This is a genomic window from Enterobacter sp. 120016 (genome assembly GCF_018383635.1).
In the GTDB taxonomy this organism is placed as follows: Bacteria; Pseudomonadota; Gammaproteobacteria; order Enterobacterales; family Enterobacteriaceae; genus Enterobacter; species Enterobacter asburiae_D.
Window position 1 is genome coordinate 115344 of record NZ_JAHAWC010000005.1, and the last position, 115343, is coordinate 230686.

Here is a 115343-nt window from a genome sequence, read left to right on the forward strand (position 1 = left end):
CTTTGCTATCGCCCATCACCACTCGCACTACCTGCGCCTTGAGCGTCAGCCCTGGTACTTTGCGGCGCACCCGCTGCTGCATGCGATTGAGTTCTGGCGAACCCGCAGCGAGGCGGAAAAATCGGCGTGGATCACCGTGGGTAAAGGCGAAAATGCCCGGGAGTCCGTCACCTCCACCAGCGGCGGGTTTGCCTGGCTGATGCTGAACGCCGGGCTGCCGCACCCGCTGGCCGCCTGGCTGCGTCAGGAAATTCAGCATATTAACCAGCAGCACCTTCGCCGGGAGGATGTCGATACCCGCACGGAAATCCTGCCCGGCATCACAACGCCCGCGTTTGCGGATGCCTCCGACGTGGCGCTCCCCGCGGCCCTTTCTCTGATCTGTTACGACACGCCGGGGCTGTGCGATCTGGCCAGCATGCTGCAAACGCGCCTGAAAAAGCGCGGCTGTAGCGTTAACATTGAACGGAAGGACCGCGAGGCGTGGCATGCCCCCGACGCGCTGGCGCAGGGGGATATTTTACTGGGGGATTATCTGGCAGGCGAAGCCGCGGAATTCGCGCTGGCAGAGTGGTTTACCGAAGAGCCCGCGTGGGCCACCGCGCTGGGGCAGACCGACTGGCAAAAAGCGAAGCAGGCGCTGATGGCGTATTGCGAAAGCGAAGAAAGCCTGCGAAAACACCTGCCCGCCTTCTTTCAGCACCTGCTGGAAAGCGGCGCCTGCACGCCGCTGTTCCACTACCGCTATCGTCTTAACACCCTGGAAAACGTGCAGGACATTGTGCTGACCGCCAGCGGCTGGCTTGATTTTACCCGCGCCTGGCTGCCGTCGGCTCAGGAACGCACCACCAGCGCGTCGTAGCCGCGCCAGCGGTAGTTGACCATGGAGATCAGCCAGCAGGCAACGAACAGCCCGACCACCACAAACCCGGCGTTGCCCAGGTTGTCGTTGACCGCGCCAATCAGATCCCAGACGCCGCCGCTGAGGGCGAACTTGTCCATCAGCAGGCCCAGCGCTTCCAGCCCGCCGATAAACAGCGCCACAACCACGGAGGTGCCGGTGATGGTCATGTTGTAGTAGAGCTTGCGCTGCGGCTTGTTAAACGCCCAGCCGTAGGCACCGACCATCAGCAGGTTGTCGAGGGTATCCATCAGCGCCATGCCGCTGGCGAAGAGCGCCGGGAAGATCATGATTGACCACACCGACATCCCGCTGGAGGCGCTGGCGGCAGAGATCCCCAGCACGCCAATCTCGGTGGCCGTGTCAAAGCCGAGGCCAAACAGGAAACCAACCAGGTACATCTGCCAGCTTTTATTCACCAGGCGGAAGGTTTTGCCAAACAGCCAGTTCATGACGCCGCCCTGCGCAGGCAGCGTGATGTCGCCCTGCACGGGCCTGCCGTGTTTCAGCGCCTGAAAGCTGCGCCAGACGCCGCGCAGGATCACCATGTTCACCAGCGCCATCGCCAGCAGGAAGGTGGCGGAAACGGCGGTGCCAATCAGGCTGCCGGTTTCGTGGAACCATTCCATGTTTTTCTGAAACGCCGTCGCGGTAGCGGCGATGGCAATGGAGGCCAGCACTACGATGGTGGAGTGCCCCAGCGAGAACCACGCCCCCACGCCGGACGGGCGTTTGCCCTGCTGCATCATCTTACGCGTCACGGTATCAATGGCGGCAATGTGATCGGCGTCCACCGCGTGACGCAGCCCGTAGCACCACGCCAGCAGGCTGGCGGCCATCAGCGCCGTGCTGCCGCTAAAGGCGTGCCATGCCCATCCCCAGGCCAGCAGGTTTGCCATTACCAGAGCCAGCAGCAGAAGCGCGGCGCGAGGTTCATTGCGTAAGAGTCGTAACATTTTAAATCCTTTGTGAACATGACCGGGCGGCGGCGATCGCCGCCTGCCCGAAGGAGATCGCTCCGTCACCTGCGGGCAGGTGCGAAGGAAAAAGAAGCGTAAAGTTAGAAAGATAATGACGCAGGCGCGCGCGCAGCAGACGGTTGTGCAACACGCCGCCGCTGAGGCAGATTGTCGACAGCGATAAGCGTCGGGCATGGAACGCGGCGAGTTCCGCCAGCCCCTTAGCCAGCGCGTCGTGAAACGCCCACGCGCGCTCGCACGGCTCCGCCTGCCAGGCCAGCCACTGCTGCCAGAAAAGCGCGAGGTTATCCGCGTCGAGCGTCACCGGATGGTCGACGCCCGCGCACTGCGAGGCCAGCGCTTCCAGCCTGCAGGCGGCTTCACCCTCCCAGGACTGCGCGTCGATACCGAGCGCGCAGGCGACGGCATCAAACAGGCGACCACAGGACGAGGCACGCGGCGCGTTGATGCCGCGCCCGATCGCCGTCGCCAGCAGCGGCCAGTTCTGGCGCTGTACCGCGCGCGTTTCCGGGTACTGCTGCCAGTCAGGGACAAACGCCAGGCAGTGGGCGAGCAAATTGCGCCACGGCTGCCGCGCCGCCAGATCGCCGCCCGGCAGCGCAACGGCAGGCAGCCCGCCCAGACGCTCGCACGCGAGATAGTTCACCCGCAGGCACTCCCCGCCCCACAGCGCACCGTTCTCGCCCATGCCGATCCCGTCCAGCGTCAGGGCGATAACGTCGCCGCCCTCGCGCGGCCAGCCGTTCTCCGCCAGGCACGCCGTCGCGTGGGCGTGATGATGGAGCACGGTTTCAACGGGCAGCCCCTGCGCCTGCGCCCATTGCTGTGTGTGATAGCCCGGATGGGCATCGCACACCACGCGCTCCGGCTGGAAGGCGTAGATGTCCTGCATCGTCGAGAGCGCGCCGCGCCACTGCGCTTCGACACCCTCGTCACCGAGATCGCCAAAATGCTGGCTCAGCACCGCCTGGCTGCCACGCACCAGGCAGAAGGTGTTTTTCATCTCCGCGCCTGTGCATAACATGGCGGGGATATTCTCGAAACCCGCAGGCAACGTGATGGCATCCGGCGCGAAACCGCGCGCCCGGCGCAGTATCGCCCCGTCCCGATCCATCACCGAATCGTCCATCCGTTGAAGAATATCGCGATTGTGCAGCAGGAGGCCGTCCGCAATGCTGCCCAGTTCATCCAGCGCCTGTTGATTACTGATGGCAGGCGGCCTGCCGCTGAGGTTGCCGGAGGTCATCACCAGCGGTCGTCGGCAGTCCATCATCAGAAGATGCTGCAGCGGATTAGCGGGCAGCATGATGCCCACGCTATCCAGACCCGGTGCGATAGCCTCAGGGAAGTCAGGCAGCCAGGCTTTTGGCGTGAGCACGATGGGTGCAGCGGGTGAGCCGAGCAGCGTCTGAATCGACTCGGGCAGCTTATCCGCCTGCGGGATCATCACCGCCAGCGGCTTTGACGGGCGCTGCTTGCGTGACCGCAATTTCAGTATCGCCTGCGGGTTTTGCGCATCGCAGACGAGGTGGAAACCGCCCAGCCCTTTAACCGCAACGATGCCGCCGCTTTTCAGCATCTCTACCGCCGCACGCAGTGCCGTTTCGCGGGTGGCAAGAACGTCGCCCGAACGCCATTCCAGCGCGGGCCCGCAGTCCGGGCAGGCCACCGGCTGGGCGTGAAAACGTCGATCGGCAGGATTGCGGTATTCCGTCTCGCACGGCACGCAGAGGGGAAATGCGGCCATCGACGTGGCCGGACGGTCATAGGGCATGGCGCAGATAATGGTAAACCGCGGCCCGCAGTGGGTGCAGTTGATAAACGGGTAGCGATAGCGGCGCTCGCCGGGGTCGCGCATTTCAGCCAGACACGCCGGACAGGTCGCGGCATCGGGGACAATCTGCGTGTCCATCGCCCCGCCCGCGCTGTGGCGGATGGTAAAGTCCTCCGGCAGGTGCGCCCAGGTAAACGGCTGCGTTTCAACGTGGTCGATGCGTGCCAGCGGTGGGCAGTCCTGATGCAGCCTCGCGGTAAAGGCCCCCCCATTACCCGCGAGGCGCACCAGCACGCCCTTCCCGTCATTGCAGACGTCACCGGTCAACTGAAGCGCCTGCGCCAGCTGCCAGACGAAGGGACGAAACCCTACGCCCTGCACTTTGCCGCGCACGCGCAGCTGGACACCGTTGCTGCTCATGGCGGATCAGAACAGCAGTGATGACGACGTGTCGAACGCCGCACGACGGCGCTTTTCGGCGCTCATCTGCTCAAGCTTGTCGCGATCCACGCAGACCAGCGCGTGCGTCGGGCAGGCTTCCATGCAGGCCGGGCCGGAATCGCGGTGGTAGCACAGGTCACATTTGTTGGCTTCGGCTTTGTCCGCACGTACGCTCAGCCCCATGCCGCTGTTGCGTACTACCGGACGGACAACCACCTCCATCGCGCCGTACGGGCAGGCGACCACGCAGGTTTTACAGCCAATGCAGCGCTCCTGCATGACATGCACAAAGCCTTTCTCGCGTTTAATCGCCCCGTTCGGGCAGACGTTCGCACAGGGTGCGTCTTCGCACTGGCGACAGATGGCGGCGGTAGAAATATTCACGCCTTTGATGACGTGGATGCGCGGCAGGAATGTGTCAGGGGTAAGCGACGCGCAGTCCTGCTCCGCCTGATGGGAAACCACGCACGCCACTTCACAGGTACGGCAACCAATACACTTACTGGCATCGGCCATAATAAAACGGTTCATCTGCTTCTCCAGCATTACTGTTATGCCCGGAGATATTCATAAACCGTGCCAATAATTAACTTATTGATTTTATATGAGTTTAAATATCACAGCGGCGCTGTCATCGTCACTTATGACGATGACAGCTGTCGACATCAGCGGTGCGGGCCGTCAATAACCGAGTCGCGCAGGATAAGCTCGCCGGAAAAGGTTTGCTGATATTTAAACTCACCGCCGTCGAGCATGAAGATCAGGCGGCTGATGGTTTCTTTGATCATCTCCGTCACCGGAATACGCACGCTGGAAAGCGACGGCACGATGTAGGGCGCGATGGCCACGTCGTCAAAACCGATCACCGACACCGCGTCCGGCGCGGCCACGCCGCTGTCGTGCAGCTGCTTCATAGCGCCGATTGCCATGTCGTCATTACTCGCCACCAGCGCCGTAAAGCGTTCGCCGCGAGCAAGCAGTTCAGACACCGCCGCCGCGCCGCTGGCGGGGTTCCACTTCCCCTGCGCAATCAGCCCCTCGCGCAGCGGAATACCGTGCTGCGCCAGCGCGTCCCGGTAGCCGGAGAGACGCTCAACCCCGGTGGGGGAATCCAGCGAGCCGGTAATAAACGCGATCTCCCGGTGCCCTTTCGCAATCAGCTGTGACACCGCCTCCTGGCTGGAGGCTTTATGATCGGACCAGACGCAGTGGCTGCTGTTTTTCCGCAGGCGGCGGTTGAGCACCATAATGGGCTGCTCGCACTTCTCGACGATCTCATCCATCTCTTCCACGCTCAGGAAACGCGGGTAGATGATCACCGCGTCGCAGCGCATATCGAGCAGGTACTGGATCGCCTCGCGCTCTTCATCCGCGCTGTGCTTGCCGTCCGCGAGGATCAGCTGCCGCCCTTTCTCTTCCGTCATGCGCGCGGCGTGAAACAGCAGTTCGCTAAAGTAGACGCCGTGATAAAGGGTGTTGGTCACCACCAGCCCCAGCGTCTGGGTACGTTTGGTTGCCAGGTTTCTCGCCAGCAAATTCGGGCGATAGCCGCTCTCTTCAATGGCCTGAAACACCCGGTCTTTGGTCTCCTGGCTGACGTAGCCATTTCCCGACAGCACCCGGGACACCGTGGCTTTCGAAACGCCTGCCCGCTTCGCCACTTCAAGCATCGTGGTCATGTTGTTATTCCGTCTGAATCTGATGAAGCGCAGTGTACTGCACTGCAAAAAAATTGTCGCAGCGGTGAAATCACGCTTTCGCCACCCCATTGCGATCTGCATCACGAAACGAAAAAATGGTCAAAAAGCGATCTTGTTTCATTCAAAGAAACTCATGATGATTATGTGGAACCGGTTTCCTACATTTCTCACAACGATAACAGGATCACATCCGATGGCCAAAAATTACGCCGCGCTGGCGAACGACGTTGTCAGCGCGCTGGGCGGCAAAGAGAACATTGTCGCCGTCACCCACTGCATGACGCGTCTGCGTTTCGTTCTGAAAGACGAAAGCCTTGCCGACGCTGCGCGCCTGAAAAGCATCAGCGGCGTGCTCGGCGTGGTGCGCAACGACAACCAGTGCCAGGTCATTATCGGTAACACGGTTTCACAGGCGTACCGCGAAGTGGTGAGCCTGCTGCCAACCAGCCTGCAGCCTGCCGTACCGGAAGGCCCGCAGAAACTGACCCTGCGCCGCATTGGCGCGGGGATCCTCGACGCGCTGATCGGCACCATGTCCCCGCTGATCCCAGCGATCATCGGCGGCTCGATGGTCAAGCTGCTGGCGATGATCCTCGAGATGACCGGCGTGCTGCCAAAGGGCGCGCCGACGCTCACTATTCTGACCGTCATCGGCGACGGCGCGTTCTTCTTCCTGCCGCTGATGGTGGCGGCCTCGGCGGCGGTGAAGTTCAAAACCAACATGTCGCTGGCCATCGCCATTGCGGGCGTGCTGGTCCACCCGAGCTTTATCGAGCTGATGGCGAAAGCCGCCCAGGGCGAGCACGTTGAGTTCGCCTTTATTCCGGTGACGGCGGTGAAATACACCTACACGGTGATCCCGGCGCTGGTGATGACCTGGTGCCTGTCGTACATCGAACGCTGGGTGGATCGCATCACCCCGGCGGTAACCAAAAACTTCCTCAAGCCGATGCTGATCGTGCTGATTGCCGCCCCGCTCGCCATCGTGCTGATTGGCCCGCTGGGGATCTGGATCGGTAGCGCCATCTCCGCGCTGGTTTACACCATTCACGGCTATCTGGGCTGGCTCTCCGTCGCCATCATGGGCGCGCTGTGGCCGCTGCTGGTCATGACCGGGATGCACCGCGTGTTTACGCCGACCATCATTCAGACCATCGCCGAGACGGGCAAGGAAGGGATGGTGATGCCGTCGGAAATCGGCGCCAACCTGTCGCTCGGCGGCTCGTCGCTGGCGGTGGCGTGGAAAACCAAAAACCCGGAGCTGCGCCAGACGGCGCTGGCGGCGGCGGCCTCCGCCATCATGGCGGGGATCTCTGAACCGGCGCTTTACGGCGTGGCGGTACGTCTGAAACGTCCGCTGATTGCGAGCCTGATCAGCGGCTTTATCTGCGGGGCGGTCGCCGGCATGGCCGGACTTGCCAGCCACTCGATGGCGGCACCGGGGCTGTTCACCAGCGTGCAGTTCTTCGACCCAGCCAACCCGATGACCATCGTCTGGGTGTTCGGCGTGATGGGGCTGGCAGTGGTGCTATCGTTTGTTCTGACCCTGATACTCGGCTTTGAGGATATTCCGGTCGAAGACGAGGCCGAAAAAGCGCGCGCCCTGCAGACCGCACCGGTACAGAGCAAAGCAGCACAAGCATAAATTGAAAGCGAGGTAAGAATGTCTGTTTTTCCACAAGGATTTTTATGGGGCGGCGCGCTTGCCGCCAACCAGAGTGAAGGCGCTTACCGTGAAGGCGGCAAAGGGCTGACGACGGTCGATATGATCCCCCACGGCGCGAATCGCCTGGCGGTGAAGCTCGGTAAGGAAAAGCGTTTTTCGCTGCGTGACGACGAGTTCTACCCAAGCCACGAGGCGATTGATTTTTACCATCGCTATAAAGAGGACATCGCCCTGATGGCGGAGATGGGCTTTACGGTGTTCCGCACCTCGATTGCCTGGAGCCGCCTCTACCCGAACGGCGACGAGCCGCTGCCAAACAAAGAGGGTATTGCCTTCTACCGCGCGGTGTTCGAAGAGTGTAAAAAGTACAACATTGAGCCGCTGGTCACCCTGTGCCACTTCGACGTGCCGATGCACCTGGTCACGGAGTACGGCTCGTGGCGCAACCGCAAGATGGTCGATTTCTTCGCCCGCTACGCCCGCACCTGCTTTGAAGAATTTAACGGGCTGGTGAAATACTGGCTGACCTTCAACGAAATCAACATCATGCTGCACAGCCCGTTCTCCGGCGCGGGGCTGGTGTTTGAGGAAGGTGAAAACGAAGACCAGGTGAAATACCAGGCCGCGCACCACGAGCTGGTAGCGAGCGCGCTGGCGACCAAAATTGCCCACGAGGTGAACCCGGAAAACCAGGTCGGCTGCATGCTGGCGGGGGGAAATTTCTACCCGTACTCCTGCAAGCCGGAAGACGTGTGGATGGCGCTGGAGAAAGACCGCGAGAACCTGTTCTTTATCGACGTGCAGGCGCGCGGCAGCTACCCGGCCTACTCCGCCCGCGTGTTCCGCGAGAAAGGCGTGGTGATTGTGAAAGATCCCGGCGACGATCTACTTCTGAAAAACACCGTCGACTTTGTCTCGTTCAGCTATTACGCCTCGCGCTGCGCGTCGGCGGACATGAACGCGGGCAATACCAGCGCGGCGAATATCGTGAAGTCCCTGCGCAACCCGCACATTCAGGTGAGCGAATGGGGCTGGGGCATCGACCCGCTCGGCCTGCGCATCACCATGAACATGATGTACGACCGCTACCAGAAGCCGCTGTTCCTGGTGGAAAACGGCCTCGGGGCGAAAGACGTTATTGATGAAAACGGCGAAATCAACGACGACTACCGCATCAGCTACCTGCGCGAGCACATCCGCGCGATGGGCGACGCGATTGAGGACGGCGTGCCGTTGATGGGCTACACCACCTGGGGCTGTATCGACCTGGTGGCCGCCTCAACGGGCGAGATGAGCAAGCGCTACGGGTTTGTGTACGTTGACCGCGATGACGCCGGAAACGGCACGCTGGACCGCAAGCGCAAGAAATCGTTCGGGTGGTATAAGAAGGTGATTGCGAGTAATGGGGCGGATCTGGAGTAGCCTGTTGCCCTCACCCCAGCCCTCTCCCACAGGGAGAGGGAGATGGGTTTGGTAGGCCCGGTAAGCGTAGCGCCACCGGGCGCTGTTCAGAGCCGGGAGAAATTCCCGTCCCCAACCCATCCGGCCAGCCGTGAATAAACCACCTCCACCGCCTCTTTCACCGGCGGCGTCATCGGGTAATAGAACCCGACGATGTCAGGCTGAATGCCCAGAAACAGCACCTCGCCCACGTCGTCTTTAATCTGATCGACCAGGTAGTTCAGCGGCATATTGTGCGTCGTCATCATAAACATCTCGGCGATGTCGTCCGGGTCAATCAGGCGGATCTCGCCGGGGTTGAGCCCCATATCGGTGGCATCGACGATTAACAGCCTGTCCGGGCGCAGTTCGCGAATGGCGACCACGTCGTTTTCCGGCGCGCTGCCGCCGTCGATAACCACCCAGCTGCCCTGCGGGTTCGCGGCGCACATCTCTGCCAGCAGCGGGCCCGCGCCGTCGTCGCCCATCATGCTGTTGCCGACACACAGTAAAACGTCAGTCACGTAATCTCCTCACCATCAGGTAGATGGCGCTCTCCTGATGAATATCGTGCAGCATGCTAAGCAGCGTTTTGCTCCACGCCTGCTGCTCGGGGGTTTGCCTGCTCAGCGCCGCGTCGAAGGCGTTGGCGAGCATCGCAATGTGGTTGGCGTCGATGACGATCTCGCCGTACTTCGGCACGCCCTCCATCTTGCGCCGCGCCGTGCTGCCCTCCTCCAGCGTGGCGATCCACGCCAGGTACTCGGGCCACGGGCAGCTCAGCGCCGCCTCCAGGCAGTCGATCACCCCGAGGTGGTGCCCAATCGCCAGGCTGTAATAGACCACCTGCTGCGCCGCATCCGGCGTGGCATCGTTCTCATCAATAAACTTACGGCTCAGCTGGCTGAACACCACCGTTTCACTCATCGGATACGCGCCTCATCCACGATGCTGTTCAGGTTTGCCACGATCTCATTGAGACGCGGATCGTTTTCCGCCTCCAGCCAGCGCGCCACCTGATGGTCGCCCTGGCTCAGCAGGCGCAGATAATCGTCGGCAATCTGGCGGCCATAGCGATAGCCCGCCAGTTTCCGCGCCGTGCGGTCGACCTTCACCCGCAGCGGCTGCACCATGTCCGGGTGCAGAATGGCGGCAGGCTGGTTGTCCAGCTCGCCCGGCTCGCGCGCGTGGATTTTCTGCTCCAGCAGGCCGAGCGCCATGGCAAAACCGTACAGCGTCGCGGCGGGCGTCGGCGGGCAGCCGGGGATGTAGACGTCCACCGGCACGATTTTGTCGGTGCCGCCCCAGACGCAGTAAAGATCGTGGAAGATGCCGCCGCTGTTGCCGCAGGCACCGTACGAGATGCAGATTTTCGGGTCCGGCGCGGACTGCCAGGCGCGCAGTGCGGGCGAGCGCATGGCGCGGGTGACGGCCCCGGTAAACAGCAGAATATCCGCATGGCGCGGGGACGGCACCACCTTGATGCCGAAGCGCTCGGCGTCAAACAGCGGCGACAGCGTGGCGAAGATCTCGATCTCGCAGCCGTTGCAGCCGCCGCAGTCCACGCGGTAGACGTAGGCCGAGCGTTTGATTTTTTTCAGCAGCGACGCCTTCATGCTGGCGATGGATTCGTCCACCGTCATCGGCACAGGAATGCCGTTAGCGTCGCGCGGGCCCAGTAGGTTTTCCATCAGCTGGCCTCTCTCATATGGCGGGTGATATCAATACGGTCGGACGGCAGCAGGCACTTCTGACGCTTGCACTCCGGGCAGGTTTCAAAGCTTTCACGGTGATGCTCCGCGCGGGCGTCGCCGTTGTGCTGCAGCAGCGCGATGGCGTAGTCGATCTCTTTCTGCACGGCGAACGGGCGTCTGCAGACGCGGCAGCTGCACAGGTCAAAGCGCGACTGCTGCAGAAAATCCTCTTTCTTCCACACCGCCAGCTCGTATTCCTGCGACAGGCGAATGGCGACCGTCGGGCAGACCTCCTCGCAGCGGCCGCAGAAGATGCAGCGCCCGAGGTTAAACTGCCAGGCCAGCTCGCCGGTTTTGAGATCCGTTTCGACCGTTAAGGCGTTCGACGGGCAGGCGTTGACGCAGGCCGCGCAGCCGATGCACTGCTGCGGATTGTGCTCCGGCTTGCCGCGAAAGTTTTTATCCACCGGCATCGGCTCCAGCGGATAGCGGCTGGTCTGCGTGCCCGTTTTGATCACTTTTTTGATAAAGGTAAACATGGCGAGTCCTTATTTCAGCGGCGAGTTTTTACGCTCGATGCTGTAGCGCTCAAGCTCTTTGTACGGCACCACCTGGCTTTTCTTCTTGCGCACGTCCACGACGGTCATGCGGTCGGTGCAGGAGTAGCACGGGTCGAGGCTGCCGATGATCAGCGGCGCATCGGAAACCGTGTTGCCGCGCAGCATATAGCGCAGGGTTGGCCAGTTGGCGTAGGTGGCCGCGCGGCAGCGCCAGCGGTAAAGCTTCTGGTTGTCGCCGGTCATGCTCCAGTGAATGTCGTCCCCGCGCGGCGCTTCGGCAAAGCCGAGTGCAAAGCGGTTTGGGATGTAGGTGAAGCCCTCCACCATCAGCGGGCCGCCCGGCAGGTTATCGAGGCCGAAGTCGATCATGTTCAGGGCGGTAAACACCTCGTTGATGCGCACCTTAAGGCGCGAAATGACGTCGCAGCCCTGCTCGCTGTGCACAGTCATCGGCAGCAGGCCGTAGCCGACGAACGGGTGATCGGCACGCGTGTCGCGGGCGTGGCCGCTGGCGCGCACCATCGGGCCGACGTTGCTGAAGTCGCGGGCGATCTCCGGGTCAAGGCGGCCGATGCCGACGGTGCGCTGCTCGATGTTTGGCGTGCTAAGCAGCATGTCCACCAGCTCCTGCACGTCGCGGCGCATCTGCTGCGCCAGCTGACGGGTCTGGATCATGTCGTCCTTCAGCAGGTCGCGGCGGATCCCGCCGATCAGGTTCAGGCCGTAGGTTTTACGCGCCCCGGTGAGGATCTCCGCCATCTTCATCGACGCCTCACGCACGCGGAAGAACTGCATAAACCCGGAGTCAAAGCCGACAAAGTGGCAGGCCAGGCCGAGGTTCAGCAGATGCGAGTGCAGGCGTTCCACCTCCAGCAGAATGGCGCGGATCATCTGCGCGCGCTCCGGTACCACGATCCCCATGCCGTTCTCCACCGAAGTGGTGTAGGCGGTGCTGTGGGCGAAGCCGCAGATGCCGCACACGCGGTCAGAGAGGAACGTCACTTCGTTGTAGCCCATGCGGGTTTCCGCCAGCTTTTCCATGCCGCGGTGGACGTAGAACAGGCGGTAGTCGGCGTCGATGATGTTCTCGCCGTCGACGAACAGGCGGAAGTGGCCCGGTTCGTCGGAGGTGACGTGCAGCGGGCCGATCGGCACCACGTTGTTCTTCTTGCTGCCCAGCTCGTTGATGAATTCGTAGGTTTCGCTGTCGGTGGTCGGCGCCGGGCGCTGGCGGTAGTCCATGCTGTCTTTGCGCAGCGGATAGAGTTCGTCCGGCCAGTCGTCCGGCAGCACCAGGCGGCGTTCGTCCGGCAGGCCGACCGGCACCAGGCCGTACATGTCGCGCACTTCGCGCTCGCCCCAGACCGCGGCAGGCACGCGCGGCGTGACGGACGGGTATTCCGGCTTGTTCGGGTCGACTTCGACGCGCACGGTGAGCCAGCACTTTTCGCCCTGCTCCATCGACATCACGTAGTACACCGCATAGTTGCCGCACAGCTGGCGCTCGTCGTTGCCGAAGAGCACCGACAGCCAGCCGCCCTGCTGGTAATAGAGAAATTCCACCACTTCCGGCAGGTAGTTCACCTTAATGGTGACGGTTATCTGGTCTTTGGTTTGCCAGGACTCCTCCAGCACCACGCCGGGGAAAGCCTGATGCAACGCGGCGAGATACTGCTGACCTTTCTTTTCTTCAGACATAAATACTCTCTTTAATCACGCCACCAGCAAGGAGACGAACGCTAAAAATGCAAAACCAAAACCGGCCCAGGTGATGCGTGACGTTTCCACAAAACGCAGGCGCGCCATGCTGTTTTCAAACAGGGCAATCACCAGCACGCCGACCAGCAGCTTGAGGGCGGCAATCACGACGGCCAGCGCCAGACCGCCTGCGGAGAAATGCGTCATCTGCCCCCACGGGAAGAAGACGCCGACAAACATCTGCAGCACCACCAGCTGTTTGAGGCTGATGCCCCACTTCAGCACCGCGAAGCCGTAGCCGCTGTACTCGGTAAGCGGCCCTTCCTGCAGCTCCTGCTCGGCTTCAGCCAGATCGAACGGCAGTTTGCCCATCTCAATAAACGTGGCGAACGCGCAGGCGCAGAGCGCCAGCACCAGCGGGATCGAGCGCGCCACCGGCCAGTGGTAAACGGTGTGGGTGATAAAGCTGATGTGGGTGGAACCCGCCACCTGCGCGGCGACCCACAGCCCCAGCAGCAGGATCGGCTCAACCAGCACGCCGAGCATCGCCTCGCGGCTGGCGCCGATGCCGGTAAACGGGCTCCCGGTGTCCAGGCCCGCAATTGCAAAGAAGAAGCGGGCGATGGCAAAGAGGTAGATAAGCGTGATCAGATCGCCAAGCACGGGCAGCGGCGATCCCACAGTGACCACCGGCAGCGCGGTGGCGATGGTCAGCATGACGCCCACCATCACAAACGGCGTCAGGCGGAAGACCCAGCCTGCGGCGTCCGGCGCGACGCTCTGACGGGAGAGCAGTTTAAAGAGATCGCGGTACTCCTGAAGCACGCCAGGACCGCGACGGTTGTGCATCCGGGCGCGCGCCACGCGCGTGATGCCCGACAGCAGCGGCGCAGCGGCGAACAGCACCAGCGCCTGAAGAATTGCCAGTAACAGACTCATGTCAGGCTCCTCGTGAAATCACAATGACCACCAGCACCGCCAGCTCGATGACCGCCAGACGGCGGAACAGCACGGGCGCGGCGGCACTCTGCCAGCCGGGTACCCAGCCCACCGGGTTGAGCCAGTGGCGCAGCTTCAGCACGGCGGCGAAGTTCTCCTTCACCGGCATGGCGAAACCGTGGGCGGTGATGACCATCGACTGTTCGTGTTCGTAGCCGCAGGCCCACGCCGCACCGCGCGCGCGGGAGGTGAGCCTGTCGCGTTTGAAGAACAGCATCAGCACGAGCGGCAGCAGCGGTGCGCCAATCAGCAGCAGCGCGATCATCGGCTGAGAGACGGTGGTATTCGCCACGGTCAGCGGCAGCGGAATGGCGTTGCCCAGCAGCGGCAGCAGCCACGGCGCGGCGACGCCGCCCGCGATGCAGCACAGCGCCAGCGCGACTACGCTCACGCCCATCAACAACGGTGCGCAGCAGGCGTTTTCAGCTTCGCGGGTGCGCGGCGCGCCGAGGAAGGTGACGCCATAGACTTTCGCCATGCACATCACCGCCAGCGCCCCGGTAATCGCCAGCCCGACCGCCAGCAGCGGGCCGAGCAGGCGCGCGATAAAGAGATCGCTCTGACCGAGCGCGAAGAAGGACTGATAGATCACCCACTCCCCGGCAAAGCCGTTCAGCGGCGGCAGGGCGGCCATTGCCATCAGCCCGACCAGCATCGCCAGTGAAATCACCGGCATCTTTTTGCCAATCCCGCCCAGCTTTTCGATATCCCGATGACCGGTGCGGAACCAGACGCTGCCCGCCCCGAGGAACAGGGTGCTTTTAAACAGGCTGTGGTTGACGAGGTGATACAGGCCACCGATAAATCCGGCGGCAATCAGCGCCGGATGATTGAGCGCCAGCCCGGCGACACCCGCGCCAATGCCGAGCAGGATGATGCCGATGTTTTCCAGCGTGTGGTACGCCAGCAGGCGCTGGATGTTGTGCTCCATCAGCGCGTACAGGCCGCCGACGAATGCGGTAATCATTCCGGCGACCAGCAGCACAACGCCCCACCACAGCGGCGGCTGTCCGCCGGTCAGCGTAATCGCCAGAATCCCGAACAGCCCCACTTTCATCACCACCACAGAAAACAGCGCGGCGGCGGGCGCGGAGGCATTCGCATGCGCCTGCGGCACCCAGCCGTGCAGCGGGATGATGCCGGCGAGCAGGCCAAAGCCGAGCACGCCCAGCAGCCAGACGTCGTTCCCCAGCGGATGGCCGTTGAGCGCAGCGAAGTCCAGCGTGCCAAAGCGTTGCCACACCAGCCAGCAGGCCAGCGCCAGCAGCAGCGTGCCGAGGCGTCCCAGCGCAAACCACAGCTTGCCGGAGGCGCTGCAGCCCGTCAGGAACACCCCGCACAGCGCCATGATTTCCGCCATCACCACCAGCGCGCCGAGGTTGCTGGCGATAACGGTGCAGACCGCCGTCGCCATCAGCAGGTTAACCAGCAGGCCGTTGGCTTTGGTGTTGGGGTGACGGTGCCAGTCGATATTGAACAGGCTGATAAACACCCCGCACAGGCCAAAGGTCACCAGCCAGATGGCGTTCAGGGGCGTGATCTCCACGGTGTGGCGAATCAGCGGCATTACGGTCTCTGCGGACTGGCCGCCGAGCAGGACAACGCCGCCTGCTGCCAGCGTCATCAGGCTAGCGACCGCCCCGCCGATCCCGGCTATCGCGCCGCTGAGGATTTTATGGAATGAGAAGATCAGCGCCAGAACAGCGGCGGCAGTAAAACAGGCTACCGCGCTGGTAATCATCATCGCCGCGTTCATTTCGCCCCCTCGTTAAGCGCCTGTAGCAGAGATAGGTCGCCAAAATCACTGTTGATGGTCAGCTCGCGTTTACGCTTGCTGGTACGGGCAATGTCGCGAATGTTAACCAGAATCAATGCCTTAGTCGGGCAGGTGCGCACGCAGGCCGGGCCCTGCTCATCGAAGCTGCACAGGTCGCATTTCACCGCAACGGCACGGATGCCGGGCACCCAGTCCAGCAGCGTGCTTACGCGTGCCGGAGCCGGTGGCGCGGGCGGGGCTTTTGGCGAGTTGGCGTTCGCCGGAATGTGCAGCGGACGGCTGCCGGAAAATTCAATCGCGCCGAACGGGCAGGCAATGCCGCACAGCTTGCAGCTTACGCACAGGCTTTCGTTCAGCTGGACAGCGCCATCAACGCGGGTGATGGCATTCACGGGGCAGACGCCCGCGCAGGGGGCGTCTTCACAGTGATGGCAGAGCTGCGGGGCAGACTCTTTTTCATTACGCATGACGTGCAGGCGCGGCATGGACTGCAGCCCATGCAGGCGATGCGTTTCCGAACACGCCGCCTCACAGGTTCGACAGCCAATACAGACCGTCGAGTCAGCAATTACAAAACGGTTCACCGGGTTATCCTCTGGTGATAGTCATTTTTGACGAAAAACTGTCTTGTCGACACTTCTCGACACGCAAGGGTCAGGCCACGTTCGCTGAGGCATTTCCGTCCATCAGCTGCTTCAGGTTGACCGGAAGATCGTGCTCAACGGCGGCGTACAGGCCGTTATAGACCGGCGCGATTTTTTCCAGATAGTGCTCCAGCACCTGCTGGCGATCGCGGTTGCTGACGTGGCCGTCCACCATGCCGTCAGCCATCAGCTGCGCCTTCGCAATACACTGTTTTTCGCCGTCTTTTGTCTCGAGGTGGTACTCAATGGTGTGGCTGTTGAAGTTGTCCGCCAGGGTAACGTTGATGGTGAAATGGCCGAACAGGACGAAGCGCATGTCGCCCTGCGCCGCGCAGCTCATCGCGTGGTGAAGACGTGCTTTCGAGAGGGTTATGCCCTGAACCAGAGAGTTGCAGTAGAGGTGCCACTGGTCCTGCAGCTGCTGATGACGCTGCGCGATGTAATCCGCTTTTTCGCTGATTTCCCAAATAGTCATAGAAGGTATCCGTTTAGTGGAGATAGCGGCTGTTAAGCAGATTCCATGCCAGTTTTTATCTTAATGATTTTAAATGGGTTTTATTGCAAAAGCGCTGTCAACGCCGCGGTGTCGACGTGTCATTTCGACAGCGTTGACATCGTCACGCCTTAACAAAAATCAAGCTGGCACCGTTATTGCATTCAATGGCGCAATTCATTGAGGAGGCGTCATGCACGAAATCACCCTCTGCCAGCGGGCTCTGGAACTTATCGAACAGCAGGCAGTGCAAAACCACGCGAAGCGCGTCACCGGCGTCTGGCTGAAGGTCGGGGCGTTTTCCTGCGTCGAGACCAGCGCCCTGCATTTCTGCTTTGAGCTGGTGTGTCGCGGCACGCTGGCGGAAGGCTGCGAGCTCCATATTGAAGAGCAGCAGGCGGAGTGCTGGTGCGAGCAGTGCCAGCAGTACGTCACCCTGCTGTCATCGAAGGTTCAGCGCTGTCCGCAGTGTCAGAGCACCGGTCTTCGCATCGTGGCGGATGACGGCATGCAGATCCAACGCCTCGAAATCGAGAAGGAGTAAAGTATGTGTAGCACCTGCGGTTGCGCCGAAGGCAACCTGTATATAGAAGGGGATGAACATCACCCCCATTCCGCGTTTCGCTCCGCGCCCTTTTCACCTACCCCACGCCCTTCTGCGGCACTGACCGGTATCACCTTCGCTCCGCAGCGCTCCGAGGCGGGCGACCTGCACTACGGCCACGGGGAGGCGGGGACCCACGCGCCGGGCATCAGCCAGCGCCAGATGCTGGAGGTGGAAATCAACGTGCTGGACAAAAATAACCAGATCGCCGCCCGCAACCGCGCGCGCTTTGCCACCCGCAAACAGCTGGTGCTGAACCTGGTCTCCAGCCCCGGCTCCGGCAAAACCACGCTGCTCACGGAAACGCTCAAGCGCCTGAACGGACGCGTCTCCTGCGCGGTGATCGAAGGCGATCAGCAAACCGTTAACGACGCGGCGCGCATTCGCGAAACCGGCACCCCGGCGATTCAGGTCAATACCGGCAAAGGCTGCCACCTGGATGCGCAGATGATTGCCGATGCGGCCCCGCGCCTGCCGCTGGCGGATAACGGCATTCTGTTTATTGAAAACGTCGGCAACCTGGTCTGCCCGGCGAGCTTCGATCTTGGCGAACGACACAAGGTGGCGGTGCTTTCGGTGACCGAAGGCGAAGACAAGCCGCTGAAGTACCCGCATATGTTTGCCGCCGCGTCCATCATGCTGCTGAACAAAGTTGACCTGCTGCCGTACCTGAATTTCGACGTGGATAAGTGCCTGGCGTATGCCCGTGAAGTGAATCCGGAGATTGAGATCCTGCTGGTCTCCGCCACGCGCGGCGACGGCATGGACGGCTGGCTACAGTGGCTGGAGAACGAACGATGTGCATAGGCGTACCAGGGCAAATTTACGCCATCGACGGTATTCAGGCCAAAGTCGAGGTCTGCGGCATCCTGCGCGACGTAGACCTGACGCTGGTGGGCAGCAGCGATGAAACGGGCGCCTCGCGTCTCGGCCAGTGGGTGCTGGTCCACGTGGGGTTTGCCATGAGCGTGATTAACGAAGCGGAAGCCCGCGACACGCTGGATGCATTGCAAAACATGTTCGACCTAGAGCCGGACGTGGGCGCGCTGCTGTACGGCGAGGAGCGTTAATCATGCGTTACGTTGATGAATACCGCGCGCCGGAGCAGGTGCTGCAGCTTATCGGGCACCTGAAAACGCGCGCGGCGCTGCTGGACTACACGGCGGAAAAACCGCTGCGGATCATGGAGGTGTGCGGCGGACACACGCACGCCATCTTCAAATTTGGCCTCGACCAGCTGCTGCCGGAGAACATCGAGTTTATCCACGGCCCCGGCTGCCCGGTGTGCGTGCTGCCGATGGGGCGCATCGACAGCTGTATTGAAATTGCCAGCCAGCCCGACGTCATTTTCTGCACCTTTGGCGACGCGATGCGCGTGCCGGGGAAAAACGGCTCGCTGCTGCAGGCAAAAGCGCGCGGAGCCGACATCCGGATCGTCTATTCGCCGATGGATGCCCTGACGCTGGCAGAGAATAACCCCGCGCGCAAGGTGGTGTTTTTTGGCCTGGGGTTTGAAACCACCATGCCCGCCACCGCCATCACGCTGCAGCAGGCGAAAGCGCGTAAGCTCGATAACTTTTTCTTTTTCTGCCAGCACATTACGCTCATTCCCACGCTGCGCAGCCTGCTGGAAGAGCCGGGAAACGGGATAGACGCCTTTCTGGCACCGGGGCATGTCAGCATGGTGATTGGCACAGACGCCTACGGTTTTATCGCTGAACAGTACAATCGTCCGTTAGTGGTCGCTGGTTTCGAACCACTTGATCTACTGCAAGGTGTGACCATGCTGGTTGAGCAGAAAATAGCGGCCCTGAGTGCAGTGGAAAACCAGTACCGCCGCGTGGTGCCGGATGCGGGAAATAAACGGGCGCAGCAGGCGATAGCCGACGTGTTTAGCGTCGAAGGCGACAGCGAATGGCGTGGTCTGGGGCTGATTGCCGAATCCGGCGTGCACCTGACGTCAGCCTATCGTGCGTTCGACGCCGAAGCGCATTTCCGCCCGCAGCCGCAGCAGGTTTGCGACGATCCCCGGGCCCGCTGCGGCGACGTGCTCACCGGTAAATGCAAACCTCATCAATGCCCGTTATTTGGCAATACCTGTAACCCGCAAACGGCGTTTGGCGCGCTGATGGTCTCCTCCGAAGGGGCGTGTGCCGCGTGGTATCAGTATCGCAACCAGGAGAGTGAAGCATGAATACGGTTGAAATGGCGCACGGCAGCGGCGGGCTGGCGATGCAGCAGCTGATTAACCGGCTGTTTATGGCGACCTTTAACAACCCCTGGCTCGCTGAACAGGAAGACCAGGCGCGCATTGACCTCGCCACCCTCACCGCCCAGGGCGACAGGCTGGCCTTCTCCACCGACAGCTACGTGATCGATCCGCTGTTCTTCCCCGGTGGGGATATCGGCAAGCTCGCCGTCTGCGGCACGGCGAACGACGTGGCGGTCAGCGGTGCCGTTCCGCGCTACCTCTCCTGCGGGTTTATCCTCGAAGAGGGATTACCGATGGAGACGCTCACGACGGTGGTCAACAGCATGGCGCAGACCGCGCGCGAGGCGGGGATAGCGATCGTCACCGGCGATACCAAAGTGGTGCAGCGCGGCGCGGCCGACAAGCTGTTTATCAACACTGCCGGCATGGGGGCGATCCCCGCCGATATTCACTGGGGCGCGCAGCGGCTTAGCGTAGGCGACGTGCTGATCGTGACCGGAACGCTGGGCTGCCACGGGGCGACCATCCTTAACCTGCGCGAAGGTCTGGGGCTGGACGGGGAGCTGCGCAGCGACTGTGCGGTGCTCACCCCGCTGATTCAGACGCTGCGTGCCGTGCCCGGCGTGAAAGCCCTGCGGGACGCCACGCGAGGCGGCGTGAATGCCGTAGTCCATGAGTTTGCGGCAAGCTGCGGGTACGGGATTGAACTCACCGAGCGCAGCCTGCCCGTTAAGCCTGCCGTTCGCGGCCTTTGCGAGCTGCTGGGCCTTGACCCGCTTAACTTCGCCAACGAAGGCAAACTGGTGATTGGCGTTGAACGCGCGGCCGCGGAAGCCGTTCTTGAACAGCTGCGGGCTCATCCGTCAGGGAAAGAGGCTGCGATGATTGGTGAAGTGGTTGAGCGCAAAGGGGTGCGCCTGACCGGGCTTTATGGCGTGAAGCGGACGCTTGATCTGCCGCACGCGGAACCCTTACCCCGTATTTGCTAGAACCGCGCCAAAAGCGGTCAGCACGGAATGTCTCTTTTTTTGCCAGTTTCTATTGGAAAGCAATATGCCGTATACACCGATGAGCGATCTTGGACAGCAGGGCCTGTTTGACATCACGCGCACACTTTTACAGCAGCCCGACCTCGGTGCGCTGAGCGATGCCCTGACGCGGCTGGTCAGGCAATCGGCGCTGGCGGACAGCGCCGCGATTGTGCTCTGGCATAGCGGAACGCACCGCGCGAGCTACTACTCAACGCGTGATAATGGCAAAACGTTTGAATACGAAGACGAAACGTATCTGGCGCATGGCCCGGTGCGCCGCATCCTCTCCCGTCCTGAAGTGCTGCACTGCAGCTTTGCGGAATTCCGCCAGGCGTGGCCGAGGCTGGCGGAAAGCAACCTCTATCAGCCTTTCGGGCATTACTGCATGTTGCCGCTGGCGGCAGAGGGCCAGATTTTTGGCGGATGCGAGTTTATCCGCACCACCGACCAGCCCTGGAGCGAGGCGGAGTACGAGCGCCTGCACACCTTTACCCAGATTGTGGCCGTGGTGGCTGAGCAGATCCAAAGCCGCGTCACCAATAATGTCGATTACGACCTGCTGAGCCGCGAGCGCGACAACTTCCGCATTCTGGTCGCCATCACCAACGCCGTGCTGTCACGGCTCGACATGGATGAGCTGGTCAGCGAAGTCTCGAAAGAGATCCACCACTATTTCAAAATCGACGCTATCAGCATTGCGCTTCGCGGCCATCGCAAGGGCAAGCTGAACATCTACTCCACGCATTATCTCGATGAAGCCAACCCGGCGCACGAGCAGAGCGAAGTGGATGAAGCGGGCACCCTTTCTGAACGGGTCTTCAAAAGCAAAGAGATCCTTCTGCTCAATCTGAACGAGCAGGACCCGGTCGCGCCGTACGAGCGAATGCTGTTCAACACCTGGGGCAATAAAATTCAGACCCTGTGCCTGCTGCCGCTGATGTCCGGCAACACCATGCTGGGCGTGCTGAAGCTGGCGCAGTGCGAGGAAGGCGTGTTCACCACCGCCAACCTGAAGCTGCTGCGCCAGATCGCCGAGCGTATCTCTATTGCCCTGGATAACGCCCTCGCCTATCAGGAGATCCATCGCCTGAAAGAGCGGCTGGTGGATGAGAACCTGGCCCTGACCGAACAGCTCAACAACGTGGACAGCGAGTTTGGTGAAATCATCGGGCGCAGCGATGCCATGTACAGCGTGCTTAAGCAGGTTGAGATGGTGGCGCAAAGCGACAGCACGGTGCTGATCCTCGGCGAAACCGGGACGGGTAAAGAGCTGATTGCCCGCGCCATCCACAACCTGAGCAACCGCAATAGCCGCCGGATGGTGAAGATGAACTGCGCCGCGATGCCTGCGGGACTGCTGGAAAGCGATCTGTTCGGCCACGAGCGCGGCGCATTCACCGGGGCCAGCAGCCAGCGGCTGGGCCGTTTTGAGCTGGCGGACAAAAGCTCGCTGTTCCTCGACGAAGTGGGCGATATGCCGCTGGAGCTACAGCCGAAACTGCTGCGCGTCCTGCAGGAGCAAGAGTTTGAGCGCCTTGGCAGCAACAAGCTTATCCAGACCGACGTGCGGCTGATTGCCGCGACCAACCGTGACCTGAAAAAAATGGTCGCCGACCGCGAGTTTCGCAGCGACCTTTACTATCGCCTGAACGTCTTCCCGATCTTCCTGCCGCCGCTGCGCGAACGCCCGGAGGATATCCCCCTGCTGGTCAAAGCCTTTACCGCGAAGATCGCGCGCCGGATGGGGCGAAACATCGACAGTATTCCTGCCGAGACGTTGCGTACCCTTTCATCGATGGAATGGCCGGGCAACGTGCGCGAGCTGGAAAACGTCATTGAGCGCGCGGTGCTGCTGACGCGCGGTAACGTGCTGCAACTCTCCCTGCCTGAGGTTACGCTTCCTGACGTAACCGCGCCCGCCGCCGAGACCGCAAAAGAGGGAGAAGATGAATATCAGCTCATTATGCGCGTGCTGAAAGAGACCAACGGCGTGGTCGCCGGACCAAAAGGTGCCGCCCAGCGGCTGGGGTTAAAACGCACCACCCTGCTGTCGCGCATGAAGCGTCTCGGGATTGATAAAGAGAGCCTGGTTTAATCTGTTTCGCCTGGCGGTAGTTCTCTGTTACCGCCTTTGGCGAGGACCTCTTTTTTCGGACGGTACTTCTCCGGCAGTTCCGGTACAGGGCGACGGTCATCAATCAGATGACGAATAGTCAGGATGGGGTGACGCCATAACATACGCGGACCCGCCCAGCGCATAACCTGTTTCATCTCTTCACGTCTGGCAGGCTGGTAGCAGTGTACCGGACACTGCTTGCAGGCAGGCTTGTCCTCACCGAAAACGCACTTATCCAGGCGCTTATCGGCATACGCGTTGAGCGCCTGATAATGCCCTTCCTCCTGAGATGCCTGTGGGCACTGCTTTTCATACAACGCGATCATTTTCGCGATGGTCTCTTTTTCTCGTGAGATACGTTTACCGGACATAACGGCTTACCGAATAATAAAGTGCATTAATAATACACCTTTCACCACTGGATTTCAGCGGTTGCATTTCGTTTCCTGAAGCCTGATTCCAGTTTTAGCCCTACACCGGCCGACAATCACTGGTATTTTATACAGGCATCAGAAATAACCTTTGTCAGTGTTGTCTGGAGACCCTATGCAAGAGCTCACGATCGGCAAACCCTATCGCCATTTAAAAGTGGGATATTTTAGAAAGCGCCATGAAGACCGCAATACCAAGATACCGAAGCGCTACAGCGTGCATGCGGCGCTGAGCTTAAAAGGTGACTGGCTTGAAAAGGCGGGGTTTACGACCCATTCCAGAGTCAGAGTGGGCGTAGAGCATGGAAAAATTGTCATCGAATTAATGTCGGAAGGCGCCTCGTAAAGCCACGACATTTTTCTGCGCCGGACCTTTTTTTCATGCGACAATAGAAGGAACAAACGGCCACTGAGCCGATCAAAACGGTTTATTTTCAAAGAAATGGACATCATAACTCCATGAGCACAATCGACAATTTCGACGCACATACGCCGATGATGCAGCAGTATCTGAAGCTGAAAGCACAGCATCCGGAAATCCTGCTGTTTTACCGTATGGGTGATTTTTACGAGCTGTTTTATGACGATGCTAAGCGTGCATCGCAGCTGCTCGACATCTCGCTGACCAAACGTGGCGCATCGGCAGGCGAACCCATCCCTATGGCAGGTATCCCGCACCACGCGGTAGAAAACTACCTGGCGAAGCTGGTGAATCAGGGTGAGTCCGTCGCCATCTGCGAACAGATCGGCGATCCGGCGACCTCAAAAGGCCCGGTGGAACGCAAAGTCGTGCGCATCGTCACGCCTGGCACCATCAGTGATGAAGCCCTGTTACAGGAGCGCCAGGATAACCTGCTGGCAGCGCTGTGGCAGGACGGTAAAGGCTTTGGCTACGCGACGCTGGATATCAGCTCCGGACGTTTTCGTCTGAGTGAACCGGCTGACCGTGAAACGATGGCAGCCGAACTGCAGCGCACCAACCCGGCAGAATTGCTCTATGCCGAAGATTTCGCCGAGATGGCGCTGATTGAAGGTCGCCGCGGGTTGCGTCGTCGTCCGCTGTGGGAATTCGAAATTGATACCGCGCGCCAGCAGCTGAATCTGCAGTTTGGCACCCGCGATCTGATTGGCTTTGGCGTTGAAAATGCCCCGCGCGGGCTGTGTGCGGCAGGGTGTCTCCTGCAGTATGTAAAAGATACCCAGCGCACCTCCCTGCCGCATATCCGCTCAATCACCATGGAGCGCCAGCAGGACAGCATCATCATGGATGCCGCCACGCGCCGTAACCTGGAGATCACGCAGAACCTGGCGGGTGGCGTAGAAAATACGCTCGCGTCCGTCCTCGACAGTACGGTGACGCCAATGGGCAGCCGCATGCTGAAACGCTGGCTGCATATGCCGATCCGCGATACCGATACGCTGGTTTGCCGTCAGCAGACGATTGCTGCGCTGCAGGATCGCTATACCGAGCTGCAGCCGGTCCTGCGCCAGGTGGGCGATCTGGAGCGTATCCTTGCTCGTCTGGCACTGCGAACAGCTCGACCACGCGACCTCGCGCGGATGCGTCATGCTTTCCAGCAGCTGCCGGAACTGCGTGCGCAGCTGAGTGACGTTGACAGCGCACCGGTGCAGAAACTCCGCGAAACCATGGGCGAGTTTACCGAGCTTCGCGAACTGCTGGAGCGCGCCATTATCGATGCGCCTCCGGTTCTGGTGCGTGATGGCGGCGTGATTGCCCCAGGCTACAACGAAGAGCTGGACGAATGGCGCGCGCTGGCCGACGGTGCGACGGACTACCTCGACAAGCTGGAAATCCGCGAGCGCGAACGTCTCGGGCTCGACACCCTGAAAGTGGGGTATAACGCGGTACACGGTTACTATATTCAGATCAGCCGCGGGCAGAGCCACCTGGCGCCGATTCACTACGTGCGTCGCCAGACGTTGAAAAACGCCGAACGCTACATCATTCCTGAACTGAAAGAGTACGAAGACAAAGTCCTCACCTCGAAAGGTAAGGCGCTGGCGCTGGAAAAACAGCTTTATGACGAGCTGTTCGACATGCTGATGCCGCACCTGGCCGACCTGCAACTGAGCGCCAGCGCGCTGGCGGAGCTGGACGTGCTGGTGAATCTGGCAGAACGCGCTGAAACGCTGAACTATACCTGCCCAACCTTTACCGACAAGCCCGGCATTCGTATCACAGAAGGCCGTCACCCGGTGGTAGAGCAGGTGCTGAACGAACCGTTCATCGCTAACCCGCTGAGCCTGTCACCGCAGAGAAGAATGCTGATCATTACCGGTCCGAACATGGGCGGTAAGAGTACCTATATGCGGCAGACGGCGCTGATTGCGCTGCTCGCGTATATCGGCAGCTACGTCCCGGCGCAAAACGTGGAGATTGGCCCAATCGACCGCATCTTTACCCGCGTCGGGGCAGCGGACGATCTGGCGAGCGGTCGCTCAACCTTCATGGTCGAGATGACCGAAACGGCAAACATTCTGCATAACGCGACGGAGCATAGCCTGGTGCTGATGGACGAAGTCGGACGCGGAACATCAACCTATGATGGTCTGTCGCTGGCATGGGCCTGTGCGGAAAGCCTCGCGAATAAAATCAAGGCCATGACGCTGTTCGCCACCCACTATTTCGAACTGACGCAGCTGCCGGAGAAAATGGAAGGGGTTGCGAACGTTCATCTGGATGCGCTGGAGCACGGCGATACCATTGCCTTCATGCACACGGTGCAGGATGGCGCGGCGAGCAAGAGCTATGGCCTGGCCGTCGCGGCGCTGGCAGGTGTGCCGAAGGACGTGATCAAGCGCGCGCGTCAAAAACTGCGTGAGCTGGAAAGTCTGTCACCGAATGCGGCGGCGACGCAGATTGATGGCACCCAGATGTCGCTGCTGGTGCCTGCGGAAGAGACGTCGCCAGCGGTGGAAGCACTGGAGAACCTCGACCCGGATTCACTGACGCCGCGTCAGGCGCTGGAGTGGATTTATCGGTTGAAGAGTCTGGTTTAGTTTTCTGCGGTCTGTTTTGTCGGGTGGCGGCTTCGCCTTACCCGACCTACAAAACCGTAGGCCCGGTAAGCGCAGCGCCACCGGGCAAAAGACCGCACGATATTATCGCCCGGTAAGGCGAAGCCGCCACCGGGCTTTTTTTACAACAGCGGCGGGATCGTCGGCACCTGCGGTGCCTCGTCAATATCCTTCTGCGTCATGCGAAACGCTTCCGGGTAATGCTCGCGGCTGGTACGGCGCAGCGGTTCAGTATTGCGCCAGGTATACAAACAATGCTGGCACTGGTAAACGGTCCAGACCCCTTTTACCGGCGACGTCGCCATCACTTCAATATGCTCATCGGCACAACGTGGACAAATCATCTTTTCCTCCTTATTGGCGTGCTGCCATCATTGCGGTCAGTTTTTCGGCCCAGGCTTTGGTTTCAGGCAGATCCTGTACCGGCTGGCTGTAGTGGCCTCGGGTGTCCGGTGCAACCGGCGTGGTGGCATCGATAATCAGCTTGTCGGTAATGCCCGCCGGGCTGGAGCCAGGGTCAAGCTCGAGGACCGACATGTTCGGCAGCTGCACCAGATCCCCTGCCGGGTTCACTTTTGACGACAGCGCCCACATCACCTGTGGGAGGTTGAACGGATCGACATCCTCATCCACCATGATTACCATCTTCACGTAGCCCAGACCGTGCGGCGTGGTCATGGCGCGTAAACCGACCGCGCGGGCAAAACCGCCGTAGCGTTTTTTGGTGGAAATAATCGCCAGCAGACCGTGGGTGTACATCGCGTTCACCGCCTGCACTTCCGGGAATTCCGCTTTCAGCTGCTGGTAGAGCGGCACGCAGGTAGCCGGTCCCATCAGATAGTCAATCTCGGTCCAGGGCATGCCGAGGTAGAGCGACTCAAAAATCGGTTTGGTGCGGTAAGAGACTTTGTCGATACGGACCACCGTCATGTTACGGCCACCGGAATAGTGTCCGGTAAACTCGCCAAACGGCCCTTCGATTTCACGCTTGCGGCCCTCAATCACCCCTTCCAGGATCACTTCAGAACCCCAGGGCACATCAAAGCCGGTCAGCGGCGCGGTGGCAATCGGGTACGGGCTTTCGCGCAGCGCACCGGCCATTTCATACTCGGACTGATCGTATTTCAGCGGCGTGGCGCCCATCAGGGTGATGATAGGGTCGTTGCCCAGCGTAATCGCAATCGGCAGGTCTTCACCGCGCTCTTCCGCTTTATGCAGATGCAGAGCGATATCGTGCATCGGAACCGGCTGGAGGCCGAGCTTGCGCTTGCCCTTCACTTCCATGCGGTAGATCCCGACGTTCTGCTTGCCGAAGTGGTCCGGGTCGAGCGGATCGCGCGAGACAACGCACGCTTTATCGAGATAAAAACCGCCGTCACCGTCGTTCAGGCGAAACAGCGGCAGGATATCGAACAGGTTAATGTCTTCACCGTCCACCGTATTCTGCGCCCAGGCCGGGTTGGCGCGGCGCTCCGGTGTGACGGGGAATTTATCCCAGCGGCGGATAAACTCGTCGATCTGTTTTTTTACCGGGGTGTTCGCAGGAAGCCCCATCGAAATAGCGTGGTTCTGCCAGGAGCCGATGGTGTTCATCACCACGCGGGCATCGGTAAAGCCACGAATATTATCAAACCACAGCGCGGGCGCGCCGTCGCCAATGCGGCCGGTCGCGTTGGCGGCCGCCGCCAGATCGGGCTCGGCGTTTACCTCTTCCTCAATTTTCAGCAGCTGCCCTTGCTCATCGAGCGCCTGCAGGAAGCTTCTCAAATCATCAAATGCCATCTTTATTCTCCTGTGAAAAATGTTTCGCCTCCCGCAGCCCGTTCCAGCGGCGCGCCTTTTTATGCTCCAGACCGAACTGGTCGAGCACGCGGGTCACAATATGCTGGGTAATGTCATCAGCGGTTTGCGGGTGGTTGTAATAGGCAGGCATGGGCGGCACCATCGCCACGCCCATGCGGGAAAGGGCAAGCATGTTCTCAAGATGAATGGTGCTGAGCGGCGTTTCACGGGGAACCAGCACCAGCTTGCGCCCCTCTTTCAGCACCACGTCCGCCGCACGTCCCACCAGCCCTTCGGCGTAGCCCGCGCGGATACCCGCCAGCGTTTTCATGCTGCAGGGAATGACGATCATGCCGTCGGTGCGAAACGAGCCGGAGGAGATGGTGGCGGCCTGGTCAGCCGGACTGTGGACAACGTCAGCCAGGGCAGCAACGTCCTGCGCGGTGTAAGGCGTTTCCAGCTCAATGGTGGTTTTTGCCCACTTCGACATCACCAGATGCGTCTCCACCTCCGGCATTTCCCGCAGCGCCTGCAGCAGCGCCACGCCCAGCGGCGCGCCCGTTGCTCCCGTCATTCCTACTATCAATCTCATTCATCACCTCAATAATTTGTTCGTGTACGAACATTATAAATAAGCTACTCCTGGATTGTTTTCCTGACAAGATCGTTCGCATACGATCACACGAATGGCTAAAAAATGCCGCGTTAAAATTGAGAGCAATAGCGGCTATCATAGGGGGAGATTTTTTCCGTCGGAGTGTTCATGGAACTAAGACAAGAGGCGTTCCACCTGTTACGTCAGCTTTTTCAACAGCATACCGCGCAGTGGCAACATGCCTTACCGGAACTAACCAAGCCACAGTATGCGGTTATGCGCTCCATTGCCGAGCATCCGGGTATTGAACAGGTGGCATTGACCGAAGTGGCGGTCAGCACAAAAGCGACCCTGGCGGAGATGCTCAGCCGCATGGAGGCGCGCGGTCTGGTCAAACGCGAGCACGATCCGGCCGATAAGCGCCGCCGGTTTGTCTTCCTGACGCCGGAAGGTGAAGCCCTGCTTGCAGGCTGTAAACCGGTTGGCAACGAGGTGGATGAGGCGTTTTTAGGACGTCTTAACAAGGCCGAGCGGGAGCAGTTCTCCGCGCTCATCAAAAAGATGATGCACGATTAATTCACGCTGGCGCGCATAAAATCGATAAAGGTGCGCACTTTCGCTGACACATGCCGGGCATCGGGATAAACCGCATAGATGCCCTGCTGCGCAAAGGTATATTTCGGTAAAACCGGGACCAGTTTTCCCGCATCAAGCGCATCGCGCGCCAGCCATTCCGGCAGTAACGCCACGCCTCCGCCTGCGAGCGCAAAAGCCATAAGAGCCTGAGCGCTGTCGGCAAACAGCCACGGCGCTTTTTTTATCTCCAGCATTTCAGGTGCACCGCTGGCATCTCTCACCTGCCAGCGCAGCGGCGAGGCCAGACGCTCATGAATAATCCAGTCCGCGTGGGCCAGCTGCGCGAGCGTGTCGATCGGGTGGTTAACGAGCCACCCGGGCGTCGCGACGGGGAGAATGGAGAAATGCGAAATCAGCGCGGCGTGGTTGCGCGAATCGGCAAGCGTTCCCAGCCGGATGGCCACGTCAAAGCGCTCCGAGATCAGGTCGGCGTGCAGGGACGACGAAACATGCCGCACGCGAAGATCCGGGTGCTGCTGGCTAAACCTGGCCAGCAGCGGTACCACCACCTGTGAGCCATACTCGGGCGTAGTGGTGATCCGCAGCTCCCCCGTGAGCCCCGCATGATTCGCGCGGACATCATCCTGCAGCCGTTCCGCATCCTTCAGAAGCGCCACGCTGCGCTGATGAAAAAGTGCGCCCGCCTCGGTTAACGTCAGGCGGCGGGTGGAGCGCAGCAGCAGCGTAACGCCCAGCTCATCTTCAAGCTGGCGAATATTGAAGCTGACCACGGCTTTTGTCAGCCCCATCGCCTCGGCTGCGGCAGTGAAGCTGCCGGTGTCGGCCACCGCGACAAACATCTGCGTCCGCTGTAAGTTAATCATCATCACGCCCTTTACTGTCAAAATATTTTTGACAGTATATCGCGCTTTGTCAGGTTTATCCGTGCTTCCCGGCTGGATACGATACGCCACCTCACCGGAGGATCCACCATGACGTATCGCAGCAAAGTCGCCGTTGTTTATCTGCTGGGCTTTTTTCTTGATTTGATCAACATGTTTATTGCCAGCGTCGCGTTCCCGGCAATGGCTCACGCCTTTAACACCACGCCTTCAGCCCTTGCCTGGGTCAGTAACGGATACATTGCCGGCCTGACGCTGGTGATCCCGTTCAGCAGCGTGCTCACGCGACGCATCGGGCCAAAGCGCGTCATCCTGCTCTCGCTTTTTCTGTTCAGCGCAGCCTCCGCAGCGGCGGGCCTGTCTGCAACGCTTGAAGGTCTGATCGCCTGGCGAGTGATCCAGGGCGTGGGAGGAGGATTATTGATCCCTGTCGGACAGGCGCTGACCTGGCAACAGTATAAGCCTCACGAGCGGGCCCGACTCTCCTCGGCGGTAATGCTGGTCGCGCTGCTTGCTCCGGCCTGCTCCCCGGCTATCGGAGGACTGCTGGTGCAGACGCTAGGCTGGCGATGGATATTTTTCGCCACGCTGCCGGTCGCTATCGTGACCTTTGTTTTAGCCTGCCTGTGGCTTAAACACGAAATGCCCGCGATGAAAGCGGCCAGACTGCTAAACCTGTCGTTGCTCGCGGACCCACTTTTGCGTTTTTCCATGCTTGTTTATTTATGCGTTCCTGGCGTATTTATTGGGGTGAACGTCACGGGCATGTTTTATCTTCAGCACGTGGCGAACATGAGCCCCGCCGCAACGGGGATGCTTATGCTGCCGTGGTCCGTAGCATCGTTTATCGCCATCACGGCAACGGGACGCTATTTTAACCGTATCGGCCCCCGACCGCTGATCGTCATCGGCTGCCTGCTGCAGGCGACGGGTATCCTGCTTTTGATTAACGTTAGTTCGGCTACGCTGCTGCCTGCCGCGGCGTTTACCCTGATGGGCGCGGGGGGAAGCCTGTGTAGCAGTACGGCTCAGAGCAGCGCTTTTCTGACGACGCGCCGGGAAGAGATGCCGGATGCCAGCGCGCTGTGGAATCTTAATCGTCAGCTGAGCTTTTTTGCCGGAGCCCTGCTGCTGGCGCAGGCGCTGAACCTGGCGCAGGCCTGGCTGCCACCGCTCGCCGCCTGGCACGGGATGTTTATTTTTGCCGCAGGCATGACCTTGCTGCCTGTACTGTACGTTTTTCGTCTTAACAATACGCAGGTGCTCACCCAGCTGCGACAGGAGAATTCATGACGCCTTTCGAACACGACATTATCGACCTCCACATTGCGCTTGAAGACTGGTTAGGCAAAGGTGAAGGTGATTCCGACGCCCTGCTCGCCCGCTTCCGTCCAGATTTCCTGATGATCCCCCCGGGCGGCGTTCATATCGACTATGCCGGTCTGGTCAGTTTTCTGGTAAAACAGCGCGGAAGCCGTCCCGGACTGAAGATCATCATTGACGAATTATCCACGATCGAGCGCTGGGATCGTGGCGCGGTGCTGCACTACCGGGAAACGCAAACCCGGCCAGACCTGCCTGACAACGTGCGCTGGTCAACCGCGGTGCTCAATCAGGAAGGCGATCGGATAGTGTGGCGCCTGCTGCACGAAACGGCGCAGCCGTAGCGCAAAAGAAAAAGGCCCGTCTCACGACGGGCCTTTTTTGACGAAAGGTTGCTTATTCGCGGAACAGCGCTTCGATATTCAGACCTTGCCCCTGCAGGATTTCACGCAGGCGGCGCAGACCTTCAACCTGAATCTGACGAACACGTTCACGGGTCAGGCCAATTTCGCGGCCGACGTCTTCCAGTGTCGCAGCTTCATACCCCAGTAAACCGAAACGACGTGCCAGCACTTCACGCTGTTTGGCGTTCAGCTCGAACAGCCATTTGACGATGCTCTGCTTCATGTCATCGTCCTGCGTGGTGTCTTCCGGACCGTTGTCTTTTTCATCGGCCAGGATGTCCAGCAGCGCTTTTTCGGAGTCGCCACCCAGCGGGGTGTCAACGGAGGTAATGCGCTCGTTGAGACGCAGCATACGGCTTACGTCATCAACCGGTTTATCGAGTTGTTCGGCAATTTCTTCTGCGCTTGGCTCGTGGTCCAGTTTATGGGACAACTCGCGCGCGGTGCGCAGATAAACGTTCAACTCTTTGACGATGTGAATCGGCAGGCGGATCGTACGGGTCTGGTTCATAATAGCCCGTTCGATGGTCTGACGAATCCACCAGGTCGCGTAGGTTGAGAAACGGAACCCGCGTTCCGGGTCAAACTTCTCAACTGCGCGGATGAGACCTAAGTTGCCCTCTTCAATCAGATCCAGCAGAGCCAGACCACGATTGCCGTAACGGCGGGCAATTTTCACGACCAGTCGCAGGTTACTTTCAATCATACGACGACGCGAGGCCACATCACCACGCAAAGCACGACGTGCGAAATAGACTTCTTCTTCGGCCGTTAGCAGTGGGGAGTAACCAATCTCCCCAAGGTAAAGCTGAGTCGCGTCCAGTACACGCTGTGTGGCGCCCTGCGATAACAGCTCTTCTTCAGCCAAATCGTTATCACTGGGTTCCTCTTCTACTAAGGCTTTTTCGTCAAAAGCCTCTACTCCGTTCTCATCAAATTCCGCGTCTTCATTTAAATCATGAACTTTCAGCGTATTCTGACTCATAAGGTGGCTCCTACCCGTGATCCCTGAACGAGACACCCTGGCTGGCATGCCCCGTCAAATTATCGCTGCGGCAAATACTGCAGCGGGTTTACGGATTTCCCCTTGTAACGAATTTCAAAATGCAAGCGTGTAGAACTGGTTCCGGTGCTACCCATGGTAGCGATTTTTTGCCCCGCCTTAACTTCTTGTTGTTCCCGGACCAGCATTGTGTCGTTATGGGCGTAGGCACTCAGGTAATCATCGTTATGTTTGATGATAATAAGATTACCGTAACCGCGCAGAGCGTTACCGGCATACACAACGCGCCCGTCTGCGGTCGCGATGATAGCCTGTCCTTTACTCCCTGCGATATCGATCCCTTTATTTCCCCCTTCAGAGGAAGAGAAGTTCTCGATAACCTTGCCGTCAGTTGGCCAGCGCCATGCGGAGATTGGCGAACTGGAGGTCATACTGCTGGCAGTCGGTTCAGTAGAGCTAACCACAGGTGCCGTTACCGGTGCTGTGACAACAGTCGCAGTCCCTTTATTATTCGGCAACATTTTGTTAGCAGTCTGATCACCTGAATCCTCAGAATACGTAATTACAGGTTGTGAAGCAACCACCGTGGTGGATTTTTGTGCAGGCTTAACGCTGTTATTTTGAGCCGTCACATCGGCCGCTGAAACGGTGTTGCCAGGCGTAAGCGGCGTGCCCGTCGCGTTGCCCACCTGGAGCGTTTGCCCGACTTCCAGACCATACGGGGCCTGGACGTTATTGCGCTGCGCGAGGTCACGGAAATCGTTCCCGGTGATCCACGCAATGTAGAACAGCGTATCGCCGCGTTTCACGGTATAGGTGCTGCCACCGGTATAGCTGCCTTTCGGAATGTTCCCATACTGACGGTTATAGACTATGCGGCCATTTTGGGTCTGAACAGGTTGTTCCACTGGCTGAATCTGTGTCGGCTGCGTCATTGGACGCTGAACCGGCTGAATTGGCGGATTTTGTTGCGCCGTAGAGGTACCCATTTTAGGCGGAGGTGTGATCAACATTCCGCTGGACGTGTTACCCGAGCCGCTGTTTCCGCCGACAGAACTGACGGGCGCAGGCGCGTTGTTAGAACTTGTACAACCTGCCAGCCAGAGCGAAACCAGTGATAATGCCGCAACACGGCTGATGGTGAATTTAGGGCTTCCCGCGCTCATTTATCCCCCAGGAATGTGTTAACTACCAGTGACTTAAAATTTACCGTGATGGCACGAATCTTTCGCGCCACACCATACGCTGAATTTGCCTTAATAACCCTGGATAATTCCGAGTCTCAGGCCAACTCCCCCTTTACCAGAGGCACAAAGCGCACGGCTTCCACGGTGTCGATAATAAACTCGCCGCCGCGCCGACGAACGCGCTTCAAAAGCTGCTGCTCGTCCCCGACAGGCAGAACAAGAATGCCCCCCTCATCCAGCTGCGACAACAGAGCTGCAGGAATTTCAGGCGGGGCCGCCGTCACGATGATCGCGTCAAACGGCGCGCGCGCCTTCCAACCCTGCCATCCATCACCGTGTCGTGTCGAAACATTATGTAAATCAAGTTGTTTCAGGCGACGACGCGCCTGCCACTGTAAACCTTTAATCCGCTCAACGGAGCATACATGATGAACCAGATGCGCCAGGATCGCGGTTTGATACCCCGACCCGGTGCCGATCTCCAGCACGCGGGAGTCGGGCGTCAGCTCCAGCAGCTCCGTCATGCGCGCCACCATGTAAGGCTGCGAAATCGTCTGACCCTGCCCGATGGGCAGCGCTACGTTTTCCCACGCTTTGTGTTCAAACGCCTCGTCTACAAATTTCTCACGCGGAACCTGAGCAAGCGCTTCAAGCACGTGCTCGTCGCGGATCCCCTGCGCGCGGAGTTGTTCCAGAAGAGTTTGTACACGTTTGTTTACCATTGCGCGTTCACTCCTGCGCGATCCAGCCAGCCCGACACCACATCATGCGCGCTATACGCGGTTAAATCTACGTGCAGCGGGGTAACCGAAACATAGCCTTCATCTACGGCGGCAAAGTCGGTATCCGGACCCGCATCGCACTTATCGCCGGGAGGGCCAATCCAGTAAAGCGTGTTGCCGCGAGGATCCTGCTGCGGGATCACCTGATCGGCAGGATGTCGGCTCCCGCAACGGGTGACGCGGATGCCTTTAATTTCATCAAGAGGAAGATCCGGCACGTTGATGTTGAGGATGCGCCCGGTACGCAACGGCTCGCGGCCGAGCGCCCGCAGGATCGAGCAGGTCACCGCGGCGGCGGTGTCGTAATGCGTGTGGCCGTTTAACGAGACCGCCAGCGCCGGGAACCCCAGATGGCGCCCTTCCATTGCGGCCGCCACGGTACCGGAATAAATCACGTCATCGCCGAGGTTAGGACCGGCGTTAATGCCGGAGACGACGATATCCGGACGCGGACGCATCAGCGTGTTCACGCCCAGAAAAACGCAGTCGGTTGGCGTACCCATCTGCACGGCAATATCGCCATTTTCAAAGGTAAAGGTGCGAAGCGACGACTCCAGCGTCAGAGAGTTAGACGCTCCACTGCGGTTACGATCGGGTGCCACGACCTGCACATCCGCAAATTCACGGAGGTGTTTCGCCAGGGTCTGAATGCCTGGCGCGTGGATCCCGTCATCGTTACTCAGCAATATTCGCATAATCACCCGAGGTGTTGATAAGTTCCCTGACAACACTGGTGGCAAAGCTACCTGCCGGTAGCCAGAAGCGTAACTCGACGGTTACGTCATCCCACCAGTTCCAGCTTAACTGCTGCGGATAGAGCAGCATCGCGCGGCGTGCCGCTTCGACTTTTTCCCGCACCAGCAAGGATTGCAATTCTGGCGCATCCGCTACGGCTGACTGCTCGGCGGCCAGCGCGTCGCCCTGTGCTCCCCAGTCGCCCGTACCGGGCAGCGCGGCGGTAATCATCAGCGCTTTTGCGTCCACGCGCGACTGCACATCGGCCATTTCTTCGGCCGTTGCCACAAACCAGCTTCCGCGTCCCGCTAATTGTAGCGCATCGCCAACAACAACTTGATTCGCGTCCGGTTTTTTCAGCCTTTCGCTCACAATCTGATTAAACAACGCACTGCGGGCCGCCGACAACCAAAAACTGCGTTTATTCCTGTCGCGCACCGGTGCATCGCTTTGCGCCCAGCGCAGCGCCCCCTGCAGGTTGCTGCCGCCAATGCCAAAGCGCTGTGCGCCAAAGTAGTTCGGTACGCCCAGCTCTTGAATCGCGCTCAGACGCTTCTCAACGTCATCGCGATCGGTCACTTCACGCAGCACCAGCGTAAAGTCGTTCCCCTTCAACGCCCCCAGGCGCAGCTTGCGCTTGTGGCGGGCGAACTCCAGTACCTTACAGCCTTCAAGCTCAAATTTGCTTAAATCAGGCATCGTATTGCCGGGAACGCGCGCGCAGAGCCACTGTTCAGTGACGGCGTGTTTATCTTTCTGCCCGGCAAAGCTCACTTCGCGGGCATGAATTTTGAGGAATTTTGCCAGCGCGTCGGCCACAAAGCGGGTATTGCAGCCATTTTTCAGAATACGCACCAGGATATGTTCGCCTTCGCCATCCGGCTCAAAGCCCAGATCCTCCACCACGAGGAAATCTTCCGGGCTGGCTTTCAGCACCCCGTTCCCCTGCGGTTTACCGTGCAGGTATGTCAGGTTGTCGAAGTCCGTCATTTGCTCGCCTTCACCAGCAGCGCCACGGCTTCACAGGCAATCCCTTCGCCACGCCCGGTAAAGCCCAGCTTCTCAGTCGTCGTCGCTTTGACGTTCACGTCGTCCATATGGCAGCCCAGATCTTCTGCAATAAACACGCGCATTTGCGGAATGTGCGGCAGCATTTTCGGGGCCTGGGCAATAATCGTCACGTCGACGTTGCCGAGGGTGTAGCCTTTCGCCTGAATGCGGCGCCACGCTTCGCGCAGCAGCTCGCGGCTGTCCGCCCCTTTAAACGCCGGGTCGGTGTCCGGGAACAGCTTGCCGATATCACCCAGCGCGGCAGCGCCCAGCAGCGCGTCGGTCAGCGCATGCAGAGCCACGTCGCCATCAGAATGCGCCAGCAGTCCTTTTTCATAAGGAATGCGCACGCCGCCAATGATAATTGGGCCTTCTCCGCCAAAGGCGTGTACATCAAAACCGTGTCCAATTCGCATTATGCCTTCTCCAGATGGGTCGAACGGGTAAGATAGAATTCCGCGAGCTGTAAATCTTCCGGACGCGTCACTTTAATATTATCAGCGCGTCCTTCAACAAGCTCAGGGTGGAAACCGCAATATTCCAGCGCAGAGGCTTCGTCCGTGATGGTCGCACCTTCTTTAAGCGCACGTGTTAAGCAGTCGTGGAGTAATTCGCGGGGGAAAAATTGTGGCGTCAGCGCGTGCCATAAATCGACGCGATCGACGGTGTGGGCGATAGCCTGTTTGCCCGGCTCGGCGCGCTTCATGGTGTCGCGCACCGGCGCGGCCAGAATCCCGCCAACCTTGCTTGTTTCGCTCAGGGCCAGCAGGCGCGCAAGGTCGTCCTGATGCAGACACGGACGCGCCGCGTCATGCACCAGCACCCACGGCGCGTTTCCGGCGGCCTGTATGCCCGCCAGCACGGAATCGGCGCGCTCGGCGCCACCGTCTACGACGGTAATCTGCGGATGATTTGCCAGCGGCAGCTGCGCGAAGCGCGCATCGCCAGGGCTGATAGCGATGATCGCTCGCGTCACACGCGGGTGCGCCAGTAGCGCCGCCACGGCGTGCTCGAGGATCGTTTTATCGCCAATAGAGAGGTACTGCTTGGGACATTCTGTCTGCATGCGCCGGCCAAAACCTGCGGCCGGCACCACGGCGCATACGTCCGAAAAAGTTACTGCCATGTCGTAATCCTGGGCCTGATTATCGATTGTTTTGTGCTGAGCCCTGATTGCGTTTAGACGCATCCGGAACCAGACGATAAAAGGTTTCGCCCGGCTTAGTCATACTGAGTTCATTGCGTGCGCGTTCCTCAATCGCCTCTTGCCCGCCATTGAGGTCATCAATTTCAGCAAAGAGTTGATCGTTTCGCGCCTTAAGTTTGGCGTTTGTTGCCTGCTGAGCCGCGACGTCATCGCTCACCCGGCTATAGTCGTGCAGTCCGTTCTTACCGAACCACAGCGAATATTGCAGCCAGATTAGCAAAGCCAGCAACAGCAGCGTTAGTTTACCCATCCTGCCCCCTGAAAAACGGCATCATCATCCCAAGACTTCCCCAGAGCACTACGCCGGGGTAACAGAGATGCCGCAACATCGCGGGCAAATGTACCACATTTTTTCCGCAGAATCGTCCTGCACAATATCGTTACACAGTTGGTTACGGTTTGAATTATGGCTGAAGTTAGCCCATGAGCCACAAAAATAACAGACCAAACATCAGAACCACCGTCACAATCGTGACCACGGTGCTGTACAGGAGCTTACCGTTGAGCAGAGAGTGCAGCGCAATGCCGACAACAACCGCCACGGGCATCAACGCCAGAAAGAAAGGCCAGGTGTAGAGAAAGAAGAACAGCGTGTTGCCGCCGTAGATGAGAAACGGAATGCCAAGCGCCAGCAGCCATGAGACGAAGCCAATGATGGCCCCAGGAAATGACCAGGTCGTTTCGTCGTCGGTCGCGAGCGGCTCCGACCCGGTGGTGGTGATGTAATGTTCACTGTTGCGCATAGCTAATCCTGTGACCGTGACTCATCGTTCGGGAAGACAGCTCCCGAACGATACCGTCTCAGGATCTGATAATATCGTCCCGTCTGAGCAGGTCTAATAATTGGCTTACTAAATTTGTTACCAATTGTTGACCTTCCAGGTGAATCTCAGGCGATTCAGGCGCTTCGTAGACCGCGTCAATTCCGGTGAAGTTACGCAGTTCTCCGGCGCGCGCTTTCTTGTACAGCCCTTTCGGGTCGCGCGCTTCGCAAATCTCCAGCGGCGTATCGACAAACACCTCGATAAAGCGATCCTGGCCCACGCGTTCGCGCACCATCTGGCGCTCGGCGCGGTGCGGAGAGATAAACGCGGTCAGCACCACCAGCCCGGCGTCAGCCATCAGGCTGGCGACTTCGCCCACCCGGCGGATGTTCTCTTTGCGGTCATCGTCGCTAAACCCTAAATCGCTGCACAGGCCGTGACGCACGTTGTCGCCATCCAGCAGGTACGTGCTTACGCCCTGCTGATGCAACGCCTCTTCCAGCGCGCCTGCCACCGTTGATTTACCCGAGCCGGACAGCCCGGTAAACCACAGCACAACCCCACGGTGACCGTGGAGCCGTTCGCGCTGGGCGACGGTCACCGGATGAGGATGCCAGACGACGTTCTCATCATGGGCGGCCATTACTTGCCTCCCAGCAGATCGCGTGCGCCCCAGTGCGGGAAGTGTTTACGCACCAGCGCGTTCAGTTCCAGCTCGAAGGCGCTGAATTCAGACGTCGCGGCAGCCTGTTTAATCGGTTCGCGAACCATACCGGCCCCGACGGTAACGTTGGTCAGCCTGTCGATAAAGATCAGCCCTCCCGTGACCGGGTTCTGCTGATACGGATCCAGCACCAGCGGTTCGTCGAAGGTCAGATCGACCAGACCGATGCCGTTCAACGGCAGCTCGGTGACGTCACGCTGGGTGAGGTTGTTGATATCCACCTGGAACTGAATACCGTCCACGCGGGCGCGGGTTTTCTTGCCGGCAATTTTGATGTCATAGCTCTGGCCAGCGGTCAGGGGTTGCTCCGCCATCCACACCACATCCACGGAGGCACCCTGCACTGCCGCCAGCGTTTCCTGCGCGTCTACCAGCAGGTCGCCCCGGCTGATATCAATTTCGTCTTTCAGCACCAGCGTTACCGCTTCACCGGCACCCGCGTCCTGCAGGTCACCGTCGAAGGTGACGATGCGGGCGATAGTCGATTCCACGCCGGATGGCAGCACCTTGACGCGCTGACCTACCTTCACGGAGCCTGACGCGAGGGTGCCCGAGAAACCGCGGAAATCGAGGTTTGGACGATTCACGTACTGCACCGGGAAGCGCATCGGCTGGGTGTCGACCACGCGCTGAATTTCAACGGTTTCCAGCACCTCCAGCAGCGTCGGGCCGCTGTACCACGGCATGTTCGCGCTCTGGGAGGCGACGTTATCCCCTTCCAGCGCCGAGAGCGGTACAAAGCGAATATCCAGGTTGCCCGGCAGCTGTTCGGCAAAGGTCAGGTAGCTCTGGCGGATCTCCTCGAACTTCTCTTCGCTGAAGTTCACCAGATCCATCTTGTTGACCGCCACCACCAGGTGTTTGATCCCCAGCAGCGTCGAGATAAAGCTGTGACGACGGGTCTGATCCAGCACGCCTTTACGCGCGTCCATCAGCAGGATCGCCAGGTCGCAGGTGGAGGCGCCGGTCGCCATGTTACGGGTGTACTGCTCGTGCCCCGGGGTGTCGGCAATAATAAATTTGCGCTTCTCGGTAGAGAAGTAGCGGTAGGCCACGTCGATGGTGATGCCCTGCTCGCGCTCCGCCTGCAGGCCGTCCACCAGCAGGGCCAGGTCGAGTTTTTCGCCCTGGGTGCCGTGGCGCTTGCTGTCGTTATGCAGGGAAGAGAGCTGATCTTCATAAATCTGGCGCGTATCGTGCAGCAGGCGGCCAATCAGGGTACTTTTCCCGTCATCCACGCTGCCGCAGGTCAGAAAACGCAGCAGGCTTTTGTGTTGTTGCGCGTGCAGATACGCTTCCACGCCGCCTTCGTTGGCAATTTGTTGAGCAATAGTGGTATTCATGGCGGCTCCTTAGAAATAACCCTGACGTTTCTTCAGCTCCATGGAGCCTGCCTGGTCGCGGTCAATCACGCGCCCCTGTCGCTCGCTGGTGGTGGACACCAGCATCTCTTCGATGATCTCCGGCAGCGTCTGCGCGCTGGATTCCACCGCGCCGGTCAGCGGCCAGCAGCCGAGGGTACGGAAACGCACCATCTGTTTTTTGATCACTTCACCCGGCTGCAGGTCGATGCGATCGTCGTCGATCATCATCAGCATGCCGTCACGCTCCAGCACCGGGCGCTCGGCGGCCAGATACAGCGGAACGATTTCGATGTTTTCCAGATAGATGTACTGCCAGATATCCAGCTCGGTCCAGTTGGAGAGCGGGAAGACGCGAATGCTTTCGCCTTTATTAATCTGACCGTTGTAGTTGTGCCACAGCTCCGGGCGCTGGTTTTTGGGGTCCCAGCGGTGGAAGCGGTCGCGGAAGGAGTAGATACGCTCTTTGGCGCGGGATTTCTCTTCGTCACGGCGCGCGCCGCCGAAGGCCGCGTCAAAACCGTATTTATTCAGCGCCTGCTTCAGCCCTTCGGTTTTCATGATATCGGTGTGCTTGGCGCTACCGTGCACGAACGGGTTAATGCCCATCGCCACCCCTTCCGGGTTTTTATGCACCAGCAGCTCGCAGCCGTAGGCCTTCGCGGTACGGTCGCGGAACTCGTACATTTCGCGGAATTTCCAGCCGGTATCCACGTGCAGCAGCGGGAACGGCAGCGTGCCCGGATAAAACGCTTTACGCGCCAGATGCAGCATGACGCTGGAATCTTTACCGATGGAGTACATCATCACCGGGTTAGAAAACTCGGCGGCCACTTCGCGGATGATATGGATACTCTCCGCTTCGAGCTGCCGCAGGTGTGTAAGACGTTTTTGGTCCATAACCGTTCCTTAAGCCAAATTTACAACAGAAGAACCAAAGCCTTCTGTATCGGTTGTGTGTTGGAACCAGGCGAGCGTGCTGTGCAGCTGCACCACTTCTCCCACCACGATCAGGGCGGGCATCGGGGCGTCTTTCGCCAGGATTGCAAGATGTTCCAGCGTGCCCGTCGCAACGTGCTGATCGACGCGCGTGCCGCGAGAAATGACGGCAACGGGCGTCGTCGCCTCGCGACCGTGCTGAATAAGCTGTTCGCTGATGTCCGCCGCCTTCATCGTGCCCATGTAGATCGCCAGCGTCTGGCGGCTCTGGGCGAGATGCGACCAATCGAACGGCGTGCTGTCGGCCTTATAGTGGCCGGTCACAAAGGTCACACTCTGGGCGTAATCGCGGTGGGTCAGCGGGATACCGGCGTAGGCCGTTACCGCAGAGGCCGCCGTAATGCCGGGCACCACCTGGAACGGTACGCCCGCTTCGGCTGCCGCCTGCAGCTCTTCGCCGCCGCGACCGAAGATAAACGGGTCTCCCCCTTTCAGGCGCACCACGGTTTTACCCGCTTTGGCGGCGTCAACCAGCATCTGGTTGGTGTCGTGCTGCGGCACCGAGTGCTCGCCAGCCCGTTTGCCGACGCAGATTTGCTCCGCGTCGCGACGGATCAGCTCGCGCACGCCGTCGGTGACCAGATGGTCGTAGAACACCACGTCCGCGTCCTGCAGCACCTGCAGGCCGCGCAGCGTCAAAAGCCCGGCATCGCCCGGCCCTGCCCCCACCAGAATGATCTCCCCGCCCGTGCTGCCGGGGTTATCCAGCTCGTCCTCGAGGATTTTCTGCGCCGCCGTCTCATTACCGGCATGCATCAGGCTGGCAAAGCGGCCGCGAAATACGCGTTCCCAGAAGCGACGGCGTTCCGTCACGCTGGTCAGGCGCGTTTTCAGGTGGTTACGCCAGAAGCTGGCTTTTTCCGCCATGCGCCCGAGGCTGGTCGGCAGCAGCGCTTCGATTTTTTCACGCAGCACGCGCGCCAGCACCGGTGCGGTACCGCCGGAGGAGATCGCCACCAGCAGCGGCGAACGGTCAACGATCGACGGGAAGATAAACGAGCATAGTGGCTGGTCGTCCACCACGTTCACCAGGCGGTAACGGGCCTGAGCGGCCTCGGAAATCCGCCGGTTCAGGTCGCGATCTTCGGTCGCCGCAATCACCAGCACTACGGTGTCGATTTGTGATTCGTCAAAGTCTGCTTCTGCTACTACCCGCACCTGTGCCCCTGCACGCTGCAGAAACGCGATTTTGCGATCGGCAATTTCACCCGTGCCTACAACCAGCACCGGCTTCTCTTTTATCGCGGCAAATAAGGGCAGATAGTCCACAAGCAACAACTCACTAACAACGAGGAATAAAGGGACTATAGGGGGCGGCTTAGACCGAATGAAATTACGAATTGGAATGAGTAGTTACTCAATGGAATAACGCCGTGAAAAAGCTAATACCAAAAAGTGCTTAACACGCGAAATTTCGGGCATTTAAGAGCAATTCAAATTGTGTATGGACGATCACAGTTTCATACTAAGCGGGTTATTATTTTGCTCAGTTTTTAAGGACTCACTATGTTTTCCGCAACGCGCCACCGTATTGCTGCCCTGGCGCTCGGCGTTTGCTTTATTCTTCCGGCCCAGGCAAAAAACCAACCTTATGGTGAAATCGCCACTCTGCAGGCGCGGCATATTGCCACCGTCTTTCCTGGCCGCATGACCGGTTCGCCTGCGGAAATGCTCTCCGCGGACTATCTTCGCCAGCAGTTTGCCGACATGGGCTACCAGAGCGATATCCGCGCGTTTCACAGCCGCTACGTTTATACCTCCAGAAATAAAACGAAAAACTGGCATAACGTGACCGGCAGTACGGTTATCGCGGCGCATGAAGGTAGCGCGGCTGAACAGATTATTATTATGGCGCACCTTGATACCTACGCCCCGTTGAGCGATGCCGATACGGATAACAACCTCGGCGGGCTGACGCTGCAGGGCATGGACGACAATGCGGCAGGCCTGGGCGTGATGCTCGAACTGGCCGAGCGGATGAAGGATATTCCAACCCAGTATGGCATTCGTTTCGTGGCCACCAGCGGTGAAGAAGAGGGCAAACTCGGCGCTGAGAATCTCCTTAAGCGCATGAGCGCTGAGGAGAAGAAAAATACGCTGCTGGTGATCAACCTCGATAACCTGATCGTCGGCGATAAGCTTTATTTCAACAGCGGGCAGAGTACGCCGGGTACCGTGCGAAAACTGACGCGCGACCGGGCGCTGGCGATTGCCCGCAGCCATGGCGTTTATGCCACCAGCAACCCCGGCGGTAACCCGGGTTATCCGCGAGGAACAGGCTGCTGCAACGACGGGGAAGTGTTCGATAAGGCAGGCATTCCGGTGCTGTACGTGGAAGCGACAAACTGGGCACTGGGCAAGAAAGATGGCTATCAGCAGCGGGCTAAATCGAAGGCCTTCCCGGACGGGACAAGCTGGCACAACGTGATGCTGGATAATCAGCAGCACATTGATAGCGCGCTGCCGCAGCGGATTGAGCACCGTAGCCGTGACGTGGTGAAGGTGATGCTGCCGCTGGTGAAGGAGCTGGCGAAAGCGGGGAAAGCCTGAGGTTTTTAAGTATAGCGCGGCCTGATGCCCTCACCCCAACCCTCTCCCACCGGGAGAGGGAGGATAAAGGATTACCCTTCGTGCAGCCCGCACTCGCGCTTCAGCCCAAAGAATCGCGTCTCTTCTTCCGCCATTCCCGGTTCCCATTTGCGCGTGGTGTGGGTGTCGCCCACCGACAGATAGCCCTGATCCCACAGCGGATGGTACTTCAGCCCGTGTTTTTGCAGATACTGATACACCGTCCGGTTATCCCAGTCGATAATCGGCAGCACTTTAAACACCCCGCGCTGGACCGCCAGCACCGGCAACGTTGCTCGGCTACCGGACTGCTCGCGGCGCAGGCCCGCAAACCACGTCTGCGCATTGAGCTCTTTCAGCGCCCGGTTCATCGGCTCAACTTTGTTGATCTCATTGTATTTCTCAATGCCCTCAACGCCCTGTTCCCACAGCTTACCGTAGCGCGCCTCCTGCCAGGCCGCGCTTTCCGTCGCGCGGTAAACTTTGAGGTTCAGCTTGAGCTTGTCCGTCAGCTCGTCAATAAACTGGTAGGTTTCTGGGAACAGGTAGCCGGTATCGGTGAGGATCACCGGAATGTCCGGACGGATCTGATTCACCAGATGCAGGCTGACCGCCGCCTGAATACCAAAGCTCGACGACAGCACATAGTCTCCCGGCAGGTTTTCCAGCGCCCACGCCACGCGCCCTTCGGCGTCCAGCTTTTCAAGGTGGGCATTGGTTTCTGCCAGCGCCAGAATGCGTTCGACTTTTGGCAGGTCATTAAGGGCGTTTAGATCGAGTACGGACATAATTACCTCTCGTGGTTACTCCCAGAAATCCCTTGCGGGATCGAGCACCGGGCGAATGATGCCCGCACGCACCGTAAAGTCGCCGAAGCCTTCACCCGCTTCGCGCTCTTTCGCCCAGCGCCCGACAAGCTCGTCGATGGAATCAAGAATTTCCGGTTCCGTAATATTCTCACGGTACATACGCGGAATACGTGTCCCCATACGATTACCGCCAAGGTGCACGTTGTAACGACCCGGCGCTTTGCCGACCAGCCCAAGCTCGGCCAGCATTGCACGACCGCAGCCGTTCGGGCAGCCGGTGACGCGCATAACAATATGCTCGTCCGGAATACCGTGTTTTTCCAGAATCGCCTCCACTTTGTCAGTGAATGACGGCAGGAAACGTTCCGCTTCGGCCATCGCCAGCGGGCAGGTCGGGAACGACACGCAGGCCATCGAGTTCTCACGCTGCGGTTTAACCGCATCCATTAACCCGTGATCGCGCGCCAGCTTCTCGATCTTCGCCTTCTGGCTCTCCGGCACGCCGGCAATAATGAGATTCTGGTTAGCGGTAATGCGGAACTCGCCTTTATGGATCTTAGCAATTTCCAGCAGACCGGTTTTCAGCGGACGGCCCGGATAATCCAGAATACGGCCGTTTTCGATAAACAGCGTCAGGTGCCATTTATTATCGATACCCTTCACCCAGCCGATGCGATCGCCGCGACCGGTGAATTCGTAAGGGCGGATCGGCTCAAACTTGATGCCTGCACGACGCTCCACTTCCTCTTTGAACGTCTCAACGCCCACGCGCTCCAGGGTGTATTTGGTTTTCGCGTTTTTACGGTCGGTACGGTTGCCCCAGTCGCGCTGGGTGGTGACCACAGCTTCCGCCACGGCCAGCGTGTGCTCCAGCGGCAGGAAGCCGAACTCGCTCGCGGTGCGGGCGTAGGTTTTCTTGTTACCGTGCTCAATGGACAGGCCGCCGCCCACCAGCAGGTTAAAACCAATCAGCTTGCCGTTTTCGGCAATCGCCACGAAGTTCATGTCGTTGGCGTGCAGATCGATATCGTTCTGCGGCGGGATCACGACAGTAGTTTTAAACTTACGCGGCAGATAGGTCTGGCCGAGAATCGGTTCTTCGTCCGTGGTCGCGACTTTTTCCTGATCGAGCCAAATCTCTGCGTAGGCGCGCGTGCGCGGCAGCAGGTGCTCAGAGATCTTCTTCGCCCACTCGTACGCTTCGGCGTGCAGCTCGGACTCATACGGGTTCGAGGTGCAAAGCACGTTACGGTTCATGTCGTTGGCGGTCGCCAGCGCGTCCAGCCCGACCGAGTGCAGCATCTGGTGCACCGGCTTCACGTTCTTCTTCAGAATGCCGTGGAACTGGAAGGTCTGACGGTTGGTCAGGCGAATGCTGCCGTAAATCGTATTTTCACCCGCAAACTTGTCGATGGCCTGCCACTGTTTGGTGGTGATCACCCCGCCCGGCAGGCGGCAGCGCAGCAGCATCGCGTGACGCGGCTCCAGCTTCTGTTCAGCACGCTCGGCGCGGATGTCGCGGTCGTCCTGCTGATACATACCGTGGAAGCGGATCAGCAGGAAGTTGTCGCCTTTGAAACCGCCGGTGAGACCGTCATTCAGATCTTCAGCAATGGTGCCGCGCAGATAGTTGCTTTCCAGCTTCATGCGCTCGGCGTCTGTCAGTTTACCTTCGACCACCAGTGGCCCTGGATGTTTTTCGCTCATTAGTAGACATCTCGCTGATAACGGCGCTCAACGCGCAGCTCACTTAAAAATTCATCCGCCGTTTCGGCATCCATACCGCCGAATTCGGCAATCACTTCCAGCAGTGCCTGCTCAACGTCCTTCGCCATGCGATTGGCGTCGCCGCAGACATAAATGTGGGCACCCTCATTGATCCAGCGCCACAGCTCTGCGCCCTGTGCGCGCAGTTTGTCTTGTACGTATACTTTTTCTTTCTGGTCGCGGGACCAGGCCAGATCGATGCGGGTCAGTACGCCTTCTTTAACATAGCGCTGCCACTCGACCTGGTAGAGGAAATCTTCGGTAAAGTGCGGGTTGCCGAAGAACAGCCAGTTTTTACCCGGCGCGCCGTCTGCCGCGCGCTGCTGCATAAAGGCACGGAACGGCGCGATGCCGGTGCCAGGGCCAATCATGATAACCGGGGTTTCCGGGTTCGCCGGCAGGCGGAAGTTGTCGTTGTGCTCGATAAAGACGCGCACTTCGCCCTCTTCTTCCACGCGATCCGCCAGGAAGCTTGATGCCCCACCCGCTCGGGCGCGGCCTTCGATGTCGTAGCGCACCACGCCTACGGTGACATGCACTTCACTCTCCACTTCGGCCTGCGAAGAGGCGATAGAGTACAGGCGCGGGGTCAGCGGACGCAGCAGGCCGATCAGCGCATCGGCATCCAGCTGAGCCGGAGAGAAACGCACCATATCGACAATTGGCGTCGTCGCGGCGTAATGCTGCAGTTTCGCCTTATCGCCCACCAGCGGCAGCAAGGATTCGCTGCGCGTTAAGGTGGCATAATTTTCGACGATATTCGGGGTGTTCACCGTCAGCTCGAAATGCCACTGCAGCGCCTCTGAAAGCGGCTGGGTTTTGCCGTCAACGGTGACAGGCTCGTCACCCTTCAGCCACAGCAGCTCAACCAGCTCTTTCACCAGCGCCGGATCGTTTTGATACCAGACGCCCAGCGCATCGCCCGGCTGGTAGCGCAGGCCAGAGTCGCCGAGATCGATTTCGATATGGCGCACGTCTTTTTCCGAGTCGCGGCCGGTAATTTTCTGGTTCACCGACAGGCTCGCCGTCAGCGGCGCCTCTTTGGTGTACGGGCTGGTGTGAATGTCGTTGACGGCACCCGTCGCTGTGAAGGCGGCCTGCGCCGATGTCTCTTTCGGCACGCGCGCTTTCAGCACCTCAACGATGCGGGCACGCCATTCGGCGGCGGCGGTCTGGTATTCAACATCCGCGTCAACGCGGTCCAGCAGGCGCTCCGCGCCCAGCTCCGCCAGCTTGCTGTCGAAGTCTTTACCGGACTGGCAGAAGAATTCATAGGAGGTATCGCCCAGGCCAAAGACGGCAAACGCCGTGCCGTCCAGCTTCGGCGCTTTTTTCGAGAACAGGAACTTGTGCAGCGCCACCGCTTCTTCAGCGGGTTCACCTTCGCCCTGGGTAGAGGCGACCACCACCAGCAGTTTTTCTGACGCGATTTGCTTAAATTTATAATCCCCGGCGTTGACCAGGTTCACGTTCAGTTTGGCGGCCAGCAGGTCGTCACGCAGCGCTTCGGCCACGCGGCGCGCATTGCCCGTCTGCGAGGCGGAAATCAGGGTAATGGCCGGAATTTCAACGGCCGTTACCGGTGCACCCGCCACAGCGCCAGGCTGCTGATTGAGCATTCCCCAGAAATAACCGGAGACCCAGGCAAGCTGAGTGGGAGAAAAATCAGAGGTGGCAGCCTGAAGGCGCGCCAGTTGCTCCGGGTTCAGGGGAAGCAAATTTGAAGGTGGGGCCTGTGTTGTCATGCGTCGTTATGTTCCAGTAGCCAAGCGGACTTTAAGCGAATAAATCCAAACTGAAGATAAGGTTAACGGCGAGGATAATAACAATTAAAGAAGGGATGGAAATAATAAATAACCAAATGGACTAACCTGTTTTAGTTGTCATACTTAGCGATAAAACCGATTAATTAACCCTCTGAAAATTATCGATAAAAACATCAAAAAACCCCCGTTAACGAGACGCCAGGCTTCAGAGCCGTTTTAGTTAATGCTAAAAATTGTGCTTTCCGGTACTATGCGGCGGTTTTTTCCGCATTACTGAGAGCGATCATGTCCACCACACTGTTTAAAGATTTCACCTTCGAAGCCGCCCACCATCTTCCGCATGTCCCAGAAGGGCATAAATGCGGCCGTCTGCACGGGCATTCGTTCATGGTGCGTCTTGAGATCACCGGTGAAGTTGATCCGCATACCGGTTGGATCATGGATTTTGCCGAGCTGAAGGCGGCGTTTAAGCCGACCTACGATCGTCTGGATCATTACTACCTGAATGATATCCCGGGCCTTGAAAACCCGACCAGCGAAGTGCTGGCCAAATGGATTTGGGATCAGATGAAGCCGCTGGTGCCGCTGCTGAGCGCGGTGATGATCAAAGAGACCTGCACCGCTGGCTGTATCTATCGCGGGGAGTGATGCTTGCCGGGTGGCGCTGACGCTTACCCGGCCTACAAGAGCCTCGAACCGTAGGCCCGGTAAGCGCTAGCGCCACCGGGCTTTTTTTTTAGGCAATATTCAGATACTTGTGCGTCTGCATCGACAGGCGCCAGTTACGCGCAATACAGGTTTCAATGCACAGGCGCGTGGCGTCGTCTTTCTGGCTGATCGGCTGGAGCGCAATGACGCGCTGCTTTTCATCCGTCAGCGTTGCCAGCAGTTCATCCAGCGCTTCGATATCACGCACGCGCCCTACCGGGTGCTTAATCTCATCCGCGCGTTCCAGCGCCTGAGACAGTACGTCATACCCGCCGCGCATATTCACTTTTGGCGATACCGTCACCCAGGTCGTGTGTGAACAGCGCACTTCATGGGTGCCGCTGGTTTCAATCTGGCAGCTGTAGCCGTTCTTTTCGAGCAGCTCGGTCAGCGGCGTCAGATCGTGGATGCAGGGTTCACCGCCGGTGATCACCACGTGGCGCGCCGTCCAGCCCTGACGACCAATAATGGCCAGCAGATCTTCTGAACTGCCCGCGCCCCACTTATCGCTCTCTTTGGTTTTCGCCAGTATGCTAAACAGCGACACTTCCCGATCTGCGAGCTTATCCCACGTATGTTTGGTATCACACCAGGCACAGCCAACCGGGCATCCCTGTAAACGAATGAAAATAGCGGGAACGCCGGTAAAGTAACCCTCGCCTTGCAGGGTCTGGAACATCTCGTTAATCGGGTACTGCATAGTCATCTCAGTAAAGGGGATAAACGATAAGTATCGCAGATCCCCGCCGGATGGTCATGCTCCATCGGTGCTTTGCGCGCCAATCGCCGCCATAAAACGCTCGGTAATTTGCTGTGGACGGGTGATCGCGCCGCCGACGACGACCGTATGCGCGCCCAGCGCCAGGCATCTGGCCGCGCGTTCAGGCGTATCCACGTTGCCTTCGGCAATCACGGGAACCGTCACGGCAGCCAGCACGGCCTTCAGGAACGCGCAGTCGTTCTCCGGAAGCGAATGGCCCGCCGTTTTCGCCGTATAGCCGTAAAGCGTGGTGCCGACGCAGTCAAAGCCAAGCGCCTGCGCCGTCACTGCCTCTTCGACCGTTGAAATATCCGCCATCAGCAATACTGAGGAGTAACGTGAGCGTATGCGCGTGACCAGCGTTTCCAGGGATTCCCCACCGGGACGCTCCCGCGCCGTCGCATCAAGCGCAATGATTTCCGGAGAGACGACCATGAGCTCATCCACCTCTTTCATCGTGGCGGTGATAAACACCTCGCTTTCCGGGTAATCCCGTTTGATGATGCCGATGACAGGCAAAGAGACCTGCTGCTTAATGGCCTCGATATCCACCACGCTGTTGGCACGAATGGCTGCGGCCCCGCCCTGCGCCGCCGCCAGCGCCATCCGCGACATAATAAACGGGCTATGCAGCGGTTCATTCTCCAGCGCCTGACAGGAGACGACCAGTTTTCCCTTCAGGTTATCCAGTACAGTTTTCATTACGATAAGATCTCTTCCACTTCGTTTTTGATAATCGTGACGTGCGGGCCATAAATGACCTGAACCCCGTTACCGCGCACGATAACGCCGCGCGCGCCGGTGGCTTTCAGCGCCGCATCATTCACTTTGCTGCCGTCCTTCACCGTGACGCGAAGCCGCGTGGCGCAGCAGTCCACCTCTTCCAGATTCTCTTTTCCGCCTAATCCAGCGATCACCGCAACGGCGCGCTCGCTCTGCGAGAGGGTCACCTCATCGGCCACCGCCTCCTTTTCCCGACCCGGCGTGGCGAAATCAAAGCGGTTAATCAGGTAGCGGAAGGTGAAGTAGTAAAGGAAGAACCACGGCACGCCGACCAGCGGAACGAACATCCAGTTGGTTTTGGCCTCCCCCTGCAAAATGCCGAACAGCACGAAGTCGATAAAACCGCCGGAGAAGGTTTGCCCGATGGTGATATGCAGCATGTGTGCGAGCATGAACGCCAGCCCGTCAAACAGCGCATGAATGACGTAAAGCACCGGCGCAATAAACAGGAAGGAGAACTCGATAGGCTCGGTAATCCCGGTCAGGAACGAGGTTAACGCCGCAGAGAGCAGCAGCCCGGCAACGCGCTTTTTGTTCTCCGGTTTTGCCGTGTGGTACATCGCCAGACACGCGCCGAGCAGGCCAAACATCATCGTAATAAAGCGCCCGGACATGAAGCGCGACGTGCCCTCATAGAAATGCTGCGTGTTCGGGTCGGCCAACTGGGCGAAGAAGATCCGCTGTGTGCCCTCAACCAGGTGACCGTTGACAATCTCGCTGCCGCCGAGCGCGGTGGTCCAGAACGGCAGATAGAAGATGTGGTGCAAACCAAACGGGCCCAGCATGCGTAAAATGAAGCCGTACAGCAGGGTGCCCAGATAACCGGTGGCATCCACCAGCCCGCCGAGACCAAAAATCAGTTTCTGGAAATGCGGCCAGATCACGGTCATGAGCGCGCCGACAAGTATCGCCGCCAGCGAGCTGATTATGGGAACAAAGCGCGAGCCGCCAAAGAACCCGAGGAACTGCGGAAGCGCAATTTTATTAAACCGATGATGGAGCGTGCAGGTCACCAGACCAATCACCACGCCGCCAAACACGCCGGTTTCCAGCGTCTGAATACCCAGCGTCATGCCCTGCCCCACAGCGCCCGGGTTGTCGTGCGCCAGTTTGCCGGTGAGGATCAGCAGCGCGTTGATGGTGGCATTCATCACCAGAAACGCGAGCAGCGCCGCCAGCCCAGCCGTGCCCTTATCGCTTTTTGCCAACCCGACGGCAACACCAACCGCAAACAGCACCGAGAGGTTCGCAAACACAATTGAACCGGCGCTGCTCATGATGGTGAAAATGGCCTGCAGCCAGCCCACGTCTAAAAACGGATAAGCCGCCAGCGTATTGGGATTGGATAACGCGCCGCCTATCCCGAGCAGCAGACCCGCCGCGGGCAACACGGCGATGGGCAACATAAAGGATTTACCAAAGCGCTGCGCTTTTTCAAACCATCCCCCCGAAGAAGCACCACTGAACATTTGCATCATTTTTTCATCTCCCCTTTGTTTGATGAAAATTTTTACCACATAAATATTATTACGTGAAAATTATCATCAAAAACCAGGAAGCCGATCATACTTTTTCAAAATGACTGGCATCTTTCCCCTCCTTTCCGCCACACTAGTCGCAGCGAAACACATTAAGGACGTGGCATGTCGGACCATGAAAATCTGCTGCTGAAGCTCCGCCAGGAGGCTTCCGGGTACAGCCCAACGCAACAAAAACTCGGCGAGTTTGTCCTCAGCGATCCTGCCCGGGTGCTCTACCTGACGATCACTGAACTGGCGCGCGAGAGCCACACCAGCGAGGCCAGCGTCACGCGTCTTTGCCGGACGCTGGGCTGCAAGGGCTATAACGAATTTAAAATGGCGCTTGCGCTGGATATTCAGCAGGGCCAGCCCGCGCGTCAGGCGGGGGATGAGATTGATAACGTCGTGGATGAGTCGGTGCAGGCTTTGCAGGATACCGCCAGGCTCCTCGACCGCACGCTGCTTGAAAAGGCGGCGCTGGCGCTGCACCAGTCGCAATCCGTGCAGATTTATGGCGTTGCGGCCAGCGCGATCCTCGGGGAGTATCTGCATTACAAGCTGCTGCGGCTGGGCAAACCCGCACAGCTGTTTAGCGATATGCACCGCGCGGCCATGAATGCGACAACGCTTTCGAAAGAGACGCTGGTTGTGGCCATCTCCAGTTCGGGTTCAACGCGGGATTTACTCCACGTGGTGAAGCTTGCCCGCAAGCGCGGCGTTAAGGTTCTGGCCCTCAGCAATACGCCCCGCAGCCCGCTGGCGTCTCTGAGCGACATGCTGCTGGTTGCCGCCAAACCAGAGGGTCCCCTTAGCGCAGGCGCACTTAATGCAAAGGTTGGGGTGATGCTGCTGGTCGAGCTGCTGACCACGTCCATGATTGCGCTGGATGGTCATTACGGCGACGTTAGCCAACAAACCGCCAGCGCCACGCTTCCGCTGTTACTCTAAAAAATCCTTCGCAGGCTAAATAAAACAGCCTGCGAGCTACGTCGTCTGATTTTAGTTAAGTGGTGTTTAAATCATTTATTTGGTAAATGTTTGGTGTAACAAATTATTATATTTATTACATTTTGAATTAAGTTTACTATTCGGGCGACCCACCATAAAAAACATTAAATTCAATAGGTTAAAATTTAAATTTTAATAGAGTGAATTTTTACCCTTCCGCTAATGTCCAATATATCCACCCGATTTCCTTTCCTTAAAATAAGCTTAAGATGCTGTCGGTTTCGGCGATTTATTATTTAAATGCCGTTTACTTTTGCGCGCCTACAATCCGCCTCATCAATCATAATGAGACGGTATTAATGAAGATGTTATTGATTACAGGCGTAACCGGATTTCTGGGCGGTGCAGTTCTTGAAAAAATCCTGACCAACGATCAATCCGTAGAACTCCTTTTGCTTGCGCGCGCCGGCGATCCGCAGAGCGGGCTGGAGCGCGTGCTGGAGAATATGCGCAAGTTCAACGTTCCTGAGGACAAACTGGCCTCTCTGAAGGTGGATAATATCCTGATTGGCGACCTCAGCCAGCCTGAAGCCTTTCTCAACGATCCCCGTCTGGATCGGGTGACGCATGTCGTTAACTGTGCGGCTGTCGCCTCATTTGGTAATAACCCGCTGATCTGGAAGGTCAACGTTGAAGGTACGCTCGCGCTGGCGCGCCGTATGGAGCAGGTCACAGGACTGCAGCGTTTCCTCCACGTTGGCACCGCGATGTCATGCACGCCGGAGCAGGATTCACTGGTCGCCGAAAGCGCTGAATTCAGAGAGAATGCTGAACACCTGGTGGAATACACGTTTTCGAAGTCAACCATAGAACAGCTGATGCGCCAGGAGTGTCCGAACCTGCCGCTGCTCATCGCCCGTCCGTCCATCGTCGTCGGCCATACCCGTCATGGCTGCACGCCGTCGAGCAGCATTTTCTGGGTCTTTAGCATGGGCCTGATGCTGCAGAAGTTTATGTGCTCAATGGAAGACCGGATCGACGTTGTTCCGGTGGATTATTGCGCCGACGCGATGTTAATGCTGCTCAACAGCAACGCTCGTCCGGGAGAAGTAGTACACATTTCTGCGGGAGAAGAGAACAGCGTTCGCTTTGCGGATATCGATCAGGCCATGGCGCAGGCGCTGGAGAAAGCCCCCGTCGGGGATAAATATGCTCAGGTCAGCTACGAAACACTGGTCAGAATGCGCCGCGAGTTGAAACATATTTTTGGGCCATGCAACGAACGTCTGATGCTGAAAGCCATGCGTTTATACGGTGCGTTTGCCACGCTTAACGTGCGCTTCAGCAACGATAAGCTTCTGAGCATGGGGATGCCGAAGCCACCCCGGTTTACGGATTACATCGCCCGCTGCGTGCAAACCACCCAGGGGCTGACCATTCCGGAGCAAATGGCGGTCGATTTTAAATAGCCAAAAAAAATGCCAGTCATTCGACTGGCATTTTCATTTTAAGGCTTAAGCAATTATGCCTGGCCTTTGATCTCTTTCAGACCGTTGTATGGTGCTTTTTCGCCCAGCGCTTCTTCGATACGAATCAGCTGGTTGTATTTAGCAACACGGTCAGAACGGCTCATAGAACCGGTTTTGATCTGGCCTGCAGCGGTACCCACAGCCAGGTCGGCAATGGTAGCGTCTTCAGTTTCGCCAGAACGGTGAGAGATAACAGCGGTGTAGCCAGCGTCTTTCGCCATTTTGATCGCAGCCAGAGTTTCGGTCAGAGAACCGATCTGGTTGAATTTGATCAGGATGGAGTTAACGATGCCTTTCTCGATGCCTTCTTTCAGGATCTTGGTGTTGGTTACGAACAGGTCGTCACCAACCAGCTGGATTTTGTCGCCCAGTACTTTAGTCTGGTATGCGAAACCAGCCCAGTCAGACTCGTCCAGACCGTCTTCGATAGACACGATTGGGTACTGTTTGGTCAGGTCTTCCAGGAAGTGAGTGAACTCTTCGGAGGTAAACGCTTTGTTGCCTTCGCCAGCCAGAACGTATTTACCGTCTTTGTAGAATTCAGATGCTGCACAGTCCATCGCCAGGGTGATGTCTTTGCCCAGCTCGTAGCCAGCAGCTTTTACTGCTTCTGCAATAACAGCCAGTGCTTCTGCGTTAGAACCCAGGTTTGGCGCATAGCCACCTTCGTCACCAACAGCAGTGTTCATACCTTTAGCTTTCAGAACTTTAGCCAGGTTGTGGAACACTTCAGAACCCATACGTACCGCTTCTTTCAGGGATTTCGCGCCAACTGGCTGAATCATGAATTCCTGAATATCAACGTTGTTGTCTGCGTGCTCACCACCGTTGATGATGTTCATCATTGGTACAGGCATGGAGTATTTGCCTGGGGTGCCGTTCAGTTCAGCGATGTGCTCGAACAGTGGCTGACCTTTCGCTGCTGCAGCTGCTTTGGCGTTCGCCAGGGAAACAGCCAGGATTGCGTTCGCACCGAAGTTAGATTTGTTTTCAGTACCGTCCAGATCGATCATGATCTTGTCGATGCCAGCCTGGTCTTTGGCGTCTTTGCCAAGGATTGCCTGAGCAATCGGACCGTTTACAGCGCCAACCGCTTTCAGTACGCCTTTGCCCAGGAAGCGGGATTTGTCGCCATCGCGCAGTTCCAGCGCTTCGCGAGAACCAGTAGAAGCGCCTGATGGAGCAGCAGCCATACCAACGAAACCACCTTCCAGGTGAACTTCGGCTTCAACGGTCGGGTTACCACGGGAGTCGATGATTTCACGACCGATGACTTTAACGATTTTGGACATTAGATTTTCCTCAGTACAAGTTAAACTAAAACTCCAGACAAACAACGCGTACCAAAGGTACGCGTTGCCGTTCTAACTTTTTTTACTTCGCCTGACGCTTCTGGTAGTCGCTGGCGGCCTTCACGAAGCCTGCAAACAGCGGATGCCCGTCACGCGGCGTTGAAGTAAATTCCGGGTGGAACTGGCAGGCGACAAACCACGGATGGTTTGGCACTTCAATGATCTCGACTAACTGATCATCCCCGGAGCGGCCCGCAACACGCAGGCCCGCGGCTTCAATAGGTTTCAACAACATGTTGTTGACTTCATAGCGGTGACGATGGCGCTCGGTGATGGTTGGTTCGCCATACAGCTTGCGAACCACGCTATCGTCAGACAGCTGGCAGGCCTGTGCGCCAAGACGCATGGTGCCACCCAGATCGCTCTTCTCGGTACGGACTTCGACGTTACCTTCTTCGTCACGCCATTCAGTGATAAGCGCCACCACAGGGTACTTACAGTCTGGCACAAATTCCGTAGAGTTCGCGTTTTCCATTCCCGCTACGTTGCGCGCAAATTCGATCAGCGCAACCTGCATACCCAGGCAGATGCCGAGGTATGGGATATTGTTTTCACGCGCATAGCGCGCGGTGGCGATCTTGCCTTCTACACCACGGTAGCCGAAGCCGCCAGGGATAAGGATAGCATCCAGATCTTTCAGGATTTCAACGCCACGCGTTTCTACATCCTGCGAATCAATCAGCTTGATGTTCACAGAGACACGGTTTTTCAGACCACCGTGTTTCAGCGCTTCGATCACTGACTTATAGGCATCCGGCAGTTCAATGTACTTGCCGACCATACCGATAGTCACTTCGCCTGCCGGGTTGGCTTCTTCATAAATAACCTGTTCCCATTCAGACAGGTTAGCTTCCGGACAGTTCAAGCTGAATCGTTTACAAATATAATCGTCCAGGCCCTGCGATTTCAACAGGCCCGGGATTTTATAAATGGAATCGACATCTTTCATTGAAATAACGGCTTTTTCAGGCACGTTACAGAACAATGCAATTTTCGCACGTTCGTTCGCCGGAACCGCGCGATCGGAGCGGCAAACCAGGATATCTGGCTGAATACCAATAGAGAGCAGCTCTTTCACAGAGTGCTGAGTCGGCTTGGTTTTCACTTCACCTGCGGCGGCCATGTACGGCACCAGGGTCAGGTGCATGAACAGCGCGTGTTCACGGCCAATATCTACCGCCAGCTGACGAATCGCTTCCAGGAATGGCAGGGATTCGATATCACCCACGGTACCGCCGATTTCCACCAGCACCACGTCGTGGCCTTCGCCACCCGCAACAATGCGTTCTTTGATTGCGTTAGTGATGTGCGGGATAACCTGAACGGTTGCACCCAGGTAGTCACCACGGCGCTCTTTACGCAGAACGTCGGAGTAGATGCGGCCAGTCGTGAAGTTGTTACGACGGGTCATTTTGGTGCGGATGAAACGCTCGTAGTGGCCAAGATCCAGATCGGTTTCAGCGCCGTCTTCAGTAACGAACACTTCCCCGTGTTGGATTGGGCTCATGGTACCCGGATCGACGTTGATGTACGGATCCAGTTTCATCATGGTCACATTGAGGCCACGGGCTTCAAGAATGGCTGCGAGGGAGGCTGCGGCAATGCCTTTACCCAGAGAGGATACGACCCCGCCGGTCACAAAAATATAGTTCGTTGTCATGCTGAACCTGAGAAGTTAGGGTGAAACGATGGAATAACCAGGACGGGAAAGTAGTATACCCGAACACGGCGAGCGCCACAAACTTTCATTCTCCGTCTCCATTCCAGGCCATGACAAACATAAGGAGTGAGAAAATAGCCCCTTTTGGGTAAATGTTTTTGACGCAAATCAAGCGCTTGTCATTTAAAAAATCACACAAATTGCGCTTGATCGCAAAATCTCGTTAGAGATCAGATTCCTGGCGCTTTACTTCCTGCCAGACTTCTTCCATTGCTTCGAGGTCAATTCCGGTCATTTCCAGGCCTCGCGAGGCGACAATCCGCTCAACTTCGCGAAAGCGTCGTTCGAATTTTATGTTGGCCTTTTGCAGGGCGGTTTCCGCTTTTACACCCAGGTGGCGAGAAAGGTTGACGGTCGCAAACAGCAGGTCGCCCATCTCTTCCTCAAGCTTTGCTTCATCCACCACCGCCTGCTGCGCTTCGTGCATGACTTCATCAATCTCTTCGTGCACTTTATCCAGCACCGGGCCGAGGGAGGTCCAGTCAAAACCCACGGCGGAGCAGCGTTTCTGGATTTTATGCGCGCGCATCAGCGCGGGCAGGCTCAGCGGAATATCATCCAGCGCCGAGTGCTGAGATTTTTCCGCCCGCTCGGCGCTTTTGATCTGCTCCCAGCGGGCTAGCACCTCGGCGCTGTTCCCTGCGGTGGCATCGCCAAAGATATGGGGATGACGGCGCTCCAGCTTGTCGCTTATAGCAGCGCAGATATCGTCAAAGTTAAAGCGCCCTTCTTCCTGCGCCATTTGCGCATAGAACACCACCTGGAACAGCAGATCGCCCAGCTCGCCGCGCAGGTCGTCAAAATCTTCACGGGAAATAGCGTCCAGCACCTCATAGGTCTCTTCAAGGGTGTACGGGGCGATGGTGGCGAAAGTCTGCTCTTTATCCCACGGACAGCCGTTTTCCGGGTCGCGCAGGCGTTTCATGATGCCGAGCAGGCGGTCGATTTGAGTCATGGTTATGTCCTGATAAAAAAATGCCGGGTGGCGGCTTACGCCTTACCCGGCCTACAAAAAAGGGAAATCTTATCCGCCGTGCAGACGACGCGCGTCAATCACATCCGGCACCTGGTTCAGTTTGCCGAGCACGCGGCCCAGCACCTGCAGGTTGTAGATTTCGATGGTCATATCGATGGTGGCAAGCTGCTCGCGGGTATCGCTGCGGCTGGCAACGCCCAGCACGTTGACCTTCTCGTTGGCGAGAATGGTCGTGATGTCGCGCAGCAGGCCGCTGCGGTCGTTGGCAGTGACGCGCACCACCAGCGAGTAGCCGGCGGAATAGCTCTCACCCCAGACCGCTTCCACGATGCGCTCCGGCGCATGCGACTGCAGCTCGGCAAGCTGATCGCAGTCGGAACGGTGAATCGAAATCCCGCGTCCCTGGGTGATAAAGCCGACGATATCGTCGCCCGGGATCGGCTGGCAGCAGCGGGCAATGTGGTGCATCAGATTGCCTACGCCCTCGACCACCACGCGGCCGTTGTCTTTGCTGCGCTGCTGCGGCGCATAGGTTTTCTGCTGCAGCTGCTTCAGCGCCGCCGCGTCCTGCTCTGCCGCGCTTGGCTTATTGAACTGCGCCTGCAGGAAGTTCACCATCTGATTCAGTCGGATATCACCGCCGCCAATGGCCGCTAGCAGCTCGTCAAGCTCGTTGAAGTTGTAGCGCGGCAGCAGGAATTTCTCCGCCTCTTTCAGGCTTATCCCGATATGCTCCAGCTCGTCGTCAAGGATCTGGCGACCGGCAAGGATGTTCTTGTCACGATCCTGTTTACGGAACCAGGCGTGAATTTTCGAGCGCCCGCGGCTGGTGGTGACGTAGCCCAGGTTAGGGTTAAGCCAGTCACGGCTCGGGTTGGGCTGCTTCTGGGTAATGATTTCAATCTGGTCACCCATCTGCAGCTGGTAGGTGAACGGTACGATTCGTCCGCCGATTTTCGCCCCGATGCAGCGGTGTCCCACATCGCTGTGGATGTGGTAGGCAAAATCGAGCGGCGTAGAGCCCGCAGGCAGGTCGACAACGTCCCCTTTCGGGGTAAAGACATAGACGCGGTCATCAAAGACCTGGCTACGCACTTCGTCGAGCATCTCGCCGGAGTCGGCCATCTCTTCCTGCCACGCAATCAGCTTGCGCAGCCAGGCAATGCGGTCTTCATGTCCTGAACGCGCCCCGCCGGACGTGCCTTCTTTGTATTTCCAGTGCGCGGCGACGCCCAGCTCGGCGTCTTCGTGCATCTGTTTGGTGCGGATCTGAATCTCGACCGTTTTGCCGCCAGGGCCAAGCACAACGGTATGGATAGACTGATAGCCGTTCGGTTTGGGGTTGGCGACATAGTCATCGAACTCATCGGGCAGATGACGGAAGTGAGTGTGTACTATCCCCAGCGCGGCGTAGCAGTCCTGCAGACGCTCCGCCACGATACGCACGGCGCGCACGTCAAACAGCTCGTCAAAGGCGAGGTGTTTCTTCTGCATTTTGCGCCAGATGCTGTAGATATGCTTAGGCCGACCGTAGACTTCGGCGCGCACGTTCTCTTCTTTCATCGCCTGGCGCAGGCCGCCGACAAATTCCTCGATATAGTGCTCGCGGTCGATACGGCGCTCATGCAGGAGTTTGGCAATACGTTTATATTCCGCCGGGTGCAGATAGCGGAAGCAGTAATCTTCCAGCTCCCATTTCAGCTGACCAATCCCTAAGCGGTTCGCCAGCGGCGCATAGATGTTTGTACACTCTTTGGCGGCGAGCACGCGCTCGTCTTCCGGCGCATCCTTCACCTCACGCAGGTGGGCAATCCGCTCGGCAAGCTTGATGACCACGCAGCGGAAATCATCCACCATGGCCAGCAGCATCCGGCGAACGTTATCGACCTGTTCTGAAGAGACGGAATCGGTGTGCGCGGCTTTGAGCTGGCGGATGGCCGCCATATCCCGCACGCCGTGGATCAGCGCGACGACGGATGTCCCGACGCTGTCGCGCAGCACGTCTTCGCTGACCACGTCCGCATCCGCGAGGGGGAAGAGAAGCGCGGCCTGCAGGGTTTCGATGTCCATGTTCAGCATGGACAGGATTTCAACCATCTCCACGCCGCGCCACAGGAGAAGATCGGCGTCGGGATGCCCCTGCGTAGTGCGCAGACAATAGGCCCAGGTTTCGGTTAAGCGTTCACACGACTGCTGGCTGGAAATTCCCAGACTTGCGATCCATTTTTGTGGGTCAAACTCCCCAGCTTTATTGAGATGTGCACTTCTTACCGCAACCATTGTCCTCTCCTTTAGGGACCTGGGCCTGTCGAAGTCGACAAGCCAAACAAATTAGATGTGCTCGAACAACACCATCGATTCCAGATGACCAGTGTGCGGGAACATGTCCAGCATTGCCAGACGCTGAATCTGGTAACCCGCGCTGATTAATGCCTCACTGTCCCGGGCAAGCGTTGCCGGGTTACAGGAAACATAGACCACACGCTTCGGCGCGAGTTTAATAATATGTGCCATCACACCCGGGGCACCGGCACGCGCCGGGTCGAGCAAAATTTTATCAAAGCCCTGTTTTGCCCACGGCTGTTGGGTGACATCTTCCTCAAGATTTTGATGAAAGAATGTCACATTTTGCAAGCCGTTCTGCTGCGCATTCTCCTGCCCTTTAGCCACCAGCGCCTCAACGCCTTCCACGCCGACGACGCTGGCCGCGTTTCGCGCCAGCGGCAGCGTGAAGTTGCCCATTCCGCAGAACAGATCGAGCACTCGATCGCTTTTCTGAACGTCCAGCCACGTCAGCGCTTTCTCAACCATCTGCTGGTTTACGCCATCATTCACCTGAATGAAATCCCGCGGGCTGAACGTTAAGCGTAGCCCGTTTGACGCATACCAGGGCGCCTCACCGGTAACCTGCTCAAGTATCTCGCTTTGTGGTGCAAGGAAAAGCGCCAGGTCGTGGGAATGCGAAAAACGTTCCAGTTTTTCGCGATCTTTTTTCGACAGCGGCGCGGTATGGCGCAGGACCATCAGCGGTCCATTGTTTGCCATAACCAGTTCGACATGCCCGAGGTGGCGAACGCCGTCCAGCCCGGAGAGACAGGTGCGCACTTCCGGAAGCAATGCCTCAAGATGGGGCACCAAAATGGGGCACTGCTGCACATCGACGATGTCACTGGAGCCGGCCTTGCGAAATCCCATCTCCAGCCGCGCCGTTTTTGGCTGATAGCTGAGGCTCAGGCGGGCGCGCCGACGGTAGCCCCAGGGCTCATCGGCGAGAATTTCGTTAACGTCGTGCTTAAGCTGACGCGCCAGCGCGCGGCTTTTGCTTTTTTGCTGTAATTCTGTGCTCGCATGCTGTTGCTGGCAGCCCCCGCAAACGCCAAAATGTGGGCAGCGGGGCTTCACGCGCTCCGGGCTATCGTTGAGACGACGCTTAACCTGTCCGCGCGCGAACTGGCGTTTATCTTCCGTCAGCGTAATTTCTGCTCGTTCTGTTGGCAGTAAACCTGTTATAAACAGAGCCTTACCATTGTGACGTGCCACTCCCTGACCAAACGGATCGAGGTCCGTGGCTTCAACAGTGATGATTTGACGCGTCGTCACGCGTCGCTTTGCAGAGTAGAATTGCGCCATCGCCGAGATTTTTCTCACATAAACATAATTATCTTAATTGTCCCATAACGGAACGCCATGACCAACTACAGCCTGCGCGCGCGCATGATGATTTTGATCCTCGCCCCCACCGTTCTCATCGGTTTGCTGCTGAGTATCTTCTTTGTGGTGCACCGCTATAACGATTTGCAGCGACAGCTGGAGGATGCAGGCGCCAGCATTATCGAACCGCTTGCCGTTTCCAGCGAGTACGGCATGAACCTGCAAAACCGCGAATCCATTGGTCAGTTAATCAGCGTACTCCACCGCCGCCACTCGGACATCGTACGCGCCATTTCCGTTTACGACGAACATAACCGCCTGTTTGTCACCTCGAATTTTCATCTCGATCCTGCGGCTCTGAAGATCCCGGACGGTACGCCGTTCCCGCGCCACCTCACCGTATTGCGGCGCGGCGATATCATGATCCTGCGCACGCCGATCGTATCGGAAAGCTATTCACCCGATGAGTCTGCGCAATCCGACGCCAAATCCAGCAACAATATGCTGGGATACGTGGCGCTGGAGCTGGATCTCAAGTCGGTCCGGCTACAGCAGTATAAAGAAATCTTCATCTCTGGCGTGATGATGCTGTTCTGCATTGGCATTGCGCTGATCTTCGGCTGGCGCCTGATGCGCGACGTGACGGGCCCCATCCGCAACATGGTTAACACGGTTGACCGCATCCGCCGGGGACAGCTCGACAGCCGGGTGGAAGGGTTTATGCTGGGCGAGCTGGATATGCTGAAGAACGGCATCAACTCGATGGCCATGTCGCTGGCGGCGTATCACGAAGAGATGCAGCACAACGTTGACCAGGCGACGTCCGACCTGCGCGAAACGCTGGAGCAGATGGAGATCCAGAACGTTGAGCTGGATCTGGCGAAAAAGCGCGCTCAGGAAGCGGCACGTATTAAGTCAGAATTCCTGGCCAATATGTCGCACGAGCTGCGTACGCCGCTCAATGGCGTGATCGGCTTCACCCGCCTGACCCTGAAAAGCGAGCTCAACCCGACTCAGCGCGATCACCTGCACACCATTGAACGCTCGGCCAACAACCTGCTGGCGATCATCAACGACGTGCTGGACTTCTCCAAGCTGGAAGCGGGCAAGCTGATCCTGGAGAGTATTCCCTTCCCGCTGCGCAGTACGCTGGATGAGGTGGTGACGCTGCTCGCGCACTCGTCGCACGACAAAGGCCTTGAGCTGACGCTCAACATTAAAAACGACGTGCCGGATAACGTTATTGGCGATCCATTGCGTCTGCAGCAGGTCATTACCAACCTTGTCGGGAATGCCATTAAATTCACCGAAAGCGGTAACATCGACATTCTGGTAGAAAAACGCTCGATCAGCAGCAATAAGGTGCAGATTGAAGTCCAGATCCGCGATACCGGCATCGGGATTCCGGAGCGGGATCAGTCGCGTCTGTTCCAGGCGTTCCGCCAGGCGGATGCCAGTATCTCCCGCCGTCATGGCGGTACCGGCCTGGGGCTGGTGATCACGCAGCGCCTGGTGAACGAGATGGGCGGCGATATCTCCTTCCACAGCCAGCCGAACCGCGGCTCAACCTTCTGGTTCCACATTAATCTGGACCTCAATCCAAACGTATTGACCGACGGTCCGGTGACGGACTGCCTGAAAGGCAAGCGTCTGGCCTACGTCGAACCTAACGCGGCGGCAGCGCAGTGCGCGCTCGATATTTTAAGCACCACGCCGCTGGAGGTGGTCTACAGCCCAACCTTCTCAGCGCTTGCCGTTGAGCACTACGACATTCTGCTGATGGGGATCCCGGTCACCTTTACCGGCGAACTGACCATGCAGCAGGAGCGGCTGGCGAAAGCCGCGTCAATGACCGACTATCTGCTGCTGGCGCTGCCCTGCCATGCCCAGCTCAATGCAGAAGAGTTGAAAAATGACGGGGCCGCCGCGTGTCTGCTGAAACCGCTCACCGCGACCCGCCTGCTGCCCGCGCTCACGGAGTATTGCCGTCTTAGCCAGCATGCCCTCCCGCTGATTGACGATGAGCAAAAATTGCCGATGAGCGTGATGGCGGTGGATGATAATCCGGCCAACCTGAAGCTTATTGGCGTATTGCTTGAAGACCAGGTTCAGCATGTGGAACTGTGCACCAGCGGCGCGCAGGCGGTTGAACAGGCTAAGCAGATGCAGTTTGATTTGATACTGATGGATATTCAGATGCCGGGCATGGATGGCATTCGGGCCTGCGAGCTGATCCACCAGCTGCCGCATCAGCAGCAAACACCGGTCATTGCGGTCACCGCGCACGCGATGGCCGGTCAGAAAGAGAAGCTGCTGAGCGCCGGAATGAATGATTATCTGGCGAAGCCAATCGATGAAGAGAAACTTCATAACCTGCTGTTACGCTATAAGCCGGGTCATATTGGCGGGACGTACACGGTTTCCAGCGAGCCGGTTGAAATCAGCGTCAACCAGAACGCGACCTTTGACTGGCAGCTTGCCCTGCGCCAGGCGGCAGGTAAGCCCGATTTGGCCCGCGAAATGCTGCAAATGCTGGTCGCGTTTCTGCCGGAAATTCGCAATAAGGTGGAAGAGCAGCTGGTGGGTGAAAACCCGGAAGATCTGCTGGAAGCAATCCACAAGCTGCATGGTAGCTGCGGTTACAGCGGCGTGCCGCGGCTGAAAAACCTCTGCCAGCTGCTGGAGCAGCAGCTGCGTGCCGGTACGCCGGAATCGGAGCTTGAACCGGAATTCCTGGAGCTGCTGGATGAGATGGATAACGTGACGCGGGAAGCGATGAAGGTATTGGGGAGCTGAGGTAAAAGCCCGGTGGCGCTACGCTTACCGGGCCTACAATTGCGGGTGCGGCCTGATGCCCTCACCCCGCCCCTCTCCCACGGGGAGAGGGAGAACTACATTCCCTGCCCCACTTTCAGCACCGCCGCGATATTCCTTGCGGCCATCCTGACGTTCTCGCTGGCATTTTCCAGCGCGTCTTCCAGCGAGCAGATGGTGTAGATCACGCTAAACACCGCATCAATGCCGTGATCGTGTACCACGCCAACGTCCGCCGTCAGGCTTCCTGCAATGCCGATAACGGGTTTGTTAAAGCGTTTTGCGATTTTCGCCACGCCCACCGGGACTTTGCCGTGGATCGTCTGGCTGTCGATGCGACCTTCTCCCGTGATCACCAGATCCGCATCGGCCACCTGGTCGGCCAGGTGTAGCGCATCGGTCACGATCTCAATGCCCTGGCGCAGCTGCGCGCCGCAAAAGGCGTACAGCGCGGCCCCCATGCCACCCGCCGCGCCGCCGCCAGCAAGGTTTAGCACATCGATATCCAGATCCCGGGCAATGACTCTCGCATACTGTGCCAGCGCGTTGTCCAGGGTAACGATCATCTCGGGAGTGGCCCCCTTTTGCGGGCCAAATACGGCGGACGCGCCATCCTTTCCGGTGAGCGGATTCGTCACATCACAGGCGACTTCTATCCGGCACTCCGCCAGACGTCTGTCCAGCCCGCTCAGGTCGATACGCGCGAGTTTTCCCAGCTCGCCGCCGCCCTGCCCAAGGGGCTGCCCGCTGTCGTCCAGCAGATTTGCCCCCAACGCCTGCACCATCCCTGCTCCGCCGTCATTGGTGGCGCTGCCGCCAATGCCAATGATGATATGCTTAACGCCTGCATCCAGCGCGTGACGAATAAGTTCGCCCGTGCCCCAGGAGGTGGTTTTCAGAGGATTACGCTGCGAAGGGACGACCAGCTCCAGGCCGCTTGCCGCCGCCATTTCAATAAAGGCACTCTGCTCGTCACCGGATAAGCCATAAAACCCTTCCACGCGCTCACCCAGCGGACCGGTCACCGGAACATGCACAATGCGTCCCTGCGTTGCCGCGATCATCGCCTCAACCGTCCCTTCGCCACCGTCCGCGACCGGCAGTTTGACGTAAACCGCCTCGGGGAAGATCTCGCGAAAACCACGTTCTATCGCTGTCGCAACCTCAAGCGCACTCAAACTTTCCTTATACGAGTCCGGTGCGATAACAATTTTCATAAGCCATCCTTACGCATAGTCGTTACGTTAAGCATACACCACGTAAAAGACCGCTTTTGGGAGCGGTCCCAATGCGTTTATCGTACCATGCACGGGCGTTTATTGTCGAATGTCCAGTCCGGGATCAGATACTGCATCGCCATCGCGTCGTCGCGCGCGCCCAGACCGTGTTTCTGATACAGCTCGTTGGCCTTCATGACCTGGTCCATATCCAGCTCAACTCCCAGCCCCGGGGTGGAAGGCACCTGCACCATGCCACCTTTGATCTCAAACGGCTGCTTAGTCAGATGCTGGTTACCTTCCTGCCAGATCCAGTGCGTGTCGATAGCGGTAATCGTGCCCGGCGCGGCGGCGGCAACGTGCGTGAACATCGCCAGCGACACGTCGAAGTGGTTGTTAGAGTGCGAGCCCCAGGTCAGGCCAAACTCGTGGCACATTTGCGCCACGCGCACCGACCCCTGCATCGTCCAGAAGTGCGGGTCCGCCAGCGGAATATCAACAGACTGCAAGGACAGGGTGTGTCCCATCTGACGCCAGTCGGTCGCAATCATATTGGTCGCGGTCGGCAGCCCCGTTGCGCGGCGGAATTCCGCCATGACTTCACGTCCTGAGAAGCCTTGCTCAGCCCCACACGGATCTTCCGCATACGCCAGCACGCCTTTCAGCTGTTTACCGATCGCAATGGCCTCCTTAAGCGACCATGCGCCGTTCGGATCCAGCGTCACGCGCGCCTGCGGGAAACGTTTTGCCAGCGCGGTGACGGCTTCCGCCTCTTCCTCACCGGCCAGCACGCCGCCTTTCAGTTTGAAATCATTGAAGCCATATTTTTCATAAGCGGCTTCCGCCAGGCGCACCACCGCATCCGGGGTCATCGCCTCGTCGTGGCGGAGTCGGTACCAGTCGCATTGTTCATCCGGCTGGCTCTGATAAGGCAGCGGCGTCAGCCTGCGGTCGCCGACAAAGAACAGATAGCCCAGCATTTCCACTTCGCTGCGCTGCTGACCCTCGCCCAGCAGCGACGCAACGTTGACGCCCAGATGCTGACCCAGCAGATCCAGCAACGCGGATTCAATCCCGGTCACCACGTGGATGGTGGTGCGCAGATCGAAGGTCTGCAGGCCACGCCCTCCGGCATCGCGATCGGCAAAGGTGTTGCGCACGGTGTTGAGGATATTTTTGTACTCACCCAGCGTTTTGCCCACCACCAGCGGAATGGCATCTTCCAGCGTTTGGCGGATCTTCTCCCCGCCCGGAATTTCGCCCACGCCCGTATGGCCGGAATTGTCTTTGATAATGACAATGTTGCGGGTAAAGAATGGCGCATGCCCGCCGCTCAGGTTCATCAACATGCTGTCATGGCCCGCAACCGGAACGATCTGCATGGCGGTAACTACAGGGGTAGAAAAAGTACTCATCGTTCAATCCTTTTATCAGTGACGTCCGAAAACAGGGCGCTTACGGTCAAATGTCCAGCCGGGGATCAGGTACTGCATCGGGCCCGCGTCGTTACGCGCGCCGCCCGGTAGCTTTTTATACGCCTCATGGGCTTTATGGATCTGATCCCAGTCAATCTCCACGCCCAGGCCCGGCGCATCCGGTACGGCAATCTTGCCATTGATGATTTCCAGCGGATTTTTCGTCAGGCGAGCTTCCCCTTCCTGCCAAATCCAGTGGGTGTCGATGGCGGTCGGGTTACCCGGCGCCGCCGCGCCAACGTGGGTAAACATCGCCAGCGAAATGTCAAAGTGGTTGTTCGAGTGACAGCCCCAGGTCAGCCCCCAGTCATCGCACAGCTGCGCCACGCGCACTGCGCCTGAAAGCGTCCAGAAGTGCGGGTCCGCCAGCGGTATGTCGACGGCGTTCAGCATCACCGCGTGACCCATTTCACGCCAGTTGGTGGCGATCATATTGGTCGCGACAGGCAGCCCGGTGGCACGACGGAACTCGGCCATGACTTCACGGCCCGAGAAGCCCTGCTCCGCGCCGCAGGGGTCTTCCGCATAGGTCAGGACATCCCCCAGCCCTTTGCACAGGCTAATCGCTTCATCCAGCAGCCATGCGCCGTTGGGATCGACGGTGATCCGTGCATCCGCAAAGCGTTTTTTCAGCGCCCGGGCCGTTTCAATCTCCTGCTCGCCGGGCAGCACGCCGCCCTTCAGCTTGAAATCCTTAAAGCCGTAGCGATCCTGCGCCGCCTCGGCCAGCCGCACCACCGCGTCGCTGGAGAGCGCTTCCCGGTGGCGCAGGCGATACCAGTCGTGATCGCCCGTGGATCGCGCCAGATAGGGGAGATCGGTCTTATTGCGATCGCCAACGTAGAACAGATAGCCCAGCACGGTTACCGCATCGCGCTGTTTGCCGGGCCCCAGCAGCTCGCAAACCGGAACATTGAGCGCCTTACCCAGTAAATCGAGCAGGGCGGCCTCCAGGGCGGCAACGGCGTTGACCCGCAGTTCAAACGTCCAGGCACCTTTACCGAACGTATCAAAGTCTGCCGACTGATTGCCCTTATGCACCCGCTGAACCACCTTGTTCAGACGGGCGATCTCCTGGCCCACGACCTGCGGAATGGCATCGACCAGCGTCTGGTAAATCACCTCTCCGCCTGGGGCCTCGCCCACGCCGGTATTCCCTGCGCTGTCTTTCAGCACAACGATATTACGGGTAAACCAGGCGTTATGCGCACCGCCAATATTGAGCAGCATGCTGTCCTGTCCGGCCACCGGGATGACCTTCATCTCCGTGACGGTTGGACTCGATTGCGTTGTCATCATCCACGCTCCGCTACAGGTTTAAGTTCGACGCGTTTGATATCCCCCACCAGCACCAGGTAACTCAGCACCGCCACCAGCGCATGCACACCCACGTAGATCAGCGCACCGTTGAAAGAGCCGGTGGTGCCGACGATGTAGCCGATAGCGATGGGCGTAACAATCCCGGAGATGTTGCCGAACATGTTGAACAGACCGCCGCTCAGGCCGCTGATCTCTTTCGGTGCCGTATCCGCCATCACCGCCCAGCCCAGCGCGCCAATGCCTTTGCCGAAGAAGGCCATCGCCATAAAGCCGATAATCATCCATTCGGCATTGACGTAGTTACAGAACACCATGGTCATGGAGAGCAGCATGCCGAGCACAATCGGCGTTTTACGCGCGATGTTCAGTGACCCCGTGCGGCGCATCAGCCAGTCGGAAATCACCCCGCCGAGCACGCCGCCGACGAAGCCGCAGATTGCCGGAACCGAGGCGACAAAGCCCGCTTTTAGAATCGACATGCCGCGTGCCTGCACCAGGTACACCGGGAACCAGGTGATGAAGAAGTAGGTTAAGGCGTTAATACAGTACTGGCCCAGATAGATGCCGATCATCATGCGCGAGCCGACGAGCTGCTTGATCTGCGCCCATTTCTGGCTGAACGGGACTTTTGCTTTTGCGGATTTCTGATCCATGTTGATCAGCGCTCCGCCTTCTGCGATGTACTCCAGCTCTTTTTTGTTCACGCCAGGATGCTGGTTGGGTTCGTGGATCACTTTCAGCCAGACGAAGCTGATGACGATCCCAAGCCCGCCCATGAAGAAGAAGACGTGTGACCAGCCTACCTCATGCGTCAGCCAGCCCATGATTGGCGCGAAGATCACCGTTGCGAAGTACTGTGCGGAGTTGAAAATCGCCACCGCCGTTCCCCTCTCCTGCGCCGGGAACCATGCCGCCACAATGCGACTGTTGCCCGGGAAGGAAGGTGCTTCCGCTAAGCCTACCAGGAAGCGCAGCGTGAAGAGCGCTACGATAATACCGAAGCCGCTGAAGATATCGACAAAACCCTGCAACAGGGTAAACATCGACCAGATAAAGATAGACCAGAAATAGACGCGTTTAGATCCAAAACGGTCCAGCAGCCAGCCGCCAGGAATTTGGCCGATGACGTAGGCCCATGAGAATGCGGAGAAAACGTAACCCATGCCCACGGGATCAAGGCCGATATCTTTTGCCATTTCCGAGCCGGCAATCGACAGCGTGGCGCGGTCACCATAGTTAAAGGACGTGACGATAAACAGCATCACCACTATCCAGTAGCGGGCGTTGGTGCGCTTTTCAGCGCTGCTCGCTGCGTGGCTTAATGTACTCATTGTTGCACTCCTGAAACATAGCTTTCGCCTGGTTCATTCTGTACAGCACCGGTAGGGTAATCAGAATGAGACTTGTGTTTTGTCGTTTTGGTACGGCCTGAAGCCGTTTTATAGTGACCGGGAAAGTATATGAAGGAGTGACACGTTCTCTCACCGTGCAGAAACACAGTATTGAAGGGGGTATGAGAGGTTGTTTATGGCATAAGCCCAAGGGAGTGGAAGGTGGTTCACGGAATTGAGGATTTGCTGCGGCTTCGTTGCCGGGTAGCGGCTAAGCCTTACCCGGCCTGGATAACTATTTAAGGAGAGTTGCCCAGTGCTCAACCCACGGGTTTGATTCGCTTTCTGGCTCCGGGTGCTCCCCGGCATCAATCAGCAGCATCTCGCCGACGCGCTGGGCGCTCTGTTCCTGCAGGAGCGCATCGAACTGCTTGCCGCCGCCGCAGAAGTTGGCGTAAGAGCTGTCGCCCAGGGCAATGATGCCGTAGTGCACGTTCGGCTGATAGCCAAGCTGGTCTTTAATGCCCTGGAACAGCGGCACGATGCTGTCCGGCAGATCGCCCTGCCCGGTGGTGGAGGTCACCACCAGAATGTATTTATCTTGATACTTTTGCCAGTCCGCCAGTTCCGGGTCTTCATAGACCGTGGCTTTATGGCCCTGGCTGGCGAGTATTGCCTCAGCCTCTTCCGCTACCAGCAGCGAGTTGCCGTACATTGTGCCGACAAAAATGCCTACTTCAGCCATGATATTTTCCCATAATGAATGCGTTTACCGTTCATCCTGAACGTTGCCTGATACAAACTCAACCCTTTCATTTTCGGGGAGTTGTCCCAGCCAGCCAAACTGTGACAGCGCCTGCATCCAGACGTCGTCCAGCCCGGCACGGATAGACAGCGGTTCGCCGGTAAACGGGTGCGTCAGGCTCAGCTCGCTGGCGTGCAGCATCAGACGATGGCAGCCAAAGTGTTCGGCCGCGCTGCGGTTCTGGCGCAAATCACCGTGTTTGCTGTCGCCAATAATCGGGTGGCGCAGGTGCGCGAGATGGCGTCGCAGCTGGTGCTTACGCCCGGTTTTAGGCAGAAGCTCAACCAGGCTGTAGCGTGTGGTCGGAAATTTGCTGGTTGCCACCGGCATTTCGGTCGTCGCCATGCCGCGATAATCCGTCACTGCGGGCTGCGGACCTTTGTCATCGCGGGAAAATTTATCGGCGATTTTGTCCAGTTCCTCCACCAGCGGGTAGTCCAGCGTGGCGGCTTCCGTCAGCCAGCCACGGACGATAGCGTGGTAGCGCTTTTGCATCTGGTGCTGTTCGAACTGCTGTGACAGCAGGCGTCCCGCCTCGCTGGAAAGCCCCATCAGCAGCACGCCGGAGGTCGGCCTGTCGAGACGATGGGCGGTAAAAACATGCTGACCAATCTGGTCGCGAACGGTCTGCATCACCACCACTTTCTCATCACGATCGAGCCAGCTGCGGTGTACCAGCCAGCCTGACGGTTTATTCACCGCCACCAGCCACTCGTCCTGATAGAGGATCTCAAGCGTCATGCATCGTCACCGGCAAACAGGGTATCCAGTTTTTCCAGTTCGACCAGCATCACGTCGCGCGCAGGGTGCGTCGCCTCGAGCGCCATTTCATAGTAGGGAGAGACAGCAAACGCCTGCGGCAGCGGGTGACCGCCCTCAAGCAGGGCGTGCATGCGCGGAATTAACACCCACTGTAGCCACTCAAACGGGGCCAGCGTATCCAGGCAGAAGGGCTGGGTGCTCGCGAACGCTTCTGGCTGCGGCGCGGTCTCCTGCCACAGCTGATGTTGGCGCAAAAGGGCTTCGATGGCGTGCAACTGGGCACGAACGCTATCGTGTTGCGTCATAGTAACCTCAACTGAAAAAGTGAACGGCGCGCAGCATAGCATTGCGGAAGGCAGAAATAAAAAAAGGGAGCACTGTAAAAACAGTGCTCCCGGTTCGTTCCGCAGCATTCCAGCTACAATTCGTGCTCCCTGCTCATCCGTGACAACTTTTCCTGAAGCCCGAAGGCCTGGTCATCCGTAAACCGTTGCATCCTGCACACATCTTCCTGACGTGTTTGTTTCATCCTGAAACGTCCTGGCCTTCCTGACCCACCGACCATCCTGACCGGCTCTCGTTCTCCTTCCTGGAGGTGTCCCTTACGCATCCTGCGTTATCCACTTTGCTTCATCCTGAAGCCTTCCTGCAGCGCCATCCTGACGAGTCCTGAGTGAGATACGCCATCATCCTGATGTTCGTTTCTCGTGTCGGCGTCCTGTCGACGGAGATAGAATCCGCTATTCCGCTTCGTCTTACAACCCACCCTTTCGGGGTTGTAAGCCGTAAGAAATCCCTAAAAACGATGCGATAAACCACTAATCTATTGAAAAATAGAGTGATATTAATCTGAATTAAATAAGGTAATACTGAATGTTCCAGCGATCTCTCACAAACCTTGTAAGAGATCTCTCACACGCGCTATAGCATCATGGATTACAGAAGTGGCTCAAGTCGGGTGAGGAAATCCGCAAGAGAGGGGGCGAGAGTCTCGCGATTGCGGGTTCCGATAGTCTCTTTAACCACTTCACCTGACAGGTTACAGACGGATAACACATCCAGTTCGCTGTCCAGCGTGGCAATAAAGAGCGTCGGAGAAAGCTTAAGGCGTTTTTGCGTGACCAGATGACCAATCAGGTTTTCCTGAACACGCTGCAGATCGTCTTCGCTCCAGGTCTGCAACAGCGTCAGCGTGATATCAGCAAAGCGCGCGGGCATATCCCCTGCGAACTGAGTAGTATAAAACGCGTGAACCGCTGGTTGTACCACAATGTCCATTGCCCGTTCAACCGCATTTACATTTTGCTCGCCGGTATTGGGCTTCGGCTGCCAGATAACGTAATCCTCAAGCGAAGAGATAATGCACGGCGAGGGTACACCATATAAATCAGCACTTTGCGGCCACGAGCCCTGCTTTTCATGCCATGCGTCGCAATAGCGGGTCGTGAAGGTAGTGAGGGCATTTGCAGTTTCGATGTCCACCGATTTCTCTCTTCTTGTCAGACAGGATAAACTCAGCCCATAAGTGTACCTGTAAAGTGGCTATGAAACATGTCTTACGAAAATCATCATGCGTTAACCGGCTTAACGCTGGGTAAATCGACCGATTACCGCGATACCTACGATGCAGGCCTGCTGCAGGGCGTGCCGCGCAGCCTGAATCGCGATCCTCTGGGTCTGCATGCGGACGCATTGCCGTTTGTCGGCGGCGATATCTGGACGCTGTACGAACTCTCCTGGCTCAACGCACGCGGTCTGCCGCAGGTGGCGGTGGGCCACGTTGAGCTGGATTACGCCAGCGTTAATCTCGTCGAGTCCAAAAGCTTTAAGCTCTATCTCAACAGTTTTAACCAGACAAAATTCAACAGCTGGGATGACGTTCAGCACACCCTGGAACGTGATTTAAGCGCCTGCGCGCAGGGAAAGGTAAGCGTTTCACTGTATCGCCTGCACGAGCTGGAAGGGCAGCCGGTCGCCCACTTCAACGGGACCTGCATCGACGATCAGGATATCGAGGTGGAGAATTATGAATTCAGCGCCGATTACCTCGAAAACGCGGCGAGCGGAAAGGTGGTCGAAGAGACGCTGGTCAGCCATCTGCTGAAATCCAACTGCCTGATCACCCACCAGCCGGACTGGGGCTCGGTGCAGATCCAGTACCGCGGCCCGAAAATCGACCGGGAAAAATTGCTGCGCTACCTGGTGTCGTTCCGCCATCACAACGAATTCCACGAGCAGTGCGTGGAGCGTATCTTTAGCGATATTCAGCGTTTCTGCCAGCCAGAAAAATTGAGCGTTTATGCGCGCTACACCCGCCGCGGCGGACTGGACATCAACCCGTGGCGCACCAACACCGATTTTGTGCCTGCGACGGGACGGCTGGTGCGTCAATAATATAAATATTTTCACAATATGCGCGGTATCTTCCGCGCTTTAGGTTGTGAAACGTCACGCGGCAGGGCTATTGTAATCAACAGGGAAAGACGATAATCGTCCCGTAAGGAGCTCACTTGATTACACATATTAGCCCGCTTGGCTCAATGGATATGTTGTCGCAGCTGGAAGTGGACATGCTTAAGCGCACGGCCAGCAGCGATCTTTATCAACTGTTTCGTAACTGTTCACTTGCCGTACTGAACTCCGGAAGCCTGACAGATAACAGTAAAGAACTGCTGTCCCGCTTCGAAAGCTTTGATATCAACGTGCTGCGCCGCGAGCGTGGCGTGAAGCTTGAAGTCATCAACCCGCCGGAAGAGGCCTTTGTCGACGGGCGCATCATTCGTTCACTTCAGGCTAACCTGTTTGCCGTGCTGCGTGACATCCTGTTTGTTAACGGGCAGATCCACAACGCAGGCCGTTTCCAGCATCTCGACCTGGAAAGCTCGGTCCATATTACCAACCTGGTGTTCTCCATTTTGCGTAACGCCCGCGCCCTGCACGTTGGTGAAGCGCCGAACATGGTCGTCTGCTGGGGCGGTCACTCCATTAACGAAACCGAATACCTTTATGCCCGTAGGGTAGGAACGCAGCTCGGACTGCGCGAGCTGAACATCTGTACCGGCTGCGGTCCGGGTGCGATGGAAGCGCCAATGAAAGGTGCCGCAGTGGGGCACGCGCAGCAGCGTTATAAAGAGGGGCGGTTTATCGGCATGACCGAGCCGTCAATTATCGCCGCTGAGCCACCTAACCCGCTGGTTAACGAGCTGATTATCATGCCGGATATCGAGAAGCGTCTTGAGGCGTTTGTCCGTATCGCCCACGGCATTATCATCTTCCCGGGCGGCGTGGGGACAGCGGAAGAGCTGCTCTACCTGCTTGGTATTCTGATGAACCCGGCTAACAAAGATCAGGTTCTGCCGCTGATCCTGACCGGGCCAAAAGAGAGCGCCGACTACTTCCGCGTGCTGGACGAGTTTATCGTGCACACGCTGGGTGAATCCGCGCGTCGTCACTATCGCATCATCATTGACGATGCCGCAGAGGTGGCGCGCCAGATGAAAAAAGCGATGCCGCTGGTGAAGGAGAACCGTCGCGATACCGGCGATGCGTACAGTTTTAACTGGTCAATTCGCATTGCGCCGGACCTGCAGATCCCGTTCGAGCCTTCGCATGAAAATATGGCGAACCTGAAACTCTACCCGGACCAGCCGGTGGAAGTTCTGGCGGCCGATCTGCGTCGTGCCTTCTCCGGGATTGTGGCGGGCAACGTCAAAGAGATGGGCATCCGCGCCATTGAACAGTACGGCCCGTACAAGATCCACGGCGACCCGGAGATGATGCGCCGTATGGACGACATGCTGCAGGGCTTCGTCGCCCAGCACCGCATGAAGTTGCCAGGCTCCGCCTACATTCCTTGCTACGAAATCTGCACCTAACGCTTAGCAGCGTCTCATCAAAACCGGGTCGCCCTCTCGCGCGTCCCGGTTTTTTTTTACCGAAGCAATTCATAGGCATCACTTATGTCTTTTACAAACTATTCACAAACGCAAACGATTACCTCATTTTTACAACCGTAAGTTATCAGCCTTAATCCAAATTACCCGCCAGAAAATCCTAAAAACCCAATTCTTTACAGCTAAAGACACCTATATCACGGGTCGGTCTTTCAGCTCACATGTCGTTGGTGGTAGCCTTCGCGCCCGTAAATTCTCTTTGATGTTTTTTTAACAGATAAATGGTCTAAAGATGCCCACATCATAAGTGGATTATTGCATTTGGGATCAGGATCACTGATAGATTCATAACTAGAATGTATCTTTCCGCCCGCCAATAGTTACGGGTGAAAATTATTAAAAAACCGTCACTGAACGAATTTCATATTACCGTCAGGCACTTTTTCATCGGATTTGACTAAAAAACCTGACAATTCGCTTCCTCCAGGAGATATAGATGGAAACCACTCAAACCAGCACCGTTGCTTCGATTGAATCCCGAAGTGGTTGGCGCAAAACGGATACCATGTGGATGCTTGGCCTTTACGGCACGGCAATCGGCGCTGGTGTACTGTTCCTTCCTATCAACGCAGGCGTCGGCGGTCTGATCCCGCTGATCATTATGGCTATCATTGCTTTCCCGATGACCTTCTTTGCACACCGCGGTCTGACCCGCTTCGTGCTGTCCGGTAAGAACCCGGGCGAAGACATCACTGAAGTTGTTGAAGAGCATTTCGGCGTTGGCGCAGGTAAACTGATTACCCTGCTCTACTTCTTCGCGATTTACCCGATTCTGCTGGTCTACAGCGTGGCGATCACCAACACCGTTGAAAGCTTCATGATGCACCAGCTGCACATGACGCCGCCTCCGCGTGCGATTCTGTCTCTGATCCTGATTGTGGGCATGATGACCATCGTGCGCTTCGGTGAGCAGATGATTGTGAAAGCAATGAGCGTACTGGTCTTCCCGTTCGTTATTGCTCTGATGGTGCTGGCTTGCTACCTGATCCCACAGTGGAACGGCGCAGCGCTGGAAACCCTGTCCCTGGGCAGCGCATCGGTAACCGGTAACGGCCTGCTGATGACCCTCTGGCTGGCGATTCCGGTAATGGTGTTCTCCTTCAACCACTCCCCAATCATCTCCTCTTTCGCTGTTGCGAAACGTGAAGAGTACGGTAATGGCGCAGAGAAGAAGTGCTCCAGCATCCTGGCACGCGCTCACATCATGATGGTACTGACCGTGATGTTCTTCGTCTTCAGCTGCGTACTGAGCCTCTCCCCGGTGGATCTGGCGGCAGCGAAAGAGCAGAACATCTCTATTCTGTCTTACCTGGCAAACCACTTTAACGCACCGGTCATTGCGTGGATGGCGCCTATCATCGCGATTATCGCCATCACCAAATCCTTCCTGGGCCACTACCTCGGCGCACGTGAAGGCTTCAACGGTATGGTGATTAAATCTCTGCGCGGTAAAGGCAAGAGCATTGAAATCAACAAGCTGAACAAAATCACTGCACTGTTTATGCTGCTCACCACCTGGGCGGTAGCAACGCTGAACCCAAGCATCCTGGGCATGATTGAAACCCTGGGCGGCCCGGTTATCGCGATGATTCTGTTCCTGATGCCGATGTACGCGATTCAGAAAGTCCCTGCTATGCGCAAGTACAGCGGTCATGTGAGCAACGTCTTTGTGGTTATCATGGGTCTTATCGCAATCTCTGCGATCTTCTACTCCCTGTACACCATGTTCTGATTATCACCCGCGCCGTCTTCGGACGGCGCACTCCTCCCTCTCTGACTGAAAGCAATGGACGCATCATGATTAGCGTATTCGATATCTTCAAAATCGGTATTGGTCCTTCCAGCTCTCACACCGTCGGACCAATGAAAGCCGGTAAGCAGTTCACGGATGACTTGATTGCACGCGGCATCTTGCATGACATTACCCGCGTGGTTGTCGATGTATACGGCTCGCTTTCCCTGACCGGGAAAGGCCACCATACCGATATCGCCATTATCATGGGCCTGGCGGGAAATCTGCCGGATACCGTTGATATTGATGCGATCCCTGGCTTCATCCAGGATGTGAACACCCACGGTCGCCTGCTGCTGGCGAACGGTGAGCATGAGGTTGAATTCCCGGTTGACCACTGCATGAATTTCCATGCGGACAACCTGTCGCTGCACGAAAACGGCATGCGCATTACCGCGCTGGCCGGCGACAAAGCGGTATACAGCCAGACGTATTACTCTATCGGCGGCGGTTTTATCGTCGACGAAGACCACTTTGGTCAAACCGATAACGCTTCTGTCGAGGTGCCGTATCCGTACAAAACGGCGGCGGATCTTCAGCGTCACTGCCAGGAGACGGGTCTTTCCCTCTCCGGCCTGATGATGAAAAACGAGCTGGCACTTCACAGCAAAGAAGAGCTCGAACAGCACTTCACTAACGTCTGGGAAGTGATGCGCGGCGGTATTGAGCGTGGGATCACCACCGAAGGCGTTCTGCCTGGCAAGCTTCGCGTGCCGCGTCGTGCTGCAGCGCTGCGCCGCATGCTGGTGAGCACCGACAAAACGACAACGGACCCGATGGCCGTCGTAGACTGGATCAACATGTTCGCACTGGCGGTAAACGAAGAGAACGCCGCAGGGGGCCGTGTGGTCACCGCGCCGACTAACGGTGCCTGCGGTATCGTTCCGGCGGTGCTGGCGTACTACGACAAGTTTATCCGTGAAGTGAACGCGAACTCACTGGCACGCTACCTGCTGGTCGCCAGTGCGATTGGTTCGCTGTATAAGATGAACGCGTCCATTTCCGGTGCGGAAGTGGGCTGTCAGGGTGAAGTCGGCGTGGCGTGCTCCATGGCGGCGGCGGGTCTGGCCGAACTGTTGGGTGCAAGCCCGACACAGGTGTGCATTGCTGCGGAAATCGGCATGGAACATAACCTGGGACTGACCTGTGACCCGGTTGCCGGGCAGGTACAGGTGCCGTGCATCGAACGTAACGCGATTGCCTCCGTGAAGGCGGTGAACGCGGCACGTATGGCGCTGCGCCGCACCAGCGAGCCGCGCGTCTGTCTCGATAAGGTTATCGAAACCATGTACGAAACCGGTAAAGATATGAACGCCAAATACCGTGAAACCTCTCGCGGCGGCCTGGCGATGAAGATCGTGACCTGCGATTAAGCCTCTCAGGAAGCCTCGTTTTGCGAGGCTTCTTCCTGTTTTCCCCACCATTCATAGTTTCACGCTGCTGACAGTGTTACCCTTCACGCATTAGATAGAAGGGAGATTATCTGTGGCCGTTCATTTACTTATCGTCGATGCTCTTAACCTGATCCGCCGTATCCATGCGGTACAGGGGACGCCTTGTAAAGACACCTGTCTGCACGCGCTGGAACAGCTTATCCGCCACAGTGAACCCACCCACGCGGTCGCGGTATTTGATGACGAAGCCCGCAACACGGGCTGGCGACACCAGCGTCTGCCGGACTACAAAGCCGGACGCGCACCGATGCCGGACGATCTTCACGCTGAATTGCCCATGCTGCGCGCTGCATTTGAACAGCGGGGCGTCCCCTGCTGGGGCGCACAGGGAAACGAAGCCGACGATCTCGCGGCCACCCTGGCCGTAAAGGTGGCAAGTGCCGGGCATCAGGCCACCATCGTTTCAACCGACAAAGGCTACTGCCAGCTGCTCTCGCCCACTATCCGCATTCGCGACTATTTTCAAAAACGCTGGCTGGACGCGCCGTTTATTGCCAGCGAGTTCGGCGTCTCACCTGAGCAACTGCCGGATTACTGGGGGCTGGCAGGCATCAGCAGTTCTAAGGTTCCGGGTGTCGCCGGTATTGGGCCGAAGAGCGCCGCACAGCTGCTGACCGATTTTCAGAGTCTGGAAGGGATTTACGCCCGTCTGGATGAGGTGCCAGAAAAGTGGCGCAAGAAGCTGGAGGCGCATAAAGAGATGGCGTTTATCTGCCGGGAAATCGCAACGCTACAGACGGATTTACAGCTGGACGGCAATTTACAGCAGCTGCGGTTAGAACGTTAAAGCGACTTTAGGGTTTTGTAGGCCCGGTAAGCGCAGCGCCACCGGGCAAAACAAAGCGCGCACTATCGCTCGTCGCGACGTCCGCCGACCGCAGCCCACCAGCGACGAATATGCACCGTCACCTCTTCACGGTCGTGATACAGCTGACGCGCCTGGATCTCCACGTTAATACCGTTTTCGTCCATCTGTTCCTGAATGTACGCCAGGTTCTGCGACACTTCCTCATAGCGCTTTTTCATCGGCAGCTTGAGGTTGAAAATGGTCTCACGACACCAGCCGTTCACCAGCCAGGAGGCCATCAGCGCGGCGACTTTTGCCGGCTTCTCAACCATATCGCACACCATCCACGAGATGTTGTTACGGTTCGGGCGATAGCGGAAACCGTCTTCACGCAGCCAGGTGACCTGTCCGGTGTCCATCAGGCTTTGCGCCATTGGACCGTTATCAACGGATGATACCCACATATTGCGTTTCACCAGCTGATAGGTCCAGCCGCCCGGGCACGCGCCAAGGTCGACGGCGTACATGCCGTTTGCCAGACGCTCATCCCACTCATCTGCCGGGATAAAGACGTGGAACGCCTCTTCCAGCTTGAGCGTGGAACGGCTTGGCGCATCGGACGGGAAGCGCAAACGCGGGATGCCCATAAAGAAGGGAGAGTTGTTTGTGGTGTACGAATAGCCTGTATAGCAGCAGCCCGGTGCGATAAAGAAGATATGCACCACCGGACGCTTCGGCGTTTCGTAGTTTGTCAGCACGCCCGCATCACGCAGCGCCGCACGCAGCGGCACGGTGAACTTACGGCAGAACTTCATCAGCTCTTTACTTTCGTTGGTATCCGCCACTTCGACGCGCAGATCACCCCCCTTCTCCACCACGCCCTGCAGCATGCCGACAATTGGCGTGATGCGGTCTTCCGGCGGAAGATCCTTCAGCAGCTCCCCCGCAACAAACATCTGGCGAGCGAAGATCAGCGAGCTGAACGGCAGCTCGCGTGCCAGCTTGTCTGCATCTTCAGGCTGATAGCACTCGAATATCACATAGCCCGCGTTTTCTTTTACGCGGGCAAAGCCGAAGACTTCGCGCTTCGCCGCTTTATCGGTAATTTCCGCGGCGCACTCTTTCTCAAACCCCGGGCGACAATATAAAACAACCTTATTCATGAACAACGCCCTTGCGTTTCAGACGGATAGCTCCGATAAACATTAATACCCAACCCGCCAGGAAGCTGAAGCCGCCGACAGGTGTAACGAACGCCCACAGGCGCAGATGTGAGAGCGCAAGGCAGTACAGGCTACCGCTGAACAACACGGTACCCAGCGCCATAAACACGCTGCTCCAGTAAAACCAGATACTGATGCGACGCTGCATCGCCACCGCCAGCCCAAAAATCGCCAACGTGTGGAACGCCTGATATTCAAGGCCGGTCTGGATCCAGCCCATCTCTACTGCGCCCAAAGACTTGCTTAATACATGTGCGCCAAAGGCGCCCAGTGCAACAAAAATAAAGCCACTCACCGCGGCAAAAATCAGCATGAATCGGCTGGTCATGTTTAAGTCCTGAATTGATGCGTGCCCGGCACACAAACGTTATTGCTCATACCTGAAGCGGAATTTTTCTTGCTCGGTTGCCGCTTTCGCCAGTATCCACTGCCGGAAGGCGGCTATTTTACCCAGTTCTGCCTGACTGTCATGACAAACCAGATAAAACGCATTCTTGCTGACCAGTACATCATTAAAAGGGCAAACCAGGCGGCCTGCCTCAATTTCGGACTGCGCCATGACGTTGTTCGCCAACGCCACGCCCTGCCCGTGAATGGCAGCCTGTAACACCATCGCACTGTGGCTAAAGATGGGTCCCTGCTGCACGTTTATATGTGTAAGACCTAATTGACGGGTATAAGTTTGCCAGTCGCGGCGAGAGGCATCATGCAAAAGCGTATGCTGAGCCAGGTCAGCGGGTGACTTCAGCGCCTTTTCACCTGTTAGCAGCAGGGGAGAACAGACCGGCAGGAGATATTCTGCGTATAATTTCTCAACACGCAAGCCCGGCCAGTTACCGCGACCATAAAAAATGGCGACATCCACGTCATCGGCCAGCTTGTCCTCCTGGCGATCTACCGCCTGGATTCGAACGTCGATCCCCGGATAAGCTGAGTTAAAGCTTGAGAGTCTGGGCACCAGCCAATGAATGGCAAAACTGGGCAATAAACTGACAGTCAGGGCACCTTTTGCACTGCGAGCCTGCAGCTTACGCGTCGCTTCCGTAAGCTGGGAAAAAATCTCTTTAATATCCTGAAAATAGCTCTGCCCCTCTTCGGTCAACAGCAACGAACGGTTGCGTCGACGAAACAGCTTAAGGCCCAGAAAATCCTCCAGAGACTTGATTTGGTGACTTACTGCGGCCTGTGTCACAAAAAGCTCATCTGCTGCGCGGGTAAAGCTCAGGTGACGTGCTGCTGCATCAAAAACACGTAATGCATTGAGGGGTGGCAATCGCTTTGACATGGTTATCTGGCTTAGATGTTAACGGATTTTAACAAACAGGAAACAACGTTTAACCTATTAGTTTTTTTTATCTGAGCCATTATAATTTGTCCGTTGAGGAACTACCAGCAAATACCTATAGTGGCGGCACTTCCTGAGCCGGAACGAAGAGCTTTTTTCGGAATGCGTGTTCTGAAGGGCTTTTGGCTTACGGTTGTGATGTTGTGTTGTTGTGTTTGCAATTGGTCTGCGATTCAGACCACGGTAGCAACGCTACCAATTTTTCACTTCCTGTACATTTACCCTGTCTGTCCATAGTGATTAATGTAGCACCGCCAATTTGCGGTGCTTTTTTTTCGCCTGCGATCCGTTAGTGCTCGATCTCTTTCATCTCTTTCACGTCCGTGCGGTTGATCTGCTGCTTGTTCCCGTTAGCATCTTTGTACGAAATCATCCCGGTATCATTATCGGTAGTCGGTTTCCCTTCCGAAACGATAGAACGACCATCGTTGGTGTGCATCACGTAGTTGTTACCAGAACACGCGCTCAGGGCAAAAGTAAACGCACAGGCAGAAATGATTGCAGCTGTCTTATTCATGATTATTCTCCTTTAGCAATTAATGCTATTCAAACCTCGATTTATAACAGGCTAAAACATCCGCCTAACACTATTTAGCATAACCTGCTTTTTTGAGGTCGTAAGGATAAGCAGACAATTCTGATAGATATCAACCTCCTTGCCCTGCCGCTGAAATTGCGCGACGATCGCTATATTGAAATGAGGAATCCCATGAACGCTTTCAGTCCTGCGCAGTTCCGCGCACAGTTTCCGGCCCTGGCCGATGCCGGTATTTACCTGGATAGCGCCGCCACCGCCCTTAAGCCACAGGCGGTGATTGAGGCCACGCAGCAGTTCTACAGCCTGAGCGCAGGGAACGTGCATCGCAGCCAGTTTGCCGAAGCGCAGCGATTAACCGCGCGCTACGAAGCCGCACGCGATCAGGTCGCGCGCCTGATCAATGCCGAAAGCGGGAAAAACATTGTCTGGACGCGCGGCACGACAGAGGCCATCAATATGGTGGCCCAGTGCTACGCGCGCCCGCTGCTTCAGCCGGGTGATGAGATCGTCGTCAGCGAAGCGGAACATCACGCCAACCTGGTGCCATGGCTGATGGTGGCCGAGCAAACGGGTGCACGCGTGGTAAAACTCCCACTGGGTGCAGACCTTCTGCCCGATGTGGCCCGTCTCCCCGAGCTGATTACTCCCCGCAGCCGCATTCTGGCGCTCGGACAAATGTCGAACGTCACGGGAGGTTGCCCGGATCTGGCTCAGGCCATTCGCATCGCCCATGCCAGCGGGATGGTGGTGATGGTCGACGGCGCTCAGGGCGTGGTGCACTTCCCCGCTGATGTGCAGGCGCTTGATATCGACTTCTATGCCTTCTCGGGACATAAGCTCTACGGGCCAACCGGCATAGGGGCGCTGTACGGCAAGCCAGAACAGCTGGCAAAAATGACGCCGTGGCTCGGTGGCGGCAAAATGATTACCGAAGTGTCGTTCGATGGCTTCAAAACGCAGGACGTTCCCTATCGTCTGGAAGCCGGTACGCCGAACGTAGCAGGGGTGATTGGCTTAAGCGCGGCGCTGGAGTGGCTGGCTGAAACAGACATTGTCCAGGCTGAAAGCTGGAGCCGGGGGCTGGCGACGCTGGCAGAGGAAGAACTCAAAAAGCGCCCGGGCTTCCGCTCGTTCCGCGTTCAGGGCTCCAGCCTGCTCGCCTTTGATTTTGCGGACGTTCATCATAGCGACATGGTGACGCTGCTGGCCGGGTACGGCATTGCCCTGCGTGCCGGACAGCACTGCGCCCAGCCGCTGCTGGCGGCGCTCGGCGTTAACGGTACGCTGCGCGCCTCGTTTGCGCCGTATAATACCCAAAGCGATGTCGACGCGCTGGTTGCCGCCGTTGACCGCGCCCTTGAAATACTGGTGGATTAATGACTAGCGCTGCATTAGCCGGACATCCGTTTGGCACGGTCATCACAGAAGAGACCTTAAAACAGACCTTCGCCCCGCTCCAGCAGTGGGAAGATAAATATCGACAGCTGATCCTGCTGGGTAAACAGCTCCCTGCGCTTTCAGACGATCTCAAAGCGCAGGCGAAAGAGATCGCAGGCTGTGAAAACCGCGTCTGGCTGGGCGTGAGCGTCTCCGGCGAGAAGCTGCACTTTTTTGGCGACAGCGAAGGCCGCATCGTCAGGGGCCTGCTGGCCGTATTGTTGACCGCTGTGGAAGGGAAAAGCGCGGCGGAATTGCTGGCACATTCGCCGCTGGCGCTATTTGATGAGCTTGGGCTGCGCGCGCAGCTCAGCGCCTCGCGCGGTCAGGGGCTGATCGCGCTCAGCGACGCGGTACTGGATGCCGCGCGTCAGGCTCAGGCCTGACGTTCCGCCTTTGCCATCATTTTCTTGAGGGCGTGAGACACCGCCACAAAGCCGAAGGAGGCGGTCACCATGGTGGCCGCACCAAACCCGGAGGCGCAATCCATTCGTTTTGGCCCTTCCGCCGTGCTTTTCATTGCGCAGACTGACCCATCCGCCTGCGGGTAGACCAGCGCTTCGGTCGAGAACACGCAGTCGACGCCCAGCTTGCCTTTGCTGTTCTTCACCACGTTAAAGTCGCTCTTCAGGCGTTCGCGCAGCTTGGCAGCCAGCGGATCCTGAATGGTTTTCGCCAGATCGGCCACCTGGATCTGCGTCGGATCGATTTGCCCGCCCGCGCCGCCCGTCGTGACCAGCGGCACCTTGTAGCGACGGCAGTATGCGATCAGCGCCGCTTTTGGCCGCACGCTGTCGATGGCGTCAATCACATAGCTGTAGCCTTTGCTCATGTACTCCGCGACGTTATCTGCCGTCACAAAGTCATCGATCACCGTCACGCGGCACTCCGGGTTGATCAAACGGATACGCTCCGCCATGACCTCGGATTTCGCCAGGCCGACGCTATCGCGCAGGGCGTGGATTTGACGGTTGGTGTTGGTGACGCAAACGTCATCCATGTCAATCAGCGTGATTGCGCCAATACCGGTTCTCGCCAGCGCTTCTGCCGCCCACGACCCCACACCACCAATGCCCACGACGCAGATGTGCGCATCCGCAAACAGCTGCAGGGCTTTTTCACCATATAAACGTGCCGTTCCGCCAAAACGCTGGCGCCAGGCGTCGCTGATTACCACAGACATAAAACCTCAGATGTAAAAAGGGTGAGGTTTTCCTCACCCTGAACAGTAATCCGTATTGCGCTCAGAATACCACAATCAGCCGCTGAATACGTTTCCAGCACCCGGTGCCGCCTTCAGTACCCACACGCGTCCGTAGTGGTTATACCAGCCCGCGCGATGGCCTGCGTCAGGGCCAATACCCTGGTAAATGTCGAAGTGCTGACCTTTAATCGCCCCGCCGACGTCCAGCGCCACCATCAGGCGCAGCTCATACTGGCCGTTGAACTTGCCGTTATGGTCCAGCAGAGGAACCTCAGCCAGTAGCGTGGTGCCTGCAGGAATAATCGAACGATCCGATGCTACCGACGCGCGGCCAATCAGCGGAACGGCACTCGCCCCTTTCACCGGAGCGAAGTTTTGCGGTTTGAAGAAGACGAACGACGGGTTCTGCTCCAGCAGCTCACGCACCTCGGCTTCGCTGTGTTTCTCGCCCCACTCGCGGATAGCCTGCATCGACATGTCTTCTTTCTTCACTTCGCCGCGGTCGATCAGCACCTTACCGATGCTGCGATAGGCGTGGCCGTTTTTACCGGAATAGCTGAAGAAGTTAAGCGGCGAACCGTCGCCAAAATCAATATAGCCGCTGCCCTGAACGTCCATGATGAAGTTATCCATCAGGGAGTTGCTGTAGGCCAGAACGTAGTTTTCGCTCAGCGCACCGGCATAGATCTCAGCACGAGACGGCAGACGACCGCGTTTTGGCGGCATACGGTAAATAGGATACTGGAACTCGCCCTGACGGGAGTGTCGCGCCTGGATAACCGGGGTGTAATAGCCGGTAAACTGAACGTTGCCGTAGTTATCGGCCCCTTCCATCTGCCAGGCATCGATACCAAACTGGCGCATGTTGCGCGTATCGCCACCTGCTTTCAGCCAATCCTGGACCGCGTTATACACGCTACTCTGGGTACCATACAGACGCGGCGACGCGTTGCGGATCTGGTAGACCTGCTCGGAGAAATCACCGGCATTAATCGGTGCGCCGACGGCATCAGGCTGATTAACTAAAGAGAAAGGCTGGGATAACTTCCCGTCTTTATACTGTTGACCGCGATCGGTCGGTTTGGAAGAACAGGCCGCAAGAATCGCTACCATTGCGCCCGCCATCAGATACTTCGCCCAACGTCCTTTCATTATATCTCGTCTTTAAGTTGCCCATTTCCGCGTGATGAAGATAACAAACCGCCAGGGCTAATGAAATGCGATCGCATGCCCTTTGGCAAATTTTGCGCAAAAAATAGTCCAAACAAAGCCATGTCGTTCAATTTGCATACAAAATCATGATTTATGTGAAAAAGGGGTTGCATCACAAACCTATCCGAGTATAGTGCGCATCCACGGACGCGGGGTGGAGCAGCCTGGTAGCTCGTCGGGCTCATAACCCGAAGGTCGTCGGTTCAAATCCGGCCCCCGCAACCAATTAAAATTTGATGAAGTATCTTCTACGACTGTAGAAAGACGGACGCGGGGTGGAGCAGCCTGGTAGCTCGTCGGGCTCATAACCCGAAGGTCGTCGGTTCAAATCCGGCCCCCGCAACCAATCAAATTTGAAGAAGTAAGTTTCTACACGAGTAGAAAGACGGACGCGGGGTGGAGCAGCCTGGTAGCTCGTCGGGCTCATAACCCGAAGGTCGTCGGTTCAAATCCGGCCCCCGCAACCAATACTTCTAAAAACAATAAACACCCTTAAGGGTGTTTTTTTGTATCTGTCGTTTGCGAATTTGCCGGGCGTTTACCCGGCTGAAAGATTTACCCGCGTCGCGCCAGCGTCGCCCCGTCAGAGAAATACGCCCGTATCCCCGCCAGAATCGACTCCGCCACTTCCTGCTGGAATTTTGCCGTCTTGAGCTTGCGCTCCTCTTCAACGTTACTGATAAACGCGGTTTCTACCAGAATGGACGGGATATCCGGTGCCTTGAGTACCGCAAACCCGGCCTGTTCAACGCTGTTTTTATGCAGCTTATTGATATTGCCCAGCTTGCCCAGCACCGCTTTACCAAACTTCAGGCTATCGTTAATGGTCAGCGACTGCACCATATCGAACATAGTGTGGTCGACGTAGCGGTCGCCGCTTTTGCTCACGCCACCAATCAGGTCAGAGGCGTTCTGGCTGTCAGCCAGGAATCTTGCTGCGGTACTGGTCGCGCCTTTGGTTGAGAGGGCAAACACCGACGAGCCGCTTGGCTGGCGGCTGGTAAAGGCATCCGCATGGATCGACACGAACAAATCGGCGCGCTGCTTCTGTGCTTTCGCTACCCGGACCTTCAGCGGAATAAAGACGTCTTCATTGCGCGTCATATAGGCGCGCATATTGCCTTCTTTATCAATCAACGCTTTCAGGCGACGGGCAATTTGCAGCACCACGTCTTTTTCACGCGTGCGGTATTTCCCCACCGCGCCGGAATCTTCGCCGCCGTGTCCTGGATCGAGCATGATCACAATCGGACGATCGCGCCCTGCTTTCCCCGGCTGCGGACCGCTTTGCGCAGGTGGAACCTGACGCTGCAAATCGCCCTTGTTGTAATCCTCCAGCAGGGCAAGAAGCGGATCCTGAATATCCGTCGCATTGGCCGGGTAGAGATCCATCACCAGGCGCTCTTTGAAGGTCGCAACGGGCGCCAGGGCAAACAGCTGCGGCTTAACGTTCTGCTTCAGCTCAAACACCATGCGTACGGTTTGCGGATCAAACTGCCCGACGCGCGCCGATTTAATAAACGGATCGTCGCCGCGGATCTGCGCCGCCATCCCTTTCAGCACGGAGTTGAGGTTAACGCCTTCGAGATCCACCACCACGCGTTCAGGGTTGCTGAGGGCAAATTGCTTATATTTCAGCACGCGGTTGGATTCGACCGTCACGCGCGTATAGGTCGACGACGGCCAGACGCGCACCGCCACCACCTGACTCGTGGCGGCAAGACCGACCTGACTGACGCTAAGCAACCACATTGCCCCGGCCCCTTTTAACAAACGGCGGCGGCTTATTGCTGAATTGGATCCCGACATGCTTCTCCCGAGCAAGAACACTGACTGATATACAAAATGTCCAAATTGACCGAAAACTTTAACGAATGACGCATAAACTGTCATCTATAAAAGGGTAAACAATCATACGCTAACGCACGGATTACTTACCAATTTCTGTGGGTCGCGGAAAATTTGCGCTTGCACACGCGGCCACAATCGAATAAAAATACAGAAATTACGAATAAACATTCATTAAGGGTTGTGCCATGGTGAAGGAACGTAGAACCGAACTGGTCCAGGGATTCCGCCATTCTGTTCCCTATATCAACGCCCATCGGGGAAAAACGTTTGTCATCATGCTTGGCGGCGAAGCCATTGAGCATGAAAATTTTTCCAGCATCGTCAATGACATTGGCCTGCTGCACAGCCTCGGGATCCGCCTGGTGGTGGTGTATGGCGCGCGTCCGCAGATCGACGCCAACCTGGCCGCTCACCACCACGAGCCGATTTACCACAAGCATACCCGCGTTACCGATGCCAAAACCCTTGAGCTGGTGAAACAGGCGGCGGGTCTGCTGCAGCTGGATATTACCGCGCGTCTCTCCATGAGCCTGAACAATACGCCGCTGCAGGGGGCGCATATCAACGTCGTGAGCGGAAACTTTATCATTGCCCAGCCGCTCGGCGTGGACGATGGCGTGGATTACTGCCACAGCGGCCGCATTCGTCGTATTGATGAAGAAGCTATTCATCGCCAGCTGGACAGCGGAGCCATCGTGCTGATGGGCCCGGTCGCCGTTTCCGTGACCGGCGAAAGCTTTAACCTGACGTCCGAAGAGATTGCCACGCAGCTGGCGATCAAGCTGAAGGCGGAAAAAATGATTGGGTTCTGCTCTTCCCAGGGCGTCGTGAATGATGAAGGAACAATCGTACCGGAACTCTTCCCGAACGAAGCTCAGGCTCGCGTAGAGGCGCTGGAAGCCGAAGGCGATTACCACTCTGGCACCGTTCGCTTCCTGCGCGGCGCCGTGAAGGCGTGCCGCAGCGGCGTGCGCCGCAGCCACCTGATCAGCTATCAGGAAGACGGGGCCCTGCTGCAGGAGCTGTTCTCCCGCGACGGTATTGGTACACAGATTGTGATGGAGAGTGCAGAGCAGATCCGCCGCGCCACCATCAACGACATCGGTGGCATTCTGGAGCTGATCCGCCCGCTGGAACAGCAGGGTATTCTGGTGCGTCGCTCACGCGAACAGCTGGAGATGGAGATCGACAAATTCACCATTATTCAGCGCGATAACCTGACCATTGCCTGCGCCGCGCTCTATCCGTTCCCGGAAGAGAAGATCGGTGAAATGGCCTGCGTGGCGGTGCATCCTGATTACCGCAGCTCTTCACGCGGCGAAATGCTGCTTGAGCGCGTGGCGGTACAGGCGCGCCAGATGGGGCTAAGCAAGCTGTTCGTCCTGACGACGCGCAGCATTCACTGGTTCCAGGAGCGCGGATTCACGCCGGTGGATATCGATTCTCTGCCGGAAACGAAGAAAGAGATGTACAACTATCAGCGTCGTTCAAAAGTGCTGATGGCCGATCTGGGATGATACGACGCCCTCACCGTCCGGCGAGGGCTTTCGTTCAGAGGGACTCAAATATCGCGCTCAGCCCGCTTCGGCGTTCCGTTCGGGTGGCGATCGCCTGCACCAGCACCCGTTCATCGGCATACAGCGACAGGCGCTGACGCGCGCGCGTAATGGCGGTATAGATCAGCTCGCGGGTAATGACGGGTGAAAGCTGCGTGGGCAGGATCAGCGCCGCATGGTTAAACTCGGAGCCCTGGGATTTATGCACCGTCATCGCCCAGGCGGTTTCATGCTCGGGCAAACGGCTGGGCTGGAAAGACTTCACGCTCCCGTCCGGCATCTGGAACCAGACGCGCAGGCCCTGGCCGCAGTCGAGCGCAATCCCGATATCCCCGTTAAACAACCCTAGCGCGCTGTCGTTACGGGAGATCATCACCGGTCGCCCTTCATACCATCGGGAGTGCGGGGTACGGTTAATTTTGCGTTTTTGCGCCAGCAGCTGTTCCAGCCTGTCGTTAAGACCCCGGACACCAAAGGGGCCTTCCCTCAGCGCACAGAGCAGCTGATACTCGCCAAACGCGGCAATGACCTGCTCCGGCGTACTTTGCTGTTGTACGCCCGTCAGAAAGCGCTGGTACCCCTGCAGGGCGTCATCAAGCATCGCCTGATACTCTTCCCCGCTTTGCAGCGATTTTTTCTCAATATCCGTAAAGGTTCCGTCAAATACCGCCGTGGTGGTGCGCCGGTCGCCCCGGTTCACCGCTGCCGCAAGCTGGCCGATGCCGGAGTCGCTGCCGAAACGGTAGCTTTTTTGCAGCAGACACAGGCTGTCGCGCAGCGCCCCTGCAAGCGAATGGTTTTCAGAGATGAGCAAACATCCGGTGAGACGGGCCAGCTCCTGAGCGCGCTCAGCGGTATATCCCAGGCTGGCATACGTGCAGATATCCCCCAATACGGCCCCGGCCTCAACGGAGGCAAGCTGGTCGCGATCGCCGAGGAAAATAACCCGCGCGTGCGGCGGGAGCGCATCAATCAAACGTGACATCATCGTCAGGTCAATCATCGACGCTTCATCCACCACCAGAACATCAAGGTGCAGCGGGTTACCGGCATGATAGCGCAGACGCTGGCTACCCGGCTGTGCGCCAAGCAAACGGTGCAGCGTGCTGGCTTCGTTGGGGAAAAGCGCAAGCTGATCCCCGGTTAGCGGCAGTTTTTGCACCGCGCCGCCTAACGATTCCGTCAGACGTGCCGCCGCTTTACCGGTGGGGGCCGCCAGGCGAATACGGCACTTTTGCTCACCCGATAGCTGAATCAGCGCAGCAAGCAGTTTTGCCACTGTGGTCGTTTTCCCGGTGCCCGGGCCGCCAGAAATCACCGAGATCCGTCGCGTTAAGGCCACGGCTGACGCCACTTTCTGCCAGTCTGTCGCGTCGTCGGAGGTAAACAGCGTATCCAGCGTTTGCCGGAGCTTTGCTTCATCGCAGGGAAGCGGGGCGTTGGTCTCACTGAAAAAGCGCGCAACCGTCAGTTCGTTACGCCAAAGCCGGTTAAGATACAACCGCTCGCCGACAAGGATCATCGGCGTCCCGGTATCGGCTCCGCTCACGGCAGGCGAGCCGAGTAAAATTTCCTGCCAGTCCACTGCGTCACCCAGCAGCGCGAAACACGCCTGTAAAGCCGGAGGCATCTTCTCATCCACCGCCAGACGCGACAGCGGCAGACACACGTGCCCCTCTCCCGCGTCTTTGCTCAGAATGGCGGCGGCAAGCATGACGGCAGGCTCCTCACCTGCCACCATCATGGCGAACTGCACATCCAGGTGGCGCAGCAATCGTTGTTCAACCGCGTCCAGCAGTAGCGCCTGCATCGTCATGCCACCTCCTCCGTGCTTGCAGCAAACAGGTTATCCATTTTTTCAATCAGTTCCGCAGCCGGACGCGTACTAAAGACGCCGGAACGCGGGTCGTTAGCATCCACTCCGCGCAGGAACAGGTAAATTACGCCGCCAAAATGCGCGTCGTAGCGGTAATCGGCCATGCGATGACGCAGGTAACGGTGCAGCGCCAGGGTGTAAAGCTGGTACTGCAGATCGTAGCGATGCATTTGCATGGCAGAGGCCATCGCGTCTTGCGTGTAGGCTTCGCTGCTTTCACCCAGCCAGTTCGATTTGTAATCCAGCAGGTAGTAGCGCCCTTCGTGGCGGAAAACCAGGTCGATAAAGCCTTTGAGCATCCCCTGCACCTGGCGGAAGTTCAGCGGCGGGCACCCGGAAGATAACGGATCGTGCTCGCGGATCAGCGCATCAAGCGCCTCGGCTCTGAGCGGGCTGGCGATGGGGAGATAAAACTCCATCTCCACCTGCTTATCTTTGGCGGTCAACTGGCTCAGCGAGATCCCCTGCGTCGTAAGCGGCGCGTGCAGTACAGCGCGGATCCAGTCGGTGAGAACCGGCTGCCACTGCGCGTCGTAGCCGCCACTCTGTAACATCTTCAGCACCCACTCTTCGGAAACCGGCTGGGTAAAATCCAGCTCTTCAAACAGGCTGTGCAAAAACGTGCCCGGCGAGGCGCCGCGCGGGAACTGGTGCGGCGTAAGCACCGGCTCAACGGGTACGCTCCCGGCTCCTGCGGCATCCACGTCCAGTTTTGGCATCAGATCCTGCGCAATACTCTGCCCGTGCTGCTGTAAACCGGAGTAGCTGGTGACGCGCCAGTCGTCGGCAATGGTACGCACAACCTGGCGGGCATGGAGCGCTGACTCACGCAGCTCCGGCATCTGCCAGCGGCTCGTGTCGGGCTGCGACGGAATATGCAGGGCAACATGCTCTGTGCAAAGCGATTCGATGCACTGGCGCAGGCCCGCCGCGTCTTTGGGTTCGCCGTGCTGAATAAGCCGCCCCAGCGCGCTCAGATGAAAATCGCTCTCCCCGGTCTTTTCGCCACGGCGACGGAACAGAGGCGCAACGCCCAGGCTGCAGTGCCAGATCGAACGGGTCAGCGCTACGTAGAGCAGGCGCAGGTCTTCCGCCAGACGCTCGGCCTCAGCCAGCTCAATGCTGGACTCCGCGTTGCTGAGATCGAGCACCGCCTCAAAAGACTCGCGATCGTGGTAAAAGGCCTGATCCTGCACGCGGTAATTGGCAATAAACGGCAGCCAGACCAGCGGATATTCCAGGCCTTTCGATTTGTGAATGGTGACGATCTGCACCAGATGTTTATCGCTCTCAAGGCGCATCTGCTGGCTGGACGAATTGCTGTTCGGGTCGGCAATCTGCTGCGCCAGCCAGCGCACGAGGGCGTGCTCGCTCTCCAGCTGCGTACCCGCCTCCTGCAGCAGCTCGCTGATGTGCAAAATATCGGTTAAACGGCGCTCGCCGCCCGCTGTCGCCAGCATATTCTCCGCAATGTGGCGCTGAGCCATGAGCTCGCGCACCATCGCCATGACCCCGCGCTTCTGCCATTTTTCGCGGTAGCGAACAAACTCTTCCACCACGGCATCCCACGCGGCTTCGTCATTGTTGAGCGCATCAATGTCACGCGCATTCAGCCCGAGCATTGCGCTGGCCAGTGCGCTGCGCAGCGTGCTTTCCCGCTCCGGGGCCAGCACGGCCTGCAGCAGCCACAGCATCTCCTGCGCTTCCAGCGTTTCAAAGACGCTGTCGCGGTTGGAGAGGTAGACGGAGGGGATATTCAGTAGCGTCAGGGCGTCGCGGATGAGCGCGGCCTCCTGACGGCTGCGCACCAGTACCGTAATATCGGACGCCTTTACGGGGGCAGATTTATCCCCTTTCCACAGCAGCGCTTCACCGCGCGCGCCAGCACTGAGCCAGTCACGGATTTGCGCAGCACAGTGCTGGGCCATGGCATTTTGATAGTCGGCAACGCCGCAGCCTTCCCCGTCCAGCAGCCAGAAGTTCATGGCAGGCTGCGTCGCGCCGTTGAACTCGAAGCGCAACGAGGCATTTTTCTCGGCGAATTTTACCGGCTGAAACGGTATCTCCCGGAACATAAACGCCGTATCCATACGGCTGAAGAGCGCGTTGACGCTTTCCACCATGCCTGGAGAGGAGCGCCAGTTGGTGTCGAGCGTGTAGTGCGCGTCAACCTCGCTGCGGGCTTTCATGTAGGTGAAAATATCCGCACCGCGGAAGGCGTAAATGGCCTGTTTCGGATCGCCGATTAACAACAGCGCGGTGCCGGGCTTCTGGCGCCAGATACGGCGGAAAATGCGGTATTGCTGAGGGTCGGTATCCTGAAATTCGTCAATCATCGCCACCGGGAAACGGGTGCGAATCGCGGCGGCAAGCGCTTCGCCGTTCTCACTGCACAGTGCCGCATCGAGGCGGCTCAGCATATCGTCGAACCCCAGCTCACCCCGGCGGCGTTTTTCACGCGCGACGGCTTCGCGAATTTCGGTCATGGCGCGAGTGATTATCAGATCGTTGAGCGTTAAGGGCTCAGCCAGCAGGGTTTCAATCGCCACAAACAGGGGATGCTCAGGCACAATGCCGTCGGCTTTGGTCCGCTCAACCAGGAAACGTCGGGAAAATTTTTCCAGCGCGTCCGGGAGCTGATAGCCTCGCGTCTCTTCCTGCGCCCAGGCGCCGATCTTGTCGATCCATTTCCCCTGATTGCCACGGTTAAACTTGCGTCGGTCAATCCCGGAATTTTCGATGATTGCGTCAATCTCGCCAACGGACTCAATCCATTTTTGCTTGATGTCGGCAATTTTCGCGATGATTTTTTCATGCCGTGAGGCCAGGGTCTCATCCGCAGGCGGCGGGGATTTGATGACCGGCGCTTCCCCCTGCAGATAACGATCGATAGCGCGCAGCAGCGCCTCCGGGCCCTTCCACAACGCGTGTACCGCTTCGGCGATATCGCGCTGTAAGGGGTAACAGTGGCGACGCCAGAAATCCGCGCAGGCCTGATAGCGAAGCACGGATTCATCTTCAATAAGCTGCTGTTCAAACAGCATGCCGGATTCAAACGCATTCAGGCTGAGCATGCGCTGGCAAAAACCGTGAATGGTGAAGACGGACGCTTCATCCATCTGCCGTTCGGCGAGGAGCAGCCACTGGGCTGCCTGTTGCTTATCGGCAATCTCTTCCAGAAGGCTCGCGTAGAGAGGGTTATCCGTGCTCTGACGCAGACAGGCGATGCGCAGCTCGTGGATATTGGTACGAATACGGCCCCGCAGCTCAGCGGTGGCAGCCTCGGTGAAGGTCACCACCAGCAGCTCTTCCACGCTCAAAGGGCGTGGAAAAGCTGCGTTGCCGCCAAGCCCCAGCAGCAGACGCAGATAGAGGGCGGCAATGGTGAAGGTTTTTCCCGTTCCCGCTGAGGCTTCAATCAATCGTTCACCCTGCAGAGGTAAACGTAAGGGATCAAGGGACTCAGCGGTATCGGTCATTCTTTCTTACTCCAGGGCATAGATTGCTGCAGCGCGCTGACGCTCTTCCAGACTTTCCAACCTTTCGGGTTCACGTACTCCGTTTTCCCGTTCTGGCTACCGGAAACCTGTGACAGAATGGTCATACCCTGCGGCTTAATGACCGCCTGATGGAAGAAGTCGGCAACCTTCTGCGGCGTCAGCTGTTTTATCTCGGCCACTACTTTATCACGCGAATCAAATTTCAGATTACCGCGATCGAAATCTTTGCTCAGCTGCGAGGCTTCTTCACCCAGCGTCTGCGGCGGCTGCATCACCTGCGCGATGACGGCCTGCTGGATCTGAGCAAACTCTTCCGGCTTCATGGCGCGCAGTTTTGCTTCCACCTGCGGGAAGAAGGCCTGGTAACGCTGCCAGAGATACGCTGGCTGTTTATCGCTGCTTTGCAGCAGGAAACCCAGACCCCACTGTCGGCCTACGTTAATGGAGAAGGCAAACACCGCGTAGCCAAGCTGCTCCTCTGTGCGTAACTGGTTATAGAACCACGGCTGAATAATTTGCCCCAGCACGGCACTCTGCGCTGAGCTGGCGAATTCATCATAGCCCGTTGGCACAAATACCGCGGCCAGCGCGGAATCCGTGCTGTTACCCGCCTTTTCAAAAATCACGTTCTGTTTTTTCTCAACCAGCACGTCCTGGTTGCGGCACCACTCGTCGCCTTTCGAGCCGAGCTGAGTGCGCACATTCTCCGCCAGGGTTTTGGCCTGATCCTCACTCATGTTGCCGACGATCAGGAATTCCGGACGCGTGTTGGTTTTCAGCGCGTCACGGTAAGCCAGCACGTCTTTTAAGGTGATCGAAGGCAACAGCGCGCGGCGGTCTTCTCGCTGGAAATAAGGAACTTGCGACAGCATTTGCGCTGGCATAAGCGCCAGATCGTAGGCTTTACCCTTCTCCGCAGAATCCATCATCTGCGCATACCACGATTTGGCCTGCTCAAGCTGCTCTTCCGTCGGCGTGTAGCTGAAATACCCTTCCAGCAGCGCCTGGAACAGCTGAGGCAAACGCTGGGTATAGCCGTTTGCATTGAGCATCAAACCGTTGTTGGCGTTGGTGGAGAAGCTGATCCCACCCACGGCCGCCTGATTGCTAAGCTGATCGAGCGCAATTCCGGCGAGATAGTCATTGAGCGCGAACATCACCTGATTTTTGGCGCTGTTCATCGCTTTCGGGTTACGCAGCACCACGCTGACATCGGCCTTTGGCTCGCTTGCGAAATAGCGGCTGGGGGTATACACCACGCGCAGCGTCGGCTCATCAATGATAAGCGCCGGGTGCGGGTAATCTTGAGTCGTTTTGGTCAGCGAGAAGTCATCCGGAATATAGGGGTTCAGCTCCGGCAGCTTCAACGCAATCTCTCCGGCCTTCTTCTGCCAGTCGGCGAAGGTCTGCGCGCTGATTTTATCCACCTGATAGGGGGCATCGACAAAATACGCCGTCTTGTTATGCGGTTCGTTCGGGCTGATGTACCAGATGCGGGCATTCTCCGGCGTCATCATCGCCAGGCGGGATTTTACCGCCTCGGCGTCATACCGGTCGGCAATATTCACCGCGTCGAGGGTGTGTTCCACCGGCACGCGGATCATGGTATCCGCCAGCCACTCAACGTAATCCATGTCGCGGGTAATGGACGGGTAACGGAAATCGAGATCCAGCACGTGGGCGAGTTCATCAAAATAGCGCTTATCGACGCCTTTCTCACGCAGCAAAGAGAGGTAGCTGAAGATCGCCGCTACCACTTCATCACGGTTTGCCAGCCCTTTGTCGGTCAGGGTGGCGGAGATCGCCAGCACGCCGCTATTGCCGTTCACAACGGGATCGGAATCGGCGCGAATACCTTCCACCAGCCCCTGTTTTTGCAGCCAGTCAGAAAGCGTGCCCGGGCTACGGTTACCTATCAGGTAGGTCACCAGCTCATCGGTTTTACTGCGAAACTGTGCGGTGTTGTTATCGATGCGGAATTCCACGCGCAGCACTTTGCGCGGCAGCGCCGGCACGTAGTGGATAACGATCCCTTTTTGCGCGTCCGTGACCACCGGTACGTCTATCTGCGGCAGGTCGATATTTTTATTCGGCACCCGGCCAAACGTTTTAGCCGCCATGCCTGCAAGTTCTGGCAACGGTTTATTGCTGTAGATGACCGCTTTCATCAGGTTGGCAGAGTAGTATTTATCGCGAAACGCGTGCAGGGCATCAAGCACCGGGCTGTTCGGTTTGTCGCTTAACGTCTCCAGGTTACCGCCGGAGAAACGCGAACCCGGGTGCGCAGGGTTGATGGTTTCAGCGCTGACCTGGGCCATGCGCATACCGTCTCGCGTGCGGGCCATGGTCAGCTCGGCATTCACCGCATTGCGTTCACGATCGGCATATTTTTTATCCAGCAAGGGGGCGGCGATAGAATCAGCAAGGCGATCGACCGCGCCTTCCAGCGCATCATTTTCGACTTCGAGATAAAAGGCCGTGCGGTACGGTGCCGTGCTGGCATTGTGGCTGCCGCCATGCATTTTCAGAAATTCGGACAGGCTATCTGGCTGCGGGTATTTTTTTGACCCCATCAGCGTCATATGTTCCAGATAGTGTGCAAGCCCAGGATGAGCGTCAGGATCTTCCAGCGATCCAACCGGCACCACCAATGCCGAGAGGGATTTCACCGCCTGCGGATCGGAAACCAGCAGTACGGTCATGCCGTTATCAAGACGAATAGCCTGATATTGACGGGTATCTTTTTCGCTTTTACGAATAGTTTCCTGAACGGGTTGCCAACCGGAGTCTGCCTGAGTGACAGGTGCCCAGAGGGCGACAAACAAAACAAACGCTTTAAACAAGGTGCTGCCTGGCATTACGACCTCTTTATCACGGCTACATCATTAACACATTGCGTGCTGGACACGCCAACATCTCTTTATTGGGTACATCAGTCCGTGATAAGAAGTGCATCATAAATGAACACCCCATGCTGCGCAATTTTTATACAGCGCTCAGGACTGATTAAATTTAAACAACGGCAGCAGGTAGCGCTGCGCCTCTTCCGTGATTGCCTCGAAGTACTCTGGCTCAAGGGTTCGCCATAAGCGCTGATACCACACATCTTCACCTTCGCCACGCACCATCATGTTACCTTCGTAGGCCTGCATAAATTTACTGCGTGCTTTCTGCAGCGAAGCCTCATCCGTTAACATCGCATCATTCTGCGCGTCATAACAGGCTTTTATCCACGCTCCGCCACTTTCCGGCAGTAACAGGAGCGGTTTGTTCATTCCCTGACGGTAGCCCTCAATGTACAAAGACAGGTACCGTAACGCCTGTTCAGACTCCATCGGCGGGAAGCGCCATTCGCCCTCTTTGCGCACGAAAATCCGGCTTTCACCTTTATGACCACCCGCACTGTAGACAAGATGTTCCAGCCAGAGTTGCAATCCCTGTGAAACGCTCAGCATAGAGGGCCGCCAGCGCAGCAGCCCGTCCGGCTGAACCTGGGTTAACCAGCCCGTGAGCTCTACGCCACTGCAGTTGAGATCGATTTCAATACTTTTGCCCGGCTGCCGACACGCTCTCACGCGCTCTGCCAGGGCGGTCATCTCCTGACACTGCGCCTCCCAGACAATTTCCCCGAACGCCCCATAGGGCAACTGCCCTGCAGCACGGTAGCGGCGGTAAAGTTTGTCAGCATCTTCCTCTTCAACCAGCGCATTCAGCAGCTGAAGGTTTAGCTGATAGCGCTCCAGCCCTTCCAGCGTAAAAGGCTCTGCATCCGGAATTTCGCTCTCTTCAGAACGGAAGTTAACCTGCAATCGTTGCTGGAAGAAGGCCCGCACCGGATGCGCCCAAAACCGCTGAAGCTGTTCGAAGGTCAGGGTGTTAATGGGCAGCGGATCAAGCGTCTGAATGAAATCCGTGTGCGCATTCCCCTCCCTTTTCGCCGCCGGTAGCCACTCCTGTGCATAGCTCTGGCGCTCGCTGGCCGTGTAGTTCACAGGGTCAAACGGCATGCGGCTGTGGAGACAGGTGATATGGGCTTTCACCCTCTGCTCGCTTTCATCGCAGTTGCGCTCCTCATCCCCCGGCAGATAGTGGCTCTGACCGATATAGTCCACCAGCTCCTGCACCAGAACGGAGGGAAAACGCTCGCTGTTGTCCTGAATGGAACGGCCGATATAGCTGATATAGAGCTTATTCTGGGCAGAAATGAGCGCCTCAAGGAAGAGGTAGCGGTCATCATCACGGCGGCTACGATCGCCCCGTTTTGGATTTGCGCTCATCAAATCGAACCCCAGCGGCGCCAGCGCGCGGGGATAAACGCCGTCGTTCATGCCAAGCAGACAGACCACTTTAAACGGGATAGAACGCATTGGCATCAGGGTACAGATATTGATGGGGCCTGCCAGGAAACGCTGGCTGATTCGCTCCTGATCGAGCCGCTGCGTCAGCTCATCCCTCAACAGCGACAGCGGGATGGCCTCCTGATAGTGGGAATTCACGCCTTCATCGATGATCGCCTGCCACTGCGTTTCAATCAGCGCCATTGCCGCTTCGGTGTCACTGTCTGGCAGGAAGAAATCATTAAGCAACGCCCTGCAAACCGGAAGCCACGCGTCAAGCGGACGCGGCTGCAGCAGCTCGTGTCGCCAGCGGTTAAGCTGCATCAGGAGTGACGCTAAATGCCCCACCAGTTCAGCAATTAACCCGCTGGACTCATCGTAAGGCAGCACCTCGTTCCACTCGCCCTGGCTGCTCTCCATGGCGTAGCCCAGCAGCATACGCGTCAGGCCAAATCGCCACGTGTGCTGCCCGGTTGGGGGGAGTTCGAACTCCTGAACGTTATCGTCATCGATCCCCCAGCGAACGCCGGACTCATTCACCCACTGGCGAAGGTAGCGCAGCCCCTCTTCATTGATGTTGAAGCGTGCAGCCAGCACGGGAACATCCAGTAACGCAAGGACATCTTCGGAGATAAAGCGGCTATCCGGCAGTGAAAGCAGGGTGATAAATGCCTGCAGCGCCGGATGCGACTGGCGGGCACGACGGTCAGAGATAGCGTAAGGCAGGTATCGCTCGCCCGTCGCACTGCCAAAGACGGCCTGAATAAAGGGACTGTAGCTGTCGATATCCGCCACCATCACCACGATATCGCGTGGCGTCAGTTCGGGATCGTCCTGCAGCATCGCCAGCAGCTGGTCGTGAAGCACTTCGACCTCACGCTGTGGACTATGGCAAACATGGATCGTGATGCTGCGATCGCCAGCGTCCAGCTTCCGCTTGCTGTCGCTGCGTTCGAACTCGTTCGCCGTCACGCCCATCACGGCACGGTTTTCCAGATCCAGAATATCCAGCTGAATATGGTGAAGCAGGCTATCCGGGGTAATGTCGACAAAGGCATCCACGTCGCCTTCACCTGATGAAGTGATGTCTGAAAGCATGTGAATGTAGTCACGCCCCAGCTTCCCCCACGAGGCAAGCAGCGGATTGGGCAGGTTCTGGATACCGTCTTCATCGAAAAGCTGCCCGGCAGTCGAGCCGTCTTTAAACAGCGGGACGGCACGTTCTTCAAAAAGGCGTTTTCTTTGGCGAGTTACCAGCCGCGCAAGCCAACGTTCGTCGAGGATATCCCCCCAATACTGTCGGCAAGGGTTGGTAAACAAAATATGGATATCAATATGCTTACCCAGCGCATGTAACGCCTTCAGATAGACAGGGGGTAATGCGGATATCCCGCAGATAAAGACGCGTGACGGCAGTCGGGCCGGGCGCTCCGACGCATTTTCAAGTATCGAGATAAACCGATCGTAAAGATTGGCACGGTGCCACTTTGGCTGGCCAAGTTTCTCCGTATACTCTACCAGCGCTTTCCACAGCGGTGCCTGCCATATTTGCGCCTCCGGCAGCCCTTCAATCAACTCGCCCGCTTCCCAACGAATTAACCAGTCAGAACGGTAAACAAGGTATTGGTCGTAGAGATCGGCGGTGCGCGACGCCAGCTGGAACAGCTTGCGCTTATCGGTATCGTCATTGAGATAGTGGCGCAGCATGGCGAATTCATCGCGCTGCAGCATGTCCGGCAGCAGCGCCATCAGCTTCCAGCTCATGCTCTGCTTGTTGAAAGCGCTCTGCTCCGGGATGTCCGGCAAGACGCGAACGAACATGTCCCAGATAAAGCTCGCGGGCAGCGGGAAATCAATGTTCGCGGCTATGCCAAATTTACGGGAAAGCGACATTTGCAGCCACTGCGCCATACCGGTGCTCTGCACCAGCACCATTTCGGGCTCAAAAGGATCGTCAAGCCGATCGCGCTCAACGATAAATTCCATCAGTGCTTCCAGCACATCCAGACGATTTGAGTGGTAGACCCTTAACATAGACGCTCCCGACTACTGGCTAACCGGGCAATGCAGACGCGTTATCTCACCGCGCCGCCCCAGAGGAGAAATAAGTGTAACCGTGATGCTGACACATCCTGCGTGCGTTGTCTGCCCCCGACTGGCCTGCCAGCCTGCGGGGAGAACATTTGTTGAGAGCTGAGACTGATTCCAGGCATAGTGCCAGAGCTGGCGATACTGATTAAACACGCTAAACCGCACCGCCAGTGCCCGGTGATAACCCGACAGAGCCGTCACGACGATCACCAGCAGCATCATCGCCAGCAGGACCTCCACCATGCTAAACCCTTTTTCTCTGCTCACGGCAGCTGGCATAACGCGATCTCCTTGAGGGGACAAAAATCACTCCAGCCGTGAGGCGAAAAGCGAATTTTCCCGTCGACAATCTCTCCTGCGCGCCAGAGCAGGAGGCCGCTGTCACCGGCAATCAGCAGCACACGCGCCTCACTCAGCTGGCGCAAGCAGACTCGCCACGCCGATGTCTTTTTGCACTGAACCTGTGACTCTGACGACCAGCTCTGAACCCGTCCCCACTCAAGCGCGGACTGTACCGTCGCCTGCAGTTGGAGCGAGCGGCTCTCGCCGCCAACGAGCGCGCTAAACGTTGTGAGCTGCTGATTGAGCCCCGTGAGGATCAGGGTACCGAGCACGAGCAAAAGCAGAACCAGCGCCAGTGAAGACATTCCGCGTTGACGATTCACAGGTTGTACCCCGTGACCGTATACGAAGCCTCCCAGGGCTCCCCCTGCCCGTCTTTTCGCATCGCGGCAAGTTCGATAGTCACCTCTGGCGCAAAACCGGCATGCTCCACTTTCCTCACCACAAAATGCGCGATCGTAAGCCTTTCCGGGTCCGTGAGCTTTTCCCATCCTTTTCCTTCACACGACGTCGCTCCACGCTGGGTTTCCAGCGCGCCAGATTCCAGACGAAAACCGGTGCTGTCATTTTCTGATGCCGTGTTATCCCAGATGCCGTTACTGTTGGCATCCCACCGCACGATGACGCAGCCTCCAAGCCTCGCGGTCACCAGCGCCTGTCCCTGACAGTTTCCCGCACAGTACCCCGCACGCTGAAGCTGCTTGCCCAGGGCAAACAGATGTTGCCAGACCTCTTCCTCCAGCTCTCTCTGGCCGGATTGCAGTAAAACTGCCCGCTGTAATCCGGGTAAAAAACGCGATGCGCTTATCAGCAAAAGGCTGCTTATCGCCGTGGCGATCAGGACTTCAGTCAGTGAGAAACCGCGCTGCCTCATCAACATGAACCTCCCTCAGAGACCTTACACATCCTGATGCGTCCTCCATTTGAGACAATAATCAGCCATGCTCCGGCACGGCTTTGAACGCGTATCCGCCCCGCCCACGCCGTATCCCTTAATCCATAGAACGCCAGAGACGGCGTGACCTCACTGACCTCGACCTCAGGCCAGAGCGAAATCAGTACAAAGGGACTGCCCTTCTCACATCCCTGCACGGCAGAGCTCGCCAGACAGTCCCGGTCTCCCACTCGCTGACGGGTAATTTGATGGTCGCGGTTGTGGCGGTTGGCATGGTTGCGCAAAAACAGCAGGTAATCTCGCACCTGGCTGGCGGTTTGCCACAGCCGCTGCTGCCGTTGCCAGCTGTCCCAGCCGTACAGTCCTGTGGCGCTGAGGATAACGACAAGCGAAATCGCGACCAGCGTTTCGATAAGCGTAAAACCGTTCTCTTTTTTCATACCGGGAGTGTGGCGAAGCGCCGTGAACATGACGAGCGACGGATCCTCGTTTTACGAGGCGTTATCAGAAGAATTGGGAGAGTTGCAGCGCGTTGCACGCTTTGTGGATAGCGCCTCGGGAAACGGGATAACGGCAAAAAAAAACCGGCGCTAAACAGCACCGGTTGTGTCACGCTTTATCGCATCAGATAGCGACGGGCGCTTTGATGCCAGGATGCGGGTCGTAGCCCTCAATCTCGAAATCATCAAAGCGGTAGTCGAAGATTGATGCCGGTTTTCGTTTGATAATCAGCTTCGGCAGCGCACGCGGTTCGCGGGTCAGCTGGAGATGCGTCTGTTCCATATGGTTGCTGTAAAGATGGGTATCCCCACCGGTCCAGACAAAATCACCCACTTCCAGGTCGCACTGCTGCGCCATCATGTGGACCAACAGCGCATAGCTGGCAATGTTAAACGGCAGCCCGAGGAACACGTCACAGGAGCGCTGGTAGAGCTGACAGGAAAGCTTCCCATCCGCCACATAGAACTGGAAGAACGCGTGGCACGGTGCCAGCGCCATTTTATCCAGCTCGCCGACGTTCCAGGCGGAAACGATGATTCGGCGCGAGTCCGGATCGTTTTTCAGCTGGTTCATCACGGTGGTGATCTGGTCAATATGGCGGCCATCAGGCGTTGGCCATGCGCGCCACTGCTTGCCGTAAACCGGGCCCAGGTTGCCGTTTTCATCTGCCCACTCGTCCCAGATTGAGACGTTATTTTCGTGCAGATACGCAACGTTGGTATCGCCTTGCAGGAACCAGAGCAGTTCATGAATGATTGAGCGCAGGTGGCAGCGCTTTGTCGTCACCAGCGGGAAGCCTTCTTGCAGATTGAAGCGCATCTGGTGGCCAAAAATGGAGAGCGTACCGGTACCGGTGCGGTCGTTTTTCGGCGTGCCCTCATCGAGCACTTTTTTCATCAATTCAAGATACTGTTTCATGGTTCCTCAGGAAATTTGTTGCTGTGGACGACGACGATACGCCCAAATCATCATAATGGCACCCGCGACAATCATCGGAATGGAGAGGATCTGCCCCATGCTGATGTACTGTACCCACTCGCCGGTAAACTGTGCGTCTGGCTGACGGAAGAACTCGACGATAATACGGAATGCGCCGTAGCCGATCAGGAACAGGCCGGAGACAGCGCCCATCGGACGCGGTTTGCGGATAAACAGGTTGAGGATGATAAACAGCACCACGCCTTCTAGCGCCAGCTCGTACAGCTGAGACATATGGCGCGGCAGCACGCCGTAGGTATCGAAAATGGACTGCCACTCCGGATGTGATGGCAGCAGCGCAATATCTTCTGCGCGGGAGCCCGGGAAGAGCATCGTATACGGCACGCTCGGGTCGACGCGGCCCCACAGCTCACCGTTGATAAAGTTGCCCAGACGGCCAGCGCCGAGACCAAATGGGATCAGCGGTGCGATAAAATCTGAAACCTGGAAGAAGTTGCGCTTGGTGCGTTTGGCAAAAATCACCATTACCAGGATCACCCCAATCAGCCCGCCGTGGAAGGACATGCCGCCGTCCCAGACGCGGAACAGATAGAGAGGATCGTTCAGGAATACCGGGAAGTTATAGAACAGCACATACCCAATACGGCCACCGAGGAACACGCCGAGGAAGCCCGCATACAGCAGGTTTTCAACTTCGTTTTTAGTCCAGCCGCTGCCCGGACGGCTGGCGCGACGGCCAGCGAGCCACATGGCAAAAATGAAGCCCACCAGGTACATCAGACCGTACCAGTGAAGCGAAACAGGTCCTACTGAGAAAATGACCGGATCAAATTCCGGAAAATGCAGATAACCACTGTTCATCTGTCACCACAAGATGTTGTTATTCCGCTGAAAGTGGACAGCGGTAGAAATGCGATTCTGCTGTAAGCAGAGGCTCCAAAGTTGCGAATCATAGCACAAGGCGGGCGCGGAGGATGCGCCGGAGATGTAAAAGATGTGTATAGGGTTTTATGCGCGCTGGCGCCCTCACCCACAGGGAGAGGGCGAAAGACGATTAGCGCCCACCGCGGATCAGGCCGCCCATACCGCGTCGTTCCATAAACGCCGCGACCTGATGACGAACCTCAGCTGCCAGCTGTGCGTCAAGGCTGCGTTCAGCCAGCTCGCGGGCATCATTGATGTCGATATGCCGCAGCAGGTATTTCACGCGGGCGACGGCACGACCGTTCATCGACAGATGGCGGAATCCCAGACCAATCAGGATTGCAACACACATGGAATCCCCGGCCATTTCACCGCACAGGCGTAAATCAATGCCGTACTGTTCCGCTTCACGGGCGATCATCGCTAACGCGCGAATGATCGCCGGATGCAGGCTGTCGTAGATACTGGCGACGCGGGTATTGTTACGGTCGACGGCCAGGATATATTGCGTCAGGTCGTTCGTGCCGACAGAGATAAAATCAACGCGGTTTGCCAGCTGCGGCAGCATAAAGACCATAGACGGCACTTCAAGCATCACCCCAATCCGTGGTTTCGGGATCGCGTAGCCGATCATCTCTTCCACTTCACGACCCGCACGTTCGATCAGTCGCCGGGACTCGTCGATCTCATCAATGCTGGTGACCATCGGCAGTAAGATGCTGAGATTGCCCGTCGCCGCGTTGGCGCGCAGCATCGCACGCACCTGGATCAGGAAGATCTCCGGCTGGTCGAGCGTAATGCGGATCCCACGCCAGCCCAGGCACGGGTTTTCTTCGCTGATCGGCATATAGGGCAGCTGTTTATCCGCCCCGACGTCCAGCGTTCGCAGGGTGACAGGTTTGTCGTTAAACATCTGCAGCATCCCCTGATACTGCGCCACCTGCTCCTCTTCCGAGGGGAAACCGCTCTGCAGCATAAACGGGATTTCAGTACGGTACAGGCCAATACCGTCGATGCGGCTGCCAAGCTTTTCTTCATGCTCCGGGCTTAAACCGGCGTTGAGCATGACTTTGATCCGCTCACCGCTCTTCAGCTGTGCGGGGAGGTTAACGTCATCTTCCGCCAGCTTGCTTAATTCATTCTCTTCGCTGATGAGACGCTGATATTCCTGGAGCAGAACCGGCTCAGGATCGACCAGCAGCTCACCGCGATAGCCGTCAACTACCAGCGTACGGCGGTGCAGCACCGACGGCTGGATATCCGCGCCCATAACGGTCGGAATACCCAGCGCGCGCACCATAATGGCGGCGTGTGAGTTGGCGGCGCCATCGCGCACCACCACACCGGCCAGCCTGTCCTGAGGCAGTTCAGCCAGCGTCGTTGCCGAGAGTTCATCGGCGACCAGAACAAACCGTTTTGGCCAGGCATTCGGCCCCTGAATGGTGTCATCGAGATGGAACAGCAGGCGCTGGCCCAGGGCGCGGAGATCGCCAGCCCGCTCCTTCAGGTAACCGTCGGTCAGTGCCGCAAATTGGTCGGCAAATTTTTCGATTACCTTCTTTACCGCCCACTCTGCGACCGAGCCTTTGTCCACTTCCGCAAAAAGCTCACGACGCAGACGCGCATCGGAGAGCAGGTGCGAATAGAGGTCGAAGATGGCCGCCGTCTCTTTTTGTGCGCCTGCGGCAAAGCGCTTGCTGTAACGACGAAATTCATTCGCCGCCTCTTCCAGCGCGGCGGTAAGACGCTCGCGCTCAAGCGCTTCATCAAGCGTTGAGGCTTCGTAAACCTGCTCCATTAGCGGCAGGGTGGCGTCCATCCAGCCTTCCGCTATCGCCACGCCTGGCGATGCAGGAAGAGCACGAATGCGCGTATGGCGATACTGACCAAAAAGCGCGGCAAGCTGAGACTGGGAGAGAATCGCCGCCATCTGCGTGGCCAGCGTGACGAGGAAAGACTCTTCGCTTTCATCGTACTGACGTAGCTCGCGCTGCTGGACGACCAGCACGCCGAGCAGCTGGCGGCGCTGGATAATCGGCACGCCAAGGAAAGCGCGGAAGCGCTCTTCTTTTACGGAAGGGATGTATTTAAAGCTGGGGTGTTTTTGTGCGTCAGCAAGGTTGATAGGTTCAGCCAGCCGGCCAACCAGACCGACGATACCTTCATCAAATGCCAGCGTTACCGTGCGTCCACGTGGTTTTTTCAAACCACGGGTCGCCATCAGGTAATAGCAGCGCCGATCGTGGTCGGCCAGATACACCGAACAGACCTCGGTCTCCATCGCAAGACAGATGTCAGTGACCAGAATATTCAGCGCCTCGTTCAGACGCGGAGCACTGGCCACCTTCTCGACTATTTCTCGCAAGCGGGTGAGCATGATTTGCGTAGCTTAACCTCTTTTACGTCGCCATGCAGGTGCGCTCTGCGGCTTAGGCGGGATCTCCTGAAGCTGCATTACCACACTTGCAAACTCTTTCATCACCCTACGGTAAACATCGCGTTTAAATGACACGACCTGACGAACAGGATACCAATAGCTCACCCAGCGCCAGCCATCGAACTCCGGCGTACTGCTGGTTTGCATATTGATGTCTGAATCGTTGCCCACCAACTGCAACAGAAACCACTTCTGTTTCTGGCCGATACAAACCGGCTTTGTGTCCCAACGCACCAAACGTTTCGGTAACTTGTAACGCAACCAGTTGCGGGTCGAAGCCAGGATGCGAACATCTTTTCGGCTTAAACCGACCTCTTCAAAAAGCTCCCGGTACATCGCTTGTTCTGGGGACTCTCCTGGATTGATCCCGCCTTGCGGGAACTGCCAGGAGTGCTGACCATATCGCCGGGCCCACATTACCTGGCCCTGACGATTACAAATTACTATTCCTACGTTCGGGCGGTAGCCATCGTCATCAATCACCGGACTACCCCAAACTAAACCTTATATATGAATGATTGTTTCACACTACAGGGAGGCGGTAAACCACTCTCTTACAGGGCTGCAGCCTAATAACATTTGAATAACTCACAAATAAGTGCTGAGTTATAAACAGATGAGAGTCAATGAAGGGAATTTTATTCACCTTTTCTGTGGATATAGTTGTGAAGAAGTGTCTGATTACCGATGAACAACCTAAAACACCGCCGTGCTCTCTCTTTTATCTGAATTCAATAATGCACTTATTTTCATATAGTTAAATGTATATCCATGAACGCAAAACAGAATAGCGTGACGATCGTCACATCAGGGATCGTGGTGCTGATGAAAGATCGAACAGCGTCGGTTTTATCCACAGATTGTGCCAATAAGTTAGTCACAATTTGTTTGAAAATTCGATTTTCATCGCACGTCAAGGCTGTAAATTGAAACAGTAGTTAGGGTTATGCCCAGTTATCCCATTTTTCTGTGGATAACATGGTGTAAGATCCTGTTCATTGTCAGTGACCAGATTTGAACAACCGGTTTTCTGACTCAGGTGAAACGATTTCAAATCAATAAAAAAAATCTATAAATCATAGACATAGAATATTGGTACAGAAATAGTTAAACTCTATCCACAGGGGACAATTTCTTCGTTTATTTTTTAATCAAAAGGTTACCTTCATGCATCCGCTTACACCCTTGCTCTCACCGCCGTCCAGCGAAGGCCAGTTGCTACAGCAGGCACAGCGTCTGGCAGGCTTTTCGCTTGGCGAACTGGCGGCAATGGCAGGGCTTCAGATCCCGAAGGATCTGAAGCGGGATAAAGGCTGGATCGGCATGCTGCTTGAACTGTGGCTGGGCGCCAGCGCAGGGAGCAAACCCGAGCAGGATTTTGCAGCGCTTGGCGTGGAGTTAAAAACCATCCCTGTAGACCGCCAGGGCAAGCCCCTTGAGACCACCTTCGTCTGCGTTGCGCCATTAACCGGCAACACCGGCGTGACGTGGGAAACCAGCCACGTTCGCCACAAGCTGAAGCGCGTGTTGTGGGTACCGGTTGAAGGTGAGCGTCAGATCCCCCTGGCTGAGCGTCGCGTTGGCGCGCCGCTGCTCTGGAGCCCGAACGACGATGAAGAGCATCAGCTGCGGCTGGACTGGGAGGAGCTGATGGACATGATTGTGCTTGGGCAGGTAGAGCGCATCACCGCCCGACACGGAGAAGTATTACAACTGCGCCCGAAAGCGGCCAACAGTAAAGCGCTTACCGAGGCAATCGGCGCGCAGGGCGAGCCGATACTGACGTTGCCGCGCGGTTTTTATCTCAAAAAGAATTTCACTGGCGCACTCCTGGCACGTCATTTCCTGTTAAAAACATAGTTTTTTACTTATTTTGCGAGCTCTCAAACATAATCGACTGCTTTTTAAGATTTTACCGCTTCCTCAAGTCGCCATATCGGGTTAATACTAGATTATGATTTGATACGCGCCAGATGAGGACGATAACGATGAAAAAATGGGCAGTGTTAGTTTCAGCAGTCGGTTTAGCGTTTGCCGTATCGGGCTGTAGCAGCGATTACGTTATGGCGACAAAAGACGGTCGAATGATCCTGACCGACGGCAAACCCGAAGTCGACGATGATACCGGTCTGGTCAGCTACCGCGACCAGGAAGGTAATAAAATGCAGATCAATCGCGACGAAGTCTCGCAAATTATCGAGCGATAAACAGAGAGAGGTCAGTCGCTTGCTGGCCTTTTTGATTTTTTTCTTCCCCTTTTGCTTCCCCTCTGCCATGTTTATATTCCTTTGTCGGGCACGCCCTGACGCGGTCTATAAGTCTACTGAGGAAGCCGGCTATGCATTATCACCGTATCCCCCACAGCGCTCTGGAAATAAGCCAACTGGGGTTGGGCACGATGACATTTGGTGAACAAAACAGCGAAGCCGATGCCCATGCACAACTCGATTACGCGGTCAGCCAGGGGATTAACCTGATTGATGTCGCGGAGATGTACCCTGTTCCTCCCCGTCCGGAAACGCAGGGACTTACCGAAACCTACGTCGGTAACTGGCTGGCAAAACACGGCAACCGTGAAAAGCTGGTGATTGCCTCAAAAGTCAGCGGTCCCGCGCGCAACAACGATACCGGGATCCGCCCGAATCAGATCCTCGATCGCAAGAATATCCGCGCCGCACTGGACGCCAGCCTGAAGCGCCTGCAAACCGACTACCTTGACCTGTATCAGGTGCACTGGCCGCAGCGCCCAACCAACTGCTTTGGTAAGCTCGGGTACAGCTGGAATGAGAGCGCCCCCGCCGTAACGCTGCTGGAAACGCTGGAAGCGCTGACCGAGTGCCAGCGCGCGGGAAAAATCCGCTACATTGGCGTCTCTAACGAAACGGCCTTTGGCGTAATGCGCTATCTGCACCTTGCCGATAAACACGATCTGCCGCGTATCGTCACCATCCAGAACCCTTACAGCCTGCTTAACCGTAGCTATGAGGTGGGTCTGGCCGAAGTGACGCAATATGAAGAAGTGGAACTGCTCGCCTATTCCTGTCTCGGCTTTGGCACGCTGACGGGGAAATACCTGAACGGCGCGAAACCGGCCGGGGCGCGAAATACCCTCTTTAGCCGCTTTACCCGCTACAGCGGAGAGCAAACGCAGAAAGCCGTTGCAGCCTATGTGGATATCGCAAAGCGTCACGGTCTTGACCCTGCGCAGATGGCGCTGGCCTTCGTGCGTCGTCAGCCGTTTGTTGCCAGCACCCTGCTGGGCGCGACCACGATGGAACAGCTGAAAACCAATATTGAGAGTTTCCATCTGAACCTGAGTGAAGAGGTGTTAGCGGAGATTGAAGCGGTGCATCAGGTATACACATACCCGGCACCGTAATAAAAGCAAAACGGCAACGCACGTTGCCGTTTTTAGAGTTTGCTCCCTCTCCCTGTGGGAGAGGGCCGGGGTGAGGGCATCAGGCCGCACTTATCAACGCCGACGCTGCCAGATCCACAAACCTGCAATCGCCAGCGCGAACAGCCCGCCAAACCCGACGCCAATCCCCACCACCGGCACACCGACTTTCACCGCCAGCGAGTAGAGCCCCAGCATCAACAGCATCGCCAGGTTTTCACCCAGGTTTTGTACGGCGATGGCATTCCCCGCCCCGACGGTCTGCTTGCCACGCTCCTGCAGCAACGCGTTCAGCGGCACCACGAAGAAACCGCCCAGAATACCGATCAGGATGAGAAGGACATACGCAGGCAATAAAGCATGTTGCAGCGAGAAAATCAGTACCACGACGCCAATCAGGATCCCTGCGGGCATGCAGCGTGCTACCGTCTCGAGCGTCACCAGCTTCGCCGCCGCGCCTGCCCCCACCACAATGCCGATGGCCACCATCGCATTCAGATAGGTCGGCGTCGCGTTGTCAGTAATCCCCAGCGCCACGGGCACCCACAGCACCAGCAGGAAGCGCAGCGTAACGCCCGCGCCCCAGAACATACTGGTTCCCATCAGGGAGAAACGCGTTTCACCGTTACGCCACAGCACGCGACAGGCGGTAAAGAAACTGCCGGTCATCGGTTTAAAGCGCCAGGATTGCCCCGGGCGAGCCACCGGCAGTTTGGGAATAAACAGGTTCGCCACAACCGCGCCACCATACACCGCGGCACATACGCCCAGTGCCGCCAGAACATGCCAGTCGGCCAGTACGCCGCCCGCAACGGATCCGAGCAGGATGGCGGCAATGGTTGACGACTCCATCAGGCCGTTGGCTTTCACCAGCTTATCGCCCGTGGTCAGTTCTCCGAGAATGCCATACTTCGCCGGAGAGTAGGCGGCGGCGCCAATGCCCACCAGCGTGTAGCCAATAAACGGGTTGAAGCCAAAGCAAATGCTGGCGGCACCCAGCAGCTTGAGACCGTTGGCAAACATCATCACCCGGCCTTTGGGGAAGCTGTCTGCCACCTGCCCGACAAACGGAGCAAAGATAATGTAAGCGCCCACAAACACCATCTGCAGGATCGGCTGGCTCCAGTCGGGGTAAAATTCGGCTTTCAGCAGCGCCAGAGTGGCAAACAGCAGCGCGTTATCACCAAACGCAGAGAGAAACTGTGCGGCGATAACGGCCATCATGCCTTTCGATCTGAGCGATGTGTTAGTGTGTACTGACTCACGCATTTTGCTGTTCCGCCTCTTCAACCATGCCTTTCAGGGTCACGAAATCGGGCTTCCCGCTACCCAGCACCGGGAGCTGCTTCAGGAAGCGAATGTCGCGCGGCACCGCCAGTTCAGGGATACCGTGTTCACGCGCATAGCTAAGCAGCCTGTCGCGCTTAAGCTCAGCGTCGGTCGTAAACAGCACCAGCGCCTCGCCTTTGCTGGCATCACTCTTCACCACCGTCGCATGCATCTTATCCGCGGACACGGCCGTCGCCAGCTGCTCAACCATTTCCAGAGAGACCATTTCACCGGCGATTTTGGCGAAGCGTTTTGCACGTCCCTGAATCTGAACAAAGCCTTGTTCATCAAAACGGACAATATCACCGGTGTCGTACCAGCCGGTTTCAATCTCGCCGTTGACGTTTTCCGCCGTCGGGACCTCCAGCACGCCTGGGTTTTCCACGCGCAGATAACCGTTCATCACGTTTGGCCCTTTCAGCTGCAGACGGCCACCGTCCTCAATGCCCGGCACGGCAAGCAGACGCGCATCCATTCCCGGCAGTATTCGGCCCACCGTACCCGGCTTCGCAGCCATCGGAACGTTAATCGAGACCACGGGAGCACACTCGGTAACGCCATAGCCTTCGAGAATGCGCAGGCCGAACTTGTCCTGCCAGATCTGACGCGTGCTCTCCTGCAGTTTTTCCGCACCGGCCACCACATACCGCACGCGATAGAAGTCATACGGATTGGCGAAACGCGCGTAGTTGCCGAGGAAGGTTGAGGTGCCGAACAGGACGGTGCAGTTACGGTCATACACCAGCTCCGGCACAATGCGGTAATGCAGCGGGCTTGGATAGAGGAACACTTCTGCGCCGGTCAGCAGCGGCGTAAACAGCCCCACCGTCAGGCCAAAGGAGTGGAACAGCGGCAGCGCCGACATAAAACGGTCATCCGCGGTAAAGTCGGCAATGCTTTTAATCTGCTCAACGTTCGCCAGAATGCTCTTGTGGCTGTGGACGACGCCTTTTGGGTTGCCCTCCGAGCCCGACGTGAAGAGGATAATCGCGTCATCTTCCGGCTGCTGTTTGACCTGGGCCAGACGCGGCATCAGCAGGTGAGCAAAAATCCACAGCTTGTCGCCGGTGGTTACGTCCGCCTTCAGATCCTCCAGGAAGACCCAGCGCACCTGGGTGAGCTGCTCGGGAAGATGCCAGAGCTTGCCTTTGTCCAGGAACTGACGAGAGGTAAAGACGGTATTAATCTGGGCAGCGGTGATGGCGCTGGTCAGCCCTTTCACGCCCGCCGTGTAGTTCATCATTGCCGGGATGCGCCCCCGGGAAACCGCACCAAAAATCACCGCCGCGCTGATGCCCGCGTTAGGCAGCATCAGGCCAATTTTCTCGCCCTTCTTGCTGTACTTTTCAAGAATGCGGCCCACAAACAGGGTCTTGGTCAGCAGTTTGCGATAGGTATCCGGAGTAAAGTTGATGTCTTCGATGCAGTTTTTCTTCGCGCCATAGCGGTGCTGCGCGGAAAGCAGAGACTCGTACAGCGTTTCGCGCGGACGCACGGCCATGCGCGCTTCCATCATAATCTGGTGCAGCATTTCCCCGGCAATTTTACGGCGATCGCGGGCACGCGGCGCGTCCGGCATCGGTAACGACGTTGGCGGCAGAATATGCAGCGTGATTTTTGGGAACAGACGCTGCTTCACCCGCCCCTTCAGGCGGCTGAAATGGCTCAGCTCTGCGCCTTCAATGCGCAGCGGCACCACGGTCGCTTTTGACTTCGCCGCGACAAACCCCGCGCCGTCGTAGATTTTCATCAGCGAACCGGTCACTGAAATACGCCCTTCCGGGAAAATGACCACCGGACGTCCCTGCTCGACCAGACGCACCAGATGCTTAATCATCATCGGCTTTGTCGGATCGAGCGGCACAAAATCAATCAGCGGCGTGAGCCAGCGCATGTACCACTGCTGGCTAATAGAGGTATAGACCGCAAACACCGGGCGTACGGGCAGAAACAGCGCCAGCAGGATGCCATCTATAAAGGAAACATGATTTGGTGTGATAAGAACGCGTTCGCCGCGAAGCGCCTGGGCATCGCCAGTGACGCGGATGCGAAAGAGAATACGGAATAGTGTACGGAAGAACCCAAATAGCATCTCAACTCCCTTTGCCAGCCAGTGTGGAGGGTTGATAGTAAATGGTGGCAGATTACACGAGAAGTGATACGGGAGCGACAGCAAAAGTGGAGGCGAAAAAAAACCTGCGCATCCGCGCAGGTTGGTGCAAGAGATGAGTACGAAACCGTACTAAGA

General features: G+C 57.6%; 101 protein-coding genes and 3 tRNA genes (1 of these 104 only partly in view). 33 read left to right on the forward strand and 71 right to left on the reverse strand.

The window, feature by feature from the left end:
• Window positions 1-862, forward strand: the 3' portion of a protein-coding gene (locus tag KIF87_RS09915; protein WP_213328631.1) for an SgrR family transcriptional regulator. 803 nt of this gene lie to the left of the window's left edge; 862 of the gene's 1665 nt are visible here — the last part of the coding sequence; its start codon lies off the left edge, out of view; it ends in the stop codon at window positions 860-862.
• Here the strand turns inward: KIF87_RS09915 and KIF87_RS09920 are convergent.
• From KIF87_RS09920 to KIF87_RS09935, 4 genes are all read right to left on the reverse strand, one after another.
• Window positions 835-1857, reverse strand: coding sequence for a HoxN/HupN/NixA family nickel/cobalt transporter (locus KIF87_RS09920; RefSeq protein ID WP_213328632.1), 1023 nt, complete (start codon window positions 1855-1857; stop codon window positions 835-837). The two genes, KIF87_RS09915 and KIF87_RS09920, sit on opposite strands and share 28 nt — an antisense overlap.
• 1 nt (window position 1858) lies before the next feature.
• Complete coding sequence (hypF, locus tag KIF87_RS09925; RefSeq protein ID WP_213328633.1) at window positions 1859-4075, reverse strand: carbamoyltransferase HypF; 2217 nt, start codon at window positions 4073-4075, stop codon at window positions 1859-1861.
• A 6-nt stretch (window positions 4076-4081) separates the two neighbouring features.
• The gene (hydN, locus tag KIF87_RS09930) at window positions 4082-4627 is read right to left on the reverse strand and encodes an electron transport protein HydN (RefSeq protein ID WP_211449708.1); all 546 of its coding nucleotides are present in this window, start codon (window positions 4625-4627) and stop codon (window positions 4082-4084) included.
• A gap of 134 nt (window positions 4628-4761) precedes the next feature.
• Window positions 4762-5775, reverse strand: coding sequence for a LacI family DNA-binding transcriptional regulator (locus KIF87_RS09935; protein WP_202761451.1), 1014 nt, complete (start codon window positions 5773-5775; stop codon window positions 4762-4764).
• 214 nt (window positions 5776-5989) lie between these two features.
• On the opposite strand from KIF87_RS09935, the gene ascF reads away from it, so the two are divergent.
• Both ascF and KIF87_RS09945 read left to right on the forward strand, forming a co-directional pair.
• On the forward strand, window positions 5990-7441 hold the full coding sequence (ascF, locus tag KIF87_RS09940) for a PTS cellobiose/arbutin/salicin transporter subunit IIBC (protein WP_213328634.1): 1452 nt from the start codon (window positions 5990-5992) through the stop codon (window positions 7439-7441).
• An 18-nt stretch (window positions 7442-7459) separates the two neighbouring features.
• A complete protein-coding gene (locus tag KIF87_RS09945) occupies window positions 7460-8884 on the forward strand; it encodes a 6-phospho-beta-glucosidase (RefSeq protein WP_213328635.1) in 1425 nt (474 codons plus the stop codon).
• Window positions 8885-8970: 86 nt separating this feature from the next.
• Here KIF87_RS09945 and hycI read toward each other — a convergent pair whose 3' ends face one another.
• The 9 genes from hycI to hycA form a co-directional block, all read right to left on the reverse strand.
• Window positions 8971-9426, reverse strand: coding sequence for a hydrogenase maturation peptidase HycI (gene hycI, locus KIF87_RS09950; protein ID WP_213328636.1), 456 nt, complete (start codon window positions 9424-9426; stop codon window positions 8971-8973).
• On the reverse strand, window positions 9419-9829 hold the full coding sequence (locus KIF87_RS09955; protein WP_042717145.1) for a formate hydrogenlyase maturation HycH family protein: 411 nt from the start codon (window positions 9827-9829) through the stop codon (window positions 9419-9421). Before KIF87_RS09955 ends, hycI begins: the two co-directional genes overlap by 8 nt.
• Window positions 9826-10593 carry an NADH-quinone oxidoreductase subunit B family protein gene (locus KIF87_RS09960; protein WP_023295327.1) on the reverse strand — a complete coding sequence of 256 codons (768 nt, stop codon included), beginning with the start codon at window positions 10591-10593 and terminating at the stop codon, window positions 9826-9828. The genes KIF87_RS09955 and KIF87_RS09960 overlap by 4 nt, the downstream gene beginning before the upstream one ends.
• Complete coding sequence (locus KIF87_RS09965) at window positions 10593-11135, reverse strand: formate hydrogenlyase complex iron-sulfur subunit (protein WP_047059951.1); 543 nt, start codon at window positions 11133-11135, stop codon at window positions 10593-10595. Before KIF87_RS09965 ends, KIF87_RS09960 begins: the two co-directional genes overlap by 1 nt.
• 9 nt (window positions 11136-11144) lie before the next feature.
• Window positions 11145-12854: a formate hydrogenlyase subunit HycE gene (gene hycE, locus KIF87_RS09970; RefSeq protein ID WP_014885003.1), complete on the reverse strand. Its 1710-nt coding sequence runs from the start codon at window positions 12852-12854 to the stop codon at window positions 11145-11147.
• Window positions 12855-12869: 15 nt separating this feature from the next.
• Window positions 12870-13793, reverse strand: coding sequence for a respiratory chain complex I subunit 1 family protein (locus KIF87_RS09975; RefSeq protein WP_213328637.1), 924 nt, complete (start codon window positions 13791-13793; stop codon window positions 12870-12872).
• 1 nt (window position 13794) lies between these two features.
• Window positions 13795-15609, reverse strand: a complete 1815-nt coding sequence (gene hycC / locus KIF87_RS09980) for a formate hydrogenlyase subunit 3 (RefSeq protein ID WP_213328638.1) — start codon at window positions 15607-15609, stop codon at window positions 13795-13797.
• Window positions 15606-16214: a 4Fe-4S dicluster domain-containing protein gene (locus KIF87_RS09985; protein WP_023308971.1), complete on the reverse strand. Its 609-nt coding sequence runs from the start codon at window positions 16212-16214 to the stop codon at window positions 15606-15608. The genes hycC and KIF87_RS09985 overlap by 4 nt, the downstream gene beginning before the upstream one ends.
• A gap of 70 nt (window positions 16215-16284) precedes the next feature.
• Window positions 16285-16749 carry a formate hydrogenlyase regulator HycA gene (hycA, locus tag KIF87_RS09990; protein WP_029739532.1) on the reverse strand — a complete coding sequence of 155 codons (465 nt, stop codon included), beginning with the start codon at window positions 16747-16749 and terminating at the stop codon, window positions 16285-16287.
• 211 nt (window positions 16750-16960) lie between these two features.
• Between hycA and hypA the strand changes: the two genes are divergently transcribed.
• From hypA to flhA, 6 genes are all read left to right on the forward strand, one after another.
• Complete coding sequence (gene hypA / locus KIF87_RS09995; RefSeq protein WP_048979273.1) at window positions 16961-17311, forward strand: hydrogenase maturation nickel metallochaperone HypA; 351 nt, start codon at window positions 16961-16963, stop codon at window positions 17309-17311.
• 3 nt (window positions 17312-17314) lie between these two features.
• Window positions 17315-18178, forward strand: coding sequence for a hydrogenase nickel incorporation protein HypB (hypB, locus tag KIF87_RS10000; RefSeq protein ID WP_213328639.1), 864 nt, complete (start codon window positions 17315-17317; stop codon window positions 18176-18178).
• Complete coding sequence (locus tag KIF87_RS10005) at window positions 18169-18441, forward strand: HypC/HybG/HupF family hydrogenase formation chaperone (protein ID WP_213328640.1); 273 nt, start codon at window positions 18169-18171, stop codon at window positions 18439-18441. The genes hypB and KIF87_RS10005 overlap by 10 nt, the downstream gene beginning before the upstream one ends.
• 2 nt (window positions 18442-18443) lie before the next feature.
• Complete coding sequence (hypD, locus tag KIF87_RS10010; RefSeq protein ID WP_213328641.1) at window positions 18444-19565, forward strand: hydrogenase formation protein HypD; 1122 nt, start codon at window positions 18444-18446, stop codon at window positions 19563-19565.
• Window positions 19562-20572 carry a hydrogenase expression/formation protein HypE gene (gene hypE / locus KIF87_RS10015; RefSeq protein ID WP_213328642.1) on the forward strand — a complete coding sequence of 337 codons (1011 nt, stop codon included), beginning with the start codon at window positions 19562-19564 and terminating at the stop codon, window positions 20570-20572. The genes hypD and hypE overlap by 4 nt, the downstream gene beginning before the upstream one ends.
• Before the next feature lie 64 nt (window positions 20573-20636).
• On the forward strand, window positions 20637-22709 hold the full coding sequence (gene flhA / locus KIF87_RS10020) for a formate hydrogenlyase transcriptional activator FlhA (protein WP_198886234.1): 2073 nt from the start codon (window positions 20637-20639) through the stop codon (window positions 22707-22709).
• On the opposite strand, the gene KIF87_RS10025 is transcribed toward flhA, so the two are convergent.
• Window positions 22706-23101: a nitrous oxide-stimulated promoter family protein gene (locus KIF87_RS10025; protein ID WP_213328643.1), complete on the reverse strand. Its 396-nt coding sequence runs from the start codon at window positions 23099-23101 to the stop codon at window positions 22706-22708. The genes flhA and KIF87_RS10025 overlap by 4 nt on opposite strands.
• A 175-nt stretch (window positions 23102-23276) precedes the next feature.
• Here KIF87_RS10025 and KIF87_RS10030 point away from each other — a divergent pair, with 175 nt between their 5' ends.
• Together KIF87_RS10030 and mutS are read left to right on the forward strand one after the other, a co-directional pair.
• Entirely contained in the window at window positions 23277-23507 is a 231-nt protein-coding gene (locus KIF87_RS10030) for a SymE family type I addiction module toxin (RefSeq protein WP_213328644.1), read from the forward strand.
• Between the two features lie 113 nt (window positions 23508-23620).
• Entirely contained in the window at window positions 23621-26182 is a 2562-nt protein-coding gene (gene mutS, locus KIF87_RS10035; protein ID WP_213328645.1) for a DNA mismatch repair protein MutS, read from the forward strand.
• Window positions 26183-26322: 140 nt separating this feature from the next.
• On the opposite strand, the gene KIF87_RS10040 is transcribed toward mutS, so the two are convergent.
• Genes KIF87_RS10040 through KIF87_RS10050 form a run of 3 tightly spaced genes read right to left on the reverse strand, consistent with a single transcriptional unit; the run spans window position 26323 to window position 28574 of the window.
• Window positions 26323-26544, reverse strand: a complete 222-nt coding sequence (locus KIF87_RS10040) for a non-oxidative hydroxyarylic acid decarboxylases subunit D (protein ID WP_033146398.1) — start codon at window positions 26542-26544, stop codon at window positions 26323-26325.
• Window positions 26545-26554: 10 nt separating this feature from the next.
• On the reverse strand, window positions 26555-27982 hold the full coding sequence (locus tag KIF87_RS10045) for a non-oxidative hydroxyarylic acid decarboxylases subunit C (RefSeq protein WP_213328646.1): 1428 nt from the start codon (window positions 27980-27982) through the stop codon (window positions 26555-26557).
• Complete coding sequence (locus KIF87_RS10050; RefSeq protein ID WP_008499595.1) at window positions 27972-28574, reverse strand: non-oxidative hydroxyarylic acid decarboxylases subunit B; 603 nt, start codon at window positions 28572-28574, stop codon at window positions 27972-27974. The genes KIF87_RS10045 and KIF87_RS10050 overlap by 11 nt, the downstream gene beginning before the upstream one ends.
• Before the next feature lie 171 nt (window positions 28575-28745).
• Here KIF87_RS10050 and KIF87_RS10055 point away from each other — a divergent pair, with 171 nt between their 5' ends.
• Window positions 28746-29153, forward strand: a complete 408-nt coding sequence (locus KIF87_RS10055) for a MarR family winged helix-turn-helix transcriptional regulator (RefSeq protein WP_023308984.1) — start codon at window positions 28746-28748, stop codon at window positions 29151-29153.
• On the opposite strand, the gene KIF87_RS10060 is transcribed toward KIF87_RS10055, so the two are convergent.
• Window positions 29150-30037 (reverse strand): LysR family transcriptional regulator, encoded by an 888-nt coding sequence (locus KIF87_RS10060; protein WP_213328693.1) that lies wholly within the window; start codon window positions 30035-30037, stop codon window positions 29150-29152. The genes KIF87_RS10055 and KIF87_RS10060 overlap by 4 nt on opposite strands.
• Window positions 30038-30145: 108 nt before the next feature.
• Here KIF87_RS10060 and KIF87_RS10065 point away from each other — a divergent pair, with 108 nt between their 5' ends.
• Window positions 30146-31348, forward strand: coding sequence for an MFS transporter (locus KIF87_RS10065; protein WP_213328647.1), 1203 nt, complete (start codon window positions 30146-30148; stop codon window positions 31346-31348).
• Window positions 31345-31722 carry a DUF4440 domain-containing protein gene (locus tag KIF87_RS10070; RefSeq protein WP_213328648.1) on the forward strand — a complete coding sequence of 126 codons (378 nt, stop codon included), beginning with the start codon at window positions 31345-31347 and terminating at the stop codon, window positions 31720-31722. Before KIF87_RS10065 ends, KIF87_RS10070 begins: the two co-directional genes overlap by 4 nt.
• A gap of 52 nt (window positions 31723-31774) precedes the next feature.
• Here KIF87_RS10070 and rpoS read toward each other — a convergent pair whose 3' ends face one another.
• The 13 genes from rpoS to cysG all read right to left on the reverse strand — a co-directional run bounded on the left by rpoS (window position 31775) and on the right by cysG (window position 42863).
• Window positions 31775-32767: an RNA polymerase sigma factor RpoS gene (gene rpoS, locus KIF87_RS10075; protein WP_008499600.1), complete on the reverse strand. Its 993-nt coding sequence runs from the start codon at window positions 32765-32767 to the stop codon at window positions 31775-31777.
• Between the two features lie 59 nt (window positions 32768-32826).
• The gene (nlpD, locus tag KIF87_RS10080) at window positions 32827-33951 is read right to left on the reverse strand and encodes a murein hydrolase activator NlpD (protein ID WP_029741538.1); all 1125 of its coding nucleotides are present in this window, start codon (window positions 33949-33951) and stop codon (window positions 32827-32829) included.
• A gap of 116 nt (window positions 33952-34067) precedes the next feature.
• Window positions 34068-34694 (reverse strand): protein-L-isoaspartate(D-aspartate) O-methyltransferase, encoded by a 627-nt coding sequence (locus KIF87_RS10085; protein WP_023333224.1) that lies wholly within the window; start codon window positions 34692-34694, stop codon window positions 34068-34070.
• A complete protein-coding gene (gene surE, locus KIF87_RS10090; RefSeq protein ID WP_121932265.1) occupies window positions 34688-35449 on the reverse strand; it encodes a 5'/3'-nucleotidase SurE in 762 nt (253 codons plus the stop codon). Before surE ends, KIF87_RS10085 begins: the two co-directional genes overlap by 7 nt.
• A complete protein-coding gene (truD, locus tag KIF87_RS10095; protein ID WP_159514806.1) occupies window positions 35430-36479 on the reverse strand; it encodes a tRNA pseudouridine(13) synthase TruD in 1050 nt (349 codons plus the stop codon). Before truD ends, surE begins: the two co-directional genes overlap by 20 nt.
• Window positions 36476-36955: a 2-C-methyl-D-erythritol 2,4-cyclodiphosphate synthase gene (gene ispF / locus KIF87_RS10100; protein ID WP_008499607.1), complete on the reverse strand. Its 480-nt coding sequence runs from the start codon at window positions 36953-36955 to the stop codon at window positions 36476-36478. Before ispF ends, truD begins: the two co-directional genes overlap by 4 nt.
• On the reverse strand, window positions 36955-37665 hold the full coding sequence (gene ispD / locus KIF87_RS10105) for a 2-C-methyl-D-erythritol 4-phosphate cytidylyltransferase (RefSeq protein ID WP_213328649.1): 711 nt from the start codon (window positions 37663-37665) through the stop codon (window positions 36955-36957). Before ispD ends, ispF begins: the two co-directional genes overlap by 1 nt.
• Window positions 37666-37684: 19 nt before the next feature.
• On the reverse strand, window positions 37685-37996 hold the full coding sequence (gene ftsB / locus KIF87_RS10110) for a cell division protein FtsB (protein ID WP_008499609.1): 312 nt from the start codon (window positions 37994-37996) through the stop codon (window positions 37685-37687).
• 166 nt (window positions 37997-38162) lie between these two features.
• A complete protein-coding gene (locus KIF87_RS10115; RefSeq protein ID WP_008499610.1) occupies window positions 38163-38489 on the reverse strand; it encodes a DUF3561 family protein in 327 nt (108 codons plus the stop codon).
• Between the two features lie 58 nt (window positions 38490-38547).
• A complete protein-coding gene (gene cysC / locus KIF87_RS10120) occupies window positions 38548-39153 on the reverse strand; it encodes an adenylyl-sulfate kinase (RefSeq protein WP_032660281.1) in 606 nt (201 codons plus the stop codon).
• A complete protein-coding gene (gene cysN / locus KIF87_RS10125; RefSeq protein ID WP_126329619.1) occupies window positions 39153-40577 on the reverse strand; it encodes a sulfate adenylyltransferase subunit CysN in 1425 nt (474 codons plus the stop codon). Before cysN ends, cysC begins: the two co-directional genes overlap by 1 nt.
• Window positions 40578-40586: 9 nt before the next feature.
• Window positions 40587-41495 (reverse strand): sulfate adenylyltransferase subunit CysD, encoded by a 909-nt coding sequence (gene cysD, locus KIF87_RS10130; RefSeq protein WP_006811770.1) that lies wholly within the window; start codon window positions 41493-41495, stop codon window positions 40587-40589.
• Window positions 41496-41504: 9 nt separating this feature from the next.
• Window positions 41505-42863: a siroheme synthase CysG gene (gene cysG / locus KIF87_RS10135; RefSeq protein ID WP_484612132.1), complete on the reverse strand. Its 1359-nt coding sequence runs from the start codon at window positions 42861-42863 to the stop codon at window positions 41505-41507.
• 237 nt (window positions 42864-43100) lie between these two features.
• On the opposite strand from cysG, the gene KIF87_RS10140 reads away from it, so the two are divergent.
• Complete coding sequence (locus KIF87_RS10140) at window positions 43101-44144, forward strand: aminopeptidase (protein ID WP_159514808.1); 1044 nt, start codon at window positions 43101-43103, stop codon at window positions 44142-44144.
• A 71-nt stretch (window positions 44145-44215) separates the two neighbouring features.
• On the opposite strand, the gene cysH is transcribed toward KIF87_RS10140, so the two are convergent.
• The 3 genes from cysH to cysJ are packed head-to-tail and all read right to left on the reverse strand — an operon-like array spanning window position 44216 to window position 48483.
• Complete coding sequence (gene cysH, locus KIF87_RS10145; RefSeq protein ID WP_023308999.1) at window positions 44216-44950, reverse strand: phosphoadenosine phosphosulfate reductase; 735 nt, start codon at window positions 44948-44950, stop codon at window positions 44216-44218.
• A 15-nt stretch (window positions 44951-44965) separates the two neighbouring features.
• Window positions 44966-46678 (reverse strand): assimilatory sulfite reductase (NADPH) hemoprotein subunit, encoded by a 1713-nt coding sequence (cysI, locus tag KIF87_RS10150; protein WP_029741545.1) that lies wholly within the window; start codon window positions 46676-46678, stop codon window positions 44966-44968.
• The gene (gene cysJ, locus KIF87_RS10155) at window positions 46678-48483 is read right to left on the reverse strand and encodes an NADPH-dependent assimilatory sulfite reductase flavoprotein subunit (RefSeq protein WP_213328650.1); all 1806 of its coding nucleotides are present in this window, start codon (window positions 48481-48483) and stop codon (window positions 46678-46680) included. The genes cysI and cysJ overlap by 1 nt, the downstream gene beginning before the upstream one ends.
• 306 nt (window positions 48484-48789) lie before the next feature.
• Between cysJ and queD the strand changes: the two genes are divergently transcribed.
• Window positions 48790-49152, forward strand: coding sequence for a 6-carboxytetrahydropterin synthase QueD (queD, locus tag KIF87_RS10160; RefSeq protein WP_023309002.1), 363 nt, complete (start codon window positions 48790-48792; stop codon window positions 49150-49152).
• An 88-nt stretch (window positions 49153-49240) separates the two neighbouring features.
• On the opposite strand, the gene queE is transcribed toward queD, so the two are convergent.
• From queE to KIF87_RS10175, 3 genes are read right to left on the reverse strand one after another with little or no spacing between them, the layout of a single operon-like run.
• Window positions 49241-49912 carry a 7-carboxy-7-deazaguanine synthase QueE gene (queE, locus tag KIF87_RS10165; RefSeq protein WP_023333236.1) on the reverse strand — a complete coding sequence of 224 codons (672 nt, stop codon included), beginning with the start codon at window positions 49910-49912 and terminating at the stop codon, window positions 49241-49243.
• Window positions 49913-49966: 54 nt separating this feature from the next.
• The gene (locus KIF87_RS10170; protein ID WP_213328651.1) at window positions 49967-50674 is read right to left on the reverse strand and encodes an N-acetylmannosamine-6-phosphate 2-epimerase; all 708 of its coding nucleotides are present in this window, start codon (window positions 50672-50674) and stop codon (window positions 49967-49969) included.
• Entirely contained in the window at window positions 50674-52233 is a 1560-nt protein-coding gene (locus KIF87_RS10175; RefSeq protein WP_213328652.1) for a PTS transporter subunit EIIC, read from the reverse strand. Before KIF87_RS10175 ends, KIF87_RS10170 begins: the two co-directional genes overlap by 1 nt.
• 165 nt (window positions 52234-52398) lie before the next feature.
• Here KIF87_RS10175 and KIF87_RS10180 point away from each other — a divergent pair, with 165 nt between their 5' ends.
• Together KIF87_RS10180 and KIF87_RS10185 are read left to right on the forward strand one after the other, a co-directional pair.
• Window positions 52399-53223, forward strand: a complete 825-nt coding sequence (locus KIF87_RS10180) for a MurR/RpiR family transcriptional regulator (RefSeq protein ID WP_213328653.1) — start codon at window positions 52399-52401, stop codon at window positions 53221-53223.
• Between the two features lie 359 nt (window positions 53224-53582).
• The gene (locus tag KIF87_RS10185; RefSeq protein WP_213328654.1) at window positions 53583-54692 is read left to right on the forward strand and encodes an SDR family oxidoreductase; all 1110 of its coding nucleotides are present in this window, start codon (window positions 53583-53585) and stop codon (window positions 54690-54692) included.
• 53 nt (window positions 54693-54745) lie between these two features.
• Here KIF87_RS10185 and eno read toward each other — a convergent pair whose 3' ends face one another.
• The 5 genes from eno to rlmD all read right to left on the reverse strand — a co-directional run bounded on the left by eno (window position 54746) and on the right by rlmD (window position 62430).
• On the reverse strand, window positions 54746-56044 hold the full coding sequence (eno, locus tag KIF87_RS10190; protein ID WP_010434599.1) for a phosphopyruvate hydratase: 1299 nt from the start codon (window positions 56042-56044) through the stop codon (window positions 54746-54748).
• An 82-nt stretch (window positions 56045-56126) separates the two neighbouring features.
• The gene (gene pyrG, locus KIF87_RS10195; RefSeq protein WP_010434601.1) at window positions 56127-57764 is read right to left on the reverse strand and encodes a glutamine hydrolyzing CTP synthase; all 1638 of its coding nucleotides are present in this window, start codon (window positions 57762-57764) and stop codon (window positions 56127-56129) included.
• Window positions 57765-57987: 223 nt separating this feature from the next.
• Complete coding sequence (gene mazG / locus KIF87_RS10200; protein ID WP_063144725.1) at window positions 57988-58779, reverse strand: nucleoside triphosphate pyrophosphohydrolase; 792 nt, start codon at window positions 58777-58779, stop codon at window positions 57988-57990.
• A 69-nt stretch (window positions 58780-58848) separates the two neighbouring features.
• Window positions 58849-61080: a GTP diphosphokinase gene (gene relA / locus KIF87_RS10205; protein WP_048976026.1), complete on the reverse strand. Its 2232-nt coding sequence runs from the start codon at window positions 61078-61080 to the stop codon at window positions 58849-58851.
• A 51-nt stretch (window positions 61081-61131) separates the two neighbouring features.
• The gene (gene rlmD, locus KIF87_RS10210; protein ID WP_213328655.1) at window positions 61132-62430 is read right to left on the reverse strand and encodes a 23S rRNA (uracil(1939)-C(5))-methyltransferase RlmD; all 1299 of its coding nucleotides are present in this window, start codon (window positions 62428-62430) and stop codon (window positions 61132-61134) included.
• 57 nt (window positions 62431-62487) lie between these two features.
• Here rlmD and barA point away from each other — a divergent pair, with 57 nt between their 5' ends.
• Complete coding sequence (gene barA, locus KIF87_RS10215) at window positions 62488-65247, forward strand: two-component sensor histidine kinase BarA (protein ID WP_121424547.1); 2760 nt, start codon at window positions 62488-62490, stop codon at window positions 65245-65247.
• A gap of 95 nt (window positions 65248-65342) precedes the next feature.
• Here barA and KIF87_RS10220 read toward each other — a convergent pair whose 3' ends face one another.
• The 8 genes from KIF87_RS10220 to syd all read right to left on the reverse strand — a co-directional run bounded on the left by KIF87_RS10220 (window position 65343) and on the right by syd (window position 73657).
• The gene (locus KIF87_RS10220) at window positions 65343-66482 is read right to left on the reverse strand and encodes a glycerate kinase (RefSeq protein ID WP_213328656.1); all 1140 of its coding nucleotides are present in this window, start codon (window positions 66480-66482) and stop codon (window positions 65343-65345) included.
• Between the two features lie 77 nt (window positions 66483-66559).
• Window positions 66560-67897, reverse strand: a complete 1338-nt coding sequence (gene gudD, locus KIF87_RS10225) for a glucarate dehydratase (RefSeq protein WP_213328657.1) — start codon at window positions 67895-67897, stop codon at window positions 66560-66562.
• A gap of 15 nt (window positions 67898-67912) precedes the next feature.
• Window positions 67913-69253 (reverse strand): enolase C-terminal domain-like protein, encoded by a 1341-nt coding sequence (locus tag KIF87_RS10230; RefSeq protein WP_213328695.1) that lies wholly within the window; start codon window positions 69251-69253, stop codon window positions 67913-67915.
• Window positions 69253-70608 carry a galactarate/glucarate/glycerate transporter GudP gene (gene gudP / locus KIF87_RS10235; protein WP_023309021.1) on the reverse strand — a complete coding sequence of 452 codons (1356 nt, stop codon included), beginning with the start codon at window positions 70606-70608 and terminating at the stop codon, window positions 69253-69255. Before gudP ends, KIF87_RS10230 begins: the two co-directional genes overlap by 1 nt.
• Before the next feature lie 295 nt (window positions 70609-70903).
• Entirely contained in the window at window positions 70904-71353 is a 450-nt protein-coding gene (locus KIF87_RS10240) for a flavodoxin (protein ID WP_213328658.1), read from the reverse strand.
• A gap of 24 nt (window positions 71354-71377) precedes the next feature.
• Complete coding sequence (truC, locus tag KIF87_RS10245) at window positions 71378-72154, reverse strand: tRNA pseudouridine(65) synthase TruC (RefSeq protein WP_213328659.1); 777 nt, start codon at window positions 72152-72154, stop codon at window positions 71378-71380.
• Window positions 72151-72480, reverse strand: a complete 330-nt coding sequence (locus KIF87_RS10250) for a YqcC family protein (protein ID WP_213328660.1) — start codon at window positions 72478-72480, stop codon at window positions 72151-72153. The genes truC and KIF87_RS10250 overlap by 4 nt, the downstream gene beginning before the upstream one ends.
• A gap of 631 nt (window positions 72481-73111) precedes the next feature.
• On the reverse strand, window positions 73112-73657 hold the full coding sequence (gene syd / locus KIF87_RS10255) for a SecY-interacting protein (protein WP_148768935.1): 546 nt from the start codon (window positions 73655-73657) through the stop codon (window positions 73112-73114).
• Between the two features lie 69 nt (window positions 73658-73726).
• Between syd and queF the strand changes: the two genes are divergently transcribed.
• The 5 genes from queF to xni all read left to right on the forward strand — a co-directional run bounded on the left by queF (window position 73727) and on the right by xni (window position 80161).
• Complete coding sequence (gene queF, locus KIF87_RS10260) at window positions 73727-74569, forward strand: NADPH-dependent 7-cyano-7-deazaguanine reductase QueF (RefSeq protein ID WP_213328661.1); 843 nt, start codon at window positions 73727-73729, stop codon at window positions 74567-74569.
• 116 nt (window positions 74570-74685) lie between these two features.
• On the forward strand, window positions 74686-76050 hold the full coding sequence (gene ppnN, locus KIF87_RS10265; protein WP_213328662.1) for a nucleotide 5'-monophosphate nucleosidase PpnN: 1365 nt from the start codon (window positions 74686-74688) through the stop codon (window positions 76048-76050).
• 514 nt (window positions 76051-76564) lie between these two features.
• On the forward strand, window positions 76565-77860 hold the full coding sequence (locus KIF87_RS10270) for an HAAAP family serine/threonine permease (protein ID WP_213328663.1): 1296 nt from the start codon (window positions 76565-76567) through the stop codon (window positions 77858-77860).
• A 65-nt stretch (window positions 77861-77925) separates the two neighbouring features.
• A complete protein-coding gene (gene sdaB, locus KIF87_RS10275; RefSeq protein WP_023333255.1) occupies window positions 77926-79293 on the forward strand; it encodes an L-serine ammonia-lyase II in 1368 nt (455 codons plus the stop codon).
• A 112-nt stretch (window positions 79294-79405) separates the two neighbouring features.
• Window positions 79406-80161: a flap endonuclease Xni gene (xni, locus tag KIF87_RS10280; RefSeq protein WP_021241892.1), complete on the forward strand. Its 756-nt coding sequence runs from the start codon at window positions 79406-79408 to the stop codon at window positions 80159-80161.
• A gap of 62 nt (window positions 80162-80223) precedes the next feature.
• On the opposite strand, the gene rlmM is transcribed toward xni, so the two are convergent.
• The 4 genes from rlmM to KIF87_RS10300 all read right to left on the reverse strand — a co-directional run bounded on the left by rlmM (window position 80224) and on the right by KIF87_RS10300 (window position 83246).
• Window positions 80224-81324, reverse strand: a complete 1101-nt coding sequence (rlmM, locus tag KIF87_RS10285; RefSeq protein ID WP_213328664.1) for a 23S rRNA (cytidine(2498)-2'-O)-methyltransferase RlmM — start codon at window positions 81322-81324, stop codon at window positions 80224-80226.
• Window positions 81317-81712: a DUF423 domain-containing protein gene (locus tag KIF87_RS10290; RefSeq protein WP_023309031.1), complete on the reverse strand. Its 396-nt coding sequence runs from the start codon at window positions 81710-81712 to the stop codon at window positions 81317-81319. Before KIF87_RS10290 ends, rlmM begins: the two co-directional genes overlap by 8 nt.
• A gap of 39 nt (window positions 81713-81751) precedes the next feature.
• Window positions 81752-82669 carry a glycine cleavage system transcriptional regulator GcvA gene (gene gcvA, locus KIF87_RS10295; RefSeq protein WP_023309032.1) on the reverse strand — a complete coding sequence of 306 codons (918 nt, stop codon included), beginning with the start codon at window positions 82667-82669 and terminating at the stop codon, window positions 81752-81754.
• A gap of 349 nt (window positions 82670-83018) precedes the next feature.
• Complete coding sequence (locus KIF87_RS10300) at window positions 83019-83246, reverse strand: YgdI/YgdR family lipoprotein (protein WP_008499648.1); 228 nt, start codon at window positions 83244-83246, stop codon at window positions 83019-83021.
• A 192-nt stretch (window positions 83247-83438) separates the two neighbouring features.
• Here KIF87_RS10300 and csdA point away from each other — a divergent pair, with 192 nt between their 5' ends.
• Both csdA and csdE read left to right on the forward strand, forming a co-directional pair.
• The gene (csdA, locus tag KIF87_RS10305) at window positions 83439-84644 is read left to right on the forward strand and encodes a cysteine desulfurase CsdA (RefSeq protein WP_213328665.1); all 1206 of its coding nucleotides are present in this window, start codon (window positions 83439-83441) and stop codon (window positions 84642-84644) included.
• Window positions 84644-85090 carry a cysteine desulfurase sulfur acceptor subunit CsdE gene (csdE, locus tag KIF87_RS10310; RefSeq protein ID WP_023333259.1) on the forward strand — a complete coding sequence of 149 codons (447 nt, stop codon included), beginning with the start codon at window positions 84644-84646 and terminating at the stop codon, window positions 85088-85090. Before csdA ends, csdE begins: the two co-directional genes overlap by 1 nt.
• Here csdE and tcdA read toward each other — a convergent pair.
• On the reverse strand, window positions 85081-85887 hold the full coding sequence (gene tcdA, locus KIF87_RS10315) for a tRNA cyclic N6-threonylcarbamoyladenosine(37) synthase TcdA (protein ID WP_213328666.1): 807 nt from the start codon (window positions 85885-85887) through the stop codon (window positions 85081-85083). The genes csdE and tcdA overlap by 10 nt on opposite strands.
• 75 nt (window positions 85888-85962) lie before the next feature.
• Entirely contained in the window at window positions 85963-87060 is a 1098-nt protein-coding gene (mltA, locus tag KIF87_RS10320; protein WP_213328667.1) for a murein transglycosylase A, read from the reverse strand.
• 208 nt (window positions 87061-87268) lie between these two features.
• Between mltA and KIF87_RS10325 the strand changes: the two genes are divergently transcribed.
• The 3 genes from KIF87_RS10325 to KIF87_RS10335 all read left to right on the forward strand — a co-directional run bounded on the left by KIF87_RS10325 (window position 87269) and on the right by KIF87_RS10335 (window position 87587).
• Window positions 87269-87345 (forward strand) — tRNA-Met (locus KIF87_RS10325).
• Between the two features lie 44 nt (window positions 87346-87389).
• Window positions 87390-87466: transfer RNA gene (locus KIF87_RS10330), tRNA-Met, on the forward strand.
• A gap of 44 nt (window positions 87467-87510) precedes the next feature.
• Window positions 87511-87587: transfer RNA gene (locus KIF87_RS10335), tRNA-Met, on the forward strand.
• Window positions 87588-87675: 88 nt separating this feature from the next.
• Here the strand turns inward: KIF87_RS10335 and amiC are convergent.
• A complete protein-coding gene (amiC, locus tag KIF87_RS10340) occupies window positions 87676-88929 on the reverse strand; it encodes an N-acetylmuramoyl-L-alanine amidase AmiC (protein WP_134348866.1) in 1254 nt (417 codons plus the stop codon).
• Window positions 88930-89156: 227 nt separating this feature from the next.
• Between amiC and argA the strand changes: the two genes are divergently transcribed.
• On the forward strand, window positions 89157-90488 hold the full coding sequence (argA, locus tag KIF87_RS10345; protein ID WP_063144705.1) for an amino-acid N-acetyltransferase: 1332 nt from the start codon (window positions 89157-89159) through the stop codon (window positions 90486-90488).
• 34 nt (window positions 90489-90522) lie between these two features.
• Here the strand turns inward: argA and recD are convergent, their stop codons facing one another.
• The 12 genes from recD to rppH form a co-directional block, all read right to left on the reverse strand.
• Window positions 90523-92343 carry an exodeoxyribonuclease V subunit alpha gene (recD, locus tag KIF87_RS10350; RefSeq protein WP_213328668.1) on the reverse strand — a complete coding sequence of 607 codons (1821 nt, stop codon included), beginning with the start codon at window positions 92341-92343 and terminating at the stop codon, window positions 90523-90525.
• On the reverse strand, window positions 92340-95882 hold the full coding sequence (gene recB / locus KIF87_RS10355) for an exodeoxyribonuclease V subunit beta (RefSeq protein ID WP_213328669.1): 3543 nt from the start codon (window positions 95880-95882) through the stop codon (window positions 92340-92342). Before recB ends, recD begins: the two co-directional genes overlap by 4 nt.
• Window positions 95879-98761 carry a pitrilysin gene (gene ptrA / locus KIF87_RS10360; RefSeq protein WP_213328670.1) on the reverse strand — a complete coding sequence of 961 codons (2883 nt, stop codon included), beginning with the start codon at window positions 98759-98761 and terminating at the stop codon, window positions 95879-95881. Before ptrA ends, recB begins: the two co-directional genes overlap by 4 nt.
• 138 nt (window positions 98762-98899) lie before the next feature.
• The gene (gene recC, locus KIF87_RS10365; RefSeq protein ID WP_213328671.1) at window positions 98900-102274 is read right to left on the reverse strand and encodes an exodeoxyribonuclease V subunit gamma; all 3375 of its coding nucleotides are present in this window, start codon (window positions 102272-102274) and stop codon (window positions 98900-98902) included.
• 12 nt (window positions 102275-102286) lie between these two features.
• On the reverse strand, window positions 102287-102610 hold the full coding sequence (locus KIF87_RS10370; RefSeq protein ID WP_213328672.1) for a prepilin-type N-terminal cleavage/methylation domain-containing protein: 324 nt from the start codon (window positions 102608-102610) through the stop codon (window positions 102287-102289).
• Window positions 102595-102996, reverse strand: coding sequence for a DUF2509 family protein (locus tag KIF87_RS10375; protein ID WP_213328673.1), 402 nt, complete (start codon window positions 102994-102996; stop codon window positions 102595-102597). Before KIF87_RS10375 ends, KIF87_RS10370 begins: the two co-directional genes overlap by 16 nt.
• Window positions 102993-103553, reverse strand: a complete 561-nt coding sequence (locus tag KIF87_RS10380) for a prepilin peptidase-dependent protein (protein ID WP_213328674.1) — start codon at window positions 103551-103553, stop codon at window positions 102993-102995. Before KIF87_RS10380 ends, KIF87_RS10375 begins: the two co-directional genes overlap by 4 nt.
• Entirely contained in the window at window positions 103547-104008 is a 462-nt protein-coding gene (locus KIF87_RS10385) for a prepilin peptidase-dependent protein (protein ID WP_213328696.1), read from the reverse strand. Before KIF87_RS10385 ends, KIF87_RS10380 begins: the two co-directional genes overlap by 7 nt.
• 184 nt (window positions 104009-104192) lie before the next feature.
• Window positions 104193-104987, reverse strand: a complete 795-nt coding sequence (gene thyA, locus KIF87_RS10390; protein WP_014885081.1) for a thymidylate synthase — start codon at window positions 104985-104987, stop codon at window positions 104193-104195.
• A 6-nt stretch (window positions 104988-104993) separates the two neighbouring features.
• Window positions 104994-105869, reverse strand: coding sequence for a prolipoprotein diacylglyceryl transferase (gene lgt / locus KIF87_RS10395; protein ID WP_023309046.1), 876 nt, complete (start codon window positions 105867-105869; stop codon window positions 104994-104996).
• A 193-nt stretch (window positions 105870-106062) separates the two neighbouring features.
• On the reverse strand, window positions 106063-108309 hold the full coding sequence (gene ptsP, locus KIF87_RS10400) for a phosphoenolpyruvate--protein phosphotransferase (protein WP_159514832.1): 2247 nt from the start codon (window positions 108307-108309) through the stop codon (window positions 106063-106065).
• A gap of 12 nt (window positions 108310-108321) precedes the next feature.
• A complete protein-coding gene (gene rppH / locus KIF87_RS10405) occupies window positions 108322-108852 on the reverse strand; it encodes an RNA pyrophosphohydrolase (RefSeq protein ID WP_013098553.1) in 531 nt (176 codons plus the stop codon).
• Between the two features lie 684 nt (window positions 108853-109536).
• Here rppH and mutH point away from each other — a divergent pair.
• The 3 genes from mutH to KIF87_RS10420 all read left to right on the forward strand — a co-directional run bounded on the left by mutH (window position 109537) and on the right by KIF87_RS10420 (window position 111748).
• Window positions 109537-110229 (forward strand): DNA mismatch repair endonuclease MutH, encoded by a 693-nt coding sequence (gene mutH / locus KIF87_RS10410; protein ID WP_213328675.1) that lies wholly within the window; start codon window positions 109537-109539, stop codon window positions 110227-110229.
• A 128-nt stretch (window positions 110230-110357) separates the two neighbouring features.
• Entirely contained in the window at window positions 110358-110576 is a 219-nt protein-coding gene (locus tag KIF87_RS10415; RefSeq protein WP_008499668.1) for a YgdI/YgdR family lipoprotein, read from the forward strand.
• A 131-nt stretch (window positions 110577-110707) separates the two neighbouring features.
• On the forward strand, window positions 110708-111748 hold the full coding sequence (locus tag KIF87_RS10420; protein WP_038417288.1) for an NADP(H)-dependent aldo-keto reductase: 1041 nt from the start codon (window positions 110708-110710) through the stop codon (window positions 111746-111748).
• Between the two features lie 93 nt (window positions 111749-111841).
• Here KIF87_RS10420 and lplT read toward each other — a convergent pair whose 3' ends face one another.
• Complete coding sequence (gene lplT / locus KIF87_RS10425; protein WP_024909299.1) at window positions 111842-113035, reverse strand: lysophospholipid transporter LplT; 1194 nt, start codon at window positions 113033-113035, stop codon at window positions 111842-111844.
• Entirely contained in the window at window positions 113028-115187 is a 2160-nt protein-coding gene (gene aas / locus KIF87_RS10430; RefSeq protein WP_213328676.1) for a bifunctional acyl-ACP--phospholipid O-acyltransferase/long-chain-fatty-acid--ACP ligase, read from the reverse strand. Before aas ends, lplT begins: the two co-directional genes overlap by 8 nt.
• Window positions 115188-115343 lie beyond the last annotated feature (156 nt).

What these genes read in the sequence shown, in the direction of transcription:
- KIF87_RS10070 (WP_213328648.1), top strand. Translation starts at nt 31,345, where the DNA reads ATGACGCCTTTCGAACACGACATTATCGACCTCCACATTGCGCTTGAA.
- hypB (WP_213328639.1), top strand. Translation starts at nt 17,315, where the DNA reads ATGTGTAGCACCTGCGGTTGCGCCGAAGGCAACCTGTATATAGAAGGG.
- mutH (WP_213328675.1), top strand. Translation starts at nt 109,537, where the DNA reads ATGCATCCGCTTACACCCTTGCTCTCACCGCCGTCCAGCGAAGGCCAG.
- argA (WP_063144705.1), top strand. Translation starts at nt 89,157, where the DNA reads ATGGTGAAGGAACGTAGAACCGAACTGGTCCAGGGATTCCGCCATTCT.
- pyrG (WP_010434601.1), bottom strand. Translation starts at nt 57,764, where the DNA reads ATGACAACGAACTATATTTTTGTGACCGGCGGGGTCGTATCCTCTCTG.
- KIF87_RS10415 (WP_008499668.1), top strand. Translation starts at nt 110,358, where the DNA reads ATGAAAAAATGGGCAGTGTTAGTTTCAGCAGTCGGTTTAGCGTTTGCC.
- recC (WP_213328671.1), bottom strand. Translation starts at nt 102,274, where the DNA reads ATGTTAAGGGTCTACCACTCAAATCGTCTGGATGTGCTGGAAGCACTG.
- lplT (WP_024909299.1), bottom strand. Translation starts at nt 113,035, where the DNA reads ATGCGTGAGTCAGTACACACTAACACATCGCTCAGATCGAAAGGCATG.
- eno (WP_010434599.1), bottom strand. Translation starts at nt 56,044, where the DNA reads ATGTCCAAAATCGTTAAAGTCATCGGTCGTGAAATCATCGACTCCCGT.
- KIF87_RS09965 (WP_047059951.1), bottom strand. Translation starts at nt 11,135, where the DNA reads ATGTTTACCTTTATCAAAAAAGTGATCAAAACGGGCACGCAGACCAGC.
- hypE (WP_213328642.1), top strand. Translation starts at nt 19,562, where the DNA reads ATGAATACGGTTGAAATGGCGCACGGCAGCGGCGGGCTGGCGATGCAG.
- KIF87_RS10220 (WP_213328656.1), bottom strand. Translation starts at nt 66,482, where the DNA reads ATGAAAATTGTTATCGCACCGGACTCGTATAAGGAAAGTTTGAGTGCG.
- KIF87_RS10060 (WP_213328693.1), bottom strand. Translation starts at nt 30,037, where the DNA reads ATGATTAACTTACAGCGGACGCAGATGTTTGTCGCGGTGGCCGACACC.
- barA (WP_121424547.1), top strand. Translation starts at nt 62,488, where the DNA reads ATGACCAACTACAGCCTGCGCGCGCGCATGATGATTTTGATCCTCGCC.
- amiC (WP_134348866.1), bottom strand. Translation starts at nt 88,929, where the DNA reads ATGTCGGGATCCAATTCAGCAATAAGCCGCCGCCGTTTGTTAAAAGGG.
- mutS (WP_213328645.1), top strand. Translation starts at nt 23,621, where the DNA reads ATGAGCACAATCGACAATTTCGACGCACATACGCCGATGATGCAGCAG.
- KIF87_RS10025 (WP_213328643.1), bottom strand. Translation starts at nt 23,101, where the DNA reads ATGTCCGGTAAACGTATCTCACGAGAAAAAGAGACCATCGCGAAAATG.
- KIF87_RS09955 (WP_042717145.1), bottom strand. Translation starts at nt 9,829, where the DNA reads ATGAGTGAAACGGTGGTGTTCAGCCAGCTGAGCCGTAAGTTTATTGAT.
- thyA (WP_014885081.1), bottom strand. Translation starts at nt 104,987, where the DNA reads ATGAAACAGTATCTTGAATTGATGAAAAAAGTGCTCGATGAGGGCACG.
- cysJ (WP_213328650.1), bottom strand. Translation starts at nt 48,483, where the DNA reads ATGACAACACAGGCCCCACCTTCAAATTTGCTTCCCCTGAACCCGGAG.
- ispD (WP_213328649.1), bottom strand. Translation starts at nt 37,665, where the DNA reads ATGGCAGTAACTTTTTCGGACGTATGCGCCGTGGTGCCGGCCGCAGGT.
- KIF87_RS10055 (WP_023308984.1), top strand. Translation starts at nt 28,746, where the DNA reads ATGGAACTAAGACAAGAGGCGTTCCACCTGTTACGTCAGCTTTTTCAA.
- ptsP (WP_159514832.1), bottom strand. Translation starts at nt 108,309, where the DNA reads ATGCTCACCCGCTTGCGAGAAATAGTCGAGAAGGTGGCCAGTGCTCCG.
- tcdA (WP_213328666.1), bottom strand. Translation starts at nt 85,887, where the DNA reads ATGTCTGTGGTAATCAGCGACGCCTGGCGCCAGCGTTTTGGCGGAACG.
- KIF87_RS10005 (WP_213328640.1), top strand. Translation starts at nt 18,169, where the DNA reads ATGTGCATAGGCGTACCAGGGCAAATTTACGCCATCGACGGTATTCAG.
- truC (WP_213328659.1), bottom strand. Translation starts at nt 72,154, where the DNA reads ATGACGCTTGAGATCCTCTATCAGGACGAGTGGCTGGTGGCGGTGAAT.
- hypD (WP_213328641.1), top strand. Translation starts at nt 18,444, where the DNA reads ATGCGTTACGTTGATGAATACCGCGCGCCGGAGCAGGTGCTGCAGCTT.
- gcvA (WP_023309032.1), bottom strand. Translation starts at nt 82,669, where the DNA reads ATGTCAAAGCGATTGCCACCCCTCAATGCATTACGTGTTTTTGATGCA.
- gudD (WP_213328657.1), bottom strand. Translation starts at nt 67,897, where the DNA reads ATGAGTACTTTTTCTACCCCTGTAGTTACCGCCATGCAGATCGTTCCG.
- KIF87_RS10230 (WP_213328695.1), bottom strand. Translation starts at nt 69,253, where the DNA reads ATGACAACGCAATCGAGTCCAACCGTCACGGAGATGAAGGTCATCCCG.
- truD (WP_159514806.1), bottom strand. Translation starts at nt 36,479, where the DNA reads ATGACGGACTTCGACAACCTGACATACCTGCACGGTAAACCGCAGGGG.
- nlpD (WP_029741538.1), bottom strand. Translation starts at nt 33,951, where the DNA reads ATGAGCGCGGGAAGCCCTAAATTCACCATCAGCCGTGTTGCGGCATTA.
- mazG (WP_063144725.1), bottom strand. Translation starts at nt 58,779, where the DNA reads ATGACTCAAATCGACCGCCTGCTCGGCATCATGAAACGCCTGCGCGAC.
- ispF (WP_008499607.1), bottom strand. Translation starts at nt 36,955, where the DNA reads ATGCGAATTGGACACGGTTTTGATGTACACGCCTTTGGCGGAGAAGGC.
- KIF87_RS09975 (WP_213328637.1), bottom strand. Translation starts at nt 13,793, where the DNA reads ATGAGTCTGTTACTGGCAATTCTTCAGGCGCTGGTGCTGTTCGCCGCT.
- recD (WP_213328668.1), bottom strand. Translation starts at nt 92,343, where the DNA reads ATGACGATGCAGGCGCTACTGCTGGACGCGGTTGAACAACGATTGCTG.
- aas (WP_213328676.1), bottom strand. Translation starts at nt 115,187, where the DNA reads ATGCTATTTGGGTTCTTCCGTACACTATTCCGTATTCTCTTTCGCATC.
- cysI (WP_029741545.1), bottom strand. Translation starts at nt 46,678, where the DNA reads ATGAGCGAAAAACATCCAGGGCCACTGGTGGTCGAAGGTAAACTGACA.
- KIF87_RS10240 (WP_213328658.1), bottom strand. Translation starts at nt 71,353, where the DNA reads ATGGCTGAAGTAGGCATTTTTGTCGGCACAATGTACGGCAACTCGCTG.
- KIF87_RS09945 (WP_213328635.1), top strand. Translation starts at nt 7,460, where the DNA reads ATGTCTGTTTTTCCACAAGGATTTTTATGGGGCGGCGCGCTTGCCGCC.
- csdE (WP_023333259.1), top strand. Translation starts at nt 84,644, where the DNA reads ATGACTAGCGCTGCATTAGCCGGACATCCGTTTGGCACGGTCATCACA.
- ftsB (WP_008499609.1), bottom strand. Translation starts at nt 37,996, where the DNA reads ATGGGTAAACTAACGCTGCTGTTGCTGGCTTTGCTAATCTGGCTGCAA.
- KIF87_RS10420 (WP_038417288.1), top strand. Translation starts at nt 110,708, where the DNA reads ATGCATTATCACCGTATCCCCCACAGCGCTCTGGAAATAAGCCAACTG.
- sdaB (WP_023333255.1), top strand. Translation starts at nt 77,926, where the DNA reads ATGATTAGCGTATTCGATATCTTCAAAATCGGTATTGGTCCTTCCAGC.
- KIF87_RS10040 (WP_033146398.1), bottom strand. Translation starts at nt 26,544, where the DNA reads ATGATTTGTCCACGTTGTGCCGATGAGCATATTGAAGTGATGGCGACG.
- KIF87_RS10175 (WP_213328652.1), bottom strand. Translation starts at nt 52,233, where the DNA reads ATGATGCAAATGTTCAGTGGTGCTTCTTCGGGGGGATGGTTTGAAAAA.
- KIF87_RS09960 (WP_023295327.1), bottom strand. Translation starts at nt 10,593, where the DNA reads ATGGAAAACCTACTGGGCCCGCGCGACGCTAACGGCATTCCTGTGCCG.
- cysH (WP_023308999.1), bottom strand. Translation starts at nt 44,950, where the DNA reads ATGTCCGTACTCGATCTAAACGCCCTTAATGACCTGCCAAAAGTCGAA.
- queD (WP_023309002.1), top strand. Translation starts at nt 48,790, where the DNA reads ATGTCCACCACACTGTTTAAAGATTTCACCTTCGAAGCCGCCCACCAT.
- KIF87_RS10115 (WP_008499610.1), bottom strand. Translation starts at nt 38,489, where the DNA reads ATGCGCAACAGTGAACATTACATCACCACCACCGGGTCGGAGCCGCTC.
- cysN (WP_126329619.1), bottom strand. Translation starts at nt 40,577, where the DNA reads ATGAATACCACTATTGCTCAACAAATTGCCAACGAAGGCGGCGTGGAA.
- KIF87_RS10385 (WP_213328696.1), bottom strand. Translation starts at nt 104,008, where the DNA reads ATGAAAAAAGAGAACGGTTTTACGCTTATCGAAACGCTGGTCGCGATT.
- KIF87_RS10250 (WP_213328660.1), bottom strand. Translation starts at nt 72,480, where the DNA reads ATGACGCAACACGATAGCGTTCGTGCCCAGTTGCACGCCATCGAAGCC.
- KIF87_RS10170 (WP_213328651.1), bottom strand. Translation starts at nt 50,674, where the DNA reads ATGAAAACTGTACTGGATAACCTGAAGGGAAAACTGGTCGTCTCCTGT.
- queE (WP_023333236.1), bottom strand. Translation starts at nt 49,912, where the DNA reads ATGCAGTACCCGATTAACGAGATGTTCCAGACCCTGCAAGGCGAGGGT.
- KIF87_RS10300 (WP_008499648.1), bottom strand. Translation starts at nt 83,246, where the DNA reads ATGAATAAGACAGCTGCAATCATTTCTGCCTGTGCGTTTACTTTTGCC.
- rlmM (WP_213328664.1), bottom strand. Translation starts at nt 81,324, where the DNA reads ATGAATAAGGTTGTTTTATATTGTCGCCCGGGGTTTGAGAAAGAGTGC.
- gudP (WP_023309021.1), bottom strand. Translation starts at nt 70,608, where the DNA reads ATGAGTACATTAAGCCACGCAGCGAGCAGCGCTGAAAAGCGCACCAAC.
- KIF87_RS10030 (WP_213328644.1), top strand. Translation starts at nt 23,277, where the DNA reads ATGCAAGAGCTCACGATCGGCAAACCCTATCGCCATTTAAAAGTGGGA.
- rlmD (WP_213328655.1), bottom strand. Translation starts at nt 62,430, where the DNA reads ATGGCGCAATTCTACTCTGCAAAGCGACGCGTGACGACGCGTCAAATC.
- ascF (WP_213328634.1), top strand. Translation starts at nt 5,990, where the DNA reads ATGGCCAAAAATTACGCCGCGCTGGCGAACGACGTTGTCAGCGCGCTG.
- KIF87_RS10270 (WP_213328663.1), top strand. Translation starts at nt 76,565, where the DNA reads ATGGAAACCACTCAAACCAGCACCGTTGCTTCGATTGAATCCCGAAGT.
- hycA (WP_029739532.1), bottom strand. Translation starts at nt 16,749, where the DNA reads ATGACTATTTGGGAAATCAGCGAAAAAGCGGATTACATCGCGCAGCGT.
- hypF (WP_213328633.1), bottom strand. Translation starts at nt 4,075, where the DNA reads ATGAGCAGCAACGGTGTCCAGCTGCGCGTGCGCGGCAAAGTGCAGGGC.
- KIF87_RS10085 (WP_023333224.1), bottom strand. Translation starts at nt 34,694, where the DNA reads ATGGTAAACAAACGTGTACAAACTCTTCTGGAACAACTCCGCGCGCAG.
- KIF87_RS10140 (WP_159514808.1), top strand. Translation starts at nt 43,101, where the DNA reads ATGTTTTCCGCAACGCGCCACCGTATTGCTGCCCTGGCGCTCGGCGTT.
- flhA (WP_198886234.1), top strand. Translation starts at nt 20,637, where the DNA reads ATGCCGTATACACCGATGAGCGATCTTGGACAGCAGGGCCTGTTTGAC.
- KIF87_RS09935 (WP_202761451.1), bottom strand. Translation starts at nt 5,775, where the DNA reads ATGACCACGATGCTTGAAGTGGCGAAGCGGGCAGGCGTTTCGAAAGCC.
- KIF87_RS10180 (WP_213328653.1), top strand. Translation starts at nt 52,399, where the DNA reads ATGTCGGACCATGAAAATCTGCTGCTGAAGCTCCGCCAGGAGGCTTCC.
- cysD (WP_006811770.1), bottom strand. Translation starts at nt 41,495, where the DNA reads ATGGACCAAAAACGTCTTACACACCTGCGGCAGCTCGAAGCGGAGAGT.
- relA (WP_048976026.1), bottom strand. Translation starts at nt 61,080, where the DNA reads ATGGTTGCGGTAAGAAGTGCACATCTCAATAAAGCTGGGGAGTTTGAC.
- surE (WP_121932265.1), bottom strand. Translation starts at nt 35,449, where the DNA reads ATGCGAATATTGCTGAGTAACGATGACGGGATCCACGCGCCAGGCATT.
- recB (WP_213328669.1), bottom strand. Translation starts at nt 95,882, where the DNA reads ATGACCGATACCGCTGAGTCCCTTGATCCCTTACGTTTACCTCTGCAG.
- KIF87_RS10065 (WP_213328647.1), top strand. Translation starts at nt 30,146, where the DNA reads ATGACGTATCGCAGCAAAGTCGCCGTTGTTTATCTGCTGGGCTTTTTT.
- csdA (WP_213328665.1), top strand. Translation starts at nt 83,439, where the DNA reads ATGAACGCTTTCAGTCCTGCGCAGTTCCGCGCACAGTTTCCGGCCCTG.
- queF (WP_213328661.1), top strand. Translation starts at nt 73,727, where the DNA reads ATGTCTTACGAAAATCATCATGCGTTAACCGGCTTAACGCTGGGTAAA.
- ptrA (WP_213328670.1), bottom strand. Translation starts at nt 98,761, where the DNA reads ATGCCAGGCAGCACCTTGTTTAAAGCGTTTGTTTTGTTTGTCGCCCTC.
- KIF87_RS10185 (WP_213328654.1), top strand. Translation starts at nt 53,583, where the DNA reads ATGAAGATGTTATTGATTACAGGCGTAACCGGATTTCTGGGCGGTGCA.
- cysC (WP_032660281.1), bottom strand. Translation starts at nt 39,153, where the DNA reads ATGGCCGCCCATGATGAGAACGTCGTCTGGCATCCTCATCCGGTGACC.
- KIF87_RS10290 (WP_023309031.1), bottom strand. Translation starts at nt 81,712, where the DNA reads ATGACCAGCCGATTCATGCTGATTTTTGCCGCGGTGAGTGGCTTTATT.
- KIF87_RS10380 (WP_213328674.1), bottom strand. Translation starts at nt 103,553, where the DNA reads ATGTTGATGAGGCAGCGCGGTTTCTCACTGACTGAAGTCCTGATCGCC.
- KIF87_RS10050 (WP_008499595.1), bottom strand. Translation starts at nt 28,574, where the DNA reads ATGAGATTGATAGTAGGAATGACGGGAGCAACGGGCGCGCCGCTGGGC.
- lgt (WP_023309046.1), bottom strand. Translation starts at nt 105,869, where the DNA reads ATGAACAGTGGTTATCTGCATTTTCCGGAATTTGATCCGGTCATTTTC.
- hycC (WP_213328638.1), bottom strand. Translation starts at nt 15,609, where the DNA reads ATGAACGCGGCGATGATGATTACCAGCGCGGTAGCCTGTTTTACTGCC.
- KIF87_RS10370 (WP_213328672.1), bottom strand. Translation starts at nt 102,610, where the DNA reads ATGCCAGCTGCCGTGAGCAGAGAAAAAGGGTTTAGCATGGTGGAGGTC.
- hycE (WP_014885003.1), bottom strand. Translation starts at nt 12,854, where the DNA reads ATGTCTGAAGAAAAGAAAGGTCAGCAGTATCTCGCCGCGTTGCATCAG.
- rpoS (WP_008499600.1), bottom strand. Translation starts at nt 32,767, where the DNA reads ATGAGTCAGAATACGCTGAAAGTTCATGATTTAAATGAAGACGCGGAA.
- hypA (WP_048979273.1), top strand. Translation starts at nt 16,961, where the DNA reads ATGCACGAAATCACCCTCTGCCAGCGGGCTCTGGAACTTATCGAACAG.
- KIF87_RS10045 (WP_213328646.1), bottom strand. Translation starts at nt 27,982, where the DNA reads ATGGCATTTGATGATTTGAGAAGCTTCCTGCAGGCGCTCGATGAGCAA.
- mltA (WP_213328667.1), bottom strand. Translation starts at nt 87,060, where the DNA reads ATGAAAGGACGTTGGGCGAAGTATCTGATGGCGGGCGCAATGGTAGCG.
- hydN (WP_211449708.1), bottom strand. Translation starts at nt 4,627, where the DNA reads ATGAACCGTTTTATTATGGCCGATGCCAGTAAGTGTATTGGTTGCCGT.
- KIF87_RS09920 (WP_213328632.1), bottom strand. Translation starts at nt 1,857, where the DNA reads ATGTTACGACTCTTACGCAATGAACCTCGCGCCGCGCTTCTGCTGCTG.